The sequence below is a fragment of the Haliscomenobacter sp. genome (assembly GCF_965225875.1).
Classification (GTDB): Bacteria; Bacteroidota; Bacteroidia; order Chitinophagales; family Saprospiraceae; genus Haliscomenobacter.
Genome location: NZ_CBDDBS010000001.1, coordinates 57,672 through 173,014, shown reverse-complemented (window position 1 = coordinate 173,014; position 115,343 = coordinate 57,672). Strand labels below are relative to the sequence as shown.

General features: G+C 47.7%; 89 protein-coding genes and 1 pseudogene (2 of these 90 cut by a window edge). 41 read left to right on the top strand and 49 right to left on the bottom strand.

Annotated features, from left to right (window positions below; translation table 11 throughout):
* The 7 genes and pseudogenes from ACO08K_RS00665 to ACO08K_RS00635 all read right to left on the bottom strand — a co-directional run.
* Positions 1-2,075, bottom strand: a pseudogene (locus ACO08K_RS00665) (molybdopterin-dependent oxidoreductase) (it extends 1,544 nt beyond the left edge of the window).
* A 74-nt stretch (positions 2,076-2,149) separates the two neighbouring features.
* Positions 2,150-2,971: an ABC transporter ATP-binding protein gene (locus ACO08K_RS00660; protein WP_421794454.1), complete on the bottom strand. Its 822-nt coding sequence runs from the start codon at positions 2,969-2,971 to the stop codon at positions 2,150-2,152.
* 160 nt (positions 2,972-3,131) lie between these two features.
* Positions 3,132-3,992: an ABC transporter ATP-binding protein gene (locus tag ACO08K_RS00655; protein WP_421794453.1), complete on the bottom strand. Its 861-nt coding sequence runs from the start codon at positions 3,990-3,992 to the stop codon at positions 3,132-3,134.
* 50 nt (positions 3,993-4,042) lie between these two features.
* Positions 4,043-5,047: an ABC transporter permease gene (locus ACO08K_RS00650; protein ID WP_421794452.1), complete on the bottom strand. Its 1,005-nt coding sequence runs from the start codon at positions 5,045-5,047 to the stop codon at positions 4,043-4,045.
* Between the two features lie 111 nt (positions 5,048-5,158).
* On the bottom strand, positions 5,159-6,538 hold the full coding sequence (locus tag ACO08K_RS00645) for a CmpA/NrtA family ABC transporter substrate-binding protein (protein WP_421794451.1): 1,380 nt from the start codon (positions 6,536-6,538) through the stop codon (positions 5,159-5,161).
* A gap of 171 nt (positions 6,539-6,709) precedes the next feature.
* Complete coding sequence (locus ACO08K_RS00640; protein WP_421794450.1) at positions 6,710-8,029, bottom strand: alginate export family protein; 1,320 nt, start codon at positions 8,027-8,029, stop codon at positions 6,710-6,712.
* A 185-nt stretch (positions 8,030-8,214) separates the two neighbouring features.
* Complete coding sequence (locus ACO08K_RS00635) at positions 8,215-8,928, bottom strand: response regulator (RefSeq protein ID WP_421794449.1); 714 nt, start codon at positions 8,926-8,928, stop codon at positions 8,215-8,217.
* A 188-nt stretch (positions 8,929-9,116) separates the two neighbouring features.
* On the opposite strand from ACO08K_RS00635, the gene ACO08K_RS00630 reads away from it, so the two are divergent.
* From ACO08K_RS00630 to ACO08K_RS00620, 3 genes are all read left to right on the top strand, one after another.
* Entirely contained in the window at positions 9,117-9,629 is a 513-nt protein-coding gene (locus ACO08K_RS00630; RefSeq protein WP_421794448.1) for a hypothetical protein, read from the top strand.
* A gap of 130 nt (positions 9,630-9,759) precedes the next feature.
* The gene (locus ACO08K_RS00625; RefSeq protein ID WP_421794447.1) at positions 9,760-11,091 is read left to right on the top strand and encodes a DUF2268 domain-containing putative Zn-dependent protease; all 1,332 of its coding nucleotides are present in this window, start codon (positions 9,760-9,762) and stop codon (positions 11,089-11,091) included.
* A 120-nt stretch (positions 11,092-11,211) separates the two neighbouring features.
* Complete coding sequence (locus ACO08K_RS00620) at positions 11,212-13,626, top strand: DUF3536 domain-containing protein (protein WP_421794446.1); 2,415 nt, start codon at positions 11,212-11,214, stop codon at positions 13,624-13,626.
* A gap of 157 nt (positions 13,627-13,783) precedes the next feature.
* Here ACO08K_RS00620 and ACO08K_RS00615 read toward each other — a convergent pair whose 3' ends face one another.
* From ACO08K_RS00615 to nirB, 3 genes are all read right to left on the bottom strand, one after another.
* On the bottom strand, positions 13,784-14,578 hold the full coding sequence (locus tag ACO08K_RS00615) for a sulfite exporter TauE/SafE family protein (protein ID WP_421794445.1): 795 nt from the start codon (positions 14,576-14,578) through the stop codon (positions 13,784-13,786).
* A gap of 165 nt (positions 14,579-14,743) precedes the next feature.
* The gene (nirD, locus tag ACO08K_RS00610) at positions 14,744-15,118 is read right to left on the bottom strand and encodes a nitrite reductase small subunit NirD (protein WP_421794444.1); all 375 of its coding nucleotides are present in this window, start codon (positions 15,116-15,118) and stop codon (positions 14,744-14,746) included.
* Positions 15,119-15,346: 228 nt separating this feature from the next.
* On the bottom strand, positions 15,347-17,854 hold the full coding sequence (gene nirB / locus ACO08K_RS00605) for a nitrite reductase large subunit NirB (RefSeq protein WP_421794443.1): 2,508 nt from the start codon (positions 17,852-17,854) through the stop codon (positions 15,347-15,349).
* Between the two features lie 99 nt (positions 17,855-17,953).
* Here nirB and cobA point away from each other — a divergent pair, with 99 nt between their 5' ends.
* From cobA to ACO08K_RS00545, 12 genes are all read left to right on the top strand, one after another.
* Positions 17,954-18,748, top strand: coding sequence for a uroporphyrinogen-III C-methyltransferase (gene cobA, locus ACO08K_RS00600; protein WP_421794442.1), 795 nt, complete (start codon positions 17,954-17,956; stop codon positions 18,746-18,748).
* Positions 18,749-18,956: 208 nt separating this feature from the next.
* Complete coding sequence (locus ACO08K_RS00595; protein WP_421794441.1) at positions 18,957-19,259, top strand: DUF1330 domain-containing protein; 303 nt, start codon at positions 18,957-18,959, stop codon at positions 19,257-19,259.
* 269 nt (positions 19,260-19,528) lie between these two features.
* Entirely contained in the window at positions 19,529-19,978 is a 450-nt protein-coding gene (locus tag ACO08K_RS00590; protein WP_421794440.1) for a MarR family winged helix-turn-helix transcriptional regulator, read from the top strand.
* A 58-nt stretch (positions 19,979-20,036) separates the two neighbouring features.
* Positions 20,037-20,456 carry a DUF6069 family protein gene (locus ACO08K_RS00585; RefSeq protein ID WP_421794439.1) on the top strand — a complete coding sequence of 140 codons (420 nt, stop codon included), beginning with the start codon at positions 20,037-20,039 and terminating at the stop codon, positions 20,454-20,456.
* 243 nt (positions 20,457-20,699) lie between these two features.
* Complete coding sequence (locus ACO08K_RS00580; RefSeq protein WP_421794438.1) at positions 20,700-21,320, top strand: glycoside hydrolase family 73 protein; 621 nt, start codon at positions 20,700-20,702, stop codon at positions 21,318-21,320.
* Between the two features lie 160 nt (positions 21,321-21,480).
* A complete protein-coding gene (locus tag ACO08K_RS00575; protein ID WP_421794436.1) occupies positions 21,481-22,101 on the top strand; it encodes a glycoside hydrolase family 73 protein in 621 nt (206 codons plus the stop codon).
* A 125-nt stretch (positions 22,102-22,226) separates the two neighbouring features.
* The gene (locus ACO08K_RS00570; RefSeq protein ID WP_421794435.1) at positions 22,227-23,000 is read left to right on the top strand and encodes an MlaE family ABC transporter permease; all 774 of its coding nucleotides are present in this window, start codon (positions 22,227-22,229) and stop codon (positions 22,998-23,000) included.
* Position 23,001: 1 nt separating this feature from the next.
* On the top strand, positions 23,002-23,751 hold the full coding sequence (locus ACO08K_RS00565) for an ABC transporter ATP-binding protein (protein WP_421794434.1): 750 nt from the start codon (positions 23,002-23,004) through the stop codon (positions 23,749-23,751).
* Between the two features lie 6 nt (positions 23,752-23,757).
* Entirely contained in the window at positions 23,758-24,735 is a 978-nt protein-coding gene (locus ACO08K_RS00560) for an MlaD family protein (protein WP_421794433.1), read from the top strand.
* Between the two features lie 126 nt (positions 24,736-24,861).
* Positions 24,862-25,290 (top strand): hypothetical protein, encoded by a 429-nt coding sequence (locus ACO08K_RS00555; RefSeq protein ID WP_421794432.1) that lies wholly within the window; start codon positions 24,862-24,864, stop codon positions 25,288-25,290.
* A 91-nt stretch (positions 25,291-25,381) separates the two neighbouring features.
* Positions 25,382-26,050, top strand: a complete 669-nt coding sequence (locus tag ACO08K_RS00550) for a DUF6629 family protein (RefSeq protein ID WP_421794431.1) — start codon at positions 25,382-25,384, stop codon at positions 26,048-26,050.
* Between the two features lie 96 nt (positions 26,051-26,146).
* Positions 26,147-27,862, top strand: a complete 1,716-nt coding sequence (locus tag ACO08K_RS00545; protein ID WP_421794430.1) for a hypothetical protein — start codon at positions 26,147-26,149, stop codon at positions 27,860-27,862.
* An 83-nt stretch (positions 27,863-27,945) separates the two neighbouring features.
* Here ACO08K_RS00545 and ACO08K_RS00540 read toward each other — a convergent pair whose 3' ends face one another.
* From ACO08K_RS00540 to ACO08K_RS00515, 6 genes are all read right to left on the bottom strand, one after another.
* Entirely contained in the window at positions 27,946-28,791 is an 846-nt protein-coding gene (locus ACO08K_RS00540; protein WP_421794429.1) for an alpha/beta hydrolase, read from the bottom strand.
* 186 nt (positions 28,792-28,977) lie between these two features.
* On the bottom strand, positions 28,978-30,399 hold the full coding sequence (locus ACO08K_RS00535; RefSeq protein ID WP_421794428.1) for a TolC family protein: 1,422 nt from the start codon (positions 30,397-30,399) through the stop codon (positions 28,978-28,980).
* Positions 30,386-33,619: an efflux RND transporter permease subunit gene (locus tag ACO08K_RS00530; protein ID WP_421794427.1), complete on the bottom strand. Its 3,234-nt coding sequence runs from the start codon at positions 33,617-33,619 to the stop codon at positions 30,386-30,388. The genes ACO08K_RS00535 and ACO08K_RS00530 overlap by 14 nt, the downstream gene beginning before the upstream one ends.
* 28 nt (positions 33,620-33,647) lie before the next feature.
* Positions 33,648-34,733, bottom strand: coding sequence for an efflux RND transporter periplasmic adaptor subunit (locus tag ACO08K_RS00525; protein WP_421794426.1), 1,086 nt, complete (start codon positions 34,731-34,733; stop codon positions 33,648-33,650).
* 119 nt (positions 34,734-34,852) lie between these two features.
* Positions 34,853-35,257 (bottom strand): hypothetical protein, encoded by a 405-nt coding sequence (locus ACO08K_RS00520; RefSeq protein WP_421794425.1) that lies wholly within the window; start codon positions 35,255-35,257, stop codon positions 34,853-34,855.
* A gap of 248 nt (positions 35,258-35,505) precedes the next feature.
* The gene (locus ACO08K_RS00515; protein WP_421794424.1) at positions 35,506-35,961 is read right to left on the bottom strand and encodes a YHS domain-containing (seleno)protein; all 456 of its coding nucleotides are present in this window, start codon (positions 35,959-35,961) and stop codon (positions 35,506-35,508) included.
* Positions 35,962-36,181: 220 nt separating this feature from the next.
* Between ACO08K_RS00515 and ACO08K_RS00510 the strand changes: the two genes are divergently transcribed.
* The 6 genes from ACO08K_RS00510 to ACO08K_RS00485 are packed head-to-tail and all read left to right on the top strand — an operon-like array spanning position 36,182 to position 42,026.
* Positions 36,182-38,818, top strand: coding sequence for an MGH1-like glycoside hydrolase domain-containing protein (locus tag ACO08K_RS00510; RefSeq protein ID WP_421794423.1), 2,637 nt, complete (start codon positions 36,182-36,184; stop codon positions 38,816-38,818).
* Positions 38,819-38,851: 33 nt separating this feature from the next.
* Positions 38,852-39,526, top strand: a complete 675-nt coding sequence (locus ACO08K_RS00505; protein WP_421794422.1) for an SDR family NAD(P)-dependent oxidoreductase — start codon at positions 38,852-38,854, stop codon at positions 39,524-39,526.
* A gap of 10 nt (positions 39,527-39,536) precedes the next feature.
* Positions 39,537-39,752, top strand: a complete 216-nt coding sequence (locus ACO08K_RS00500) for a hypothetical protein (RefSeq protein ID WP_421794421.1) — start codon at positions 39,537-39,539, stop codon at positions 39,750-39,752.
* Positions 39,742-40,161, top strand: a complete 420-nt coding sequence (locus tag ACO08K_RS00495) for a hypothetical protein (protein WP_421794420.1) — start codon at positions 39,742-39,744, stop codon at positions 40,159-40,161. The genes ACO08K_RS00500 and ACO08K_RS00495 overlap by 11 nt, the downstream gene beginning before the upstream one ends.
* Entirely contained in the window at positions 40,158-41,201 is a 1,044-nt protein-coding gene (locus ACO08K_RS00490; protein WP_421794419.1) for a Rieske 2Fe-2S domain-containing protein, read from the top strand. The genes ACO08K_RS00495 and ACO08K_RS00490 overlap by 4 nt, the downstream gene beginning before the upstream one ends.
* Before the next feature lie 12 nt (positions 41,202-41,213).
* Positions 41,214-42,026 (top strand): hypothetical protein, encoded by an 813-nt coding sequence (locus ACO08K_RS00485; protein ID WP_421794418.1) that lies wholly within the window; start codon positions 41,214-41,216, stop codon positions 42,024-42,026.
* Positions 42,027-42,104: 78 nt separating this feature from the next.
* Here ACO08K_RS00485 and ACO08K_RS00480 read toward each other — a convergent pair whose 3' ends face one another.
* The 8 genes from ACO08K_RS00480 to trxA all read right to left on the bottom strand — a co-directional run bounded on the left by ACO08K_RS00480 (position 42,105) and on the right by trxA (position 49,630).
* Entirely contained in the window at positions 42,105-42,590 is a 486-nt protein-coding gene (locus ACO08K_RS00480; RefSeq protein WP_421794417.1) for a YybH family protein, read from the bottom strand.
* Between the two features lie 259 nt (positions 42,591-42,849).
* Positions 42,850-43,731 carry a lipoyl synthase gene (gene lipA, locus ACO08K_RS00475; RefSeq protein ID WP_421794416.1) on the bottom strand — a complete coding sequence of 294 codons (882 nt, stop codon included), beginning with the start codon at positions 43,729-43,731 and terminating at the stop codon, positions 42,850-42,852.
* 250 nt (positions 43,732-43,981) lie between these two features.
* The gene (locus ACO08K_RS00470) at positions 43,982-44,623 is read right to left on the bottom strand and encodes a hypothetical protein (protein ID WP_421794415.1); all 642 of its coding nucleotides are present in this window, start codon (positions 44,621-44,623) and stop codon (positions 43,982-43,984) included.
* Between the two features lie 45 nt (positions 44,624-44,668).
* Entirely contained in the window at positions 44,669-45,667 is a 999-nt protein-coding gene (locus ACO08K_RS00465; protein WP_421794414.1) for an NAD-dependent epimerase/dehydratase family protein, read from the bottom strand.
* 107 nt (positions 45,668-45,774) lie between these two features.
* A complete protein-coding gene (locus tag ACO08K_RS00460) occupies positions 45,775-46,089 on the bottom strand; it encodes a c-type cytochrome (RefSeq protein WP_421794413.1) in 315 nt (104 codons plus the stop codon).
* Between the two features lie 194 nt (positions 46,090-46,283).
* Positions 46,284-47,879 carry a M1 family aminopeptidase gene (locus tag ACO08K_RS00455; RefSeq protein WP_421794412.1) on the bottom strand — a complete coding sequence of 532 codons (1,596 nt, stop codon included), beginning with the start codon at positions 47,877-47,879 and terminating at the stop codon, positions 46,284-46,286.
* Between the two features lie 49 nt (positions 47,880-47,928).
* Complete coding sequence (locus tag ACO08K_RS00450) at positions 47,929-49,251, bottom strand: hypothetical protein (protein ID WP_421794411.1); 1,323 nt, start codon at positions 49,249-49,251, stop codon at positions 47,929-47,931.
* 73 nt (positions 49,252-49,324) lie between these two features.
* Positions 49,325-49,630, bottom strand: coding sequence for a thioredoxin (trxA, locus tag ACO08K_RS00445; RefSeq protein ID WP_421794410.1), 306 nt, complete (start codon positions 49,628-49,630; stop codon positions 49,325-49,327).
* A 123-nt stretch (positions 49,631-49,753) separates the two neighbouring features.
* On the opposite strand from trxA, the gene ACO08K_RS00440 reads away from it, so the two are divergent.
* From ACO08K_RS00440 to ACO08K_RS00420, 5 genes are all read left to right on the top strand, one after another.
* On the top strand, positions 49,754-50,440 hold the full coding sequence (locus tag ACO08K_RS00440) for an iodotyrosine deiodinase (protein ID WP_421794409.1): 687 nt from the start codon (positions 49,754-49,756) through the stop codon (positions 50,438-50,440).
* Between the two features lie 102 nt (positions 50,441-50,542).
* A complete protein-coding gene (locus ACO08K_RS00435; RefSeq protein ID WP_421794408.1) occupies positions 50,543-51,274 on the top strand; it encodes an NRDE family protein in 732 nt (243 codons plus the stop codon).
* On the top strand, positions 51,252-52,322 hold the full coding sequence (locus tag ACO08K_RS00430; protein WP_421794407.1) for a hypothetical protein: 1,071 nt from the start codon (positions 51,252-51,254) through the stop codon (positions 52,320-52,322). The genes ACO08K_RS00435 and ACO08K_RS00430 overlap by 23 nt, the downstream gene beginning before the upstream one ends.
* A 129-nt stretch (positions 52,323-52,451) precedes the next feature.
* On the top strand, positions 52,452-52,880 hold the full coding sequence (locus ACO08K_RS00425) for an Hsp20/alpha crystallin family protein (protein ID WP_421794406.1): 429 nt from the start codon (positions 52,452-52,454) through the stop codon (positions 52,878-52,880).
* A gap of 157 nt (positions 52,881-53,037) precedes the next feature.
* On the top strand, positions 53,038-55,266 hold the full coding sequence (locus tag ACO08K_RS00420; RefSeq protein ID WP_421794405.1) for a DUF5916 domain-containing protein: 2,229 nt from the start codon (positions 53,038-53,040) through the stop codon (positions 55,264-55,266).
* Between the two features lie 109 nt (positions 55,267-55,375).
* On the opposite strand, the gene ACO08K_RS00415 is transcribed toward ACO08K_RS00420, so the two are convergent.
* Together ACO08K_RS00415 and ACO08K_RS00410 are read right to left on the bottom strand one after the other, a co-directional pair.
* Positions 55,376-55,954, bottom strand: coding sequence for a c-type cytochrome (locus ACO08K_RS00415; protein ID WP_421794404.1), 579 nt, complete (start codon positions 55,952-55,954; stop codon positions 55,376-55,378).
* A 285-nt stretch (positions 55,955-56,239) separates the two neighbouring features.
* On the bottom strand, positions 56,240-57,874 hold the full coding sequence (locus tag ACO08K_RS00410; protein ID WP_421794403.1) for a carboxylesterase/lipase family protein: 1,635 nt from the start codon (positions 57,872-57,874) through the stop codon (positions 56,240-56,242).
* A gap of 141 nt (positions 57,875-58,015) precedes the next feature.
* On the opposite strand from ACO08K_RS00410, the gene ACO08K_RS00405 reads away from it, so the two are divergent.
* Positions 58,016-58,156: a hypothetical protein gene (locus ACO08K_RS00405; protein WP_421794402.1), complete on the top strand. Its 141-nt coding sequence runs from the start codon at positions 58,016-58,018 to the stop codon at positions 58,154-58,156.
* A gap of 72 nt (positions 58,157-58,228) precedes the next feature.
* Here ACO08K_RS00405 and ACO08K_RS00400 read toward each other — a convergent pair whose 3' ends face one another.
* The 3 genes from ACO08K_RS00400 to ACO08K_RS00390 all read right to left on the bottom strand — a co-directional run bounded on the left by ACO08K_RS00400 (position 58,229) and on the right by ACO08K_RS00390 (position 62,704).
* Complete coding sequence (locus tag ACO08K_RS00400) at positions 58,229-60,523, bottom strand: leucine-rich repeat domain-containing protein (protein WP_421794401.1); 2,295 nt, start codon at positions 60,521-60,523, stop codon at positions 58,229-58,231.
* Between the two features lie 84 nt (positions 60,524-60,607).
* The gene (locus ACO08K_RS00395) at positions 60,608-61,147 is read right to left on the bottom strand and encodes a DedA family protein (RefSeq protein ID WP_421794400.1); all 540 of its coding nucleotides are present in this window, start codon (positions 61,145-61,147) and stop codon (positions 60,608-60,610) included.
* A complete protein-coding gene (locus ACO08K_RS00390) occupies positions 61,148-62,704 on the bottom strand; it encodes a response regulator (protein ID WP_421794399.1) in 1,557 nt (518 codons plus the stop codon).
* A 243-nt stretch (positions 62,705-62,947) separates the two neighbouring features.
* On the opposite strand from ACO08K_RS00390, the gene ACO08K_RS00385 reads away from it, so the two are divergent.
* Together ACO08K_RS00385 and ACO08K_RS00380 are read left to right on the top strand one after the other, a co-directional pair.
* A complete protein-coding gene (locus ACO08K_RS00385) occupies positions 62,948-64,162 on the top strand; it encodes an HD domain-containing protein (protein ID WP_421794398.1) in 1,215 nt (404 codons plus the stop codon).
* Positions 64,163-64,623: 461 nt separating this feature from the next.
* Positions 64,624-65,331, top strand: a complete 708-nt coding sequence (locus tag ACO08K_RS00380) for a glucosaminidase domain-containing protein (RefSeq protein WP_421794397.1) — start codon at positions 64,624-64,626, stop codon at positions 65,329-65,331.
* Positions 65,332-65,496: 165 nt separating this feature from the next.
* Here the strand turns inward: ACO08K_RS00380 and ACO08K_RS00375 are convergent, their stop codons facing one another.
* A complete protein-coding gene (locus ACO08K_RS00375) occupies positions 65,497-66,003 on the bottom strand; it encodes an SH3 domain-containing protein (protein ID WP_421794396.1) in 507 nt (168 codons plus the stop codon).
* Between the two features lie 152 nt (positions 66,004-66,155).
* Here ACO08K_RS00375 and dprA point away from each other — a divergent pair, with 152 nt between their 5' ends.
* The 3 genes from dprA (at position 66,156) to ACO08K_RS00360 (ending at position 69,443) form a co-directional block, all read left to right on the top strand.
* A complete protein-coding gene (gene dprA, locus ACO08K_RS00370; RefSeq protein ID WP_421794395.1) occupies positions 66,156-67,250 on the top strand; it encodes a DNA-processing protein DprA in 1,095 nt (364 codons plus the stop codon).
* 39 nt (positions 67,251-67,289) lie between these two features.
* The gene (locus ACO08K_RS00365; protein WP_421794394.1) at positions 67,290-68,393 is read left to right on the top strand and encodes an alkaline phosphatase; all 1,104 of its coding nucleotides are present in this window, start codon (positions 67,290-67,292) and stop codon (positions 68,391-68,393) included.
* 99 nt (positions 68,394-68,492) lie between these two features.
* Complete coding sequence (locus ACO08K_RS00360; protein WP_421794393.1) at positions 68,493-69,443, top strand: T9SS type A sorting domain-containing protein; 951 nt, start codon at positions 68,493-68,495, stop codon at positions 69,441-69,443.
* 300 nt (positions 69,444-69,743) lie between these two features.
* Here the strand turns inward: ACO08K_RS00360 and ACO08K_RS00355 are convergent, their stop codons facing one another.
* The 4 genes from ACO08K_RS00355 to ACO08K_RS00340 form a co-directional block, all read right to left on the bottom strand.
* Complete coding sequence (locus tag ACO08K_RS00355; protein ID WP_421794392.1) at positions 69,744-72,128, bottom strand: outer membrane beta-barrel protein; 2,385 nt, start codon at positions 72,126-72,128, stop codon at positions 69,744-69,746.
* A gap of 138 nt (positions 72,129-72,266) precedes the next feature.
* Entirely contained in the window at positions 72,267-73,526 is a 1,260-nt protein-coding gene (locus ACO08K_RS00350) for an ABC transporter permease (RefSeq protein WP_421794391.1), read from the bottom strand.
* Complete coding sequence (locus tag ACO08K_RS00345) at positions 73,523-74,959, bottom strand: ABC transporter permease (protein WP_421794390.1); 1,437 nt, start codon at positions 74,957-74,959, stop codon at positions 73,523-73,525. Before ACO08K_RS00345 ends, ACO08K_RS00350 begins: the two co-directional genes overlap by 4 nt.
* A gap of 5 nt (positions 74,960-74,964) precedes the next feature.
* Positions 74,965-76,689 (bottom strand): ABC transporter substrate-binding protein, encoded by a 1,725-nt coding sequence (locus ACO08K_RS00340; protein ID WP_421794389.1) that lies wholly within the window; start codon positions 76,687-76,689, stop codon positions 74,965-74,967.
* Between the two features lie 187 nt (positions 76,690-76,876).
* Between ACO08K_RS00340 and ACO08K_RS00335 the strand changes: the two genes are divergently transcribed.
* Complete coding sequence (locus ACO08K_RS00335; protein ID WP_421794388.1) at positions 76,877-77,794, top strand: TIGR01777 family oxidoreductase; 918 nt, start codon at positions 76,877-76,879, stop codon at positions 77,792-77,794.
* Here the strand turns inward: ACO08K_RS00335 and ACO08K_RS00330 are convergent.
* Positions 77,781-79,274 (bottom strand): CRTAC1 family protein, encoded by a 1,494-nt coding sequence (locus ACO08K_RS00330; protein WP_421794387.1) that lies wholly within the window; start codon positions 79,272-79,274, stop codon positions 77,781-77,783. The two genes, ACO08K_RS00335 and ACO08K_RS00330, sit on opposite strands and share 14 nt — an antisense overlap.
* A 162-nt stretch (positions 79,275-79,436) precedes the next feature.
* Here ACO08K_RS00330 and ACO08K_RS00325 point away from each other — a divergent pair, with 162 nt between their 5' ends.
* Entirely contained in the window at positions 79,437-81,938 is a 2,502-nt protein-coding gene (locus ACO08K_RS00325) for a serine hydrolase (protein ID WP_421794386.1), read from the top strand.
* Positions 81,939-82,144: 206 nt separating this feature from the next.
* Here ACO08K_RS00325 and ACO08K_RS00320 read toward each other — a convergent pair whose 3' ends face one another.
* From ACO08K_RS00320 to ACO08K_RS00300, 5 genes are all read right to left on the bottom strand, one after another.
* A complete protein-coding gene (locus tag ACO08K_RS00320; RefSeq protein ID WP_421794385.1) occupies positions 82,145-83,347 on the bottom strand; it encodes a M20 metallopeptidase family protein in 1,203 nt (400 codons plus the stop codon).
* A 190-nt stretch (positions 83,348-83,537) separates the two neighbouring features.
* Positions 83,538-84,974 (bottom strand): SLC13 family permease, encoded by a 1,437-nt coding sequence (locus ACO08K_RS00315; protein ID WP_421794384.1) that lies wholly within the window; start codon positions 84,972-84,974, stop codon positions 83,538-83,540.
* Between the two features lie 172 nt (positions 84,975-85,146).
* Entirely contained in the window at positions 85,147-87,651 is a 2,505-nt protein-coding gene (locus ACO08K_RS00310; RefSeq protein WP_421794383.1) for a DPP IV N-terminal domain-containing protein, read from the bottom strand.
* 116 nt (positions 87,652-87,767) lie between these two features.
* Positions 87,768-88,211 (bottom strand): DUF3592 domain-containing protein, encoded by a 444-nt coding sequence (locus ACO08K_RS00305; RefSeq protein ID WP_421794382.1) that lies wholly within the window; start codon positions 88,209-88,211, stop codon positions 87,768-87,770.
* Positions 88,212-88,368: 157 nt separating this feature from the next.
* Positions 88,369-91,416, bottom strand: coding sequence for a leucine-rich repeat domain-containing protein (locus tag ACO08K_RS00300; RefSeq protein ID WP_421794931.1), 3,048 nt, complete (start codon positions 91,414-91,416; stop codon positions 88,369-88,371).
* An 863-nt stretch (positions 91,417-92,279) separates the two neighbouring features.
* Here ACO08K_RS00300 and ACO08K_RS00295 point away from each other — a divergent pair.
* From ACO08K_RS00295 to ACO08K_RS00285, 3 genes are all read left to right on the top strand, one after another.
* Positions 92,280-92,462: a hypothetical protein gene (locus ACO08K_RS00295; protein WP_421794381.1), complete on the top strand. Its 183-nt coding sequence runs from the start codon at positions 92,280-92,282 to the stop codon at positions 92,460-92,462.
* Positions 92,463-92,536: 74 nt separating this feature from the next.
* Positions 92,537-93,112 carry a TMEM175 family protein gene (locus ACO08K_RS00290; RefSeq protein WP_421794380.1) on the top strand — a complete coding sequence of 192 codons (576 nt, stop codon included), beginning with the start codon at positions 92,537-92,539 and terminating at the stop codon, positions 93,110-93,112.
* Positions 93,113-93,319: 207 nt separating this feature from the next.
* Positions 93,320-95,191: a peptidase U32 family protein gene (locus ACO08K_RS00285; RefSeq protein WP_421794379.1), complete on the top strand. Its 1,872-nt coding sequence runs from the start codon at positions 93,320-93,322 to the stop codon at positions 95,189-95,191.
* 204 nt (positions 95,192-95,395) lie between these two features.
* Here ACO08K_RS00285 and ACO08K_RS00280 read toward each other — a convergent pair whose 3' ends face one another.
* The 4 genes from ACO08K_RS00280 to ACO08K_RS00265 form a co-directional block, all read right to left on the bottom strand.
* On the bottom strand, positions 95,396-98,353 hold the full coding sequence (locus ACO08K_RS00280; protein WP_421794378.1) for a PVC-type heme-binding CxxCH protein: 2,958 nt from the start codon (positions 98,351-98,353) through the stop codon (positions 95,396-95,398).
* A gap of 447 nt (positions 98,354-98,800) precedes the next feature.
* On the bottom strand, positions 98,801-99,469 hold the full coding sequence (locus ACO08K_RS00275; RefSeq protein WP_421794377.1) for a ClpP family protease: 669 nt from the start codon (positions 99,467-99,469) through the stop codon (positions 98,801-98,803).
* 105 nt (positions 99,470-99,574) lie between these two features.
* Entirely contained in the window at positions 99,575-99,847 is a 273-nt protein-coding gene (locus ACO08K_RS00270; RefSeq protein WP_421794376.1) for a hypothetical protein, read from the bottom strand.
* Positions 99,828-100,367, bottom strand: coding sequence for an RNA polymerase sigma factor (locus ACO08K_RS00265; RefSeq protein ID WP_421794375.1), 540 nt, complete (start codon positions 100,365-100,367; stop codon positions 99,828-99,830). The genes ACO08K_RS00270 and ACO08K_RS00265 overlap by 20 nt, the downstream gene beginning before the upstream one ends.
* A 133-nt stretch (positions 100,368-100,500) precedes the next feature.
* Here ACO08K_RS00265 and ACO08K_RS00260 point away from each other — a divergent pair, with 133 nt between their 5' ends.
* Positions 100,501-101,142 (top strand): carboxypeptidase-like regulatory domain-containing protein, encoded by a 642-nt coding sequence (locus ACO08K_RS00260; protein WP_421794374.1) that lies wholly within the window; start codon positions 100,501-100,503, stop codon positions 101,140-101,142.
* 351 nt (positions 101,143-101,493) lie between these two features.
* Here ACO08K_RS00260 and ACO08K_RS00255 read toward each other — a convergent pair whose 3' ends face one another.
* The 5 genes from ACO08K_RS00255 to ACO08K_RS00235 form a co-directional block, all read right to left on the bottom strand.
* Positions 101,494-101,937: a 2-dehydro-3-deoxyphosphooctonate aldolase gene (locus ACO08K_RS00255; protein ID WP_421794373.1), complete on the bottom strand. Its 444-nt coding sequence runs from the start codon at positions 101,935-101,937 to the stop codon at positions 101,494-101,496.
* A 139-nt stretch (positions 101,938-102,076) separates the two neighbouring features.
* Positions 102,077-104,497, bottom strand: a complete 2,421-nt coding sequence (locus ACO08K_RS00250) for a TonB-dependent receptor domain-containing protein (RefSeq protein WP_421794372.1) — start codon at positions 104,495-104,497, stop codon at positions 102,077-102,079.
* A 174-nt stretch (positions 104,498-104,671) separates the two neighbouring features.
* Complete coding sequence (locus ACO08K_RS00245; RefSeq protein WP_421794371.1) at positions 104,672-105,679, bottom strand: WD40/YVTN/BNR-like repeat-containing protein; 1,008 nt, start codon at positions 105,677-105,679, stop codon at positions 104,672-104,674.
* 168 nt (positions 105,680-105,847) lie between these two features.
* The gene (locus tag ACO08K_RS00240; protein WP_421794370.1) at positions 105,848-109,111 is read right to left on the bottom strand and encodes a VCBS repeat-containing protein; all 3,264 of its coding nucleotides are present in this window, start codon (positions 109,109-109,111) and stop codon (positions 105,848-105,850) included.
* 47 nt (positions 109,112-109,158) lie between these two features.
* Positions 109,159-111,966: a SusC/RagA family TonB-linked outer membrane protein gene (locus tag ACO08K_RS00235; RefSeq protein WP_421794369.1), complete on the bottom strand. Its 2,808-nt coding sequence runs from the start codon at positions 111,964-111,966 to the stop codon at positions 109,159-109,161.
* Positions 111,967-112,333: 367 nt separating this feature from the next.
* On the opposite strand from ACO08K_RS00235, the gene ACO08K_RS00230 reads away from it, so the two are divergent.
* The 3 genes from ACO08K_RS00230 to ACO08K_RS00220 form a co-directional block, all read left to right on the top strand.
* Positions 112,334-114,121: an OmpA family protein gene (locus ACO08K_RS00230; protein ID WP_421794368.1), complete on the top strand. Its 1,788-nt coding sequence runs from the start codon at positions 112,334-112,336 to the stop codon at positions 114,119-114,121.
* A gap of 92 nt (positions 114,122-114,213) precedes the next feature.
* Positions 114,214-115,011, top strand: coding sequence for an ABC transporter permease (locus tag ACO08K_RS00225; protein ID WP_421794367.1), 798 nt, complete (start codon positions 114,214-114,216; stop codon positions 115,009-115,011).
* A 9-nt stretch (positions 115,012-115,020) separates the two neighbouring features.
* Positions 115,021-115,343, top strand: partial view of an ABC transporter ATP-binding protein gene (locus tag ACO08K_RS00220; protein WP_421794366.1) — the beginning only. The gene runs 502 nt beyond the window's last position; the window shows 323 of its 825 coding nt (coding positions 1-323); the start codon lies at positions 115,021-115,023; its stop codon lies off the right edge, out of view.

Here is a 115,343-nt window from a genome sequence, read left to right as displayed (position 1 = left end):
ACTTAAAATCGGGCTCCTTGGAAACCGGATCTACCAAATCACTGGTGAGGTTGTTGCAACGCCCCAACGGGCTTCTCCAGAATTTTACCCCAGTGCATGGGCAGGAACACCACGCCCGGGCGAATGTCCTCCGTACATTTTACGGTCACCTGTACTTCACCCCGGTCATTTTTTACCACCGCTGTATCCCCATCAGCTAAACCCCGGGAACTAGCATCCAGTGGATGTATCTCCAAAAAAGGCGCATTGATGTGGGTCAGCAGGCGGTTGACTTTCCCGGTTTTGGTCATGGTATGCCACTGATCACGGACGCGGCCAGTGGTTAGGATGAGTGGAAATTCCGCGCTGGGTTTTTCACTCGTATTGTACATCTGCTGCGGCAGATTGAATTTCGCTTTGTTGTTTTTGGTGAAAAAACGAAAATCACTGAACAAACGACTGGTGCCCGGATGATCACTGGCAGGCACGGGCCATTGGAAAGTCCCTTCCCTTTGCAGGCGCTCGTGGCTGAGGCCGGAAATGTCCAGATTGGTATTTTTGGTCAGGCGACAGTGCTCGTCATACACTTCACTGATTTGGCGGTAATCAAAACCATGGAAACCCATTTTGCGGGCAAAACGCAAGAGAATTTCTACATCGGGTAAAGCTTCACCCGGTGGGTCAATGGCTTTGGGCAAAAAGCTGATGCGGCGCTCCGAGTTGGTCATGGTTCCTTCCTTTTCCAACCAGGCAGCAGCGGGCAAAACCAAATCGGCGTAAGCCAGGGTGTCAGCACGCCGGGAAATGTCCTGCACGACTACAAAGCGGGCATTTTTCAAGCCTTTTTCTACTTCATTCAGATTGGGTAAACTCACCATGGGATTGGTGCACATGATCCAAACTGCTTTGATGCTTCCGTCCCCTAAGCCCTTAAATATCTCAGTAGCAGTACGCCCAGGTTTTTCTGAAATGCCAGGTACACCCCAAAAATCGGCTACTTCCTGGCGCTGAGCGGGGTCTTGCAGGGAACGGTGTGCTGCCAGCATGGTCGCCAGGCCTCCGACTTCCCGGCCACCCATGGCATTGGGTTGTCCAGTTAGTGAAAAAGGACCAGCACCTGGTCGTCCAACCTGCCCGGTGAGGAGGTTGAGGTTGATCAGCGCGGTATTTTTATCCACACCAATTACACTTTGGTTTAGCCCCATCGTCCACATGCTGATGTAAGCTTTGGCATCGCCGATGTATTTGGCGGCTTTTTTGATGTCTTCCAGCTCGATGCCGCAGATTTCGGCAGCTTTGCGCAAGGGTGTGTCCATCACCATACGGCGGTAATGGGCAAACCCTTCGGTATGTTGATTGACGAAAAATTGATCGGCTTTGTTGATTTCGATCAAACGGCGGCCAATGGCATTGTACAAAACCACATCGGTACCCGGTTTGATTTGCAAGTGTAAGTCGGCGATGGAACAGGACTGGGTTTTGCGGGGATCAACCACAATTATTTTGACCTGCGGGTTTTGTTCTTTGTGTTGTTCCAGGCGGCGAAACAAGATAGGGTGACACCAGGCCGGATTGGCACCGGCAATCATGAAACAATCGGCCAGCTCTATATCCGCATATGCCACGGGTACTGAGTCTTCTCCAAAGGTTTTGGTGTAGGCAGCCACGGCTGAACTCATGCAGAGCCGTGAATTGGTATCCAGGTTATTGGTGCCGATAAATCCTTTGACCAGCTTATTGACAAGGTAATATTCTTCGGTGAGGCACTGGCCGGATACGTAAAAAGCGACGCTATCCGGGCCGTGTTTTTGAATGATGGATTTGAAAACCGCAGCGGCGCGATCCATGGCGGTATCCCAGTTGACCCGTTCCAGCGGATGGTTGCGGCTCCAGCGCATTTCCGGGTACAACAAACGATCGGATTGATCCTGAACGACGTAGTGCAAGTTCATCCCCTTCGAGCACAACATGCCACGGTTGACGGGGTGATCGGGATCTCCCTCCACCTTCAAGCGGCCACGGGTGTCTTTTTTGACCACAATCCCACAACCCACGCCGCAATACGAACAGGTAGATTTGTATGCTTGCTGCTTCATCGTTTGTAAAGGTTAGCAATAGAAATCAAAGAGGTAATGCAAAATTTCGAGATTTTTTGATCTCCAATCGCCATTTAACCCTCCAAAAATGAAATCAAATGCCCCCGGTAGTCGTAAAAATCGGGGTGTTCAAGGACGGCTTTGCGCTCACGAGGGCGTTCCAGGTGGATGTTGAGTACGTCGCCAATTTGGGCGCGTGGGCCACTGGTCATCATGATCACGCGATCGGATAAAAAGATGGCTTCATCCACGTCGTGGGTGATCATCACCGCAGTGATTTTTTCCCGATTCCAAACCTCCAGCAAAATGTCTTGCAACTCAGCGCGGGTGAGGGAATCCAACATGCCAAATGGTTCATCCAGCAAAAGAATCGCAGGTTTGATGGCAAAAGCACGGGCGATCCCCACCCTTTGTTGCATACCCTGCGACAGGTCTTTCGCTTTTTTGTCCAGTGCGTTCCCCAATCCTACCCGACTGAGGTAGTAAGCGGCGATGTCGTGCCGGGTGGATTTGGACTCGTGTGAAAAAACCTGATTGACACCGAGTAATACATTTTCCAAGGCGCTCATCCAGGGTAGGAGACTGGGCGATTGGAAAATGACGCCCCGATCTGGCCCTGGCCCTTTGATGGGGCTACCATTAAGTAGGATGTTTCCTCCAGAGATGGGGTTTAAACCCGCAATCATGCTTAGTAGGGTGGATTTTCCACAACCAGAATGGCCAATGATGGAAATGAATTCGCCCTGGGTGATGCTCAATTGCAGGTTTTCCAGTACGACGTAGGATTGACCTTTGGGCATGGGGTAGGCCTTGGTCAGGTCGCGGCATTCGAGGACGACTGGACTCAGTTCGCTTTCAGCGATTTTATGTTCTGCTTGGAGAAGAGTTGTACTCATGATTGATTGCTTTTTGAAGAGCTGAATCGCTTTTGGCGCATAATTCCTGAGGTGTTACTTTGGTGTCTTGGGTTTCTTAGGTGGTGAAAAAATGTATTCTTCACCACCTAAGAAACCTAAGGCACCAAAGAAGCACTTCAGGTGAGTTGTCCAGAGAATCTCAACGGAATGCCAGCGAAAACGCCGACTTTGGCAAAATCGGCTGCACATCTGGCAATCGCCTTTCCTGTTCCACTTTTTGATTCCGCTTCGACTCTGCACCAGTATCCAATAAGTATTCGATGATGTCGTTGCGTAGCCGCTTGTATTCTGGCATATGGTTAAGTTGAGTCTTGATGCGGGGGCGTTCCAGGTCTACTTTAAATCCAGGTCCAAGTGTAGCACGTGGACCTGGATTAAGTGGAATGATGCGGTCTGCCATCAAGATACCCTCGTCCACGTCGTTGGTGATCAGCAGGGCAGTACGGCGGTTTTCGTTCCAGATTTTGAGAATTTCTTCCTGGAGTTTGGCCCGGGTTAAAGCATCCAGGGCGCTGAGGGGCTCATCCATGAGGAGGACTTCGGGTTCCATAGCGAGTGCGCGGGCTACGGCCACCCTTTGGCGCATACCCCCGGAAAGTTCGGCGGGCAGTTTGTGGGTGGCGTGGCTCAAATTTACCATATCAATATAGCGCAGCACATGTTCTTCGCGCTGTTTTTTATTCCACTGGGGAAAAACTTGTGCTACTCCCAGGTCGATGTTTTTGAATACACTCAGCCAGGGTAGGAGGGAGTAGTTTTGGAACACCATTCCCCGCTCATGGCTAGGGCCATTGATCCGTTGGCCCTTGTACAACACTTCTCCTTGATCCGGTGTAATCAAACCCGCCAGGAGTTTCACCAGAGTGGTTTTGCCACTGCCGGAGTACCCAACGATGGCGACAAACTCACCCTCGTTCAAGTCGAGGTTGATGTTGTGCAACACCTCGCTGCGTTGGCGGCCTTCACCGTAGTATTTATGGATGTTTTTGAGTTGCAACATCTTTTTTAATGATGAGTGATGAACGATGAATGATGATTACGATCCACTGATTATTCAAAGGAGACCAATTTTTGCAAAGAAACCATCAAACGATCCAGGGCGTAACCAATAAGGCCGATGGTCAAAACGGCGACCATGATGCGGGCGATAGAGTCGCTTGAACCGTTTTGGAATTCGTCCCAGATGAATTTGCCCAAGCCGGGGTTTTGGGCCATCATTTCTGCGGCAATCAAAACCATCCAGCCCACCCCGAGCGTGATGCGCAATCCTGTGAAAATCATCGGTAAGGTCGCGGGCAACACCACTTTAAAGATGCGCTTGCTAGGCGACAACTGTAGTACTTGGGCCACGTTGAGGTAATCTTTGTTCACCGAGGCTACACCGACCGCTGTGTTGATCAGCGTAGCCCACAGTGAACACATTGCAACGGTAACAGCGGATATAATGAAGGACTTTGATAGCACACCATTGTTGCCTGCGTACACGGCACTCACGATCATCGTAACGATGGGCAACCAGGCGAGTGGAGAAACGGGCTTCAACACCTGAATAATCGGGTTGAGGGCCGTCATGATGTTTTTGTTTGCCCCACAAATCACCCCGATGGGCAGGGCTAAAAAGGAAGCAAAAAGGAAACCTACAAATACGGTTTTGAGGCTGGTCAAAATTTGATCCAGGTAGGTAGGCTTACCTGTATAGGTCATTCTTTTGGTGGTTGCAGCTGGATTTGCAGACTTGATGCTCGCAATCCGGGCGTCTTGGCGGGCGTAAAACTCGGTGGCTTTTTGGCGCTCTACCCAATGTTCTTTCCACAATACCCCTGCCTGTTGGCTGACCTGAAAGGGGCCGGGCAGGGTGCCCAGACTGGTATTGATTTGTTGTGCCGCCAACTGCCAGAACAGCAAAAATCCAAGGATGGCAGCAGCGGGCATACCGACCAGTCTCCAGATTTGGAGCAATTGTTCTTTTGCATCATCACCCGTAAAGAGGCGAACAAAAGGCACTGCCCAGGTGAGGCCGGTGAGGTGAAGGAGGTGGATGGTTTTGGATTTCATTGTTAATAAGTTGAGGAGTTGAGGAGTTGAGGGGTTGAGGAGTTTAGCACCCGGTCGCTGAGCGAAGCCGAAGCGCCGAGTACTAAACTCCTCAACCCCTCAACTTCTCAACTATTTTGAAGCGGTTTGATCTTTAATCCCAATTTTCAGCTTGTTCAAATACGCAATCGGATTTTTGCCGTCGTATTCAATGCCATCGATGAATTCTTTAGTAGGTGCTTTGAATCCGTCGGTATCGGGAAGGTCTTTAGCATCCAGCTTGCCTTCGGCGACCAATTGCTCAGCGGCTTGTTGCCAAACTTCGGGCAGGTAGATTTTTTTGGCCGTTTCCAGGTACCAGTCATTCGTTTTGGGTTCGGTGATTTGGCCCCAGCGGCGCATTTGGGTCAGGTACCAGATACAATCGCTGTAAAACGGATAAGTCGCATTGTAGCGGAAGAATACATTGAAGTCGGGCAAGGCACGTTTGTCACCTTTCTCATATTCGAAAGTTCCGGTCATGCTGTTGGCAATTACTGCTTCGTCGGCGCCTACGTATTCGGCTTTGGCGAGGATTTTTACGGCCTCAGCGCGGTTGGCACCATTGTTTTCATCCAGCCATTTGCAAGCGCGAATGATGGCTTTGGTGAGTGCTACCAGGGTTTTGGGATTGGCATCCGCAAATGCTTTGGTGACACCAAATACTTTTTCAGGATTGTTTTTCCAAATCTCCAGGTCGGTTACTACTGGCACACCGATGCCTTTAAATACAGCTTGTTGGTTCCAGGGTTCACCAACGCAATAACCCAGAATGGTACCTGCTTCCATGGTGGCAGGCATTTGAGGTGGAGGGGTTACAGAGATGATCACGTCACCGTCAACTGTTCCGGTGATGTTGTCCTTGGTGTAATAGCCAGGGTGGATACCTCCGGCGGCCAACCAGTAGCGGAATTCGTAGTTGTGGGTAGATACCGGGAATACTACGCCCAGGTTGAAGGCTTTGCCGTTCTTTTTGTACTGATCCACGATGGGTTTGAGGGCAGTAGCCGCGATGGGGTGTTTGGGTTTGCCTCCTTCCATGGGGAGATTGGCCTTCATTTGTTTCCAAATTTCATTGGATACGGTGATGCCATTGCCGTTCAGGTCGAGGCTTACCGGAGTTACAATTTCGGCACTGGTGCCAAAACCAACCGATGCACCGATGGGCTGGCCTGCCAACATATGGGCACCGTCCAATTCACCTGCAACTACGCGATCGAGCAGTACTTTCCAGTTGGCTTGCGCTTCGAGCGTAACGTACAGGCCTTCTTCTTCAAAAAAGCCCATTTCTTTGGCGATGGCTAAAGGGGCCATGTCGGTCAGTTTGATGAAGCCCAGGGTCAATTCGGGTTTTTCCACTGCTTCGGGTACATCCGTGCTGGTGGTGGTGCTGCTTTCGCTGCTGGAGTTGCCTCCACAGCTGTAGAGCAGGGTAAAAGTGATGAGGCTAAGGAGATAAAGTAAGTTTTTCATGTTTTTTTGTCTTGATCCCACGGCTAAAGCCATGGGGTGATTCTTGATGGTGCCTCCCACGGTTAAAACCGTGGGTTGGCTTTTCCCACGGCTAAAGCCATGGGGTGGTTTTTATGGTTGCCTCCCACAACCCACGATTTAAATCGTGGGATTCCCGTGGGTTGGCCGAGTTTACAGTTTGCTTACGAGTAAGGTTGGGCTAAAGGTGATCATACAATAGGCCCAGTTTTGCACGGCTTTGTAGTCACCACCCTTGATTTTGGCCATCGATTCGGTGGCAAACAATTGGGAATAACCCGTCTCAATTTTGATGTCAGGGGTAATGGCTGCACTGAGTACCAGGTCGATCTCGGTGCCCAGGCTGCTGCTCAGTTTGGTCGTTTTTTGCTCGGGTACCGTGTACAGGTCTACCGGCGAAAAGAACTGGTGTCCGGTAACTTGTAACATCGATTTTTTGCCCACCGGAACATTCAGGCGGAGGTAAGGGTCAATCAAACCAATCGTCCGCCCCATTTGTGCCGAGGCATTGCCGACGTAGAAATAATCCATGTAGCCATAGAACTTGTGGTGGGTACCGTACAGTGGATTGAACGCATTGTTTTGGCTGGTCGCATCATCCAGAGAAGAACCGGATAGGTAGTCTACACCCGCGATGACGTTGCCTTTTTTGCCTACAGGAGCAGTCAATGAGGCGGCCAAAAGCCAGGCATTCACATCTTTGCCAGCAGCTTCTTTCCCGGTTTGGAAATAAGCTTCGGCTTCCAGTTTGAGTTTTTTCAGTTTGACACTGCCAATCCCGCCCAAGGTTTGGGTGAAATAGTTGCTGCTGTCTTTGGCTTGTTGGCCATTGTTGAGTGCCAGCAATGAAAGGGCACCTTTTTTGAAGTCGCGGTGGTACCACAAAAATTGCAGGGTTTTGTAGTTGCCCGTTACATTGTAGAAAGTTTCCAGCAGTTTGGTTTGCTCGGGTGTTTTGCCATCCTGGTTGTAAGCCGCACCGATGTGAAACTGTTGCACGGAGTCTTTCAGGACAAACAAGGCGCCATCGTGGCTGCGGCTTTGTTGAGCCCAGCCCAGGTTGCCCAGGATGCGTACGTTGTCGTAATCCCATTCCTGGCGGCCTACTTTTAGGGAAGTTTTTTTGGAAAATTTCAAATTGGCCCAGGCCTGATTTACAGCTGCAAATGCAGAACCGGAACCTACAGTTGGCTTGTAAATCTGGGCTTCTTCCCCCCAAATGCGTACATCCTGGTAAGAAACCATGAAGTCGTACTTAGGTGCGGAGTACGTAGCCATCAAACGGGTACGCTGATCCGTAAAAAAGGCCGCATTTTGTAAATCCGGATTGATCAGTTTTTTAAAGCCGTGACGGTATTCGCTACGCGGACGCACTTCGGCTTTGAGGGTGAAGGTGGATTGGGCGCTCAATTGGCTACCTATAATTACCAGGGAACAGACCGCTACCCATTTTGTTAAGTAATGTTTTTTCATCGTTTTTGTGTTTACATGCTTGGTTAAAAGTGAGTGTTTGTCTAGTTCCTGCGGTCTGCATGCCAATGGTTCAAGCAAAGTGATTGCCTGAACACCATTAAGTAGTTGGTGAGACAAAGATAAAAATAGATACTTAGATTTGCAAGAAAAACTAAGTAAAAATTAAGTACTAATTTTAAGTAGTCTTAAAAAAGCTTGAGTTCGCGGGCTTTGAGGGAGAGTTCCATGAGGTTTTTGGCCTTAAGTTTTTTCATCAAGTTGTAGCGATGGGCTTCGACGGTACGTACACTTTTGTCCAGTTGATCGGCTATTTCGTTGTTGCTGAGGCCAGAAATGGCCAATTTGAGGATTTGGATTTCTCTTTTGGTCAAAAAGATGGGTTGATTGCCGTTGCTTTCGGTGGATTCCGACTCGGCGGGGATGGATGGTGTAATGATCGGAGGATTGCTGGGGCGGTTGTGTAGTTTTTCTAAGTACTTATTTACGAGAATTTGGGAAATATCGCCGCTGAAGTACTTCTCGCCCTGGTAAATGCTGCGGATGGCTTTGAGGAATTCGTCTTTGGCTGCCCCCTTGAGGATGTAGCCATAGGCCCCAGCTTCGACGGATTGGAGTACGTAGTCTTCGGAGTCGTGCATGGAAAGCACCAGGGCTCGGGTTTTGTCGCCACGAGCGGTTAACTCGCGTACGGCTTCGATGCCGTTTTTGTTGGGCATGCGGATGTCCACAATCAGGAGATCGGGTTTTTGTTCAGCTACTACATCCAGGGCTTCGGCACCATCGGCGGCTTCGCCTACTACTTCAATACCTTTGATGTCTTCAAGCAGAGACTTGATGCCGTCGCGGATGAGCTCGTGGTCGTCGGCAAGGACGACGCGGATGGATGCAGAGGTTGACATAGGTAGTGGTTGTGGTAAAACTGCGTAAATGTACGTAATTTTGAAAAAACATACACCCTCCTAAATGAATTGTATTGCTAGAAGAGTTGGATTGAAGTGTATTGTTGGAATAAAATAGTGATTTTTACGTGGCCTAAATACTGCAAACCAATAGAGTTCGCAAACTCGTATCTTAAACCTATCCAGTCATGGCAAAAACGGTGCTTTACCTTTGGATGTCATCAATGCTGCTCCTTTGTGCTTGCCAGTCGGATCCAGATTTGACGGAGACTGAAGTCTACTCCATCCTTAATGAGATCATTGTTGCTGATAGCCTTCGGATTCACCGTTTATGTTGGAAATTTAAGAACCTACCTTTATATGGCGAACACGTCAAGGTTTTTACCGAACAAGACAAAAAATTCATCAAACGACAAAAATTACTTCACAAAGGCTTCATCATTCAACCCAACAAGCTAAAAGGCTACTCTTCTAGTCGGAAATCGTTTCATTTAGTTGAGGTTGATTCTGCTTGTGATAAAGGCATAATTAACCACCTCTCATTTCCACTAATCTCAATCGACAGGCAAAAGTTGGTTATTGAAATAACTGAAGATTGTAACTGTTTATTAGGTGGCAAAGGTGGGAAAATATTGTATGAAAAAATTAATGGCCAATGGAAGTTAAGCAAAACTTTCGATTGGTGGATCAGTGAAAGGTAAGGTTAAAACGCCTTATATTCATCCGACAATATTTCCTGACTTTCACCTAAAACGTCCCCAATTTGTCCTCAATTAGTCTCCATTTGTCCGCTAATATTCTCTAATTTTCGCTCAAATCCAGAAGAAAATTATGAACCTGACAGCAAAAATAACCCTGTTTTTTCTGTGCTTTTCCCTCAATTTGGCATTCGCTCAAACCAAATTCAATACCCTCTACGAGCACCTCAATATCAGCAAAACTGTGCCCTATACCACAACATTAACCCTCCAAAAAGACTCGGTCTACCAAATCATGGTCATGCAAAAAGGCATTGATGTTATGCTGGTATGGTCGGACAAAACGGGCAAACAAATCCTTGAAAAAGACTCACCCAATGGCCGCTTCGGCTTTGAAGTTTTTGATTATAGTTCCAGCAAAACGGAGGAATATACCCTTAAGATTCAGCAATTTGAAGAGGACACCAATGCCGATCAAGGCGAGGTTAGTTTATACGTCAAAAAATTCTCCAAAGCTGAAATCCGCCGCCACAAGGCGGACCAAGCAGCACTTTTGGTCGAAAACAACAAAACCGTCCTCACCCTGGACATTGACCATTTTTGGGAGGCTTATGACCAACTCAAAAACTGCAAAACGACCTGGGACAGTATTCTGAGCATTCAGCACTTGTACCTGGATCGCGCCACCAATGGGCTTCTGGATTTCATTGCAGCTCGTGACTTCAACGCGGAAGGTTTTATCAAAGCCCTACGTAAATACCCCAAATACTACCAGTCCATTCGCCCTTATACTTACGAAACCAAAAAAGCTGAGCCGCTGATTCAGGAAGTTTTTGACCAATTTAAAGGCATTTACAGCAATTTTAAACCTTTCAAGGTCTGTTTTGCCATTGGGGTACACCGAACGGGTGGTACTGTTTCCAATCGCTTTGTACTGATTGGTACGGAGATGACTACGGTTGGTCGCAAGGTAGATTTCTCCGAATTAGGCCAGGATTGGGCACCTGGTGACACTACCAAAGAAATCAATATCCCGCTGAGAATCAAAGGCCTGGTTGCTCATGAATGTGTACATACCCAACAAACCAGAAACCTTGACAGCAATGCCATCGTTTGTCCCCAACTCTATTCCAGTTTACGGGAAGGGGTTGCTAATTTTATCGGCGAATTGCTCACTGGAACCACCAATTACGGGCCCACCAATACTTACGGCGACAAAAATGAACGCGCCTTGTGGAATGAGTTCAAATCCACACTTTGTTGGCCAAATGCGGAAAAATGGATGTACAATGGCGATACGGTTAAAGACCGACCTGCCGATTTGGGGTATTACATTGGCTACAAAATAACCCAAGCTTATTTCGCTCAAGCCAAAGACAAATCGAAGGCCATTGTTGAAATCATTGAAATGAATGACCCGCTTTCTTTTTTGCAAAAAAGCAAGTATGACCAAAAGAAGAAATAAATACTGTTCTACCATTTAAGCTTCCCATTCTCCCATTTTTTCCCTAAACTTGCTTTGTATTCGACCCAAACAAAGGGGCAATAAAAAAATGAGCATTCATTTTTGCCCCACTACAAAGCCATGAAAAAAGAAAAATACCTGTGCATTCACGGTCATTTTTACCAACCCCCGCGTGAAAATGCCTGGTTGGAAAGTGTGGAATTACAAGATTCGGCGGCCCCTTTTCACGATTGGAACGATCGCATCAACTTCGAATGTTATGCTCCCAACACGGCGGCCCGTTTGTTGGACAATGACAAGCAGATCATCAACATTGTCAACAATTATTCCAAGATCAGCTTCAATTTTGGCCCAACTTTGTTGTCCTGGATGGAAAAAGCCGACCCGATGACTTATCAGGCCATTATTCAGGCCGATAAAGAAAGTCGTTTGGCTGGTGGAGGCAAAGGTTCCGCAATGGCCCAGGCTTACGGGCACCTGATCTTGCCTCTGGCCAATCGCCGCGACAAAGAAACCCAGGTCATTTGGGGGATCCGCGATTTTGAATACCGTTTTGGCCGCAAGCCCGAAGGCATGTGGCTGGCAGAAACTGCAGCGGATACCGAGTCGCTGGAAGTGTTGGCCGAAAATGGCATTAAGTTTACCGTACTCGCTCCCCGGCAAGGCAAAGCCATCCGCAAAATCGGGTCAGAAACCTGGGAAAACATCCCCTCGGATAGCATCGATCCCCGCCGGGCTTACCTGTGCAAATTGCCCTCTGGCCGTACGATCACCTTGTTTTTTTACCACGGAGGTGTCGCCCAGGATGTGGCTTTCAAAGGTTTGCTCAACGATGGCATCAATTTTGCCAACTCCATCGCTGGTTCTTTTGAAAACATCGATACCCCCCAATTGATCCACGTGGCTACCGACGGCGAAAGTTACGGTCACCACCACCGCTATGGCGAAATGGCTCTGGCCGCCTGCCTGGATCATTTGGAGAAAAATACCGACATTCAAATCATCAATTACAGTGCTTTTCTGGCCAAATACCCGCCACAGTGGGAAGCTCAAATCCACGAAAATAGCTCCTGGAGTTGTGTACATGGGGTAGAGCGCTGGCGCAGCAATTGTGGCTGTAATTCAGGCGGTAGGCCCGATTGGAATCAGAACTGGCGGGCTCCCTTGCGCGAAACCCTCAACTGGTTGCGCGACGAATTGATCCCCATTTATGAAAGCAAAACGGCGGGTTTGCTGAAAGACCCCTGGGCGGCGCGCAACGACTACATTCAGATCGTTTTGCAACGGGGCAATGAATCTTTGCTGCAAAAATTCATCCAGGCGCACGCTAGTAGGGCTTTAAGTGAAGCAGAAAAAATCCAGCTTCTACGCTTGATGGAGATGCAGCGGCAAGCGATGCAAATGTTCACCAGTTGTGGCTGGTTTTTTGATGAAATTTCGGGTTTGGAAACCGACCAAATCCTACAATATGCCAATCGGGCCATCCATTATGCTGAACAAGTGGCTGGCAAAGAGTTGCACGAAGCGTTTTTGGAGCGCCTGGAAAAAATGCCCAGCAATGTGTACGAAAATGGGGCAAGTAGTTACCGCAAAAACGTCATCCCGGCCCGAGTGGATTTAGCGCGGGTGGGCATGCATTATGCAGCCTCTTCTTTGTTTGAAGAATACCCGGAATACCTGGAGATTTTCAACTACCAAATGAGTAGTGAGGAATTCCATCGCTATGAAGGTGGCAATCAGCGTCTGGCTTTTGGCCGGACCAAAGTGCGTTCAAAAGTGACGCTGTCCGAAAAACATTTCAGTTTTGCCGTACTCTACCTCGGGCAACAAAACATCATCGGGCATATCTCGGTGGATATGCCACATGCGGATTTTGATGCCATGGAAGCCAAGTTGATCCCTGCATTTGAGCAAACCGACTTGGGTGAAGTGGTGGGTGTAATGCAAGACTATTTTGGCTCCGAACGTTTTACGTACTGGCACCTCTTCAACGATGAAAAGCGTAAGATTCTGGGCGAAATTTCGGAGCGCAGTCTGCGGGCCACCGAAACCGTTTTCCGTGAAATCTACAATGACAACTACCAATTGATGACCGGGATCAAATTGAGTAAAATCCCGGTTCCGGAAACCTACCTCACTGCAGTGAAGTTCATCCTCAATCACGATCTGATGGCCATGTTTTCCAATGGAAACACCTTCAGCATCCGTACTTTGAAACGATTGATTGCGGAGTTTAAAAAATGGGAAGTCAAATTGACCAATCGCCCCAGTTTACGCCTGAGCATTACAGAGCGAGTATATCTTGAATTGCAACTGATTTTGCAAGAAAAAGAAAAAGCTCTGGAAAGAATGCGCCTGCTCAACCTGGTGATGGAAAACCTCAAAGAACTGGAAATGGACCTGAACATCTGGAAAGGCCAGAATTTGTATTTTTCAGCATCCCGGCAGATGAAACGTTTCCAGTACTCCATCCATTGGTGGGCGGAGTGGACGAAATTGGGGAAACATTTGGGGGTGAAGGCGAGTGGGGAGTGAAAAATGAAAAATAAGGGGTAATGGTGGTTGTATCGCTTCCCCCCTTGTTTTTTACAATAGGCTAGTTTTTAATAAGCTTTCTAAGGTGACCCCTTAGTTCACCTTAGGGGTCACCTTAGAAAAGGCGCGCCGTTGGCGCTAATTAGTAGACTACTTTTCACTTAAAAAAAACATCCCACCCGAAGCGCAAGAGTAAGGCTCCGATTACCCCCAGAAAAAACAGCCGCACAAAACCATTCCCCCGCAAAATAGCAGTTCTGCTTCCTACGAAAGACCCAATCATGTTGCAAACCATCATCGGTAGGGCAATTTCAAAGCTGACGTACCCATGCCACAAAAAGAAGATCAGGGAAAAGACGTCGGCAACGACGTTGATGAACTTGGAGATGGCCGATCCGGTGAGGAAATTGTAGCCAATCAAACTTACGAAACCAAATACCAATAAACTACCTGTACCCGGCCCTACAAAACCATTGTAGAACCCACAACTCATACCCACCAGCAAGCCATAAACCGGAATCAGCTGCACACTAACCCGAAACTGTTCCTGGTGCCCGAGGTCCTTTTTGAAGTAGGTGTACACCGCAATGGCCACCATCAAGATCAAAATAAGGGGTTTTAGCACTTCTGAGCTCACCAAACTGGAAAACCGTGCCCCCAGAAAAGACATGGCACCAGCTCCAACTCCCCCATACAATACGGTACGCCAGGGAATAGCTACCTTGCGGGAGTATTGCCAAGCTGCTACGGCAGTACCCATAAAGGACGCAAAACGGTTGGTGCCAATGATGCGTGGCACCGAAAAACTAGGGAAAAGGATGAACATTGCCGGAGCCTGGATCAATCCACCTCCACCAACAATGGCATCTACAAAACCCGCCAACAGAGCGGCTAAACAGGCATAAATCATTGCTTTTGCTTCATTAGTAGTGGGGCAAAAATAAATGTTCATTTTTTTTAAGCCATAGTATTAGATAAGACTCTTAAATTGAACCGTTTACTTATCTAATCCTATGGCAAAATGAACATTTATTTTTTTATCGCCCCTAAGTGCCTGCAAAGGTAAGAATAGCTACAAAAGCGTCAGGTTTTCAACAGGTTCAAGCATTGTACTTTTTTATCCCACCCCAATGTAGACTTCGCCATCAAGCACCTTGACTGGATAAACGGCAATTTTGCCACAATCTCCATTCAGGTTTTCACCACTCAACAAAGAAAAAGTGCGCTTGTGCATCGGACACGCCACTTTGGGTTCGCCGTTCTCGTCGCCAATCAAGCCGCGTGAAAGGACCATTTCCATACGGTGCGGGCAAAGATTTTGGCAAGCGTACCATTCTCCCAGCCCAGCAAAGTGGAAGACGGCAATTTGTTTGTCCTGGTATTTTACACAGGCTCCGGCGTTTGGGGGGAAAGCGTGGGTCGGTCCTGCTTTGAACCAAATTTTTACTTCGGACTCCGTCACAGGGGTGTATTTGGAGAGGAGTGGTTGCATGTTGGTAAGCTTTTGAAGAATTAAAGGTTATCCCAAAGCGACATTTTTAAGCACAAAGGACACAAAGAGAGGCACAAAGAACACAAGGAAAGTGGATTTGACGTCTGTGACATTAAAATTTTTAAATTCATTGATTTGTCAACGTCTTGTCTTTGTGTTCTTTGTGCCTCTCTTTGTGTTCTTTGTGCCAATTATGTCTTTTTTGAAGCTTTGTAGCAATTTGTGTATTTACCAAGGTCTCGGCATTTTTTGCTCACGCAATTCAACAAATGCCATGTTTTCATCCGTTTCTTCACTGTTGATGAAGTGTTTGAAGCGGGCGCGGATAGCTGGATTTTCTACCGCTTCTTTCCATTCACACTGGTAATTGGCAATCAGGATGGCCATATCAGCTTCCAGTTCTGCACCGATTCCCAGGGAGTCGTGTACAATCACCTCGCGCAGGTAATTGATGCCACCTTCCATTTTTTCCAACCACGGGGCGGTACGTACAAGTGGCCCGGCTGTTTTGATGTAAAACATGAGGAAGCGATCCAGGTAGCGCAGACAGGTAGCTGAGTCAATTTTTTCGGCCAACAACACAGCGTGTTTCGGGTTGGCACCGCCATTGCCACACACATACAGGTTCCAGCCCTCTTCGGTAGCAATGATGCCAAAATCTTTGCCTCTGGCTTCGGCGCATTCGCGGATGCAGCCGGATACGCCCCCCTTGATTTTGTGCGGCGCTCGGAGCCCTTTGTACCGATCCTCCACTTCGATGGCAAAACTCACACTGTCCAACATCCCAAACCGGCACCAGGTGGAACCTACACAACTTTTGACGGTGCGCAGTGCTTTGCCGTAGGCATGACCACTTTCAAAACCCGCATCGATGAGTTCCTCCCAAATGAAGGGCAGGTCATCCAGGCGAGCGCCAAAGAGGTCGATGCGCTGGCCACCGGTGATTTTGGTGTACAGGTCGTACTTTTTAGCCACGGCTCCAATAGCGATGAGTTTGTCAGGGGTGATCTCTCCACCCGGAATGCGCGGTACTACCGAGTAAGAGCCATTGCGCTGAATATTGGCCAAAAAGCGGTCGTTGGTATCCTGAATGCCAGTTTGCGCCGAAGCAGTTTCGGCATTGATGGAAGCAAAAATGGAGGCCAGGGCGGGTCGGCACACTTCGCAGCCGTACCCCTTGCCATGTTCAGCGATTACCTCTTCAAAGGAGCTGTAATTCTTGACCTTGACGATGTCGTACAATTCTTGACGGCTGTGTGGGAAATGTTCGCAGAGGCTTTCTTTGACCGTTTTGCCCAGAGCTTTGAGGGTTCCTTTGAGCAGGTCATCCACCATGGGTTTACAACCACCACAGCCGCTGATGGCCTTGGTGCATTTGGTGATGGCCTTGAGGGTTTCGCAGCCTTCTTCACTTACGGATTGGCAGATGCGCCCTTTGCTTACACTTTCGCAGGAACAAATCACCGCTTCATCGGGCAAATCCAAAACGCTGCCAAAGGCGGATGCACCACCGGATAGTTTGACGATGAGGGCTTCTGGTTCGGGGGGTAAGGCGATGCCATTTTTATAAATTTGCAGCAACTGGTTGTAATCGCTGGCATCTCCTACCAGGATACCACCCAACAGGCGTTTACCGTCTTCGGATACATTCAGGCGTTTGTACAAACCCTTGAGTTTGTCTTCAAAAACGATAGCTCGGTGGGCAGATTGGGTGCCAAAAGCATCGCCAAAACTGGCCACGTCAACCCCGATGAGTTTGAGCGCCGTAGACAAGTCTACTTCCCCACTCATCGTTTTGTTTTTGCCTAAAATACTGCTCACTGCAACTTCGGCCATTTCATAACCTGGGGCGACCAGGCCATAAATCATACCACGGTACAAGGCCACTTCACCGATGGCAAAAATCTCGGGATCAGAGCTGCGCATGTATTCATTGACGACCACTCCACCACGGGCACCGACCTCCAGGCCACATTGCCGAGCCAGTTCATCACGAGGGGCAATACCCGCAGAAATGACCAACATTTCGGCGGGTAAAACCGAGCCATCAGCGAACTCCATGTGGGTCATTCGCTCCTCGCCGGCAATTTGACTGGTGTTTTTATTCAAGTGTACCTGAACACCCATGCCTTCGATGGCTTCCCGGAGCAAATCGCCTGCTCTTTCGTCCAACTGCCTTGGCATGAGCCGGGGCGCGAATTCCACCACGTGCGTCTCTAACCCTAAATCGCGCACAGCTTTGGCAGCTTCGAGCCCCAGCAGTCCACCTCCCAACACCGCTGCGGGTGCTATACTCCCTTTTGCAGCGAGCTTCATGCCATATTGAGTAATCTGCTCAAGATCCTCGATCGTGCGATAAACAAACACCCCTTGTTTGTCTTTCCCCGGTATGGGTGGAACAAAGGGTGCCGAGCCTGTAGCCAGAATGAGTTTATCGTATGTGAACGCAAGGCCTTTGTGGGTACAAACCAACTTTTTGTCCCGGTCGATTTGGGTCACCAATTCGCCCAGGTGGAGGGTAATGCCGTTGTTGGCATACCACTCCGCCGGAGCCAGATAAAGGTCTTGTTCGGTTTTCCCGGAAAAATAATCACTGAGGTGCACCCGGTCGTACGCCGGGCGTGGCTCTTCGCCAAAAATGTGCAGCTCATACGTACCCTGAGGGGCTTGTGCCAGCCATTTTTCGCAAAATTTATAGCCTACCATGCCATTGCCAATTACGATTATTCGCATCATGTACGTAGATTTTGTTTGGCAAAACTACGTATATTTTTAAGTAATTCAAGTATTTTTTCAAGAATTTACTTATTTTTGTGCCAATTAAAACCTAATAGTATGGTAATGCGCTGCAAAATGCCACGTTTGACGCTCGTTGGAGCAGGGCCTGGCGACCCGGATTTGATTACCCGGAAAGGTTGGAAAGCCATACAAATGGCCGATGTGGTGCTGTATGATGCCCTAATCCATCCAGATTTGTTGGCGGAAACTCCCAGCTGTGTACCTAAAATATACGTAGGGAAACGCAGTGGTGCTCATTGCGCCAGCCAAGCGGAAATCAATCAGCAAATTGTGGAAGCGGCCTACCGCTATGGTCACGTAGTACGCCTGAAAGGGGGAGACCCCTTCGTATTTGGGCGAGGCATGGAAGAGATAGAATATGCCAAACAGAAAGGCATCCAGCACATTGAGGTCATTTCAGGAATCAGTAGTTCCATTGCTGGGCCAGCCGCGGCGGGTATCCCGGTCACTTCGCGGGGAGTGAGTACCAGTTTTTGGGTGCTGACGGCAACCACAAAGGAAGGAGCGTTGGCGCCAGATATCCAAATGGCGGCACAATCATCAGCAACCGTAGTCTTGTTGATGGGGATCCGTAAAATTGAGGCCATTGCGGCATTGTTCCGCCAGTTTCGGGATGACTCGACACCAATTGCCATCATCCAAAATGCAACTTTGGAGAATCAACTCACTGTGGTAGATCAATTGAGTGGGGTAGGGGAGCGATTGGGTGAAATTGATATCCAGGCCCCTGGTATTGTGGTGATTGGAGAAGTGGTGCGTCTGGCGGAATTGAATTGTGTACAATTGATGGTACAGGCTGAGGGACAGAAAAGAAATAAAGTTACAATCTGACTGAGCTCTTTTATGATTTTGCTGCGTTACTCGTCAGTTGCGTAGGCTTGCTATGGGCCTTCCTCGTGCCTTGCCAAATCAAAAAATAGCTGAGTCAACTTTGTATCTTTATTTCTTTTCTGTCCCTAATAGAAAACACTAATTTAGTGCGGCAATAAATGAGTTGAAATTCATCACTCATTATTCATCACTCATCATTCTTTTTACCATGCCTGCATACGTCATCGTTCAAGTAAAAGTTAACGAACCCGTTGAATACGAAGTATACAAATCACTCACCCCCGCATCCATCCAAGCCTATGGGGGACGTTTTATCGTGCGGGGCGCTGCCGTTGAAACCTTGGAAGGTAGCTGGGCTCCAGGCCGTTTGGTGGTGGTGGAATTCCCAGATGTAGCTACCGCCAAAACCTGGTGGGAATCGGAAGAATATGCCACCGCCAAGGCCATTCGGCAGCGCACTGCAGAAACGGAAATGATTTTGGTGGATGGGTTTATCCCCGCATCGCTTTGATGCCAATGCGTAAACCGGCAATAAACATGGTCAAACCGGCAATAAATAGGGCAACAACTAACGTCGTCATGTGTGTTGGTTTTAGGTGAAGTAAGAAATACGGAATCATGCCTGTTTTGGATGATTGGCCGCACCGATTTTTTAGACAGAGTGCCAAATAGTGTGGTTGCAGAGTAGATAAAACTTTAACAGGAACATAACTTTTCGGGATGATTAAACCATTCTTAAAAAACATTTGTTTAAACGAATATCTTTTTTAACTTTGTCCAATGAAGATCGAAGAACTGATCAAGCAGACCAAGTTTGTTTCGCCCTTGCAAAAGGCCATACTCAATCTGATCTATACCTATAATTGGCAGGCGGATCAGGCAGCGGCGCTATTCAAGCCCTTTGGGGTTACCATGCAACAGTTCAATGTATTGCGCATTTTGCGGGGTAAATACCCTGAATTTGTGCCAGTAGGGGATGTCAAGTCGGTCATGTTGGACAAAAACCCCGACCTGACTCGCCTGTGTGATCGATTGCAGGAAAAAGGTTGGATTGAACGGGAAACCAACGCTTGTAACCGGCGCCAGGTCCTGTTGCGCATTGCCAAACCAGGCTTGGAGCTGCTCGAAAAAATGGAGCCTCTGCTGCTGCAACAAGCTGAAAAAATGGACCACCTCAGTGATGAAGAAGCCGAGCTGCTCTCCAATTTATTGGACAAACTAAGAGGGTGATTTTTTTTGCCCTGAAATTCGTTTAAACAAATTTTGTTCAACCATTAAAACAACTAAAATGTCAAGTATTGAAAAGATTGCGGCGAAAAAACTCCTTTGGGTTGCGCCACTAGCTGGGGCAATCGCTGCTGGGATCAACAGTGTATTGTTCCTGATTGGTTCGGCCATCGGCTTAGTGGACGAGTCGGTATTGGTTCCTGGTATGAATACCCCCATTACGATTGGACCGGTAATAATGTCCTCCTTTATACCTAGTTTGATTGCAGGATTGGTACTGGGCGTAATGAATTATTTCCTGAACAAGCCGTTTAAAGTGTTCAGGGTTGTGGCTTTGGTACTGCTGATTTTGTCTTTTGCCAACCCGTTTATGGGTATTCCTGGGATTCCGCTGGGCATGGGCCTTTGGTTGAATGTGATGCACGTAGTAGTGGCCGGTACGGTGGTATACTGCTTTGGTCGATTTACCGCAAAGGCATAATGCAATTGGTCATTGGAGATTGTGTTGGAAGCACCGTCCGTGCGTTCAACACAATCTCATTTTTTAAAAAGCCTTAGCAAATTTTATTGCCACCTTAAAAAAATTACCTAGTTTTACCCAATTGATTCAATCTAACATCTTTAAATAGAACGCATATATTTTATGCTCAATCTACTTCTTGCCCAGAAAGAAGGGCAATCACCTAATCATTTATTTCTGGGCACACCAAATATTGACTAAGTGATGAAAACTCAGCCTTATGCTTTGTTATGCGGTTTGTTGATCGGACTATTTTTCTCTCTTCCTCTTTTGGCTCAAACGCTAACGCCGGAAGAAATCGCGAAAAAAGCCGCAGCCGAAAAAGTGAAAAAACTAGCCTACGTCAAAAAATACTCCTGGCTCGCCATAGAGGAAATGCGTCGCACCGGAATTCCAGCAAGTATAAAACTCGCTCAAGCCATTGTAGAATCCCGTTCCGGCACCAGCCACTTGGCCACCGAGGCCAATAACCATTTTGGCCTGAAATGTGGAAAAGAATGGACAGGAAAAACCATGTTTCGCATGGATGATGATCGGGACGCCTATGGGTTTTTAATCGAATCTTGTTTTCAATCCTATGCCACCATTCGGGAGTCTTACATGCGCCACTCCGACCATTTGATGAACCCTGCCAAAATGGATCGCTACGGCTATCTTTTTGCATTGGATGTGCTGGACTATCGCGCCTGGGCAGAGGGCTTGCAGAAAGGGGGCTATTCAACTAACCCAATTTATGCCCAGATTTTGGTGCAAACCATTGAGGAATTGGCTTTACATGAATTCGATTTGCGAGCACTAAATGAAATGAATGCTGGGCGAAATTAAATTATAAAATTTCATAAGCACATAAAAAAAATGATTAGTTTTACTACATCTAAATTTTTAGTATTACGTATAGATTTTATACTTATTCTACTTCCTGCCCACCAAGAAGCATAATCATTCATTCATTTATTTGTGAACACACCTAAATCTTGACTGAGTAATGAAAATTCAGCCTCATGCTTTGCTGTGCAGTTTGTTGATTGGACTATTTTTCGCACCTCCTCTTTTGGCTCAATCCCTGAGTCCGCAAGAAATTGCGAAAAAAGCCGCAGCTGAGAAAGCGAAAAAACTTGCCTACGTGAAAAAATATTCCTGGCTCGCCATCGAAGAAATGCGCCGTACTGGTATTCCAGCCAGTATCAAGCTGGCTCAAGCCGTTGTGGAATCCCATGCAGGAACCAGCCCCCTGGCCACGGAAGCCAATAACCATTTTGGCATAAAGTGTGGAAAAGAATGGACGGGCAAAACGATTTACAAGTTTGATGACGATCGGGATGCGAATGGTTTTTTGATTGAATCCTGTTTTCAAGCCTACCCAACCATCCGGGAGTCCTACATGCGGCACTCCGACCATTTGTTGAACCCCGCTAAAATAGACCGCTACGGCTATCTTTTTGCCCTGGATGTGCTGGACTATCGCGCCTGGGCAGAGGGTTTGCAAAAGGGGGGGTATTCAACCAATCCATTGTATGCCCAGATTTTGATACAAACCATCGAGGAGTTGGCTTTAAGGGAGTACGATTTACGGGTACTCAATGAACTGAATACTGGGCGAAATTAAACGGGTTGGTCAAAAGTATTAACAAAAATCATTGACAGTCAATTTATTCCTCATTTTGTAGGCATTTGAATGTCTGCACTTTGGTATTGGGCTAAACAAACATCCCTTAGCTCCGTGCCAGAACCATGCTACATTTTCCGCCCCTTCCTGAAAATACCCGCCTCTTTTTGCGCGATACAGGTGAAATGAGCCGGTTCATTGGCCGTTTTTTTGCAGAGGGTCTACGTCCGCGCTACGAAGTAGCCGAATTCATCCACCAGTGTTTTGCCATTGGGTATAAGTCATTGCCTTTGATCGGACTAACGGCTTTCATCATTGGCCTGGTGCTCACCATGCAATTGCACCCCACGATGGTGTATTATGGAATTGAGGCCCAGATTCCGGCGATGGTGGGCATTGCCATCATCCGTGAAATAGGCCCGATTTTGACTGCCTTGATTTTTGCCGGGAAAATTGGCTCAAGCATTGGCGCTGAACTGGGTTCGATGAAGGTGACCGAGCAGATCGACGCCATGGAGGTTTCAGGAACCAACCCCTTCAAATACCTGGTGGTAACCCGCACTTTTGCCGCCATGCTCACCCTTCCATTTCTCGTCATCATTGCCGACGCCATCTCTTTGTATGGTTCTTATTTGGGGGTTAACATTTACGAAAACCTGAGTTTTCACCTCTTTTACGAAAAAATCCTGGACTACCTCTTTTTTATGGACATCCTGCCTGCATTCATCAAAACCTTCTTTTTTGGTTTTGCAGTAGGCATTATTGGCTGTTTCAAGGGGTATTATTCCAATAAAGGCACCGAAGGGGTAGGCCGCTCTGCCAACTCGGCGGTAGTGGTATCCTCCGTAGCCATTTTTATCCTGGACCTGATCGCTGTACAGATCACTGACTTATTGTAAGATGAAAAAGCAAGCTGATTCAGCCGTAGCGGTTATTCGGATTCACGATCTTTGTAAGTCTTTCGGGACCAATAAAGTGCTGGATCACTTCAATCTGGAATTGCACCAGGGCGAAAGCCTGGTTGTGTTGGGTCGCTCTGGTTCGGGTAAGTCGGTTTTGATCAAATGCATCATTGGTTTGATTGAACCGGATCAGGGCAGCATTGAGGTGCTGGGGCAAAATGTACTGGATTTGGACCATATTGGACTGGATAAAATGCGGACCCAGGTGGGCTTTTTGTTCCAAAGCAATGCCCTGTACGATTCGATGACGGTGCGTGAAAACCTGGAATTTCCGTTGCGGCGCCACTCATTCAACTTGAGCCAAGAAGAAGTGAACAAATTGGTGATGGAGGCCCTGGAGAGTGTAGGTTTGGAACACACCGTGGACCTGATGCCAGCTGAACTTTCCGGCGGCATGCGCAAACGCATCGCCCTGGCCCGAACCCTGATTCTCAAACCCGCAATCATCCTCTACGATGAACCCACTACTGGACTGGATGCCATCACCAGCCTGGAAATCATTGCACTGATGAAATCCATCAATGAACGCTACCAGACTTCCTCCATCATCATCACCCACGACATGAAATGTGTGAAACTGGCTGCCGATCGGGTTGCCATGCTGATTGATGGAAAATGTTACGCTGAAGGGACTTACGATACCCTGCGACAATCAACTGATGAAAAAATTCACCCATTCTTTCAATAACAGACCATGAAAACTCAAACTACGGATTCGGTAAAGCTGGGCATGTTTGTATTAACTGGAATTGTAGTGCTTATCCTGACCCTGTACATGATTGGCAAAAACCGGGGCATGTTCACCGACAGTTTTGAGCTCAAAACCCACTTCAGGGCCGTCAATGGATTGATCTCCGGCAACAATATCCGGTACGCCGGGATTGAAATCGGCGCGGTGGAAAGTGTCGTTTTTTTGAATGACACCACCATTGAAGTGAACATGAACATCCAAACCAAAATGCGGGGCATCATTCGGCGCAACGCGGTGGCCAGCTTGGGCACTGATGGATTGATTGGCAATCGGGTGGTCAATATTTTCCCGGGGCTGGGCGAGGCCCCTTTGGCCAATGTTGGAGACGTATTGCCCTCCCAGGAGGAAGTGAGCACCGACGCGATGTTGAGAACCCTAACGCATACCAATGACAATATTGCCGCTATCGCTGAAGATTTGCGCCTGACTGTACACCACGTCAGCACCAGCGCACAGTTGACCCGCTTGCTGGACGATTTATCTTTGAGCAACGAACTTAAAGCTTCCCTGCAACACTTGCACGAGACTACGGAACAAAGCGCTGCTTTGATGTCGGAAGTGAACCGGACTTTTGCCAAAGCCACTAAAAATGAGGGCACTCTGGCCACCTTATTCACCGATACGACCATGGCCAGACAGTTCAAACAAACCCTGCAAAACATTCAAACAGTAGAAGGCAATGCCAACCGTTTGGTGCAAAATCTGAATCATACCCTCTCCTCTGTTGATAAAGACCTCAATCAAAACAAAGGGACCCTGGGGGTACTGTTGAAGGATACTACCTTAAGCAATAGCCTGCGGCATACGCTCAATAATGTGGAGGAGAGTACGGATGCGCTGAAGTTGAATATGGAGGCGCTGAAGCATAATTTTTTGTTCAGGGGGTATTTTAAAAAAATGGAGAAACAGAAAAAGCAATGATTATCAGGGAGAGGCCAAGTGAAACTGGTGGATCAAGGCAAATTAAATAAATGACTGACTTTCATCATTGTGAACTGTTTGTAATGGGTTGAACTTGAGATAAATACTTCTTCAAAACTAAATGGCATGAAAAAACAAACCGGAATCTGGCTTGACCTGCGCAATGCGTGGATCATCAATCTTCCCGCTACTGAGGATGGTGCCGTTGAAATGCAACACCTCCTATCTGAAATCGATGAAAGCGGCCCAACGGGAGGCACCCGCAGCAAAGCGCCATGGGGACACCAGGGAGGGGACAACCAAAGTAGTAAAGAGGAACATCGCCATCATGAGGAAGATGACTATTTTCATAGTATTTTAGAACTCATCCCCCCAGCCACGGACGATGTTGTCATTTTTGGCCCCTCCAAGGCTAAATATGGCCTTCAAAACCTACTGGAAAAACAGCACAAGGCTCCAAAAATCAGGGGTATTGAAAGTGCAGGCCAAATGACCATCAACCAAATGAAAGAGTGGGTGCTGGACTTTTTTTGTCGTTCAGCGGTGCGGAAATAGGGCGTGTCACAGGTATACTCAGGGCATAAAGTTCAGGGAATTGGTATCGCTAACATGCCGATTTAATACCACAAAATAAAAAACTCAGACAATGTGCTTTTCAACAACTGCTAGTTTTGGGGCAGGGGTCATTCTTTCAGGCGCAGGTATACTCGCTGCAAAAAAGGTGACAGAACCTAAACAGAGGATGTTCGCCGCAATTCCTGCCATTTTTGCCATCCAGCAATTTACAGAAGGATTTGTCTGGTTGTCCCTAACCCAGGAATCCTTTGCCAGCTGGCTTCGCCCCGCAGCATTTGTGTTTTTGTTTTTTGCCGAGGTCCTTTGGCCTTTGTGGATACCTTTGGCGATGTTGAAACTCGAAACCAGGGCGGAGCGAAAACAAATTTTACGCTTTTTGTCTGGATTGGGCTTGGTCTTTGCATTGCATACCCTGTATTATTTGATGACCAATGCTTTTGAAGCACAAATATCGGAATATCATATTGGGTATACACTTCATTTCCGTTCGAGCTTCGTCATATTTACCTGGATTGTTTATGGCATCCTGACTGTCGTGCCCACTTTTGTTTCCTCCGTTCCAAAAATGTGGATCGTAGGTGTGCCCATGACTGCGTCCTTTTTTATTGCCAAAATTCTTTACCCAAATAATGTCATTTCGGTTTGGTGCTATTTTGCAGCGATCATTAGCATCATTGTGGTAATACAACAAATGGAGATGAGTAAAAAACTGATGTTTAGGCCTAAATCCCAAACATAGACTAACACAGCAAGCTATTTTAGCAGTCTTCTTAATCGATGCCCTTTCCCGTCATTCAATAGTAGCGTTTTGGTTTCATCGTTAAACCTGAATGAAATGAAAAATATACGCTATTTACCGGTTGTGGGGATGATTTTGTGTTTGTACACACATTCAGGGATTGCACAAACTGATTTGTCCCTATTGCGTGATCTGGCCGAGGAAAATAAAAAATCTGTCGAAGCACTCGTTTTGTATCCCGCCGAAACGCGCCTGGCCATCCTCCAGGCGACCAAAAGCCCGGAAATTTTGATCAAGATGCAAAATATGCGCGAAAAAACCAGCGCAGCGTTTCGTACCCTCATCGAGGATTTTCCCCGCAGTACTCAGGCCGTATTTTACGATTTGAACCGTTACCCAGGGCTCGTGGAGTCGCTCGTCCAGCAAAAAAATGACCAGGGGGCGATTCTCAAATTGCTACAGGTGCTACCTGCTGATCGGATAGAAGAGACTTCTGGCGTAGTCAATCGGCAAATGTCCACCTTGATCCAAATCAATGACCTCAGCCAGACAACCCGGCGGGCTTTTGAACGGCTCATTGCCGGGTATCCTCTTCCTGCCCAGCAGGCATTTACCCATTTACTGGCTTTACCCGAGGTCATTGATTTGCTGAACGAGGACCTCCGCTTCACGATAATGGTTGGTGATGTTTACCGCGAAAACCCGGATTGGGTCATCCAAAAAATGGACTCGCTAAATCTGAATGTTGCGCGCGCCCATGCCGAGGAATTAAAAAATTGGAAAGCCAGTATCGAAAACGACCCCGAAGCCAAACTGGAATTACAAGCTGCCGCCCGTGAATATGCCGCTGAAAATGGTTATTCCATCGAAAGTGAGGAAGGGAACAGTGACGATGTGTATGTTTTTGACGATGTGTATTATGACCAGGAAGAGGGCAGCCGTCGTACCGATCGACAAATCGTAAACCATTATTACGACCCTTATCCATACTGGTACGGTTATCCCTGGTGGGAGCCTTACCCCCGTTGGCATCCCTATCCCTGGTGGTGGGATTGGGGCGCTTATTTCCGTCCGCGAAGTGTGGTGGTCGTCTATTTGCCTTCTTATCATTTTATGCACTGGTATTTCGACCGCCCGCAACACCACGATCGTTACAACCGGCTTTCTACCCATTTTGTCCAACACTATTATGGTTACCGCAGCTCGGGAACTACCATTTCCACAGGGGTTAGAGACTGGCAGGAGCGCAACCGGAGGATCATATCCAATGATTTTATTACCCCGCAAAAAGAGTTATCCGAACGACTCAGAGAGTTTGGCCGCTTCGAGCAAGGCTGGCGGGAATTAAATACCAAGAACCCCACCAGAACCATTACTCCAGAAGAGTTTTTGGATAAAAACAGCCAGAAATATCCTCAAATTCTGCTTTCCCGCGAAAGGGCCAAAACGGAAATCCAACACGAAACGACGGTCAAACGGGAAAGAAATGCTGATTGGGCACCACCCAAAGTTCCGGTTTTACCCGAACCCATTCCTGGTCCACGAACGGAGCAACCCGCCAAACGAAAGGTAACTCCAGACCGTAAGCCGAATCTCCCCAGCACAGAGAAACCAATCCTCCGTGAACCTCGGCCAGCGCCAGTGCCCCGTACCAAACCGGATGAGGCGAAAGATTATCATCGGCAGAAGTGGGAGGAGACGAGCCCGAGGAGGGAGCCTCGGCCAGGGGTGACGGTGCCAGTGCCAAAGAAGGAAACAAGGCCGGTTCCGGTGCCTAAGTCGGGGGGTAGGGTGCAGGAAAAGCAGAATTGAGGGAGAGAGAATGCACTGGTCGGAGTCCGCAAACAGTGCATTCTTTTTTAGTTTCCTAAAGTCAAAATTTCAATACCATTTCTTCACCCCACCCCCTCCATAAACACCCCAATCTCCTCCGCCACCGCCTTATTGTTCATGCTATGCCCTAATCCATTGTACCCTTCAAACCTGCTTTTTTTCCAGATCGCGGCCAACTTCTGCCCTTCCGCAAACGAAGCGACTTCATCACAGGCGTCGTACATCATCAGGCCGGGGGTTTTGTTTTTTTCGGCAAAATCATAGAGGTTGAACGAATCGACGGGAACACCAAACTGGTCGTTGATGGCGATTTCCATGCCCTGCATGGCGCGCTCGCTCAGGTGTAGAATGGAATTAAAATTGTTCAGCACCCGGCGCAGACTGCAAGGCGCGGCAATTACCACCCCGCCATGTACAAAGGCAGGTTTGAATTCAGAGAGGTAATACATCAGCGCCATGCCTCCTGCCGAATGCCCGGCGATGAAGTTGGGTTGGAAATGTTCCGCTACAACTTTGAGCACCAGGGCGTACCAATGGGCATCAAAACGTTTGCCGCTGGTAGCACCGTGTCCGGGGGCATCCAGTGCGATGATGCGGTAGTTTTTTTTCTTAAAAACATTGATAAAGGTACGCCAACGGGCCGAATTGCTCTCCCAACCGTGGGCCAGTAAGATGCTTGGTCCAGTACCTTCCCATAGATAGGTTTGAATGTCGAGCCCTTCGGCTTGGATGGTTTCCCATTTGGCGCCCGCCAGAAAAGTTTTGTCCTGCTCGCGCAGGCGACCTTTGTGCGGGGTACGGAAAATATCCAGGGCTTTGCGCCCGGCCCAACCTAGCGAAAACAACGCAATGGTATTGATTTGAAAACGCAAGAGGCCGATGGCCAGTTTGCGAAAAAATTGACGCATGGCAAAAAAATTAAGACGATACTTAGTAGTGGGGTAAAAATAAGTGTTCATTTTGCCAAAGGATTAGATAAGCCACTTGAAGTGAACCGTTTACTTATCTAATCCTTTGGCAAAATGAACACTTATTTTTTTATTGCCCCTTATGTTGCAAATATCGCCTTAATTTTTACTCCATTTGGTTTTATTTTACCAGCCTCCCCCCAAAGCACGGTACACATTCACCCTGGCACTCAACTGCTTCATCCTGATTTCGATCAGTTCCATTTTGGATTCCAGCGCTTCGCGTTGGGTCAGCAAAACTTCCATGTAGTCAGCCCGGGCGGATCGGAACAAGCTATTGGAAATGTTGATGGACTGCGTCAGGATATCCACCTCTCTGGCTTTGGTGCTGTAGCTATCCGCAAAATTGCGCATGCCAGAAAGCTGATTTACTACCTCAATATAGCCATTCAGTATTGAACGCTCGTAATTGTATACTGCCTGGACTTGCGTGGCATTGGCATTGAAATAGGTCGCTTTGATGGCATTTTTGTTGACCAAAGGCGCCATCATGTCGCCAGCCAGATTTACCAAGATGGACTCCGGATTGATCAAATAAACCGGATTAAATGCCTGAAAACCCAGACCCGCCCTGATCCCGAATGAAGGATAAAAATTGGCTTTGGCTACACTGATGTCAATTTTAGCCGCTTCCAATTCCAGTTCAGCCTGCCGGATATCCGGTCGGTTTTCCAACAACTGGGAAGGCAGCCCGGCCAGAACCGAATCCACAGGTGCAGAGTTATAGGAAGCGGAGCTTCTGATAACCGGTTGAGGGAAACGGCCAACTAGAAAATTGATCCGGTTTTCAACCTCCACAATCCGTTGGCGAATTTCGTATTGCCGATTCTGGGTGTTCAACACCTGTGCTTCAAAGCGGTTGACCGCCAACTGAGTAACCTTGGCCGCTTCTTTTTCCTGCTTGATGATGCCCAGGATGTTTTGCTGAATGCCAATGTTGGTGTTGATGATGTCCAGCTGGTTATCCAGAGTCATCAGTTCATAGTAGGAATTGGCAATTTCAGCGACCAGATTAGTCACCAGAAAATTTTTCCCTTCGATCGAAGCAAAGTAACGGCTGACTGCGGCTTTTTTGGCATTGCGGAGTTTGTGCCAAACGTCCAACTCCCAGGACGCATACACGCCCCCCATCAGGTCGGTCAATGGTTCTGGAAACTCCTTACCCGGTTTGATCTCCAGGTTTTTTTCCACCGCTCCATCCCGCGTGTACCGGCCTACTTTCTCCGCGCCCAAACCTGCGCCGACATTGACAAAGGGGCGGTACTCCCCCGCTCTGGCCATTACTTCGTTGTTCCTGATGTCAATTTCCTTTTTGACGATATTCAGTTCCTGATTTTTGACCAGCGCTGTATCAATCAGCTTGATTAAATTAGGATCGGAAAAATATTGTCGCCAATTCGGGCGGTTTGCCGCCAGGCTGTCCACTGCCTGGTTAAACCGTGCAGGAGTAGTTTTGTTTTCCGTTTTTAGTACACCTGCATCTGGTACTTTGCATCCCCATAAGCTGGTCAGCAGGAGTGCAAAGGCGATCCATTTATAACTCCTCATCTGACTTTTCATCTTTGGTGCGGATTTTCTTGATGAATTCTTTGATTGTCGAAGTTTCGTCCCAGTGTTCCACCAGGTCTTCGCTCAGTGGGTTCTCATCCTCGTCCTTAATGAGCTTTCTGCCTTCGGCTATTTTGCCAAAAATGTAGTACAGGCCCGGCACAATGATGACCCCAAAAATGGTGCCGATTAACATACCTCCGAGGGCAGAGGCGCCAATGGTGCGGTTGCCAATGGCCCCAGGTCCGGTAGCCCTTACCAGCGGGATCAGACCAGCAATAAAAGCAAAGGAAGTCATCAGGATTGGTCGGAATCGAGCTTTCGAGCCTTCAATAGCGGCTTCCAGCACAGACATACCCTGCATGTGCTTTTGTACCGCAAACTCTACAATCAAAACCGCGTTTTTGCCCAATAAACCCATGAGCATGATGATGCCAATTTGTGCATAAATGTCATTGGCCAAACCCATGAACTTCAGCAAAATCAATGAACCAAAAATCCCGACTGGCAGGGAAAAAATGACCGCAAGTGGAATGATAAAACTCTCATACTGAGCCGCAAGTACCAGGTATACGAAAATCACTACCACTATAAAAATATAAAGAGCTTCATTGCCCCGTTTGGCTTCATCGTAGGAAAGGCCCTCCCAGGCGATGTCATAACCTTGAGGAAGGTTCTCCTTGGCTACTTCCTGGATCGCAGTGATGGCATCTCCACTGGTAAAACCAGGCCCCGGAACCCCCCGGATAGATGATGAGGTGTAGAGGTTAAAGCGGGTAATTTCATTGGGCCCCTGCGTTTTGCGCAAACTCATGAATGAAGAGTAGGGCACCATTTCGTCGCGGTTATTTTTTATAAAAAGATTCAGGATGTCCGAAGGTAGTTTTCGGTATTCTGGCGCAGACTGGGTATAAACCTTGAAAAAGTTGCCAAAACGGACAAACCCCTGCTCATAAGTACTGCCGATGAGGATGTCCAGGTTATCCATAGCTTTTCCAATGGATACCCCTTTTTGCATGGCCAGTTTGTTGTCAATGACCAATTCATACTGTGGGTAATTGGCGGCAAAAAAAGTGAACAAGCCGGTCAACTCTTTTCGTTTGCGCAGGGCATTCATAAAATCGGTATTGATTTTATCAAAGTCCTGGTAGTCTACCGTACTATTTTTGTTCAACAGCCTTAAGGAAAAACCATCCGAGGAACCATACCCAGGAACAGCTGGTGGTTCAAAAAATTCGATCACTGCGCCCAGGTTTTTGGTTTTTTCCTCCAGTTCCTCTACTATTTCAAAAACGGATTGTGATCGGTCCGACCAATCCTTCAGGTTGATGATACAGGTACCTGCGTTGGAGCCGCGCCCCTCGGTAAGGATCTCATAACCAGCAAGTGAAGAAACTGATTGAATGCCTTCTACCTCTTCCGCGATATTCTGGAGCTCGCGCGAAATTTGGTTGGTTCTTTCAAGGGTACTCCCCGGAGGCGTTTGAATAATGGCATAAATCATGCCCTGATCCTCATTGGGAATAAATCCAGATGGAATGCTTTTGTTTGCCGAAAAAATACCAAAACCAAAAGCGGCCAGGATCAAAAAAGTAACCAGTCGCCGATTAACAATCAGCTTAAGGAGGTCGGTGTACCGATCGGTCAATTTATCAAAGCGGCGGTTAAACCAACTGATGAACAGGTCAACTGGCGTTTTTTTGCGCGCTTTACCGTAGTGATTTTTCAGGATCATGGCGCTCAATATCGGCGTAAGGGTGAGTGCTACTACTCCCGACAGGACGATGGAACTGGCCATGGTGATGGAAAACTGGCGATAAAAAATCCCGACAGGGCCAGTCATAAAAGCAACTGGCACAAATACCGCCGTCATAATCAGCGTAATCGCGATAATGGCTCCACTGATTTCGTTCAGTACCTCCTGCACGGCTTTGTAAGGCGTCAAATGTTTGGTTTCCATCTTGACGTGCACCGCTTCAACAACCACAATCGCATTGTCCACCACAATACCAATGGCCAAAACCAGGGCAAACAACGTAATCAAATTGATGGTTAGCCCGAACAGCTGCATGAATAAAAAGGCACCAATCAAGGAAACTGGCACGGCCAGGGTAGGAATGAGGGTTGAGCGCCAATCGCCCAGGAAAAGGAACACCACCAGGGCCACCAGGATGAAGGCTTCTACCAAAGTATGCATCACCTTTTCGATAGAGGCCCCAACAAACTTGGAAACGTCATAATTGATTTCATAATCCATCCCCGGAGGAAAGTCTCCTTCCAATTCCTTCAATTTTACCTTTACCTGCTCGATTACCTTGCTGGCGTTGCTACCAAAGTTTTGTTTGAGTACGATGGAAGCCGAAGGGTACCCGTCTTTGTTGCAATAAATGTCAAAAAACTCACTACCCAACTCAACTTCGGCAACGTCCTTTAATTTCAGCACCTCGCCACTTGGATTGGCTCGAATGATGATGTCTCCGTATTCCTCCGGTTTGTTGAACCTGCCTTTGTAGGTCAACACAAATTCCAGGGATTGAGCTTTTTTTCCGGAGCTTTGGCCGATCCGACCCGGTCTTCCGATTACACTTTGCTCACTTACCGCCTCCATCACTTCTTCCGTAGAAATATTGTAGGCCCGCATGCGGTCGGGTTTCAACCAAATGCGCATGGCATACTGGCGGCTTCCCAATATCTGAGCGCGCCCCATCCCACTGATGCGTTGTAATTCTGGCAGGATTTTAACGTTGGCGTAGTTGTACAAAAACTTCTCATCAGCGTGTTTATCTGTACTGTAGAGGTTGACGTACATCAACATACTGGGCTGAATAGGCGTGATGATTACGCCTTCCCGTTGCACCAAGGGCGGCAGGTTGTTCATGACCTGGTCCACCCTTGTTTTGACGTTCACTACCGCAGCATTGGGGTCGGTATTGGGTTCGAACACAATTTGAATGGTCGCCTCCCCGGCACTGGTGGCATCAGAAATGATGTATTGCATGCCTTGAACCCCGTTGATGGCCCGCTCCAGTGGGATCAGGGTAGATTGCACCAATACGTCGGCACTTGAGCCAGGGTAGGCGATAAAAATATTAACCCTGGGTGGTGCAATCTGGGGAAATTGTGATACTGGCATGGTGTTGCTCGCCAATATCCCCAGAAAAGTGATGGCCAAAGAAATGGCAATGGCCAACACCGGTCTATGGATGAATTTGCTAAACATGTTTCAGTGATTTAGGGATTCCTGCGACTTACTCCGCAAACAATTGATTCATCTCCGCAAAAACCTTTCGGGGGTTTTCGGTCTGGCACTTGATCTTTTGCTTGTTTTTAACCTTGCGCAAGCCTTCAATAAGCACTTTTTCCCCGTCGCGTAAACCACTGGTTACCGCATACAAATGCGGCAACTCTGTGCCTACTGTGATTTGCCGGGAGTGCACAATACCTTTGTCATCAACTACGTAAAGGAATTTTTTATCCAGGATTTCAAAAGTGGCTTTCTGAGGAATCAGAAGGGAATTTTTTAGGACAACGGGCATAAGAACATTCCCGGTCTCACCATGGCGCAAAATCTTCTTGGGATTGGGGAAGGTGGCCCGGAAGGCAATATTACCCGTTTCATTGTCGAAGTCGGCCTCAATGGTTTCCACTTTGCCCCCTTCTTCAAACAGTTCATTGTTCGCCATGCGCAGTTTTACGTTCAGGGGGTTTTTGGACTTGGCTCTAGTGGCATAATCCAGGTACTCTGCTTCGGGCACGTTGAAGTACACCCACATTTTGCTGTTGTCGGAAAGAGTAGTCAAAAGTTCACCTTCATCGACCAGACTGCCCAAACGCACCTGGAAGCGGTCCATGATGCCATCAAAAGGGGCACGCACTTCGGTAAATCCCAAATGTGCCCTGGATAAAGCCAGTTCAGCCTTGGCCTTATCCAATTTTGCTTTGGCCAGGGCCAATTCATTTTTGGAAACGATGTTACTGTCAGCGAGGCTTTTGGTGTTTTGGTATTCGATTTCCACAAAATTCACCTCAGCCTGGGCTTTTTGGGTTTCAGCCTGATAAATGAGCGGCATGATCTGGAACATCAGTTGCCCTTTTTTTACAAACTGCCCTTCATCCACGTAGATGTTTTGGAGATAACCTTTTTCGAGGGCTCTGATTTCGATGTGTTGAATCGCCCGGATTTGACTTACGTAGTCTTTAAAAACCAAAGTGTCGAGGCGTAAAGGTACCGTGACTAAAAACGTAGCCTCTTCTTCAGTTTTATGCTGTTTCTTTTGGCAGCTGCTCAATACGGACAGAATGGCCAGGAAGAAGAAAATTGAGACCTTCTTCATACGGTGTTTATTTGTTTTGGATGATAGAATCGGCTTCTTAAGGAAGCATGGGACACAGGAATACTAGCCCAGTCAATGAGGGAATTGATGGGTTAAAAATCCAGAAAGGCAGTTGGAGATTAGGCTAAAAAACTTTTCCAGGAATGGTAGAGGATGAAGAGGAGTACAGACTTGCGGTTTAAGACGATTTGCCTTAAACTTTGAATGATAACCTGCTTAACCGCAATCTGATTTGGAAGCAAGGTGAAAGCAAATGCGTTTACAGAAGCCTCCAGGTTTTCATTTTCCTGATTGTCATCATCTATTTCTTCGAAAGTTTCGACAATAAGCGAAAGGCTGAAATTGGGAGGAAATTGCGTATGATTGGAGTGGAAAGATAGCGAAGAGTGGGGATGATGATTCCATACAAATCCTGCTGGTTCCTGAAACGAATAGAACCCTCCGCTTAAAAATAACGCTGTAACAACGCTTAGAATACTACATGCAACAGCCCTCAATAGGCTGTTTGGCTTAAAAACCCTCATAATTAGTTGGTTTGCCAGGATATCGGGTATAAATATAGGTAAATTGCTATTGAGAAACTATAGTTTTACTTCTTTTTTTAAATGCTTTACATTTATCGAGGCTTTGTTAACAAAAAACAGACTCATGATGCAGGAGTAACAGTTCGTCATCCCGAATTTTTGAAAAGTCAAACCTGGGCATAAACCTAATCGCTCCGCGGTTTGTCATCCCAAAAATTCGGGATGACGCATGTTATCCCTATCTGGATTTATTTTTTATCCACGATACTCGGCCAGTTCACATCCGCTTTTTTGATGTAACCAGGTTTATCTTCATTCCAGGTTTTTTGCACCTTCAAGCTGTAGTTTAAGTACAATTTGCCATCCACGATAGACCAGGCATCCGGGTCGATGCCCACGGCATAACCTCGTGATACCCCGTAAGCACAAAAACCACCGTATTGGGGTACATATTTTTCCGGGTTCTTTTTGAAGGTGTTCAGGTGGGCTTTGCTGGCAAAGTGGTAAACCGCCGACTCATATTTGAAGCTGAATTCATCCGATCCTTTGACGGGTTTGTGGTCTTCAAAATAGGCTACGGGGTCATAACCTTCAATGGCGATCTGGTTTTTGTCCACATTAACTTTGTGTTTGTCTTGTGCGGAAAGGCTAAGGACATTGACCAAAAGTCCCAGTACCAAAATGGATTGCAATAGTGTTTTCATTTTTTTGAATTTGGCAGTAAAACGGCTTAGCTCCCCCTCGTGGTTTAGGCGAATGGACAGAAAGCCTCCCAAATGTTTCTACGCGGACGAATTGGATATTTTTGCATTCGACTAGACCCTATATTCTGGATATTCAGACAATAGGTGATCTTTTTCAAGGTTAAAGCGTAGAACAATGGAGCAACATTCAATCGGATCATAGACTACGAATTTTATCCAAATGGCAGCATCTAATCCAAACCAGGAAGCAATAAGACTTCAAGAGCAATACAGTGGCAGTAAAAAATGGCTAAAATGGGGCCCCTATTTGAGTGAACGCCAATGGGGAACCGTACGGGAAGATTACAGTGAGCAGGGTAAGGTTTGGGAGCATTTTCCGCATGACCACGCCCGATCCCGAGTATACCGCTGGGGTGAAGACGGGATTGCGGGCATTTCGGACAACCTGTGCAATCTCTGCTTTGGCCTTGCCTTGTGGAATGGCAAAGACCCCATTTTGAAAGAAAGGCTCTTTGGCCTCAGCGGCCCGGAAGGCAATCACGGCGAAGACGTCAAGGAATTGTACTACTACCTCGACAGTACGCCGACGCACTCTTACATGAAACATCTGTATAAGTATACGCTTGAAGCATTCCCATATCAGGATTTGGTGCAGGTCAACCGTCAACGTTCCAAGGATGAACCAGAATTTGAGCTGCACGACTCTGCGGCATTCGACGAAGGGTGTTACTACGACGTCTATACCGAATACGCAAAAGCAGACGTAGAAGACATCTGCGTGCGCATTAGCGTCCAGGTGCGTGGCCACAAGCAAGGCCAACTTTCCCTGCTTCCAACGCTGTGGTTTCGCAATTTATGGTCTTTTGGACTCTTGGCAGAAAAGCCCATTATCCGGGTGGAGCATTCAGCGGAAGTGGTGCGTGCCCATCACCCCAAACTAGGCGATTATTACCTGTATTTTGATACCCCACAGCAATTGTTGTTTACCGAAAACGAAACCAATACCGAGCGAATTTTTGGAGTCCCCAATGCGAGTCCATTTGTCAAGGATGCTTTTCATCGGTCGGTGATTCAGGGCGATAATTTTCTGGAGGGCAATTCTTCCGGCACCAAATTTGCGCCACACTATCGCTTTGACCTCGTTCCTGGTGAAAAAGTGGAAATCAAGTTGCGTTTGACCAAAAAAGCGAATCTGGAAGATCCCCTTGGTTCATCCTATGCGACGACCTTCCAAGATAGAATTGCCGAAGCAGATGCTTTTTATGCCCCCTTCAAAAAAGGCGACAACGCAGATTTGGCCAACATCCAACGCCAGGCTTTTGCCGGGATGCTTTGGAGCAAACAGTATTACAACATCGACATCCCCCGTTGGCTCAATGGTGACCCCGGCACCCCGCCACCACCCCGCAGTCGCAAACACGGGCGCAATCACCATTGGAAAACCCTCAACAACGAAGACATCATTTCCATGCCCGACAAATGGGAGTACCCCTGGTACGCGGCCTGGGATCTGGCTTTCCATTGTGTACCCCTGGCGATGGTTGATGTCGAGTTTGCCAAACAACAGCTCATTTTGTTTTTGCGTGAGTGGTACATGCACCCCAACGGGCAACTCCCCGCCTACGAGTGGAATTTTGGGGATGTCAATCCTCCCGTACACGCCTGGGCTTGTTTGCAAATCTACAAAATGGACAAAGCCAGGAATGGCAATGACGACAAGGTTTTTCTCAAGCGGGTGTTTCAAAAACTGCTCATCAATTTTACCTGGTGGGTCAATCGCAAAGACCATCAGGGAAACAACGTTTTTGAAGGCGGATTCCTGGGACTGGACAACATCGGCGTTTTTGACCGCAGCAGCTTTATCCCTGGCGGCGGCTACCTGGAGCAAGCGGATGGTACCGCCTGGATGGCCATGTATTGCTTGAACATGCTGGAAATGGCGCTGATTTTGGGTGAAGACGATGTAGCTTTTGAAGACGTTGCGACTAAATTTTTTGAACATTTCACTTACATCGCTGCATCCCTGAACGACATCAGTGAACACTGGACGGGATCCTGGGACCCGGTGGAAGGTTTTTTTTACGACATCCTGGCTTTGCCTAACGGGGAGTTCATTCCAATGAAAATCAGGTCTTTGGTCGGTTTGACCACCCTCTTTGCCGTGATGGAACTGGATCGCGAAAAACTGAAAAAGCTTCCCAATTTTTACAATCGTTTGAAGTGGTTCCAAAAATACCGGGAAGCCAACCACGAGTACCTGGTGATTGACGAGTTGGAAGAGCATGGCAATATTTTGTTGTCATTGGTACCTAAGGATCGTTTGCTGCGTTTGCTGCATGCTTTATTTGATGAAAAGGAATTCCTGAGTAAAGGTGGCATTCGTTCGGTGTCCAAAATCCATAAAACGCCTTATGTAGTCAATATTGCTGGGCAGGAATTTGGGTTGACCTACGAGCCAGGAGAGTCTACCACGGGTTTGTTTGGCGGCAACTCCAATTGGCGCGGCCCGGTTTGGATGCCCATGAATTACCTGATCGGCCATTCTTTGCGGGCTTATGCCCAACATTATGGCGAAGGCCTTAAAGTGGAATTTCCTACTGGATCAGATCACTGGATTACCCTAGAGCAAGCAGCGGATGAGCTTTCCGGGCGACTGGTGTCCATTTTCCAACGCGACGAATCGGGCCAACGCCCGATACATGGGGAAAATGAGCGCTACAGCACCGACCCTCAGTTCCGCGATTTGGTGCTCTTTTATGAATATTTCCACGGGGATACCGCCCATGGCCTGGGCGCATCGCATCAAACTGGCTGGACGGGTTTGGTAGCTGAATTGATTGATAAATCTATGTGGTGAAATGTGTATTTTTAGCTCATAAACCAAAAATCCATGCAAAAATCTATCTTGATCACCGGTGCTTCTGGCAACCTTGGCCACGCCGTTCTCCAAAAGTTTGTCAATGAAGGATTTAAAGTATACGGAACTGATCGCTCAGCTTCCCCCAGAACTGATGCAGAAATTGGTGCAGTTGACCTGACCGATGAACAAGCCACTCAGGCTTACATTGAAGACATTTGTACAAAAAGCCCAAACCTGAATGCTGCGGTACTGCTGGTTGGAGGCTACGCTCCGGGAGGTTTGAAGGCTGCGGATGGCGCAGCTTTGCAACAAATGTACAAGCTAAATTTTGAAACGGCCTATTTCGTGGTACACGCACTTTTGCCCCATTTTGAAGCCAATGGGGGCGGGCATTTTGTATTGATCGGCTCGCGGGCAGCCCTGGATGCTCAGGCGGCCTTGTACAATGTGGCTTACGGTTTGTCCAAATCCTTGTTGATTGCGTTGGCCAACATCATCAATGCCTATGGGAAAGACAAGGGCATTCGGGCTTCAGTGATCGTGCCCAGCACCATCGATACGCCGCCCAACCGGGAAGCCATGCCAGATGCTGATTTTGAAAAATGGACCACACCTGAAGCCATTGCCGATAGCATCCATTATTTGTTCACCGAATCAGGGCAACATTTGCGGGAGACGGTTTTGAAAATTTACAACGAAGCTTAAATATTTGTAGATGTACTGGTTACAAATCCTGCTTTACGGAGTGTACGCCTACTTTGGTTTGGGGCTGATCTTTGGGCTCTGGTTTGTGTTCAAAGGGGCAGAGCAAATTGATGAAAACATGCACGGAGCGACTTGGCCAACCCGTTTGTTGCTCTTGCCCGCCTCCATCGCCTTGTGGGTAGTACTGCTCAATAAAGGTTTAAAACAAAAGAAACATGGTTCCTGAATTGCGCAAACGACATCGCATCATCTGGCAGATCGGCAGTGTTCTGCTCTGCCTGGGTTTTGCTGCGGCAATCTGGGTTTTGCCGCAACCAGTCACCCAGACACAAGCATTTCAGAAAATTGATCCACCCTTGCCTCGAATACTGGATACCCAGGAATCTGAGGAACTTACCATAAATCTTCGCGGGGACTCTACAATAGGCACACAATTGGAGTTCATCATCAAAAAACCTTTGGCGCAGCCAATGGCACAACTCTATTGGCAGTACACCTTCATCGGCGTACTGGGGTCAAAAGGAACCCAACGCTTTCCAATTTCCGGGACGCGCCTGGCCAAAGCACCCTATTTTTTACAAATTGTCAACCCCTTTGAAAAAACGGGCATCCAAAAATTCAACTTCAACCCATGAGTGTCAATTACACCTCCGTACAATGGAACCGCCAAAAACGGCGCTACGACCGCATCATGGGCGGGATCATGGTCTTATACTTGTTGACGTTCACCCTCTTGCAATTGGTCTTTTATCCCTTGATTAGCCCTGAAACCCTGATCATTCGGGCTACTGGCACCCTGGCCTTTATCATGCTGCAATTCATTTTGTGCATTGGGCCCTTGGCGCGTTTGGATCGCCGCTTTTTGCCCTTGTTGTACAATCGACGGCATCTGGGTGTAACTACCTTTTTGATTGGGGCAGTACATGGGGTTTTTAATACCATCCAGTTTCACAGCCTGGGCTATGTGGATCCGATTTTTTCGGTATTTGCATCCAATACCCATTATGGCTCTTTGCAGGATTTCCCTTTTCAGGTTCTGGGCTTTTTCGCCCTGCTGATTTTGTTTTTGATGGCGGCCACCAGTCATGATTTTTGGCTAAAAAACCTGAGTCCACGTTGGTGGAAGAGCCTGCACATGCTGGTGTATCTGGCCTATGGCCTGCTGGTTTTTCACGTGATGTTGGGGGTGATTCAATTGGAGCAGTCGCCCATCTGGATCGGCTTTGTTGGTTTTGGCCTGTTCACCCTGGTTTCGCTGCATTTGATGGCGGCAGGGGTAGAGAAAAAACGCCTGCAGGAGCAAATGGATAAACCGGCAGTAGGAGAGGGGTACTATCAGGTGTGTTCAGCGGAGGATATTCCTGAAAACCGGGCGAAAATAGTCTATCTGGAAGGCCAAAACATCGCGGTATTCCGTTACAATGGCAAGGTGTCGGCGGTCAACAACATTTGCCGCCACCAGCATGGCCCAATCGGCGAGGGGAAAATTGTCGATGGTTGCATCACCTGTCCCTGGCATGGCTACCAATATCTGCCGCAAAATGGGCAATCTCCACCTCCGTTTACCGAAAAACTGGAGACCTACGATGTGAAAATTGTCGATGGTATGGTTTGGGTCAACCCAAGCCCGTATCCCGAAGGAACCGAACGCCCTGCGGCGATTATTCAAGTCTAAATGAGTAATCAGATGAACGAAGAATTTTACATCGGCTGGCAAGACAAAGCGCCGAAAAGTTATGGCCAATGGGTCAAATACGTGGTCTGGACTCTGGTGGTTTTAGTCCCAGCCATAGCCGGAATTCTGGTGCTCAACCAACGCCGGTTTATCCCCTCCAAATACGAAATCGCTCGCTACCGCACCTTGGAGGGCATTTTGATCACTGAACCCATTCCTTGTTTAAAAATCCCCCTGGGAAAGGATTTACAAGGGCTTCCTCATTTTCAACGCATTTTATTGATTGGAATGGGCAAAAAAAGCGCCAACCCTGCACTCGAAGCTTTGGCCCAAAAAACCGGGACAACCCTGATGGGTAAAGGGATCCGACTGAAAGGTAAATTGATTTATTACGATGGGGTAGTGGCCTTTGAATTGGGGCCCGAAAAGGAGTTGTTCCAGGGTTTTTCCAAGCTGGAGGATGTTGCTTCAACCCCTGTTCAATTGGACAAAGCCACTTTGCGCGGTGAAATCCTCGACCCCAAATGTTACCTCGGAGTGATGCGCCCTGGGGAGGGGAAGCCGCACCGCTCTTGCGCCATTCGTTGTTTGGCTGGCGGGATTCCGGCATTTTTTAAGGCCAAAACCAGCAATGGCGAGCAGCAATATTGTTTTGTGTTGGACCAGGATGGTCGGCCCATCAATGATAAACTGGCGCCTTACGTGGCGGATGAGGTACAGATTTGTGGGGTTGTAGAGCAGTGGGACAATTGGTATGTTGTAAAAGCGGAGGAATATAAGCAGTTGATGCCGTATTGGGGGAAGGGGATGGTGATGTGTAGGTGAGGGGCGAGTAACAAGGGTTGATGTTTAATTGAACATCAACCCTCATTACGAAAATTTTTTATCCGCGATAAACACCGTTTACTTGGTTTTATTAAACATATATCGAGCTATTTTCCATTGCCCATTTTCCTTTTGGAGCACAAACAATTCTCTGTTTTCTTCTGGAACGGTTTCCCCTGTGGCATGAATCAAAGTGGTGCCTTTTGAGGTGGTTCGGGCAAACGCAATATCGCCGTGTACCTCAATTTCGTCAATAAAAAATTCAATTTTCAATTGGATGGAATTAAAAACAAAATCGTAAGCACCTTTAACTTGGTCTTGCCCCACTGAGGTCGGGGCATTTGAGGGCATAAAAACGCCGGTTGCTGTATAAAGTGGTAAAACTTTGTCTGTATTCGATGCGTTCAGGGCATCCCGATAAGTGAAAAGCAATTTCTCAATTGCAGCTTTTTCATTGTCCATTTCCATTTTGTTTTGATTATTGACAGAATTTTGATTGTCCACTTTGCTTTGACAAGCGGTTAAAAGAAACAGCATTGTCAGAAGTACAGGTGAAATTTTCATTTTTGCATTTTTTTAGATTACAATGCAAAGGTAGGCCGACCTGCAAAGTGGAACCTATGAAGTATTTTAAGAAATGGACTTAATGTAGTTTAAGGGTAGCTCTATTTTACGGAGTAGTATTTCATGATTTTACGCCTCAATTTTTTTGCTTGTATATTACTCTCACTCATTTGATCTTCAATTTTCTTAAATTGTGAACTGCGTGGAAAACTGCGTTGGGAAGGAGATTTAGACCAAATCCGGCAATAATTTATTGCTTCTACAAATGCCTTTCCGCATGATAACTCGAGCGTACCAGAGGTCCACTCTCCACAAATTTAAATCCCTTGCTCAAACCCACCTCCTTGTACAACGCAAACACATCCGGGTGGATGAATTCCGCTACCGCAATGTGCATTTGGGTAGGCTGTAAGTACTGCCCAATGGTGAGCACATCGCAGCCGTGCGCTACGAGGTCATCCATAATTTTGAACACTTCTTCCTGTGTTTCACCCAGACCAACCATGATGCCCGACTTGGTGCGTTTACCGTAGTCTTTGGTGCGCTGGATTTGTTCCAGGCTACGCTGGTATTTGGCTTGAGGGCGTACCTTGCGGTAGAGGCGCTCTACGGTTTCCATGTTGTGCGATACTACCTCCTGGCCAGCGGAGATCATCCGCTCTAGGGCTTCCCAATTGGCTTTGGTATCGGGGATGAGCGTTTCTATAGTGGTGGAAGGTGAAGCTTCTTTGACCAGGCGAACGGTTTGGTGCCAGATTTCGGCGCCCCGATCAGCCAGCTCGTCGCGGTTGACGGAAGTGATGACCGCGTGTTTGACCTGCATGAGCACGATGGCTTCGGCTACGCGGCGGGGCTCATCGGCGTCGTATTCGTTGGGCCGGCCCGTTTTTACAGCGCAAAAAGAACAAGAGCGGGTACAAGTATTGCCCAGGATCATAAAAGTAGCCGTACCTTCACCCCAACATTCACCCATGTTCGGGCAATTGCCACTTTGGCAAATGGTGTGTAGCTTGTACTCGTCGACCAAAGAGCGCACTTTTTTATAATTCTCGCCCATGGGTAGTTTGACCCGCAACCAGTCTGGTTTGCGCGTCCGGGTAGGTTCAGTACTTTCCTTGCTGACAACAGGTAATTCAACCATGGTTCTTCTCCGCTTTTACACGCTGCAAAATTGAGATAAATTCCAGAATAGTACAGCAAAAAGCGGGAAAATGTTTTGAATGTGGGAGGAAATCGGGGTAACGCACCGTAGAGACGCACGGCCGTGCGTCTTTTTGCATTTGGTACAAGCCTGGAGACGCACGGCCGTGCATCTCTACAATCCGGCATCATCCGTCATTTTTTAAATTGACGGATCCAAATATCTTGAAAGTGAATAAAGAATAGTAGGCTTACCAGACTGAGCGGATAGGGTAGTTTTTAACCAAAACAGCCGAGTCTTTTACCATATTTTTTTGCCATGTATTTTTGTTCCAGAGCAGCAATTCCCCAGATTCGAAAAATCTTTCTTCAGCTTCTCCCTCGGGCGTTGGGGTCATGCTGTGTTCGATGCTGCGGCGCACCAGGTCTTTGTTGCCGTCTCCATTGTAGTCGAAAAGCCAGGAGCCAATCAGTACTTGGCCACCTTCGCCACCGTACCATTCACCCACGGTAAAACGATCAGTGAAGCGCTGGCTTTGTTTGTCAAAAAGTAAAAGGGACTGGTGTTTGAACCAATTTTGGGTAAGGTGTACCAAACAGCCATCGTAACGTTCATTTAGCGAAAAGCGCTGCAAGGCCACCACCGTACTCGAAGTAGAATCAACAATATAGTCCACTGGCTGCATCAAAGCCCCGAGGGTTTTGAAAAACAAGAGGGTCGGAATGGTGTCTCCAGAAATGGCCTCATCCGGTAGCTCTAAATGGGTGGTATCGCTCAGCGTAGCTGTTGGGAAATAACTGAGTAGGGCAGCCTCAGGAGTAGAAGTGGGGCGGGTACAAGCTGCCAATAGACCAAGTACAAGTAAAGCGGCGGAGAAAGAACGATGGGACATGTGGTATAGGATTAGGTGAAAGAACCTGATGGCAATAGACAGTATTCAAAAAACCGTCGTTTTTCCTTCAGCATCCAAAAAAGCCCGACAAGTATCAGCAATGGTTTTGTCGATCGCTGTGTATTCAAATTGCAACTGTTTTTTTGATTTTTCATTTTCAAAAACCAATTCAAGTGCCGCCTGACGCAAATTCTCTTTGGTAACCAGTGGTGGTTTTCTGGTAAAAAAGGCTGGGATTTTTGCCAACCGCCAGGCCAATTCGCGAAGCAAAGGTGTAATCATGATATTGGGCACGGGCACCCGAAACTCCTGAGTAATGGCCTTGAAAAACTCCTGATAAGTCAGTTCACCCGCATTGGCAATGAAACGCTCTTCATTGACGTCACTTTTGGCCAAAACCAACAACATTCGGGCGACATCCCGCACATCAACCATACTGATTTTACCAGGAGGGACAAAACGAAAACCCCGGTGGAGAGCTGGAAAAAACTGCCCGGTACCTTCGTGCCAACGCCCGGCACCAATGACTACCCCTGGGTTGACGATGGCTGCATTCAGCCCTTCGGCAATTCCGCGCCACACCTCCTGTTCGCCCAAAAATTTACTGAGCCCATATTCGGTGTTGTAAGGGCTGGCCTGGTAAATGTTCTTTTCATTTACGACTTGATTGGGCTTGGTGCGACCAACCGCGGCAATCGAACTTACATGCAATAATTTTTCTACCCCTTCATCCAAGCAGGCATTGACGATATGCGCAGTTCCTTCAACATTGACCGCATGCATTTTTGCGCGGTCTTTCTCTTCAAAAGAAATGATCGCAGCAACGTGGAAAACCCATTTTTTGCCTCGGATGCCTTCAGCCAAACTAAAAGGGTCGTTGAGTTCACCTTCGATCCACTGGATGCGGTCGGCAAAATCGCTGGCGAGATCAAAATTGCTGTTGCGCCGGCGCAGCGCAGTGATATCGGTATAACCTTGCTCCAACAAATGTCGAATCAGGTAAGAACCTACAAATCCTGTACCGCCTGTTACAAAAATGGACATAATTACAGGGAAAGAAATGGATAAATAAGGAATTAGGGAATGAGCATTTCGTCCATTCCCTAATTTCCAACAGGCTGTTTAACGTTTTTTGTTTGAACAGCTTAGCATTAATTCTTGGTCAACGTCATGGTGTACGCCGCTACAGCTTTGATTTTGTCTTTGTCAAGCAAAGCTTTAAAACTAGCCATGTTGTTGCGGCCATTGGTGATGACTTTGATGCGTTCGTCCAATTTTAGTTTGGATTCAACAAAATTGGCCGCACCAGATACGCCCATGTCGCCACGCAAACCATGACAGGTTACGCAGTACTGCTTGTAGATCTTCTCCCCATCAGGTTTTTTGGGCTGCACATTATCCACAGTCATGTTGGAGAAAAGCAAGATCATTGCCAAAAGCGATCCAAATGCCAGTAACTTTCTCATCGCGTCGGTTTTTTTAAATAGAGAAATGCGGTTGCAAGGTAAAAAATTTCGCGGCAAAGCGCTGCCTTGAAGAAAAATTCTCAAGACACTTTTATGACGCAAAATTACTCACAAGTCAGGTTCTATAACGTTAAGGTCGTCCTAAAATGGCTATTGTTCGTGTTAATGATCTTTAAACATTTGCCAATGGTTCATCATTTGAACAACAAATAGGCATTGGGATCGAGTTTGATGTCTTTTGGGGCACTGGCCAGGGGGAAGCGGAATTGTTCCTGGCTTTTGTTTATGGGTAATGTTTTTTCCAAAACCAGCTTTTTGTTCTCGTCCAAAAAATGAACATCCAGCGGAAAACTAAATGGAGTTGCCTGGACTTGTTGCACGCTTACTTCCAGCTCTTTTTTACTTGCATCGTATTTCCAGTCCACTTTTAATTCGGGCTGACCAGCCTGAAAAACCCATTGTTTAAAAAAGGTCGCCAGCGATTTACCCGAGGCTTCTTCCATCACTTTTTGCAAATCGGAAGTAAGTGCATTGCTGCCCTGGTACTTTTGATAATAGGCTCGATAGCCTTTCCAAAAGGCGGCATCGCCAATCTCGTGGCGCAACATGTGCAATACCCAGGAGCCTTTTTGGTACGAATTGGTATTGAGTACCGTGTTGATGTCGGTCACGGTGGTGTCTACGATGGGAGCCAGCTTGCGCTCGGCATAACGCACTACGGTGAAGCGGTCTTTGCGCATGCGTTCGGCCAGGGAGGCTGCACCGTACTTGGCTTCGTGGTAAAGGTGGGTGCTGTAGGTTGCAAAACCCTCACTCAGCCAAACGTGGTACCAGTTGGCCTCCGAAGCCGAGTTGCCAAACCACTGGTGGGCAATTTCGTGGGCAATCAAATCTTCGCGTTCCTTTTTGCCATTCACCGAATTTTCGAAGTAAAAAATATTGCTGGCGTTTTCCATGCCGCCATAGCGGGTTTTGGATTGTACGTTGGCCAATTTGCGGTAGGGATAAGGGGCGATGTTTTTGTGAAACCATTCCAATACCTCCACGGCCTGGCTGTAATCAGCAAAACCCTCCGCACGGTTGTCTGGAAAAACCCAGGAACTGACCTGAATGCCTTGAACTTCCCCGGCAAGCTGCACCGCAAAAGGGGCCACCCCAATGACCATTACTTTGGTGGGTAGCAAAACCGTTTCTTTCCAATGGGTACGCCGTAAGCCGCCGTCCAGGTTGCTTTCTTCAATCTGGATGCCATTGCCAACTACCTGATAATGATCGGGCGCTGTAACGATGAATTCTACCGAAGCCTTATCCGAAGGGTGATCCACGGTCGGCAACCAATGGTGGGCACGATTGGGCCAATTGTCGCCAAAAAAAGTGCGATCACCAAACTTGTTGGCATCGATGATCAGGCCGTCGGTAGGGATGCCAGCGTATTGGACACTTACCGTGATGCTTTCTCCCGCCGGGATGGTATTGGGCAGGGTGATGTTCAAACGGTCATTGCTATGGCTGAATTTTAGGGCTGCATTGCTGAAACTCACGGCGTTGACCTCCATGCCTTTACCCGATTTGGCATTGGTCAAATCCAGTGCAAAACTGTTGCCTGCTTGTTTGAAGCGCAGGGTGATTTCGGCCAGGCCTTCGATGCGGTCGGTATCGTCTTTGAGTGTAAGGCTAAAGCGGTAATGTTGCACATCAATGCTGTTGATCTGGGGATTGTAGGCGGGGGATTGGGCGGTGAGGACTGTTGAAATGAACAGAAGGAGAAAAATGCTGGTTAGAGACTTCATAAATTTGATTTTTGAAGCCTGAATTTAGTAGGAAACATTAATTATTTGCCTAAAAAATCGCACTGAGCCCCAACCCCAACCAATTGCCCCGCCGGATGGCCCCTACATTGACTTGGGTAAAATAGTCATTTACAGTTGCACCGTTGCCAGCTGCCCCTGGATTGCCTTCGCGCCAGGTATAATGGAGCAGCAGTTTCAGGCGCCGTTCCTGCAAATGCCAGTTGATGCCTGCATCGTAGGTTGTTTCCGTGCCCGATGAAGAGCGCACTGCTAGGGCGTCGGCTTGGCCTTCCAAATCTGGTGCTCCTCTAAATCTAGCAAACATAAAGATTGGCTCAACGAAGTATTTTTTGCCTAAAATTAAATTGTACCCCGCTCGAATATGCCCAAAAGTTGACCGATAGGCGAAAATTCTCGATCTATTGTCTCTTTCGGAACGTCTTGCTGTTTCATGAATTTCCGCATCAAAATTAAGTCCTCCAAAATTGAGTAATACATCTGTGCCAACTGATGAAGAGCTTTTAAACAGGTCTGATTTTCCTTGACTTGAATAATCTAAAGCTATTGAAACTCCTTTACGTTTATTGAAAAAATTATTGTTGTAAGCAATACCATACTGTTTCATTTCAGGAGTTCCAATAGATAATACAGCTCTTCCTGTTATTAATGGAGAAAATTGACTTCCCACTGAATTTCCATTGTTGTAAGAATAAGCGGGATTGAACATGCCAATATTGTAGTTTAATACCAAGTTTTGATTTTGATTCATGAGTAATCCGCCTACATTAACCCCAACCGAACGCCCCGATCCAACTCCTACTAAATGTTGACGAAGATAGTTTTGAGTCAAGGCTTTTTCCATGCTAGCCACCTGCCAGGCTGCAGTAATACTTTCTCGACCAATTTGGGGTCTGAAAAAACCTGCCACTACGAACATTTTTTCACTTTTGGACTTAAGTCGCCATTCCAAAAAAGCATCAAAAATTCCTACGCTTGGGATCGCCCCATTGTTTCCTGCACCAAAAATGCCACTTTGTACATCCCGACCAATGGCATCGAAGGAAAAAATGACTGTCCCTTTAAGGTTGTCATAGGGTTGCATACGAAACCCAATGCGCGTGCGGCGCAATAAAAAATTCAAGCGGTCATCAACCTTATCATAAACCTTAGTTTGGGTATTGAATACTTGTTGATTGGTGCTGTAAACACTCCACAATTGGAATTGGGCAAATGGCTCTAACTTGAAACCTTCCTTGTTTTTTAAAAAACCTTTAAATCCTTCTTGTGCCAGCAAGTTGCCGCTAAAAGGCAATAAAAAAACAAGAAAATACAACCCAAGGTGCCTAACCCGAGGGTATTCACTATCGATCATAATCCAGAAGTTAAAAAGCGATAAACACGATCAGAAAACTAGACTACAAAAATACTCAACTTTTTAACTTGAATTAAACATTCTGCTCAATCACCGCCGCCAACTGGTGCGCCGACTGCATACCTGAACGTTGCCACTTGATGTCACCGTTTTTAAACAGCATAAAAGTAGGTACACCCTGGATGCCCATTTTCTGAGCCAATGCAGGATTGCGGTCAACGTCTATTTTGATGATGGAGGCTTTATCTCCAACTTTTCCGGCCAAATCTTGCAAAATGGGAGCCATCGCTTTGCAGGGGCCACACCATTCCGCAAAAAAATCTACCAGAACGGGTTTGTCCCCCTGGATTAGTTCGTTGAAAGAGACTTTCTTTTCCATGTTATTTCTTTTTTGTTCTACACAGGACAAAAGTACCGCCTTGTACAGCCAAGATGCCGTGATCGAGATCACATTTATCAAAAATAATGTTTTCTTTGGGTTCGGTTTTATTTAAGTAATGGTATGAAAGGCAATTTAATGGAAGAGACACCCTTCTCTTTTGTTCCATATCAGGGCACGCAGTTTGAGCCAGCAGAAATGCTCAAACGCAGCGAAAGTTATTTCCAATGGATGAATCAGCGGCGTACGATTCGTGAATTCTCCGATCGGCCAGTGCCCCAGGCAGTGATTGAAAACATCATCATGACTGCTTCCACCGCTCCTTCTGGTGCCCACAAACAACCCTGGACTTTCGCCATTGTAGCTGATCCTACCATCAAAGCCAAGATCCGCCAGGCTGCCGAACAAGAAGAGTATGAAAATTACCATGGCCGGATGTCGGAGGAATGGCTGGAAGATTTATTGCCCTTTGCTACCGATTGGTATAAACCATTTCTGGAGCTAGCTCCGTACTTGATAGTGGTTTTTCGCAAAGCCTACGATTTATTGCCAGATGGCACGCAACGCAAAAACTATTATGTACAGGAATCCGTAGGTATAGCTTGTGGAATCCTGTTGGCTGCCATTCATCACGCTGGGCTGGTGGCACTTACCCATACTCCCAGCCCGATGAATTTTTTGCAAAATATTTTGCAACGTCCCGAAAACGAAAGACCTTTCCTGCTCATCCCGGTGGGTTATCCCGCCGATGATGCTCAGGTGCCAAACTTGCAACGCAAGGAAAAGGCGGATGTAATCACTATTTACTAACTCACACTGTAGTGGCGACCCATGTGGTTGCTCTGCCGAATAAGGGCTTCAACGTTAGGTTGCCCATCCACACCCACACTCACACCCACACCCCAACTATATATGTGCACAGTTACCTATGTGTCGCCCGCTCCCGGGCAGTTCATTCTTACTTCCAATCGCGATGAAGCCCCATCGCGGGGTGCCACCCGTTTGGCCGTAGAGGAAAGAAATGGTAAAAAACTCATCTTCCCGCAAGACCCTGCTGCTGGAGGCACCTGGATCGCAGCGGCCAACAACCAGCGCATCGTTTGTTTGCTCAACGGCGCTTTTGAAGCCCACAATCGACAAACTCGTTATCGACTGAGCCGGGGTATTATGGTGCTGGATAGTTTTACCTTCCCCAGTGCCACGGCATTTTTCAAAAGTTACAACTTTGAAGGGATTGAACCCTTTACCCTCATCATGATTGATCGGGGCGCCTTATGGGAATTGCGGTGGGATGGACAAGAACAGTATGTCAAAGCGCTCGACCCACAGGGGACTCACATCTGGTCATCGGCTACCCTTTATCCTGCAGATGTTCGGTTCCGCAGGGAGCAGTGGTTTGCCCGCTGGTTGGAAAATCGAGCGATGTTTTCAGCCAGTGCAATGTTGGATTTTCACAGGCATGCCGGGGATGGAGATACCTGGAATGATGTGGTAATGAATCGTGGGGACGTGGTACGCACTGTGAGCATTACTTCGATCGAAAAAACTGAATCCAATCTTAACTTTAGGTACCTGGATCTGCTTACTGCCAATGAACAAAAGGCACAAATGGAGTTATCGCGTGAAGAGGTGGAGTCTAATTAATAATCCGGTTTGGATCAAATTGTGGAACTGGGAATACTGGCCTACCCTGGCTTTTTATTGGCCCATGTTTATTTACGGACCGCTGCTGGCCTTGCGTTCCCGTCATGCCTGTTTCTTTACGGCGGCCAACCCGGGAATTTTAGCAGGAGGTTTGGGGCTGGAATCCAAATATGCGACCATTCAAAACCTGCCAGCTTCGCTTTGCCCCAAATCCATTTTAGCGCCGCGTGGACGGGATTTGGCCCTTATCCTGGAGGAAATTCGCCAAATCGGAATCGAGTTTCCCCTCATTGCCAAACCAGATGTTGGCTACCGCGGTTTTTTGGTGAAAAAATTGGATACGCCGGATCAGCTACGTGCTTACCTGAGCCAATATCCGATTGATTTTATCATCCAGGAATACCTCAATTATCCAGAGGAGTTGGGGGTCTTGTATTACCGCTTGCCCAATGCTGAAAAAGGCAAAATCACCTCATTGACCCTAAAAGATTTTCTACACGTAACCGGTGACGGGAAATCGACGGTTTTGGAATTGATCGAAAGTACTCCACGTGCTTTGTTACAACTGGAGCGGCTGCAAGAAACGCATTGGCAATTGTTTAAAAACGTGCCTGCCCTTGATGAACGTGTCGGCTTGGGGGTAATTGGCAATCACTCCAAAGGGACCCAGTTCATCAATGGCAATCAGTATATTGATGACACATTGCACCATACCTTTGACACAGTGGCTAAACAAATCCCTGGCTTTAGTTATGGCCGGTTTGACATCAAATGTACGAGCCTGGAGGATTTGAAGCAGGGCAAAAATTTCAAAATTATTGAGTTGAACGGCGTTTGTTCGGAACCCACTCATATCTACGACCAAACGCTGGGCAGTTATTTTCGGGCGGTAGGGACGATCATGAAACACTGGACAATTGTCAGAAAAGTAGCCGCCGCCAATCACCGCAAAGGAACTGCATATATGCCTGAACCACAAATGATTAAAATGTTGACAGGGCTGCGGGATTACCATCAAAAAATCAAGGCTGCGCTAAAGGTTGAATAATTGTGACAGAATGAGCTGCACTGCTCACAATCACCATTTTGATTGATTTAATTCAATGATTTCGGCAGATTTTTACTGCACATTAGGGTTTGTAAAGAACAATATTCCTAACCTAAAAATGCAGTGACAATGTCAATCGTTCGTTGGAATCCGATGGTAGCGCCGACATTCCGGTCGCTGGTCGAAGATTTCTTTGGTGACTCCGATTTCCTCAACTTTAAGGACAAAAACCTGGTTCCGGCGGTGAACATCAAGGAAATGGAAGGCGAGTTTGAAGTAGAACTTGCTGTACCAGGCATGACTAAGGAAGACATCAAGGTGGAAGTACTGGATGGGGTAATGACCATCAGTGCTGAAAAAAACGACAAAAAAGAAGAAAAAACCAAGAAGTATACCCGGCGCGAATTCAGCTACAATAAGTTCAGTCGCTCCTTTACGTTACCAGAACATGTGGATGCCGAGGCCATTAAGGCCAACTATGTAGATGGGGTCTTGCACCTCAATTTGCCAAAGACTGTCAAATCGCTTCCTGAAGCGAAGAAAATATTAATCGGTTAGTTTAAGAGACGATAGGAGGGCCATCAAGGGGATGGCCCTCTTTTTTTATGGCTCCATTTCATTTCCTTCCATTTCACCAACATATTTTCCTCTTTTGGGAACTTTTTGTAGCGCTTTCACCTTTATCGCTACATTTGCAGCCTAAAGTCCGACTGAAATGTACCCGAAACTGCTTTGGAGCAGCCTCTTCCTTGCCCTGCTCTCTACCACACTTTGCGCGCAGGAAGCGCGCAATGACATGCAAGCCCGTTTTCGCTTGCAAGCCAAAAAGACTACTCAGCCCATTAAAATTGACGGCAAACTCGACGATCCGGCGTGGCAAAATGCCGATACCACGAGTCATTTTTGGCTAAAATGGCCCATGGATGGCCGCCATGCCAACGCTCAAACCAAAGTACACTGTACGTACAATGAGCAATTCCTGTACATCGCCGCCACCTGCTATCAAGATTCGGGAAAATACATCCTGCAAAGCCTCAAACGCGATGTAGGCTATTGGGAATCAGATGGTATCGCCGTGGTACTCGATCCTGTTAACTTGTCCAACAATGGTTACTTTTTTGGCCTAACGCCTGCCGGAGTTCAAACCGAGGCACTCATTGCTGCCACCAGTGGTAGTGAAACCGACGAAAGTTGGGACAATGTCTGGTGGGGTGAAGTTCAAAACTACCCCGATCGTTGGACCGCCGAGTTCGCCATCCCCTTGCGCATTCTGCGCTTCAAGGATGGCCAGAAAGAATGGGGGATCAACTTCATTCGCAATGATGCCAATCGAGGGCATTTCAGCGCCTGGGTGCAAATTCCCCTACAATTCAACGGCACTGACCTGGGCTGGACCGGCGCACTCCAATTTGAAGAAGGACCTAAAAACGCTTCGCGCAATTATGCATTCATTCCTTTTGTGACCGGAGGAACCGATCGGGATACCGAAAACGGAATCCCTGCACGGGCCTATGGCGATATTGGTTTGGATGCCAAAATTGGCCTGGGATCTTCCCTCAACCTCGACCTGACTATCAATCCCGATTTTTCCCAAATTGAAATCGATGAGCAAGTGATCAACTTAACTCGTTTTGACATACAACTGCCTGAAAAGCGTACCTTTTTCCTGGAAAACGCCGACCTCTTTGGCAATTTTGGTTTTGATTTGATCCGCCCCTTTTTCTCCCGCCGCATTGGCCTGGATGACAATGGCAACCAAATTCCTATCCTGGCGGGGCTAAGGCTTACTGGAAACATCAACGCTGACACCCGTATTGGGGTACTCAACATGCAAACCCGCAAACACGAGGCCCAAAACCCCGAGAATTTTTCGGCACTGGTTTTTGACCGGCGCCTATTTGGCCGAACTACGCTGCGGGGTTATTTCCTCAATCGCCAGGAAACCGGGAGTCAGGAACTGAATTCCAAAAACTGGAGCCGCAATGCTGGGGGGGAATTTTTGTACATCGCACCCAAGGGCTCGATCCAGTCCTGGGTGGGTTATCACCAGTCCTTTAAACCCGAAATCAATCAGCAAGACTGGTGGGGGCAAACCGGATTTGAATACACCAGCCGCAACTTTGAATTTATAGCCGACTTTTTACACATGGGCCCCAATTATTACGCCGATATGGGTTACGAATTGCGTGTTGCGAACTACGATGCTGCCAGGGACACGACCCTGCGCATTGGCTACAACTACAAATTCCTGGAAGCGACCTGGCGCATTTTGCCCAAGCAGGAGAGCAGTAAATTGAACAGTACCGAAATTTCGGCCAACAGCTTTATGGTGTTCAACCCTAATTTTAGCATCAACGAATACAACAGTGGGATCAATCTGGAGCTCAATTTTCGGAATACCAGCCAGTTTGCTTTGTACACCAATTTTAACTACGCAAATGTACCCGTCAGTTTCAAATTTGACGACGAGCCAATTGAGGAATATCCGGCCCTTCCCGCAGCACGCTATACTTTTGCCAACGCCCGAATGGAATGGAGCTCTGATTCGCGTAAGGCCCTGAATTGGAGTGCTGGCTTTACCGGAGGTGAATTTTACAATGGCCTGCAATGGACGGCGGACCTTAGCATCGGTTTACGTGCCCAACCCTGGGGGAATTTTCGGGTGGCGGCCAGCTACAACAAACTGGACTTTCCCAAACCTTACGCGGATGCCGAAATTTTGGCGATCACGCCCCGCATCGAGTTCTTTTTCAGTCGCAATTTGAACTGGACTACTTTTTTACAATACAATACCCAAGCCAACAATTTTAACATCAATAGCCGGATTCAGTGGCGTTATCGCCCCATGAGTGACGTGTTTGTGGTGCTGACCGACAATTACTTTGCCCAGGGCTGGGCGCATCGGAACCGGGCGCTGGTGGTGAAGGTGAATTATTGGCTGTAGAAAATAAGTTGAGGAGTTGAGGAGTTTAGGCTACCGCAGCGACTTGAACAAGGGCCTTGTCAAAATAGCTGCGGCAGCCTAAACTTCTCAACCCCTCAACTTCTCAACTTTACTGTACCGGTGGTACCGGAGAAGGCACCATATTATCCACCGGCGGCAGCGACTTTAAAAACGCAAAAATCGCCTTCATATCCTCTTCCTTCATGTTGACATAGTTTTGCCAGGGCATCGGTGGTAAGAGCGGGCGACCTCCATCCAAACCTTTGGATTTTCCTTCGGTAAGGGCTTTTTTGAACTGCTCGAAAGACCATTCTTTGATTCCCGTTTCATGTGGGGTCAGGTTGGCAGAATAAGTGGTACCCCAAGGGCCAACTGAAGCCGTGGTCATCGGGTGAAACAAAACCCAGGGTCCAACGATCTTTGGATCAGGAACCGGGGGAAGGATCACGCTGGCCGGATGTCCAGACATGCGCAGTTTTGGATCCGGAATTGGGCCTTTGTCGGTCATCATTTTTGGCGAATGACAATCCTCACATCCACCGGTCGTGACGAGGTATTCTCCTCTTTTGATCAGGTCTTCTTCGGATTCCGCAACGGGTGCTTCATTGGTTTTTGGTGCCTCCTGGGCGCACTGAAAAGTTAGGAAAGCCAGGGCTAAGGCTGGCAGCCAGATCAGCATTTTTTTCATACAAGATGTGATTTTAGGAAAGGGTACTTCGTGTTTTCCCTCTAATGAAGCTTTAAAATAGTAAACAATATTTGATTGGGAAGAAAAATAGATACTAAAAAAGGAAATGTCTTAATTCTATTAGAGCGACGTTTAAGCACAAATCTGTTTATTTTTTTGATAAGTTATTGAATGTACAGGCTTAGGTGATTCCTTGAGTGCCTTAGGTTTCTTAGGTGGTGAAAAAACATATTCTTTCACCACCTATGAAACCTAAGGCACTCAAGAATCACTTAAGGAGTGAACTTATTTATTGTTCCCATAAGCCTTATCTAAAAAGCGGTACCGCCCATCATCCTTCGCCTTCACAGCCTTGGATTCCACATCGATCACCATTACAGCTGGAGTGGCATCCCCTTTCTGGGCAGCGGGCCATTGCGGCAATTTGCCCCCATTGGGATTTCCTGAGATGATGAAATTGGCGAAGTAGTTGAGCATGGTTTCCGATACCTTGTAGTCATCGGGTGTCCAGGCATAATCATTCACCAGATGCAGGTTGCCCATACAGTATTCAATCTCACAAGCGTGAGCCGCTCCAACGGGTTCTGGGGGCTTGGGCGCATTGGGATCGCGTTGCATGGTACCGCCGGCCAAACCGGAAACCAGGTTTTGATCCACCAATGGTGGCCGAATGCGGCTGTACAAATAACGGTAAACGGGTTGAGTGCTGTTTTGTACATGCAAATCTGCCCATTTCCAGGTACTGTATGCAATGAATCGATCGGCGGCCAAGGCAGTTGCCGAGAGCTCAATCTCTTTGGTCGAGCCATGTGGATACAGCTTCAGCACTTCTTCATGGTCGTTGGGGTAAGCCTCTTTTACCTTTTTGACATAGGCTTCTTCCGTATAAGGTTGTCCTTGCATGAAGGCCCCTCCGGGGATTTCAGCCGAGTTCCAACCCAGCAAAAGTGGCACCATGGCCTGTTGTTTGGCGGCAAAAATTTCCGGGATGGTTTTGGGGTAAAAATAGCCGTCGATCACAGTTGGGAAACCAAAACGCCGTGATTCGGTGTAAATTTCAAAGATCTCCCGGGTGCTCAATTTGCGCAATTCTGCCAGGCTAGGGTAGCCTGCTTTTTTTGCGAATTCAAGACCCGTTTTTTCTGCTTCAGCTAGTGGAACCGGAGCCAGGGTGGGGTTTATTCCCGCGCCACTTTCACCAATGGCACCTGCGATCAGGCCCTTGGAGAGGGGCGAGGCCATTTGAGCGCTTACCGAGATTGACCCTGCAGACTCTCCGGCAATGGTGACTTTTTTGGGATCACCGCCAAAAGCTGCAATGTTTTTTTGCACCCATTTGAGGGCTGCACTTTGGTCGAGCAAACCATAATTTCCGGAAGCCTTATAGGGCGCTTCGGCACTCAGCTCGGGGTGTGCAAAAAAGCCAAAGATGTTCAAGCGGTAGTTTACCGTAACCACCACGATGCCTTTTTTGGCCATACTTTCGCCATCGTAACGAGGCTCGGAACCATCGCCAGCTACAAAGCCGCCGCCGTAGAAGTAAACCAGTACGGGCAGGTTTTTGTCGGTACGTTTGGCGGGTGACCAAACGTTGAGGTAAAGGCAATCTTCACTCAGGCCTTCTGAGCGGAATTTCATGTCGCCAAAAACAAAACCCTGCACCGCCCGTGGACCAAACTTTTTGGTCATTTTGACTCCAGTCCAGGGCACCAATGGCTGCGGGGCTTTCCAGCGGAGTTGGCCAACGGGTGGCTTGGCGTAAGGAATGCCCAGGTAATATTGCATACCGGTACGGATATCGTAGTTGCCTTCAATGAGGCCGTGTTCTATTTTGGCTTGAACCGGCATATAGAAGTTGGTTTGTGCCAGCGCCGAAAAGCCCAGCAACAGTAAGCCGAAAAGGAATAGCGATCGATACATAGGATGTGATTTGATTTATTGTCACAAAGTGAGACAATGATAGGAAGAATTTTGGAAAGAAAAAAGAGGGGTAGGAAATTAAGGTAACCTGATAAAATACAATCTGGCTATTGTTAATTTTTTTACGCAGATTATTTATAAATGGGTACGACCTTGGCACTTATGGCTCAGTACTCTGGCGAAAAGGGGAAAACCATGTTTTTGGGTGATTCTTGTGTGTTGCAGAATTATCCGGATCGTGAAGCGCGGAAGTTGATGCTGCAGTATACGGGGGCGGGATGAGCCCCTAAATTCGTTCACCATTCGAAACTTTGAGTGAATTCAAAGTTTCGAATGGCACGCTTAAAATAAGAATTAATTGCTATTCAACAAATTTCTGATCTTTTGAAAGTCTGGATGGGAAACTCCACTCGCCTCTAAATCTGAAAAATCCTTGAGAAACACTTGTTTATAAGTGGTGTCTTCATAAGGTCTATCCCGGTAATTTACATAAATAGCCCTAGCTTTTTCAAATTCATTATTAAATAGATAAGCTAAAGGTAGGTTGGTATACAAGTTAGCATCTTGAGGATCTAGTTTTAGCCCTAAAAGCGCAGCTTCTAACGAGCGTTTGAAATCCTTAACCATCAAGAATTGCCAAGCCAGATTACTACAGTAACTGGAGGCATGGAGCCGTTCAATATGGTCAAAATAATCAGCAGCTAATTGAAAGAACTCAAAAGATTCCAGGAAATTCTCTTCATCGTATTTAGCAACGCCCAGTTTCATAAAGTAGTTAGCAGTAATTTTCGGGTTAAGTTTTTTGAGTTCTGCTGTATTCCATTGATTTCCTTCAATGTATATGTTTGTTAGGGCGGTTAAACGGTTCAGTTCAATGGGGAGTTTAGTCAACTGGTTTCTATAAATGACCAAAACCTTCAAATTGGTCAATTTTCCTAATTCTACTGGCAGGCTAGTCAATTTATTGTCACCTATCCTTAATTCTTCAAGAGATTGTAAATTCCCGATGGATGATGGCAGGCTCTCTATCTTGTTCTCAGATAAATCCAATACTTTTAGATTGCTAAGTAGCCCTATTTCTGGTGGTAATGCTTTGATGCCGAATTTAGGGAGGCTCAGGTGGTTTAAATTTTTCATTTTACCTAGCGATGCTGGAATTTGGGATACCGAGTCCAGGGTCACTTGCAAAAGGCCCTTATCTGGAGCTACTTGAGATGAAGCCCTTAGTGCTAGACCTTTGGGACTTTTTGCTAAATCTGTAAATAGCTGATCCAGGTTCAATTTGGAGTTTGCTCCCAACTTAAGCTTATTTAGCTCTGGCAAAGCACTAAATTTTAAAGCGATAATACTTAAGTTATTGTGGTACAATTCTATTTCTTTCAACTTTTTAAGTTGCCCTAATTCAGCAGGTAGATTGGTCAGTGAATTCCAGCTTAAAAACAAATATTGTAGATTGGACAGTTTGCCTAACTCTGGCGGTACATTACTAATCCTAGTGTAGTGAAGGTCTAGGTTCTCCAAATTAGAAAGTTGACCAAGCTCTGGCGGGATGGCTTGGATTGGATTTATTCTTAAAATTAACTGGCGAAGATTTTTCAACTGGCCGAGTTCTTTAGGAATACTTTCAAGTCTACACCATTGTGCATTTAATCTTTTTAGGTTCTGGAGTTTACCCATTTCAGGGGGCAAACTGCTGATTTGAGTACTCGCGACGTTCAAGTTTTCAAGTTCGCTTAGATTGCCTATCTCACTGGGCAATCTGCGTAAAAATGTCGATTCTAAATCCAAAGATTTTAGTTTGCTTAATTGTCCAATTTCCGGGGGTAATTTTTGTAAGCTTCGATTAGAGTTTAAGTTTAAAACTTCCAGATTTTTTAATCCACCAACAGCAGCACTTAAGCTGTCAAATGCATTACTATATAACGTTAAGTGGCGAAGCTGTTCAAGATTTCCAAGTGCTTCTGGAAAAGTTTTGAATTTGTTGTAGCTTAAATTTAAAAGTAATAACCCAGATAAATTGCCTATTTCCGCTGGCAAGGTGCTTAATTTATTATCCTTTAAACCAAGTTTCTGCAAAGCCTTGAGTTCACCTAGCTCAGGAGGTATAGTACTTAAGTCATTGCCGCTTAAATCGAGGTATTGCAGGTTTTTTAATTTCTGGATTTCTTTAGGCAATGTTTTAATTTTGTTAAAAGACAGAAATAAAAACTTTAGCTTAGGATAGTTGGTGATTTTTAATGGAATACTGTCTTTTAATTTACCCCTTAAATCTAAAGCTTCCGTTTTTTCGTTGAGTTGAGCCAGTTCATTGGCCAAAAGGTATTCTCGACCTTTGGTATCAATCAAATAGTAGTTTCCTTCATGTTTTCCTTTGGCAAAGCCATCATCATCAAAACGAGTAGCCTCTGAATAAGCTCTATAATTAAGTTTTTCTCCTTGCTTGGTGATGAACATAAACCCTCCAAAGGTATTGACCAAGGCGAAACTATCTTTATAAAAATACAAATTATCAAGGATTTTATTGGCTCGAATCAGTGCACTATCAGGAATAATGCTTTTTTCTACTGGAGCTGCTTTTATAGCGGGTTTTTGACCCCAAACCAATGCACAGTGCACTAAAAGCAAGATGAGACTTAGAATTCGCAACATGAGATTTAATTGTGATTGAAAGTAAAGTATTGAGTACGCAAATAAACTATTTTTATTTAATAAGTCTATTTGGAACAATAGGCTCTAAGTTTTGTTGGCTTTAATTAGATATCTTTTTACCAACGCAATTAATACCACGAACAATGTAATTCCCAATACCAAAATCAACACCCGTCCCGATTTCAACTGCTCCAGCAACCAATTCGTAAAATAATACCCGATCCATCCGTATACGCTCACCCAAATGCTGGTGCTTAACAGGCTGAACAACAAAAAGCGGCTGCTGCTCAGTTTACTCGCACCAAACAACAAGGGTAATACAATGCGGAATCCATAAATGAAACGGTAGGATAAAAGCAGGAGTGTGCCATAATTTGCGAGCAAATGATCAATTTTGGCAGCCTTGAGTTGGAGTTTCTCGTTGCGCTCCAGGTAGCGTCGCCCTTGTTTGCGGCCGGTGAAAAAATAAAACCAGTCGGTACAAAAAGTACCCAAAAAAAAAGCTGCAATGGCCCCGGATAAGTCCACATACCCTGCCCGTGCAGCCTGGATGGCGCTGATGTACACCAACTCGCCTTCCAGGGCTGCACCGGCAAAAATGCTCAGGTATGCGACAAGGTTCACTTATTTGACTTTGAGCCTTACAATGGGGCAAATCATCTCTTCGAGCGAAATGCCGCCGTGTTGGAAGGTGTTTTTGTAATAGTTGTGGTAGTGGTTGTAGTTATTCGGGTACAGGAAAAAGATGTCTTCTTTGGCAAAAATATAGGAAGAACTCAGGTTTGGGCTGGGCAGACGAGCCTCTTCGGGTTTCCGAATTTCCAGTACATCCTTTTTATCGTACTGGAGGTTGCGCCCCATTTTGTAACGCAGGTTGGTGGTGGTTTCCCGGTCACCTACAACTTTGGAGGGGGTGTTCACCCGAATGGTACCGTGGTCGGTGGTGACAATCAGCTGGATGTCCTTCTCGGCCAGTTTTTGTAGGGCTGACCAAAGCGGTGAATTTTTAAACCAGGACAGGGTCAACGAACGATATGCCTTTTCATCACCTGCCAATTCCTTCAGCACCTCCATCTCGGTACGTGCGTGCGAGAGCATGTCGATGAAGTTGTACACGATGACGGTGAGGTCGTTTTTGACGTAGTTGAGCACGTTTTCCTGCAACTGGCGCGCCTGGGCTACGCTGGTGATTTTGAGGTAATCGTGCTTGATGTCTTTGCGCAGGGTACGGCGGATTTGTTCTGCCAGCAGGTCTTTTTCAAAGAGGTTTTTGCCACCTTCCTCGTTGTCGTTACGCCACCAATCGGGGTGGTGCTTGTCGATTTCGAGGGGCATCATCCCCGCAAAAATGGCGTTGCGGCTGTATTGGGTAGCAGTAGGCAGGATACTGCAAAACGTATCCTCATCCTCCACTCGGTACAATTCACTCAAGACGGGCTCGATGACCTTCCATTGGTCGAAGCGCAGGTTGTCGAGCAAGAGCACGAAGGTGGGCGTGGTATTGTTGAGCAGCGGGAATATTTTGCGCCGAAACAGCTGGTGCGACAGCACTGGCCCGTCGCTGTCGTGTTGTACCCAGTTCAGATAGTTTTTGGTCACGTATTTGGAAAACTCGGTATTGGCCTGGTTTTTTTGCATGGACAAGATGTCGCCCATCTCGGTAGAATTGGCCTGATCGATTTTGAGCTCCCAATTGATGATGCGGCGGTACACCTCCACCCATTCCTCAAAGTTCAACCCACTATTGATCTCCATAAAAATCTGCCGAAACTCCTGCTGGTAATCTGAGGAAGTTTTTTCCCGCACCAGGCGATCGTTGTCGATGATTTTTTTGAGGGAGAGCAGGATTTGGTTGGGGTTGACTGGTTTGATGAGGTAGTCGGCAATCTGGGAGCCCAGGGCTTCTTCCATCACCGTTTCCGCCTCGTTTTTGGTGATCATCACCACGGGTAAGGCCGGGTTTTCAGCTTTGATGCGGGCCAGGGTTTCCAATCCAGTTATACCGGGCATACTTTCATCCAAAAAAACTACGTCGATGTCACGGTTTTGTTGACATTCTTCCAGGGCGTCGTGGCCATTGGTAACGGTGATGACTGAGTAGCCTTTTTTTTCCAGAAACAAAATCTGGGGCCTGAGCAGGTCGATTTCGTCATCGGCCCAGAGTATGATGATTTTATCCATATTGGATTTTTTGGGCCCACGAATGAATTCATGGGTTATGGTTGTTGGTTGTGGGTTTCAAAATTAGATTACACAAAAATCAGTTTTTCTGGGTTATTATTGTTTAGATGGGGAGGGAATTTGAGAATTTAGAGGAAAATTTGATGTGAGGAGAAAGATACCCTAAGGATTGTCATTTTTTGTGCAAAAAATACCCCTTGCCCCACTCCCCAGACTTTCCGACCTTTGCCCCAAATTCTTACCATGCCACGCCACAAAATCTTCAATGACCCCGTTTACGGCTTTGTCACTGTGCCTTATGGCATCATTTTCGACTTGATTGAGCATCCCTATTTCCAACGTTTGCGGCGGATCAAACAGGTGAGTCTTACGCATTATGTATACCCGGGGGCATTGCATACCCGTTTCCACCATGCCCTAGGCGCTTTTCACCTCATGACGGAGGCCATTGAGGTATTGCGATTCAAAGGAGCCGACATCAGCGAAGAAGAAGCGGAGGCCGTAAAAATCGCGATTTTACTGCACGATATCGGGCACGGGCCGTTCTCACACACGCTTGAAAACACTTTGATCAACGTGCACCATGAACGTTTGTCGCAATTGTTCATGCAAAAATTGAACGAGGAGTTTAACGGCGCATTGAGCCTGGCCATCCGTATTTTTGATGATTCTTATCCCAAAAAATTCCTGCACCAATTGGTCTCCAGTCAATTGGACATGGATCGGATGGACTACCTGAATCGGGACAGCTTTTTTACGGGAGTATACGAGGGCGTGATCGGTTACGACCGCATCATCAAGATGTTGGCCGTGCACGAGGGGGAGTTAGTCGTGGAGGAAAAAGGCATTTATTCGATCGAAAAATTCCTGATTGCCCGGCGGCTGATGTATTGGCAGGTGTATTTGCACAAAACAGTATTGTCGGCAGAACAAATGATGATTCAGGCCCTGCGCCGCGCCAAACAAATCGCCAAACAGGGGGTGAAACTCTATTGCCCGCCCAATATGGAGTTGTTCATTTACAACGATTTTGCGGAAGCCGATTTTCTCTCCCGCCGTGATGAATTGCTCGAAGCTTTTGCAGGGCTGGACGATTCGGATATTTCCGCCTCCTTGAAAGGTTGGATGAAAACGGAAGATCAGGTTTTGGCTTTCTTGGCTACCGGACTGGTCAATCGGCGTTTGTTCAAATTGGAACTGGCGGACCAGCCTTTTGAATCAAGCTACATGGAAACCCTCCGCCAACAAATCGAACAATGGTGGCTTGGCCCGGCAGATGAGGCAACTTACCTACTGCTGAGTGGCAAGGAAAGCAACCATGCCTACAATCCGCAAAGTGAGGAGATTAAAATGTTGTTTAAAAATGGGGTGGCCAAGCCGATGTCGGAGTTGTTGGAGCCGGGGCTGCATTTTAAAAATGTGACGAAGTATTATGTGGGGTACCCGAAGATGGGTTGAGGGAGGGGTGTACTCCTGTCGTCCCTACGCTACCTCCCACGCTGTTTCCCACGAATAAATTCGTGGGTTGGGCGGTATGGTGGCCTCCCACGGATAATGAAGTTTTTTGAAATAAACGATCTTTTGTAGCTGCCAGCATTTTTCAATTTCAGGCTCATTTAGGGACGCTTTATTTTAAAAACTTCATAATCCGTGGGTTGGCTGAAGTCGGATCTTGATGTGAAGAGGTGTCTTCAACGCTTAAAATCCTCCCATCCTGAGTGCTTCATACGGCTCTTCGGCTTACCCGCCAACCCACGGATTTATCCGTGGGAGGCCACTATATAGTCTCACCCCATGGATTTATCCGTGGGAAAACATGGATAAATCCATGGGAAAAAACTCCTAAAAAAACTTGCACAATAAAAACTTTTTGTTTATTTTTGACTCACGTTTCAAACAATATCCTCAAAATGGTTTTTATGGGCAAGGTGAACAAATATCTAAAGAAGAATTGGCTCAAGGTGGCCATTGTGCTGCTTTTGGTATATGGTGCCACGCGTAAAAACCTGAGTTTGCGGATCAACATGAATACGCCTGTCAAATCGGAGGAAAAGCAGCCGATTCTGCCTGCGCCCGCAGTCAAAGAAGGATATACCGAAAACCGCAATAACGCAGTTCCTGAGAACAAGTTTTCCCTGGACCCTTTCCCTAGCAAACAATCTGCTTCAAAACTAGCCGAAAAACTGGGTCAACTTGACGAAGCAGCCAAAGCCAACTTTGTCCACCGTTTTGTAAAAGTTGCAGTCAACGAACAACACAAATTCGGCATCCCTGCCTCCCTCATTTTAGCCAATGCTTTGCTCATGAGTCAGGCTGGCCAAAGTGCAGGCGCCCAGGTAGCCAACAACTTCTTCAACCTGCAATGCACCAGCGATTGGCAAGGGCCTACCTTTGCCAGTGGCAAAACCTGCCTGCGCAACTATGAAACAGCCTGGATGAGCTTCCGCGACCACAGTTACTACATTACAACAGGTACATTTTCACCACTGCGAACAAAAAGCACAACAGATGTAAAAGGCTGGGTGGATACATTGCAGGAACTAGGGTTTTACCCCACAAAAGCAGACGCCAAAGCAGTTCTGCTAATCATCGAACAATACGAACTGACTGCTTGGGATAGCCGATAAAAGAAAAAGTAGATTGACCCCTGCAATTATTGCCGGGGTTTTGTATTTTTGTTTTGTTTACACGCCTTACATAAAATCAACTATTGTTTCGGGAGTGCCTTTGCAAAGGTCATTGTCAAGGTAATGCACTGCATTAGCCTTTCAACCTATTGGCGAATCAGCACATCAATCTGAGCCTGGATGCTTGCGCCGGTAGTAATGTACTCCTGCGCCAAATACCCAGCCAGCACGACCTTTCCGGGTTTGGACTTTGATCCAAGGCTCGGTTACCGTTTGTTTGCCCAAATTGACCGTAGTGCTGGAGTCGCTCACTTCATTGAGGAAATAGACTTCTTCAAACAAAGGGAGGGTTTCGAGTATCTCTGCACTCGTGGTGGGACTTTTGCGCACCTTCAAATTTTCGAGACAAACGTACAAACGCGAGAGGGCAGGGGCTGCACTGACAGCAGGACTGGCTGCTGGACTGGTTTTGGGGGTATCCCTTTTGGCCGCCTCAATTTTTCGACCCAGGCTATCTTCCAAATCCCGTAGTCGTTCGCGTTCTGCTCGGTTGATGTACTTGCTTTGGGTGTCCGAACATTTGTTGATGGCCCAAAAAGCGAAGCCGACGAAAAAAACGCCGATGATCATGAGTTCCAAACTGGGCAGGATAGAACCTTTTTTTTCGCTCATAGTAAGTTAGTTTAGGAGTTGAGAAGTTGAGAAGTTGAGGCTGCCACGGCCCGGTCACCGAGCGGAGTCGAGGTGTAAGGGCTGCGGCAGCCTCAACTTCTCAACTTCTCAACCAATCAACTTCTCAGCTCACAAAGATATTTCTTTTTGCAATGGAGCATTTATTTTACCCAATTGCCCTGACAAAAATCCCCAAGGTAGGCCCAATAACGGCCCGTACCCTGGTCAGTTATTGCGGTAGCCCGGAGGAGGTTTTTCGCAGTAGTGCCAAGGCCTTGCTTAAAATTCCTGGCATTGGTGCCCAATTGGCCCAACAAATCAAATCAGCAGAACCCCAATTGGCCGCTGAAAAAGAACTAGTGCATTTGGGGCAGCACCAGATTCAAGCCCATTTCTACCTGGATGAGCAGTACCCCAGTCGCTTGAAACATTACCCGGATAGCCCACTGATACTGTATCATCGAGGTAACGCCAACTTGAATGCAAAACGTATTGTTGCAGTCGTTGGTACGCGTAAACCTACGGTGCAAGGCACCTCATTTTGTGAAGAAATGTTGGAACAACTTTTGCCCTACGATCCACTCATCATCAGTGGTCTGGCTTATGGCATCGACATCTGTGCACACCGAAAGGCACTGGAATTGAAGTTGCCCACCGTTGGCGTATTGGCGCATGGACTAGCGCATTTGTACCCACCCAGTCACCGTTCGGCAGTCCAAAAAATGCTGGATAATGGGGGCATACTCACCGAATACGGTTTTGAAACCAATGCAGAAAAAGAACATTTCCCCCTGCGCAACCGCATCATTGCCGGGATGTGTGATGCTTTGGTTGTGGTAGAAACAGCCCGATACGGTGGCTCCATCATCACCGCCAACTTTGCGAATGAGTACAACAAAGACGTGTTTGCAGTTCCGGGCCGGGTTAAAGATCCCTTTTCGGTAGGCTGTAACGCATTGATAAAAAACAACCAGGCGCACCTGATGGAAAGTGCCGAAGACCTGGTACGGCTGTTGCGTTGGGATTTGCCGCCCTATACTTATGGGGTTCAACAGCAGCTTTTTGTAGAAATGAGTGAGGAAGAAAAAAATATTGTAAATTTGTTGCGTCACGACGAAGAGAAGAACATTGACGAACTGACCTTTGTAGCGCAAAAGTCGAGCAGCGCGATGGCAGCCCTTTTGTTGGAATTGGAATTTAAAGGCGTCATTAAAGCATTGCCTGGCAAACGATACATTTTGGTCTAGTCACTTCGTTTTTTAGGAGAACTACCACTATAAGATTAGATGAAAAAACTCTTGATCATAGGATTGACCCTATTGTTGTGTGGGCCAGTCTGGAGCCAAAAAAAACCAAAAGTAGCCGCTGCCGCCGCACCGTTGCGCCAGGCTAAAAATGTCATTTTGTTGATAGGAGATGGAATGGGGCTTACCCATATCTCTGCGGGCATGTATTTCAACAACAATCAAAGCCAGTTTGAACGTTTTCCCGTGGCGGGTTTACACAAATCCTATTCGGCCAATGACCTGATTACGGATTCGGCGGCGGGAGCCACAGCATTTGCCAGCGGCATCAAAACCTACAACGGTGCGATTGGGGTGAACACGGACAGTATGCCCGTCAAAACCATGCTTGAACAAGCCAAAGAAAAGGGTTTGTCTACGGGAATGGTAGTCACCTCTACGCTTACCCACGCCACTCCGGCCTCCTTCATCGCACATGTGCGCAACCGGAAATTCGATGAAGAAATTGCCACTTTTTTCCTTAAAACCGAAGTAGATTTTTTGGCCGGGGGCGGGAAAAAATTCTTCGATCAACGGACTACCGATAGCCGTAATTTGGTCAAAGAGCTCCAGGCCAAGGGTTATCAAATCAATGATTTTAGCCAAAATGCCGAAAGCGCTAGCCCTCCCGATCCAAGTAAAAACTTCATTTATTTCAGCGCCGATGGTGACCCAGCCAAGGCATCAGAAGGCCGGACTTATCTGGCCCCTTACAGTGTCGCTGCAGCCAAACACCTCAAACAACGCTCCGAAAAAGGTTTTTTCCTGATGATTGAGGGCTCTCAAATCGATTGGGGTGGCCATGCCAACAACTCGGATTACATCGTGAGTGAGGTAGTGGATTTTGACCAAACCATTGGCAAAATTCTCGACTTTGCCGCCGCTGATGGCGAAACCCTGGTGATTGTAACCGCTGACCACGAAACGGGCGGTTATGCCATCAATCCAGGCTCGGAGTTGGGCAAAATCAGAGGGGCGTTTACGACCAATTTGCATACTGCGCAATTGGTGCCAGTGTTTGCGTTTGGTCCAGGAGCGGAGTTGTTTTCAGGGATTTATGAGAATACGGCGATATATGAGAAGATGAAGGCGGTATTGGGGTGGTGAAAAGCTGCTTGATTTGGTGGAATGTGCATTTAATAGAGTGAAAGCAATTGTTTATCACAAAATAATTGCATTTTTACAACAGCACATTCCCAAATCACCATGAACAAATTTTTAACACTATTCTTTTTTATCCTCATTGGTAATTACCTCATCGCCCAAGACTTCAATCTCAGCTTTGAACAAACGGATAGCATGGGTTTACCGAGTAATTGGTTTATTCAATCCTTTCCTAGATCCTATTTTTTAGCCAAAGATACCCACCAGGGCACTAAAGCAGTTCAAATAAATACATCATACTTTTATGTGCCGGGTAACCTGTATTTAGGAGACGTTTTTAAGCAACAAACATTGACACTTACAGATTTAGGAGAACAAGGTAGTTTTGGTTTGCCAATACAACATAGAGTAAAGAATTTAAAAGGTTGGTACAAGTATGGAAAAATAGATACCAATCAAGTAAATGTTGATTCTGGGCAGGTAATTATTTTGTTGCGTCGTTATCATCAAGCTGAACAAAAAACGATAATTGTTGGTCAGGGCTTGCTTAACTTAGGCAAAGCAGATGCTTACAGGGAATTTACTTTACCTGTTCATTATGTAAGCGATTTAATGCCCGATACGATCAGCATTTTTTTCTCTAGTGTATCGAATAGATATAAGTTAGTTCCACAAGGAGGAATAAAAAAATTGAATGTGTCATCCAGGCATTGTGCTGTTGAGTTTGGAAGTAATTGTCATTACCTCACCATCGACAACCTCTCCCTTCAATTCACCACCCCCACCAAGAATCCACGCGCAAACCTACAGCCGCTCCAAATCAGCCCCAATCCAACAGACAACAAAACAGTCATCACCTGGGAAGTCTTTGATCAGGCTAAAGTATTCAACTTGAACATCATCGATGCTTTAGGGCGGACTGTGCGAAGCATCCAAACCGCACAAAATCAAGCTGAAGTCAAAACAGAGGACTTACCCAAAGGGGTCTACCTCGTTTACCTGCGCCAAGGAGGACAATTGATTGGAGTAGAAAGATTGGTAGTGGCTAGGTAAATTTGAGGCAACAAAAGTCCCGCTCAGGTAAGGGAGCGAGCTAAACCGAATAGCGGCAGAGCCGCGCAACGTCATTAGCATTCAGGCAGCATGCAGCATTTAAGGTGCGTAGCACCGGAACAATGGGGTAATGGTTTCGGTGCTACGCACCTTAAAAATCCACCTTCGTTGCCTTACCTATCGACGTTGCGCGGCGCTGCCGCTGGTCGGTTCATTTGGGACAATTGCTTGAATGTAATTTTTGTCGCTTTGCTCGGATAAAATTTAGGCTAGGGCAGCCACCGAGGGCTGCCCCTACGATTACTTTTCCCCCACCCGGCTCTGTTCCTCCGAAGCTCCACTTCTTCTTCGGGCACCCTTGTTCAAGTATTGATTCCCAAAATTGTAGGTAAAACTCAGATTCGCAATCCGCGTTTCCCAGGAAGACACAATGTTGGCCTCAAAAGTAGCATGATCAATCCGGCCATGCCAATATCGGAACAACATATCATCGAGGGCTAGGTTGAGGTTGCCCTTGCCTTTCATGATTTTTTTCTGCACCCCAAAACTCACCCCATACAAGTGCTCGGCAATTTGAATGCCTTCGATCCCAGGGCCAGAGTACCAGCCATTCATTTCAAATTTCCAGTCTTTGGGCAAGGTGTAGGTGGCATTCAAAAAAGCCACGGTATTCCAGCGGCCCTGGTTGAATTGTTCGTCAAAAACTTCGGACTCATAGCGGTTGTAAAACACCATTACGCCCCCATAACCGGACAAGTTTTTCACAAACTCCAGGGGGAAGAACAAACTACCACCGTAGCGTTCAAAAGTAGCCAGGTTGTCGTCTATCCCAAAACCCACCCCGGTGGCATCGTCTTGCTGCGTTACCATCTGAATCACATCCTTGGTACGGGTATATTCCAGGTTGAAAAAAGGTTGTTTGTCGTAGGTCAAAGACATCTTGTACGAGTCGGTGATCTCGGGCCTTAGGAAAGGGTTGCCTTTTCGGTAGGTGTAAGGATCAAGGAACTGGACAAATGGATTCAAGGACCCATAGCCAGGGCGATTGATGCGATTGCTGTAGGCTGCCGACCAACCCAATTTGTCTCCCAGCGGCGCAGACAAACTCAAGCTGGGAAAAAAACGCGCAATCCGCCGTTGTTGAGTACTATCCAAAGTCACTGAATAACCCGTGGATTGAGAGTTCTCATAACGCAGACCGGCCTGACCTTCAATTTTACCCAAGGTGAAATTGGAGGACACATAAGCCGCGGCAATTTTTTCCGTAAAAACGAAGTGGTTGCTGAACGAGGGGTCATTTACCCAATTGTTGTCACTAAAAATGCTGGCTTGGAGGTCGTTATCTACGATTGCATGGCTATACTTTAGCCCCAATTCGATTTGGAATTTTTTGCTAAAAGGTTTGGTATAGTCCAGACGATAGGCCTCGATTTCGGTATTACCAGGTTGTTTTTGCTGACGATCAGCATAGTTGTCTTCGCCACTGATCACCTCCGTACGCAAGATGTTGCTGACGTTGCGACCGTAGCGGTTGATGCTAAAATCTGCATTGAGTTTTTGACCACTGGTGTCCAGTTTGAATTCGTAATAGGCATCCAGGTTGACAAAACCAGTTCGGCGATCGGTTTCATTGGAGGTCAGGATTTCAGCGCGGGCTTTTTGCAGGGGATCAGGTAAAATGGAGGTGGTACTTTCGTTCACCACCTCGTTGGTACTGCCCAAGGCATTTACCGATACACCTGCTGTTTGATTTTTACTGATGTAATAATCCACACCCGATTTGATGTTCAAAGAATAAGGCAAGCCGGGTTGAAAATTGCTTTGTTTGTACAACTCTGTGCCTACTACCCGCTCCAGATCCAATTGTTCGTACCAGGTGCGGTGGCTGAAGGCCAGGGAATTGGTGAAATTGAACTTTTCGTTGCGGAAGTTCATGGTACCCGAAGCGCGGTATTTCCAAAACTTACCTTTGCCCGCACCTAACGTAGCGGTACCATTGAGGCCCAGTTTCATGTTGCGTTTCAGGATGATGTTGAGTACAGCCCCGGTTCCTTGCGCATCAAAACGTGCACCTGGTTGGCTGATCACTTCAATGCGGTCGATGTTGGCCGAGGGCATGTCCTTCAACAGGCTTTGCATGTCCATGTATTGTGTAGGGCGACCGTCGATGAGGATGGTCAAGCCCGTTTGGCCTGCCAAACTGATGCGGTCATTGACCACAATCATGCCGGGCACTTTGCGCAGCACATCCAAAGCGCTACCACTGGCACCGGTGATGCTATTGGCTACATTGACGATGAGGGTTCCCGCTTTTTGTTCCAAAAAAGGTTTGCGGGCGGTAACCTCGGCAGTAGCCAGGGTTTGAGCCTGATTGTGCAGCGAAATGGTCGGAATATTGAGGTTTTCCTTAAAATCAGGGATACTTTGGAAGTGGTCTTCAAATCCCAACATAACTACGCGCAGCAGGTAAGATTTTCCGGTAGGAACTGCACTGAATTCAAAGCTACCATCATCTGCAGTAATGGCACCTTTTACCAAACTGGAGTCTTTGATTTCGAGCAGCAAGACGTTGGCATAAGGGATGGCCTGGCGATTTTCATCTTGAATTTTACCATTCAGGTTAGCTTGGGCCTGAAGCGATAGGCAAAACAATGCCATGCTTCCTAAGGTGATTAGAAGTTTCATAACAGTCAGGTGATGAAAAAAATGTGAATGAATAATTAGTAGATGTAGGGGGAAATAAATTACCCCTACGTTGAGAAAAAAATTATTGATTTTTTTTGTGGTACACTTGAAAAGATGGGACGTTCAATTGGTGCAAAACTATTTTTCTCCCAAGGCCTCGCTCAAACCTTCGCTCAAATATTTAAAGGTGAGTACGGTAAAAAAAATGGCCAAGCCAGGAAAAAGTGCCAGCCACCATTCAATTTGATGCTGCCCCCGCAGCTCCCCCAAAATGGAACCCCAGGTTACCCGGTCGGGCGCACCAATGCCCAGAATGGACAAGGTCGACTCGGTGACAATGGCAGTAGCCATGCTAAAGGAAAGCAGAACCAACAGTGGCCCCAGCGCATTGGGCAAAGCATGGCGAAACAACAAACGCAGGTGGGTAAAACCCAATGCCCGGCCCGCTTCCATATAGGTTTGTTGACGAACCTTCAAAAATTCTGCCCGTACAAAACGCGCTACTGAAGCACTACTCACAATGCCCACCACCACCATCATGTAGGTAGTGGTCGGCTGCTGCAAGGTGGCAATGAGCGCCAATACCAGAATAATGCTGGGAATGGCATCTACAACTTCGAGCAAACGCATCAGCAGGGTATCGAGCGGAACCACATAGCTCCCCAACTTTGGCAGGCCTAAATGCAATAGACGATCCAAAAGAAATACCAAAATCAGATATAAAACAAGATAGATCAATGGTTGAAAGCCACGTGTCCAAGCGGAAGCAGCCTCTGCAACACCAGGCAGATAGGCCAGATAAAAGAACAAAAAAGGCAAAAACAACAGAATGGCCCAAACCCTGGACTTGGGAACAATCAAGCCCTGGTCGCCAAAATACCCCGCAATACCACCCAAAAACAAACCCATCGAGATGGCAATTCCCACCATAATGGAACCCAACCAAAGCGCCATTCTGGTTCCATGCAACATCCCGGCTGCAACATCTCGGCCAGTTTTATCGGTGCCCATCCAGTGCCGGAAGCGCCAGGATTCGAGCCTTTGCCGTTCAAAAGGTCCCCGGGCATTGAGGTTTTTGTGGTCGATGGAACCGGGTGAGTAAGGAATTAGAGTAAATGCAATTCCCTCATTGGTTTTTTCCGCCCAATCTTCAGTAGGAAAAAGTACTTCAGGCCATTTGGCAAGACCCAGATCTACCCATATTCCCTGGAGCAGGGGTGAATAACTTTTTCCTTCCACTTTGATGTACCAGGGCCGTTCATTGGCAACAAAAGGACTACTCAGGGCAATGACGACAAAAACCACCAGGCTGCGCAAAGCCAACCTACCCGCGCTGCGCGCCCGAAAACGCTGCCATACATTCCTCCAATAACTGTTGATGCCCTGCCTTTTTTTCATGCCGATGTGGATAGATTGCTGCGATCAAAACGAACCCGGGGGTCGAGCCAGGCGTAAGCCAGGTCGACCAGTAATAAGCCTACTATACTCAATAAGGTGCCCAGCAACATGATGCCAAATACCACTGGCCAGTCTTGCGATCCCATTGCGAAAATCAACAAATTGCCCATGCCAGGGACGTTAAAAATGGATTCAACCAAAATTGAGCCAGCTACCATCTCGGGCAATAGGGAACCAAATGAGGTGATCAAGGGAAAAGCAGCGTTGGGAAAAGCGTGTTTCCAAATCACTTCTTTTTCGCTTACCCCTTTGGCTCGGGCAGTGCGCACAAAATCCTGATTGAGCGCCAGGATCATGGCACTGCGCATTTGCCGCGTCAGCACAGTCATGGCCGGATAAATCAAACATAGGATCGGAATGATTAATTGCCGGAAGCTGACGCTGATCCAGGTGCCCCAGGATGAGTTTTCATCCAGGTCCATCATGCCCGTTATTCTGATAAAATTCATGCCCCAATCGGGGTTGGAAAAAACCACCAAAAGCACCAGCGCAACCCAAAAGGAAGGCATGGCATATAAACCAAACAAAAGGGTATTGGCCCGTCGATCAAATTTCGACCCTTTGTGAATGGCCATTCTTACCCCAATGAAAATCGCCAACAAATAAGCAATAGGCACCGCAAAAATATTGATCAATAAAGTCCAACTCAAGGCGCGCCTAATCTTGGCACTTACGGGTTTGCCATCCTCATAGGACTGACCGAGATTCCCTTGCAAGTAACCCAAAAAAGTGTGGTGGAATTGATTGTCAAAACCTTGCCAAACCAGGGCTGGTCGATACAATTTGGCTTTTTGAGGATGAGCCATCAAATAATCAAAAGATTTTCGCAATTGCTGGTAGGCAGGATAAGTGGTCTGTTGAAGCATTGAATCCTGGGGAATCAACGCTGCCATTTTATCCAGGTGCAATTGAGCGACGCTCAGATCATTGCTGAATTGCAAGGTGTTGATCACCTGCCCCAGGTTGCTACGGGCCTCGGAATTCCATTGGACGGGCATCCGCTGAAGCACTTTTTTTAACTCACCTAAAGACTCGTAATACGCTTCAACCGCCGGCCAATTGCCGTTTTGCTTCAGCAGTTTGATCAATACTTCCCGACGATTCCGAAAAGGGATTTTGTGTAAGGTATCAGGATAGGCTGCGGGTTGGAAGGCACAATAAAAAACCGGTTTGTCCAGGCCCATTCGCGCAGAACGACTCCGGTACATCCGAAGTCGTTCTGCCTCACTCTGGGTAGATTGCTCAAACTCTTCCGCGTTGGCTTCTTCCACAGGATCACCAGGCACTAGTCGGCTGAGACCGAAAGTGAGTACCAGCGCTAATAGCAGCGTAGGGGCGAACAGCAGAAGACGTTTGAGAAAATAACGAAGCATTGATTCTATTTCAGTTTGAAATCAGCAGGAGCATAACCTGGAGTGCTTTCTATGGCTTCAGCCTCAAATCGTTTGTGAATGGCGATACATTCTTTGAGGGTAAACAAGAAAATTTCCGCTTGTTCCTCAAAAATCATTTCTTGCAAACGATGATACATCGCCCGGCGCTTTTTGGCGTCAAAAGTAACCGGAATCTGATCGATCAAGGCGTCGGTTTCAGCATTGCCAAAACCACTGCGGTTGTCCGAATCGGTCCGCCAGTTTTGTTCGGGAGACCAGATGGGGGCTAAACTTCTCCCGGCACTCAGCAACTCAAAGTTATGACTTGACCAATTTCCAATTAATTCTGGCCCAGGCAAGGCCTTTGGGATGATGTCAATTCCTACTTTTTTCCCATTGTCCTGAAACAACAGCGCCATTTGCTGCGCAGTTTCTCTACCTGAGGCATAAAAATAGGACAAACTCAGCTCGGTGACTTTACCATCGATTACTTTGTCGACAATGCCGTTTTTATTGCTGTCTTTCCAACCAGCTTCAGCCAATAAGGCTCTGGCTTTGTTGAGGTCAAAAGGAATTGGCTTCAGGTTTTTATTGTAATCTGGGGAGTTGAGCGGCACTGGGCTACAAACTCTTTCTCCAAAACCCAAATACAGCTCATTAATCAGCTCATCTACATCCAATATGTGTGCAATGGCTTTGCGTACCCGCTTATCTGCCAGTTTAGGATTGCGCATGTTGGTCGCAATACAAAAATAAGTCATTGTGGTGGGACTGAGGAAATTGTAGCGTTCACTGACTGCTTCGTTTCTTTGCAAATCCAAAAAGTCCTCAGGCGTAAGCCGGTTGGTGGCGTCAATTTCTTCGTTTTTAAGTGCAGCTGTTGTAGCAGCAGGATCAACGATGAGTTTGAAAGTGATTTCATCGGGATATGCTGTAAGTAGGGGATGGGTTTTGACGATTTTGTCGCCCCACCAGTCTTTTTTCTTCTTGAGGACAATTTTTTCACCGGGAGTCCAGGATTCGATGCGGTATGGGCCACAACCAACCAGGTATTTGGGGTCATTGGAATAAGGTTGAGAGCTGAACAATTCGGCAAATTCAACTACTTTAGGGTTGCTTGATAAAGCCTCAGCTTTTGCAGGATTGCTTAATTCGTTAAAAGGTATGTCTTTCATCAAACCTTTGGGGTCCAGGATGTGCTCGGGAATGACCGAAAAGGAGTTGGTCGCGTATTCCAGTGAATAGATGGTTTTGGGGCTCATCACCACAGTAAAACGTTTCGGATTTTTTGGGTCGATTTGTACATCCTTGATTTCTTCCACAAAAGGTCCGATTACGGCTTCCACTTTGGGGTTAAGGATGGTTTTGAGGGTAAACAAATAATCCTTGCCAGTTACAGGTTTGCCATCATCCCACACGGCTTCATCCAGGATTTCAAAAGTATAACTCACCGCGTTATTCGGTAAATCTTTGATGATGGGCTGGGCTTTGACCAGATAAGGCACCAGCTCAAGGGAATCATTGTAGGTCATCAGATTCAAGTGGGCCAGATCGGATGGGATGCGCCCATAATTGGTTTGGGTCAAAATGGTATTCAAACGATCGGCATCACTTTCCATGCGTACAACTACAGCGTTTCCGGTACGCTTGTAGTCTACAGTTTTGACACAAAAAGACGCTGTGCAAAGCACGACGACCAGGCTAAAAAGAACGGTTTTGGAGATGTTCATGTAACGCATTACTTTGGATTAAAGGTTTCAAAATTTTACTACACCAATGAACGACTGATTAAATCTGGTGTTACAAATAAGCTTCATTAACTTTGTGAGCTTATTTGCTCAAAATTAAACATTATGCAACGGAAAAAAAATTATCCCGAGTTTAGCTGTTGTATTTTGTGGATAAAAAATAAACAGGATGCGTAGTGTATTAATTGCTGGAGGTACAGGTTTAATTGGCACCCAATTGAGCAAATTGCTGAGCGAGCAGGGTTTTGAGGTGAGGCAACTCAGCCGGAATCCCCGCGTAGATGCGCTTTATCCAACCTATGCCTGGGACGTAGACAAAGGCACGATCGATGCCAAAGCCCTCGAAAATATCGACTACATCATCAACCTCGCTGGAGCAGGCGTAGCCGACAAACCCTGGACGCAAGTGCGCAAACGCCTCATCATCGATAGTCGGGTAAAAAGCAACCAATTGCTCAAACGCCAAATCCTGGCGATGCCTGAAAAACCCAAAGCCTTTATTTCGAGCGCAGCGGTGGGGTATTACGGCGACAACCCTTCCGAACAATGGGTCAATGAAGATGCTGCACCCGGCAAAGGTTTTTTGCCCGAAAGTTGTATTGCCTGGGAAGCCTCCATTCGCAGCTTGGGCGAAACGGGTTTGCGGGTAGTTGGGTTACGAGTTGGCATTGTGCTTTCTACCAAGGGTGGTGCCTTGCCCAAACTGCTCGAACCCATGAAATTGGGCGCGGCTCCTTATTTTGGCACCGGCCAAACCTGGTACCCCTGGATCCATATCGACGACCTTTGCCGGATGTTTATGTTTGCGCTCCAAGATGAAGACATGCAGGGCTTTTTCAATGGGGTAGCCCCCAATCCGGTACGCAACCGGGAATTGATCAAAACGGCGTCAAAAATATTTGCTCCCAGGGCCATCAATATCCCTGCCCCTACCTTCGGGCTACGCTTGGTGTTGGGTGAATTGGCGGATGCCATCCTCACCGGGGTAAGGGCCTCATCCGCTAAAATTCAGAAGGAAGGATTTGATTTTGAATACCCACAGTTGGAAGGGGCTTTGCGTGAATTAAAGGGCGCTAAGGCCAAATGACCAGTTTCCCATTTTCCTTAAGCTGATACCGTTTGCCTGCTTTCACTTTTTTGAACTGCTGCTTGGCACCACTGGGCCATTCCACGACCAATTCATCCACTTGTTTGGCACTGGCTAACCCGAAATGTGCCGTGAGGCTGTTTTGCCCGGCATAACCAGTTTGAGCTGAAATTTCGCGCAGTTGCCAGACTGACTTGCCATTGATGGTACTTTTTACCCGCAGTTTTGCCCCGATGGCCGCACGATTGGATTTGGTTCCCGATAAACGAATTTCCACCCAGGTATTTTTATTCCCCTGATTCATAAACAGCAGGTTATTGGGCTCAGGGTCGCTTTGGCCGTTTTTGCAGGTAGAGATCACCAAATCCTGAAACCCATCATTGTTCAGGTCGCTCCAGGCGGTGCCAAAAGAACAGGGGGTACTAAAATTGGGTAGGCTTTTCAGGTCGCGTTCAAAGGTCCCATCCCCTTGGTTGCGGTACAAAAAGTTCACAATTTCTCCAGCGCAATACCCATTGCTGACAAACAAATCCAGGTCACCATCATTGTCGTAATCGGCAAAGGCGCTGCCGAAGCTACAACCCCCATCAGTTTGGATGGGCCCAGTAGGCGCCAAAGTAAAACCACCTTTGCCATTGTTGAGAAAAAGCTGGTTGTTCTGAGGCTTCATGAACCCAGCATTGCCCACGAACAAGTCCAGAAACCCATCGTTGTTCATGTCGCCCCAACTGGCGGTAACAGAGCTAAAAGTATCGCGTACCACTGGGTCATTGGCGATTTTTTCAAAATGCCCCTTGCCCTGGTTTTTGAAAAGACTATTGTAATTCGCTTCTTCATTGGCCACAAAAAGATCCAAATCCCCATCGTTGTCGTAGTCTGCCCAATTGGCGGAGCGGCTGGGCAGGGCTTCGCTGAGCCAATCGAGTTGGATGCGTTCGAAGGTATTGTTGCCGGTATTGCGGTAGAGCAGGTTCCGTTTGTCCCCGGCGCTGTTGGTGATGTAGATGTCAACGAGTCCATCATTGTCGTAGTCCCCAAAGGCGGCAGTTTCGGAATAGGTGCCCATTTGACCGGTAATGCCCTGGCCCTGGTGCGTGAAATTTCCTTTGCCATCATTGGTGTAAAAAAGGTTGGGGCGGCGGTACCAGGTGGTGACGTAGGCGTCGAGGTCGCCGTCGTTATCGGTATCGGCAAAGGTGGCACCATCGGAAGGACTCATGTCGAGGGTGATGGAGTCGGAGGTGATGGCTTTAAAATTGCCCTTGCCGAGGTTGAGGTAAAGGTCATTGTTCTGCCCACCTTTTAAGCCTTTGGAGATGAACACATCATCCAGCCCATCACCATTGACGTCTACAAGGTTGATGCTGCGGCTATCGCCGGGTTTGGTTACCAGCGGGCCAGTTTTTACTTGAATAAATTGTTGGGCTGGCAAAAAAGGCAGTAGGCTGAGCCAGCACAAGAAGGTAAGCGTTGGTTTCATCAATCAGGTTTTGAGTGTTTTAACAAGGAGGGCGAAACAAAAACAAAGATGCTTGGCTGACTTGCTTTTTCAGGAAAAAAAATACACTTGGTAAGCCGATGTACAGAAATATGGGCTATTTTCCTCAATTTTAGGATCAAATCAGACCATTGCATCAACATTATGGAAAAACTGCTGAAAATCAGACTGCTGCTCTTTTGTTTGCTCTATCTCAACTTGAGCTACGGTCAAAACAAACCCAACCCCATCCGCCTGGATTCGGCCTTAACTGCCTTGCATCAACTCCAGTTGTTCAATGGCGCGGTGCTCGTGGCACAGGAAGGTCAGGTGCTGTATAAAAAAGCTTTTGGGCAAAATGACGCAAGTGGCAAAACCCTTTTGAGTACCCAATCCTCCTTTAACCTCGCCTCAGTATCCAAGCAATTTGTGGCCATGAGTGCCATGCTGCTCAAGGAAGAAAATAAACTACAGTATGATGATCCGGTGCAAAAATACCTGCCGAGCTTCCCTTATCCCAACATCAACGTCCGACAGCTTTTGACCCATACTTCCGGCCTGCCCGAGTATTTTGACCTGGCTCAACGCCAGCTCACCCTGCTGGATACCCTGACCAATGAAGACCTTTTACAATTGTTGGCGCGACACAAACCCGCCCTGGAGTTTGAGCCCGGTAGCAAATGGTCTTATTGCAACACAGGCTATGTGCTCCTGGCTTCGGTGATAGAAAAGGCCTCAGGAAAACCCTTCGCCCAGTTTTTTGCTGAACGGATTGCTCGCCCATTGGGCCTTAGCCACACTTTTGTCTACCACTTCAAAGGCCCTGCTGCTCCCGCTCAACGCGTAATGGGCATGCGCCGGGAAGGCGGAAAATGGCTTCCGGATGACCTCATCAGCATCGATGGGGTAGTGGGCGATGGCAATGTTTACAGCTCAGCGGAAGATTTGCTGCGCTGGGAACAAGCCTTGTACACGGAAAAATTGGTGAAAAAAAGCACCCTGGATGAAGCGTTTACTCCCGTCAAATTGAACGATGGCAGCACTTACCCCTATGGCTTCGGCTGGGGTATTGGCAAAGAAGGCCGGGAGTTGAGCCATACGGGCAGTTGGGTCGGGTTTCGCACTTTGATCGTTAGGAATTTGGAGCAAAAAACGACCTTGATTGCCCTGGACAATTCCGGTCAGGGTTTTGTACACCAAATCCTCCGGGCCTGGTCAGAAGGCAAAACTTTTGCTTTTCCCAGTTCGATGCTCATTCGCAATGTGCAAATTGTGGATGGCACAGGGAGCGCCGCCCGTTTTGGAGCGGTGCGCGTACTCAACAACCGCATTCAGGATATTGGTGCATTGAGTCCTCTAACTGGCGAAAAGGTTATCGATGGCCTGGGGAAAGTCCTGGCTCCTGGTTTTATCGATACCCACAGCCACCATGCCGGAGCAATGGCCGATAAACCGGACATGCTGGCTGTGGTCAGTCAAGGCATCACCACCATAGTTTCTGGTCAGGATGGCGAATCAGAACCTATGGACAGTTTGGCTTTCTGGCTCCAACGCCGGCCGATCGCCGTGAACCTGGCTTCTTATGCCGGGCACAGTACCCTGCGTTTGCGGGCTATGGGCCTGAGCAGTTTTCGGCGGCCAGCTACTACAGCGGAAGTGGAAAAAATGAAGGAATTATTGGCCGCAGAGTTAAAAGCAGGCGCCCTGGGTTTGTGCTCTGGCCTGGAATACGAGGAAGGTTTTTATTCCAATCGCGATGAGGTGATCACTTTGGCCAAAGTGGCAGCAGCAGCTGGGGGGCGCTACATGAGCCATATCCGCAGTGAAGACATTCATTTGGACGATGCCCTCGATGAAATCATTCAGATTGGGCGGGAGGCCAAGTTGCCAGTACAGATTTCCCATTTTAAAATTGCCCTCAAAAGCAAGTGGGGGCAAGCCCCTCAATTGCTGGCTCGCCTGCAAGCTGCACGGGCTGAAGGCATCGACATCACAGCGGATGTTTACCCTTATGAGCATTGGCAATCGACCTTGCGGGTTTTGTTTCCCAAAAAAGACTTCGATAACCTGGCTAGCGCCGAATTTGCAGTCACTCAATTGATCGACCCTACCCGCAGCATTGTCTCCCGTTTTGGCGCACAACCAGCCTATGCGGGCAAAACCCTGAGCGCCATTGCCCAAATGCGCGGCGAAGCAGTAGCCAAAACCTTGATGTACCTGGTCGCTGAGGCGGAACGTACCGATCAAACTGAATCCATCATCGGTGCCTCAATGGCCGATCAGGATGTGATCAACTTATTGCGCTGGCCGCATACCAATGTGTGTTCGGATGGAACTCACCGCAGCCATCCACGGGGGCATGGTGCGTTTACGCGGGTGTTGGCGCGTTATGTGCGGGAGAAAAAAGCCCTGGGCCTGGAGGAAGCCATCCACAAAATGACGGGTCTTTCGGCGGAGCATCTCGGGTTGCAGGGACGAGGGTTGATTGCTCCGGGTTATTTTGCCGATCTGGTATTGTTTGACCCCAAAACGGTGCAGGACAATGCTACTTTTCAAAATCCCACTGCTTTATCGACAGGTATTGAACGGGTATGGGTGAATGGGAAGTTGGTTTTTACTGGTGGAAAAAGTACCAAAGCATTCCCCGGGCAGTTGTTAAGGAAATAGATTTAATTCGATCCGAAAACCCCGAAGGGGTGAAATGATTATAGAAAAGAGAAAGGAAAGAACGATTTTTTTTAGAGAAACCCCGAAGGGGTGGCATTATTTTCAGCATTACATAATGCCACCCCTTCGGGGTTTCTCTCTTTGAAAACATTTCGCGCAATGCATTTTCTATAATCATATCACCCCTTCGGGGTTTTCTGCGAAAGCTAGTTTCCCGTTGATTCCAACTCCTGTACCGCCAGCCAGGCCATCAATCCAGCCCCCACTTTCAAAGCCTCCTCATCAATGTCAAAAGTATCCGAATGCACCGGAGAGGTGATGCCCCGCTCCACATTGCCCGTTCCCAATCGATAAAAACAAGCTGGCATTTCCTGTGAGTAGTAGGAAAAATCTTCGGCGGTGAGGCGTACCGGAAGATCGACCACATTTTCTACGCCCAAATAATCCTCGGCAGATTCACGCATGCGCAAAGTCAGCGCTTCATCATTGAGCAAACAGGGATAACCCACATCGATGAAAAAATCAATTTTTCCACCCATCCCTTCAATAAGGTGTTCGGCCATGTATTTCATGCGGCGGTGGGCTTCCTTGCGCCAGGTTTCGTTCATGGTGCGGAAGGTACCTTCAATTTTCACTTCTTTAGGGATGATGTTGGTGGCCCCACCCGTAGAGTTGAATTTTCCAAAAGTCAACACAGTCGGCATGGTTGGGTCGTTGTTGCGGCTGACGATTTGTTGTAGGGCCGTGATCATGTGGGCTGCCAGCAGAATGGGGTCAATGCAGTCTTGAGGCATGGCTCCGTGCCCCCCTTTCCCCGTGATGGTGATGTACAACTCGTCACAAGAACCCATGTAACGACCTGGGCGAAACCCCACTTTTCCGGCCGCCAAGGGGGGATGCACGTGTTGGCCAACAATCGCAGTGGGACTGGGATTTTGCAAAACTCCTTCCTTGATCATCAACGAAGCTCCGCCGGGCAGGCGTTCTTCGGCGGGTTGAAAGATGAGCTTTACGGTTCCTTCCCAATCCTGACGGGTTTCCTGCAAAATTTTTGCAGCACCGAGGAGGGAAGCGGTGTGGACATCGTGGCCACAGGCGTGCATCACTCCCGGATTTTGGGATTTATATGGCACCTCATTGGCTTCAATGATGGGTAAGGCGTCCATGTCGGCGCGCAAAGCCACAGTATTTTTGCCAGGATTTTTGCCTTCAATTAAAGCCACTACTCCCGTGCCTGCCACACCTACTTGATGCTGGATGCCCCATTCTTGCAATTGGGCAGCTACGTATTTTCCGGTTTCGTGTTCTTCAAAAGAAAGCTCGGGATTTTGGTGGATGTGTCGCCGCAAGGCCACAGTTTCAGGGTGATAAGCCTGGGCGAGTTGTTGAATTTTGTCCTTCAGTGTCATGGTGTCTACTCTTTTCCGCCGCAAAGATACGGTCTGAGGAACGGAAACGAAATAAAGTTACAATCTGACTGTCTCTTTTTTGATTTTACTGCGTTGCTCGTCAGTTGCGTAGGCCTGCTATGCGCCTTCCTCGCGCCTTGCCAAATCAAAAAATAGCCGAGTCAACTTTGTCCTTTATTTCGTTTTTTTCCTAAAAGAACAAAGGCACCACCAATTTACCAAAGATCGTCATCAGTACAATGGACAACAGGTTCAACCATACCCCCGCCCGCATCATCGTAGTGACGGTCAAATGCCCACTGGAAAATACAATGGCATTGGGTGGGGTCGACATGGGCAACATAAATCCACTACTTGCTGCCAATGTTACAGGGATACACATCACCACCGGGTCGATGTTCATGGCCTGAGCTACGGCACCAATGACGGGGATAAAAACCACGACCAGTGCAACGTTGGACAACAATTCGGTCAAAAACACCGTCACCGTCACCAATAAGAATAAAAACAACCAAGAACCTCCGTTGCCTCCGGCAAATTGTTGACCGATCAAATCAATTAATCCAGTAGAGGATAAGGCCGCGGCCAAACTCAGTCCCCCGCCAAAGAGCAACAGAATACCCCAGGGCAACTTTTCGGTATGTTTCCAATCCAGGGCAAAAGTGTAGTTTTTCCAACTGATGGGCACTGCAAACAACATCAGTGCGGCACAAATGCCCACAACAGATTCTTCGATGATCAAGCCTGGAATCGCCTTTTCGATGGGCAATTTAAAAATCCAGCCTGCGGCAGCCAGCGTGAAAACCAGAGTGGTTCTTTTTTCGCCCGCACTCATCGGGCCAAGTTTGGCCAGTTCAGCGTCTAGTCGTTCTTTGGCTCCCTCAATTTTACCCAAACCATTGGGGTAAATCCAGCGCACAATGATCCAATAGCCGCCCAACAAGAGCAAAATAGCATAGGGTACACCCACCGCCATCCATTGCCCAAAGGGGATTTGTTTGTCAAATAGCTCCTTCATCTGTGCTGCAAAAACCACGTTCGGCGGGGTGCCAATCAAGGTCCCAACGCCCCCAATACTGGAAGCATAGGATACGCCCAGCATCATCGAAATCGCAAAATTGCGCATCCCGGGCAAGGGATTGCCTTTTTCATCTTTTTGATTCACCAATTCAATGACTGACAGCGCCATCGGCAACATCATGATGGTGGTCGCGGTATTGCTGATCCACATGCTGATCAGGGCAGTGGCCAGGAAAAAACCGAGGATGATGCCGTTTGCATTCGAGCCGGTCATCCGCAGGATGTTCAGGGCGATGCGGCGGTGCAGGTTCCAGCGTTCCATCGCCAGGGCAATGGTGAAGCCACCCATGAAGAGATAAATGATGGGGTCTGAATAGGGGGCCATGGCGTCTTTGACCTTCGCCAAGCCCAAAAGGGGTTGGATCACCATGGGTAAAAGGGCCGTTACGGGTAGCGGTAATGCTTCGGTGATGAACCAGCTGAGCATCCAGGCGGCCATGGCAATGGCTTTCCAGGCAGCGGGCTCCAAGCCTTCCGGTGGAGGAATAATCAGAAGTATGGTGAATAAAGCGGGGCCAAGTATAATTCCAATCTGTTTAATGTTCATGATGTCTTAGGTGTTTGTCGCGAAGTTAAAAACGAAAGCGACATTTTTTTAGCACAAAGGACACAAAGGGTTGCACAAAGGACACAAAGAACCGTCAACGTCTAACTTTGTGTTCTCTGTGCAACCCTTTGTGTTCTTTGTGCTAAAAAAATGTCGCTTTGGGTCCTACTATTTATGGCCGTTTAGCATTCATGGGTTTGTCGCGGTTCATTTGCAAAATATCCGTGCTATCCTCGAAATCTCCCAGCAAGTGCTTGCAGAAATAATCCGCCCGCAACCAGAAAAAGTACTCATTCATATCCGCATAACCATGCCGTTGGCCAGGAAACACAAAGAAGTCAAAACGTTTGTTGGCTTTGATCAAAGCATTGGCCATACGAATGGTCAGGGCGGGATGCACGTTATTGTCGATGTCGCCCGTACAAATCAGTAGTTTACCCTTCAGGTTTTTGGCCAGTTCGGTGTTTTTGTCGATGTCGTATTCAAAAGTGATGTTGCCTTTGGCGTCCTTCACTTCTTTCACACCATCGTGTTTTTCGCTCCACCATCGGTTGTAGATGTTGTTCTCGTGGTTGCCGGAAGAAGAAACGGCCACCTTGAAAAAATCGGGATACACCAACATCGCGGCAGTTGACATAAAGCCGCCCCCGGAGTGGCCAAAGATGCCCACTTTGTCGAGGTCGATGTACTTGTGGCGGTCGGCCAGTTGCTCGGCGGCTACTTTTTTGTCTTCCAGACCGTAGTCTCGCAGGTTGCCGTAGCCATAGTTGTGGTACCATTTGGAACGGCTGGGGTGCCCACCCCTGTTGCCAATGGTGATCACAATGAAACCCAATTGCGCCTGCCGATCGGTGCGATCCATGCCTGCGGAAAAGGCCTTGTTTACTGCCTCGGTTTGTGGCCCCGGATACACGTATTCGAGGATGGGATATTTGAGGGTGGAGTCAAAATCAAAGGGTTTGTACATTACCCCATACAGGTCGGTGATGCCGTCAGCAGCCTTGACCACGAAGGGTTCCGGGAATTTGTAGCCTGCGGCAAAAAGTTGCGACAAATCGGCAGTTTCCAAATCCATGAGCTTGGTGCCCAAATTGTCGAGCAATTCCGATTTCGGCGTGGTATTGACGCGGGAATAATTGTTGACAAAAAAGGTGTTCGCGTCGTTGTTGGAAGTGGTGTGGTTGAAATCCCCCTTGCTCAACAATTTTAGGCCAGTTCCGTCAAAATTGACGCGGTACAGGTGGGTCAAATAAGGGTCTTCGCCCGGTTCCCGACCGTTGGCCAGGAAATACAAAACCCGGTTTTTGCTGTCAATGCCTTCAATACTTTCGCAGTGGTAAGGCCCGGAGGTGATCTGATTTTTCAGCTTGCCCGTTTTGTCGTGCAGGTAAAAATGCGCCCAGCCGTCGCGTTCCGACCAGTGGATGTATTCTTCGCCGTTGTTGACGAGCCCGAGGGGACGGGTTTCGACATAAGTGTTCAGGCGTTCTTCAATCAGGTTTTTGGACACACCCGTTTTGGTATCGGCCACGCAGATATCAATACGTTTGAGGTCGCGGCTGGTGCGGCTGAAGTACAATTGATCCGAGTTGGGAGCGAGCCACAGGTTGGGTTGGTGGTCGTCATCGCGGTTTTTGGCCAGGCGGGGGGCGCGCATGAGGTTCAAATCCTGGTCTTTCATGGTCGTATCAGCGGCTACCTTGACCATGGACTTGGAAGGAAAATCTACAATCCAGATTTCCTGTTGCGGGGCCTCCTTTTCACCGGGCATGTGGTATTTGTAGGTCTCCAGAGTTGGCCGTGGCTCGGCGATTGAATTGATCACCCAGAGGTCTTTGACCTTGCGGTTGTCGTTGCGCACGAGCGCGAACTTTTTAGAATCGGGAGAAAACAGGACACTGGCCCCCTGGCGTTTGCCCTTGTTTTTTTCTTTTTCCAGATCGGTTTGGCCAAACACACCGCTGTGGTAGCCGTAGTGTTCCTGGCCATCGGTGGTCAGCTGGGTTTCAACGATGGTAGAGTCCTTCTCCTTTTTCACCGCCTTCAGGAAATTGGCCTTGTCCATCCAGTAGAGGTTGTAGTTTTTGGAAAAAACCACATAAGAGGAATCGGGAGCGATACTGGCCCAGGTGGGTTTGTCCTTGGGCTTTTTGTAGTCTTCGAGGAGTTTGAGTACTCCGGTGTTGAGGTCGTATTCAAAGTAGAAGGTGCGCTTTACTTTTTTGGGCGGCGCGTCCGACTTCTTCTGTTTCATGTCGTCCTCTTCCTCATCCTTCTTTTCGTCTTCTTCTGCCAACTTACTCTTGACTTCAAAACGAATCGCGGTTTCCTTGTTGATGAACTTGAGGTTGACGATGTCGAGGTGTTGGGCATCGAAGGGATCACCCGTAAGGCGCGACATATCGGCGGCCATTTTGACATTGTCGAACAGCAGTTTTTTGAGCTTCTTGGCGGGATCCACCAGGTAGTAACTGCGGCCTTGACTGGTTTCGTACTGGTACCAGAATCGTTCGGATTCTTTGAGCCAGTGCGGGCTTACACTGGTAGAAAAGACCATTTTTTCCACCTTAGGCTGGGAAAAACGGGCGGCAAGTTCATAATTGGCTTTGGGCTTGTTTTGGGCCATGCCCAAAGTGATGCAACCCAAAATAAACAGGGCAATAACGAGTTTTTTCATGCTAGTCCAAAATTTTGCTTCCGAAGATAGGCAAATGCTGGAAAAAGGAAAGTGGGGGAGGGGATATGGTGATTTTTTGAAGACGGAGGGCGAAAAGGGGACTTTTATGCAAAAAACTACCGATTGAATTCACTCTTTTTGACCAAATACCTTGCCAAGGCAAAAAAGAGCCCAAATACACCCCAAAGGATCGTATTGGTCCACATTTTAATCGACTTCAGCAAAACCCGATCCTGCCAATACCACAAGGGCACTTGCTCACCCACCTTGTAGAGTGTGGGAGCCGAATAAATATGGGATTCGTAAGTTTTGGTGGAACCACTGGCATCTTTGTATTCTACCACCAATGCGTAGGATCTGGTACTTTTGAACCCGGCGGGCGCAACTTTTAGGTCGGTGACCAGGCCAGAGGTGGAAGTGCCTGCGAGCATGATCCATGCTTTTTGTGCAGCTCCCCAGGTGAATAGTAATAGGAATACGATGCTTAAGGAAGTCAGGACGAGTAAGATGGTGGGTTTGAGGTCCTGTTTTGCTGGCTTGTGTTTGGTGTGTTTGTGCATAAAGTTGTGTCTTTACCTTGCCGCCACTACGTGGCTCGAATTAAAGGGGGTTCAAGTGCTATAAACCGGTCCACCTCTGACGCGGTTAGATTCTACGTATTGTGCCAGACTTTGATAAAAGGCCCATGTTTTGACCCCAGGCACCCACAACCGATATCTACTCGATCAACTCTTTTATTTCCTTCACTACCTCCGTCCACAACTCGTCATTTTGGGGATTGGAGCCGATGATTTTGTCTTTTCGCGGCAGCCCTTGTAGTTTGGCGAAGGGTGTCCCGACCCAATCACATGGCCTGATTTTTATGGGAATGACTCTTGCCTTCCCCGCTTTGTGGCGGAGCATGGCTTCAGTAATTTCGGTTTTCCAGATGTAGTCAGTGGCTAAAAAATCCACACTAACGAGGAGGAAAACGATGTCGGAATGGCTCAAAGCCTTTTTGATTTCATCATCCCATTCTTCCCCCGGGCGGATTTTTCGGTCATCCCAAAACCGAATCAGCCCCTGACGTTCAAGCGTTTTTAAGTGTTTTTGAAATTCTTGCAGATACGCAACATCCTCTTTGGAATAGGAGAAAAAAGCGAGCGGAACATTGGATTGGGTTTCGGTGGCCGGTTTCTGCTGATCCATATCTTTCAACACCACGGCCTCCCCAACTCCCAAACGTTCAAAAAGCAACAAATCCCCCAAAATTTTCAACAAATCCACCTCCTCCAAAGACTGATCGCACTCCACTACCCGCCGACCTTTTTCCAAGCGGTTGCTCAGGTTTTTAAAATCAAAATAGTGCTGCGGGTTTTTCTCCGTGCGGCATCCTTCGCAGGGGCAGGGCACAATTTCGTGCGCCCGGATGCCCCGGTATTCCTCGTGCAGGTCGCGCAGGGTTTTTAGAATGGCCGTCAACAATCCGCGCCGCTCGCTGCCCAGGGCCTGGATTTGCAGGGCATCACGTCCGCGCGATTTGATTTTGGAGACTTGTGCCAGGGTATCTGCCGACCAGCGCAGCACCACACCTTCTCGCCAAACCAACGTGCGCCCCCGGTCAATATCGGTATGGCGGCTGACGATGAACTGGGTCATCAAGGCCTTTGGCAAAAACTCGTACTCCACCCGTACCTCGATGGCCTCACCCACCGGAAAATCCCAGTCATGTGGAGAAGTGCTCGGCAGTAGTGGCGGCGTAACAAACTCCTTGCCATTGGGCAGCGGGTAGGCCATTTTGAACTCACACATCAGTTCGAGCAGTTGCGGTTGCATATCCTGGTAGCTGTCGTCCGACCAAATACGACGCAGGTCGGACCAATCGAAAAAGCCTTTTTTGACTTCTGCAACAGTTTGGTCCTCCAGGATTTTATACACTGCTGCAGTGGCCCACTCGTTTTTCAGGATAACATGCAGGCGCAGCAACTCACTTTTTTGGTAGTGCAGACACACACCGATGCGGTGCAAAATGCCGCTCAAGATTAAGGCGCCTTCTCGTTCGGGTAAGTCAAATTGCTTACAGATATCGAGGTATTCTTTCAGCGAGATGTAGTTTTCATCACGGCGGCGTTCGAGTTCGGAGCGGATGTTCGCCCAGTTGGCGGGGTACTCCGTGCGGGTATGGGGCAGTTGGTTGGCCAGGTGGCGGATGTCTTTTTCGAGCGCAGGGAAGCCATTTTGGCTTAGAAGATTGACCAAGCGTACTTCCTTGATGAGTTTGGGGAACTGTTTGCGCCATTTTTCTTCGTCAAAGGCGCCGATACCCATACCTTCCCGGAACTCGTTGAGTGCAACCAGGAGTGGGCTGCCCTCGCCACCGAACATCTCGGTAGTTTCGAACCAATCAGCAAAATCCGTTTGTGCATTGCCACTATCGGCTACCATGACGTAGACTGCACCTTCGGTGTAAAAAAACTGGTGTAGCGGCTTGTATTTGTCCTGCCCAGCGAAATCCCAAATGTGCAGCACAAACTCACCCTCCTCCACTGGAAAACGGTACTCCCCGATGACGATGTCTACCCCCTGGGTACGGTCTTCTTGTTTGGGTAGCTCCTTGCCGAGCATGCGGCAGGCGAGGGAGGTTTTGCCGGCTCTGCCCTCGCCGAGTAGTACCATTTTGGCTTCGAGCAGGGGTTTGATGCCCGCTTTTTCTTTTTGGCGGAAGTATTCGAGGATGGCGGGGTTGCCCTGTTCGACGATTGTGATGGGCGGGTTGATGAGTGGATTTTCATGAAGGTTTATTCCATCCCCATATTTCTCCAAGGTCACAGGAACCCCTTTTTTTATCAGCGTCAATAAAGGTTCAAGATCAGAGATTTGATTGTAACTGAGGTCGAGGGTAGTGAGTCCGGTCAATTTTTCCAAAAAGCTAGCGTCGGAGATTTGATTGTTACTGAGGTCGAGGGTAGTGAGTCCGGTCAATTTTTCCAAAAAGCTAGCGTCGGAGATTTGATTGGAACTGAGGTCGAGGGTAGTGAGTCCGGTCAATTTTTCCAAAAATCGCCAGTCGGAGATTTGATTGGAACTGAGGTAGAGGGTAGTGAGTCCGGTCAATTTTTCCAAAAAGCTAGCGTCGGAGATTTGATTGGAACTGAGGTAGAGGGTAGTGAGTCCGGTCAATTTTTCCAAAAAGCTAGCGTCGGAGATTTGATTGGAACTGAGGTAGAGGGTAGTGAGTCCGGTCAATTTTTCCAAAAAGCTAGCGTCGGAGATTTGATTGTAACTGAGGTAGAGGGTAGTGAGTCCGGTCAATTTTTCCAAAAAGCTAGCGTCGGAGATTTGATTGTAACTGAGGTAGAGGGTAGTGAGTCCGGTCAATTTTTCCAAAAAGCTAGCGTCGGAGATTTGATTGTAACTGAGGTAGAGGGTAGTGAGTCCGGTCAATTTTTCCAAAAAGCTAGCGTCGGAGATTTTATTGGAACTGATGTCAAGGGAGTTTAGGTTGGTCAATTTTTCCAAAAATCGCGCGTCGGAGATTTGATTACCACATAGTCTAAGCCAATTAATATTGGGTGCTTTTTCAAGAAAGGAGTAGGTACTAATGGGGTTATAAGAAAGGTTTACTGACTCTAAATTGGGTGCGTCATTTAGCAGTTCAATTTTAGTGATATTGCATTCATATGCCACTAGTTTTTTAAGACTAATTGGCAGTACTAAGTAGAAAGTACCTGAGAAGCTATTTTTAGTACCAGTATTTTTGCTATAGTATATATAATTCCCATCCATTTCATACCATGAATCGCTGAGAACAAGTATCTCCACCCAATCCATTCCAGAAAGATCAGGCATTTCAGTCAGGCCACAATTGCCAAGATCAAGATAAGAGGCATCCTCTCCACGAGCATGCTTAGCTTTGTTTTCTGAGATAAGGTCCAGGGCGAGTTGGGTCATGTTGTATGGCTTGGGATTTTGAATGACAGGCCCAAATTAAAAAATATTTTTGGGGACTACTATACCCCACTCGGAATGAGCAGTTGATTTTTGTGGCTGGGCAAAGCCTGAAGTGTTTTATAAAAAAGCCCCAACTCGTGCCGCAGGCGCGAGCAAAATCCGCGTAGATCTGTTTCATCCGCGTCCGCGCTGCTATTGTGTCGCTTTAGCCCAATGTCATTGACTAGGAGTTTTGCGTTGAATTTGGTTGTGTGCTTTTGCCTCAGAACCCCCGACCCCTGAAAGGGGAGTACAGCCTACGTAAGCTTGAAAATTTACCCCTTTTTAACTGAAAGACAAAATTTTAAACATACGTAAAATGTACTCCCCTTTCAGGGGTCGGGGGTTGGCAGACATCAGCACAATTTTGCACTGAATGCACCTTTTTTCTAAAGTCAATGACATTGGTCTAAAGCGACACACCAAAGCGATACAATGGCAGCACGGAGGACGCGGATTAAACGGATCCACGCGGATTTTGCTCGCGCCTGCGGCACGAGTGATGCATTTTTTCTTGTTCGGATAGAAGGGATTTTATGCCCTGATTTTCACCTACTCTACTAAAGTTACAACCCATAAAAAAATCAACACTTCCACTTATATTGGTATTTTTAACAAAGCAAAAACAACAACAACTTAAACCACAAACTCTCCAACAAATGAAAGAACAAATTCAACGTCACGCTGCTAGCAACTCGGTTTATGGAATGGGCTTCATCGGAGCTCTCGTCTATTACATTTCCCACGCCACCAGTTTCTGGATGGGCCTGGTAGGGATTTTTAAGGCTGTTTTTTGGCCAGCCTTTTTGGTATACGAAGCTTTGAAAAACCTGGGGATGTAGATGGCGATGGCCAAAGGAGCATCTAAGAATAATGGGCAATGGCTTACATTTAATTATCGCTTTAACTTTTAAGTATGTTGTCTAAAAACCGCATTGAAGCATTCAGCGACGGGGTGATTGCCATCATCATCACGATTATGGCCTTTGATTTAAAAATACCCGAGCTGGCCAAAGATTTTTCAGATCAGGATGTATGGAAGGCATTGGAGGCAGTGGTGCCAAAAATCTTGTCCTACATGTTGAGTTTTGTGGTGGTTGCCATCATGTGGCTCAACCACCATGCCATGTTCGACCGGATTGCTCATTCCACGTCCAAGCTGGTTTGGTACAACATGTTTTTGCTCTTTGCCATGTCGCTGATTCCCATGCCAACCAACTTTTTGGCATTGCATCCCTTTTTACCCCAGGCGGTGATGTTTTATGGGTTTATCCTCTTTCTCAATGCCTTTGGGTTCTTTTTATTGCGCCGATACGAGGAAGTGGATGCTCAATTATTGCCCTACAACGCAGTGGTTCAACGGAGTAATTTGGTGTCGACATTATTATACCTGGCCTCCATTCCACTGGCTTTTGTTTCGGTGTATTTGTCTTTTTTGATTTTTGTGGGCATCCCCTTGTGGTACTTTTTGCCGGATCGCTTTCGCAAATAGGGCTTAGTGGCGTTTTACTTTGTAGCAGCTCTATCAAAAATAAGGCTGATGCTTAAGGCCATTTGGTGCTGGCTGGAACTGGAGGGATCAATTTGTGCATACCTGTCTTAAAAACAAGCCACCGAAGTTGATCCACCAAACATTTACTAATTTTTGTAATTTTGCGCCTCATCTGAATTATTAGCAGTAAGAAACGAGGCGCACCCAATGAGCAGAAAGATCGAAATCCTGGCTCCGGCCAAAAATCTATATCAGGGCATGGCCGCCGTCAATGCGGGCGCAGATGCCGTGTACATTGGTGCACCCCTGTTTGGTGCCCGTACCAATGCCACCAACTCCCTGGAGGACATCGCCGAAATGGTCAAGTACGCACATTTGTTCAAAGCAAAGGTGCTGGTGACCCTCAATACCATTTTGTACGAAAACGAGCTGGAGCCTTGCCGCCAACTCATCTGGGAATTGTACCACATCGGCGTGGATGCCATCATCGTACAGGACATGGGCATCCTCGAAATGGAACTGCCACCCATCGCCATTCACGCCAGCACCCAGGCCAACAACCGGGACGCCGGCCACGTGAAATTCCTGGCTGATGCGGGCATCAAAAGGGTAGTGCTGGCCCGGGAGTTGAACCTGGACCAAATCCGCGAAATCCACGCAGCCTCGGATGTAGAACTGGAGTTTTTTGTGACTGGTGCACTTTGCGTATCCTTTAGCGGCAACTGCTACATGAGCATTGCCAACGGCGAACGTTCGGCCAACCGGGGCTCCTGCGCCCAAAACTGCCGCCTGCCTTACCAGCTGATCGACGGCAATGGCAATACCCTCATCGAAAGCAGCCACCTCTTGTCCATCAAGGATTTGGACTTGAGTGATGAACTGCCCAATCTGATTCAGGCGGGCATTTCTTCTTTCAAAATTGAAGGCCGTTTGAAAGACATCGTTTACGTCAAAAACAACACCTCCTACCTGCGCCAAAGACTGGATGCCTTTCTGGAAGCGCATCCCGATCAATACCAAAAAGCCTCTTCGGGCCGCACTTTTTACAATTTTGAACCCGGCCTGGACCGCAGTTTCAACCGGGGTTACACCGATTATTTTGTCAACCAGCGCCACAGTAAAATCGGCTCCTGGGAAAGCCCCAAATCCAAAGGGCAGTACATCGGTAAGCTGTTGGAACAAAAAGCAAATGGCTACCTGATCGAAAACTACGAGTTGCTCAACAACGGGGACGGCCTCTACTTCCTCAACGAGCAGGGTGTGGCCGATGGCGTACAGGTCAACATCATCGTGAACGACATTGTGGTGCCCAATACCTTGAAGCCGCTGCCTGTAGGCACGGAAATCTACCGCAACCACGACGCCGAATTCAACCGCATGCTGGAGAATGAAAACAGCGCCGTGCGGAAAATTGGGGTAAAAATGTTGTTCAGCGAAACGGAAACGGGTTTCGCGCTGCGGGTGGTAGACGAGGACGGCCACGAAAACATCACCAGTTTTGAGCTCCCCAAAGACCTCGCCAAAAACGCCGATGGCCTGATCGACAACATCAAAAAGAACCTCGCCAAAACGGGGAATACACCCTTCATGGCCGATGAAATAGAAGTGGATTTTTCGCAAAACTGGTTTTTGCCCAACTCAAAGGTGAACGAAATTCGCCGCGCAGCTCTGGAGGAATTGGCGGAAATCCGCATCCGGGATTACCAGCGGGAAGAACATCAGATCGTCAAAACGGATCACCCTTATCCGGTGCAACAACTGGATTTTACCTACAACGTGTCCAATAAACTAGCCCGGGCATTTTACCACCGCCACGGCGTTACCGAGATAGAAAAGGCTTTTGAATTGCAGTGGGACCCCGGCAAATCGCGGGTGATGGTGACCAAATACTGCGTGAAGTACGAATTGGGCAAATGTCCCCGCTACCAACGCGCAACCATGGGTGCCAAAGTGGCCGAACCACTCACTCTCAAACATGGGGAAGTAGAGTACAAGCTGAAGTTCAATTGTAAGCCTTGTGAAATGGAGATTTGGGAAAAGGATGCGGAATTGGTGCTGGAGGAGGATGGGATGGAGTGATTTTGAGCCAGTATGAGCCAGTGATTTCTATTTTTGAGCCAGTATGAGCCAATTTCGAGCGAATTTTTACATTCCTGTACCTTTTGCTCGGAGGACATGAATTGCCACGTGCTTTAGCGCGTGGCAATTCATGTCCGTTGCTTCTGGGAATACAAAGATGGCTGGGGTATGGCCAAATATCGATATGTATTGAGTAACCCAGCCTCACTCTCCCCCCTGCAAAAACGCCAACAAATCCCCCATCTCTTGCGCAGTTATCGCATTCTCCAACCCCTCCATCATCAACGAAGTCCCCATCGACCGAAACGACTTCAGCTCCTTCTTAGCCAAAGTCACCTTCTCGCCCCCCATTTTTAACAAGGTCACGTTCTGATCCGTTTCGGCGGCCACAATGCCCAGGTGGCTGAGCCCATCCTTGCTTTCGAGGCGGTGGCTGATGTATTTGGGGTCGGCTGCAGCATTGGGGTCGAGGATGTCGTGCAGGAGGGTGGCTTTACTTTTGCGGGATATTTCGGTCAGCACCGGGCCAACTTCCACGCCCGTATTGCCGTAGCGGTGGCAAGTGGCGCAATGGGTTTCAAATACCGTTTTCCCCTTTGCCGCAGTGCCTTTGAGTGTGAGAGCAGGTTTCATTTTATCGATGGCCGCTTGCCGGGTTACCACGGCGGCGTCGCTGAAGAGTTTTTCAGCGCGGCGTTTGGTATTTTCGTTATCGGTCCACCAGAGCAAGGTGCGGCGGCGTTCGAGGTCGAAGTTCATCTCGCCAATGTTGATCTGGCCTTTTTCCAGACCAGTGAGTAGGGCATCGTGGTGGATTTCGCGATCCAGCAGCAGGTCACCTGCGTACTTGCGGATGTGTGGGCCCAGTTCTGCCCAGAGTTGGACCAGGCGTCGGCCGATTTCGGGCTCGGCGTAGTTGGCCAATTGGCGCAGGGCTTCTTCCTGGAGCTGGATGGGCTGGCTGTTGGGTAGGCAGGCAAACAGCACTTTGGATTTTTGGGCATAGGGCAGCAAGGTCAGCAGGGCAAGTTGCTGCACCCGGGTGGAATCGGGAAGGCTGACGTCGTTTACCTTTTGCAAAGCGCTGCGGCTGAGGCTCAAAAACTCGGCGGAGGGCGGCAAGTTTAAGCGTTGCCGCAGGGCCGCTGAAGCGGAAATCAAGCCGAGGTCTCGGGATTGTTCCAGCGCTTTGAGGGCGGGTTCCAGGGTGGCTGTTCCGCTGAGTTTTGGAACTTCCTGACTGAGTTGTTGCACGATGCTTTGTCGAGTTGCATTGCTTGTTTTTGGCGCAGCCAGTTGTTGCAAAACACTTTGCAAACCCTGGGTGGATTGCCCAGCGCTTTGTGCCAACACTGCCAATAATTCGCTGTTTGCAGGCTGATTGGATTGTAGCAGACTCGCAAACAAATCCCCCGCCGATCCTTGCGCAGCCAGGGCAATGGCACAAGTGTTCCAGGTATCCACACTTTTTTGGGCAGCGGCGTTCAGCCCTTTGAGAATGGCTGTGCGCTGCTTTTGGTAGGCTGCACTGGTATCATCCAGAGTACTCAGGCTCAGCGCAGCTTGCATGCGCACTCGTTGATCCGGGTCATTCAAGAGTTGGATGCAGGTTTGGAGCAGGTTTGGATCATTTTCCAGTTCGCTTTCTGCTAATTGTAGTGCAGTTTCGCGGATGGCCGCCTCCTGATCCGCCAATGCCGCGGCCAGTTCTTTGCCTGTTAATTCACCCTGAGCGGCCAGGATGTTCAACGCGTGTACTTTAGCCAAAGGGTTTTTGTCTTTGAGCAATCCTTTTAAACCATGTAAACTGGTTTGCCCCAATTTTTGCTCCATCAACAAACGATGGGCTGTTTTGCGCACCCATTGATTGGGGTGTGCTAGCGCCTGAACCAGGCCAATTTCCGTTTTAAATTGGGCTACATCATAGGCTCTTTCATTGCCTTTGCTGATCCGATAAATCCGGCCCTGATCTTTGCCTGCCTCCAGGTCGAGGGTTTTTTCGATGTCATCGGGAATCCATTCGGGGTGCTCGATCACTTTGCGGTACATGTCGACCAGGTACATGGAGCCATCGGGGCCAACGTTCATGTTGACGGGGCGAAAGGCGCGGTCACTGCTGGCCAATAAGTCCCGCTTGTCGAGTTGGCGCTGGGCGCTGAAGGAGGCACCATTGGCTTTGATTTTGTCTACATGAACCAGGTTGAGCACCACATCAGCAACCCAAACTGTGTGGTCGTATTCCTCGCCAAAAGCGCCGCCGCCGTAGTAGGTGATGCCGCAAGAGCCCGAAAAATACCCCGATTGCTCCGGGTGGTTTACTCGTGATTCCTGCTCGCCGATAGGGTAGATGCGGGCCAGACCACTTTCCTCGTGATTGGAGGCATTTTCAAGGGTACTTTTTTCCAAATGATCTTTGCCCTTGAAGTAGCGAGCCGGGAAAACCAGGGTGGAAATATGCGTCAGGTTGTAGGTTTCGTACATACGCCCGTATTCGTCCATGGCCAGGCCAAATCCACCGGAGGACTCGCCGAGGCGTTCCATGGTACGGGTCTCCAGATTGAAACGGAAATCCTGACCACGCAAATCCATGACACTGCTGGAATCACCCCACCAGTAGGGTTTGCCATCGTTGCCACCGTTGGCTGCATAAATCCAGTTGTCCAGGCCGTAAGTGAGGCCATTGTAGTTGTGCTGTAAGTTGCCCGTGGAAAAGCCGCCCATAAGGGTATCGACCTTATCGGCTACATTATTTTTGTCCTCGTCGTGCAAGAAGAGGAGATAGGGTGGGGCGGCCACCAGCACACCTTTTTTGTAGGGCAAAAAGGAGTTGGCGAGTTGTAGGCCTTCGGCGAAAACGCTGGAGTCATCGTAAGTGCCGTCTTTGTTTTTATCCTGAAGCACGAGCAAGCGACTTTGGCGGTCTTCGAAAGGGTAGCCGGGCATTTCGAGCACCATGGCTTCGCCGCGTTCATTGAATTCCAGGTCGACGGGGTCTTTGATCAAGGGTTCGGCGGCTACTCGTTCGAGTTTGAAGCCGGGTTCGATTTGGAAACCTTCGGGGGTGCTGGTTTTTTGGCAGGCAAATCCGCTCAGGGCCAGGAATAAAAAGGCTGTGTAAGCGTAAGAAAAAAATGGACTTGCAATGTAGGTGTGGTGTTGCATGGCGTGGGCTTGATTGAAACTTCAAAGCTATATTTCGTTGCAATGAAGATATAAAAAAGGTCAAACAAAGCCAAGTCCGTTTATTTAGCGTGTTGGAAACTGAATGGACTCGATAGTATTTGCTCACATTACGCAGTTTTTAACCGCAGAGTTTCGCAGAGTACCCGCAGAGTTTCACGGAGTTTCTTTTAGTTATAAGGAGTTTGCCACCTGCGGTGGCGAGTGTTCGGCACTATTGAAATTTAATTTTTTCGTACCAGTTGCTGCTCAATGCGGCATCTGAGCACTCTTTGCCATCGCAGATGGCCTAACTTAAAAACTCCGAGAAACTCTGCGGGTACTCTACGAAACTCTGCGGTTAAAAAATATTTGGCGCAGCCAAATCAGAAAAATAGTTGGCTTTCCAAAATCGAGGTATTTGATACATAGGCTGTGTAATGTGAGTTATCAACTCCCCCCAGCCCTAAGCGCCAAAGCCGACAACAAATTCACCTCCGGCAACGTAGGGTTCAATACCACCAAATCTCCTACATCCCCCAAAATTTCATCCACGATGCCAAAGTCCTTAGCCTCCTGGGCATTCAGGTATTTGTCGCGGAGGAAAAACTCCTCTACTTCTTGGCCACTGCGCCCGCAATGTTTGCCCAGGAGGTGAAAAATCTGCGCCTGGATGCGATCCTGTTCACGGGTAGCAATACGCACATCCTCGGTATAGCCGCGTGAGCCGCCACTGGTAGGGTGGTTGTGGATGGTAGCATGTGCTAGCGCATACCGTTTGCCCGGGGTGCCTGCACTGAGCAAAAAGGTGGCCATACTGCCCGTAAATCCCACTGCAACCGTAGACACTGGTGTGCCAATCATGCGGATGGTATCGTAAATGGCCATCCCCGAATACACAATCCCGCCTGGACTTTGAATGTACAGGTTGATCTGCTGTTTGGGGTCGCGGCTGCTGAGGTAGAGCAGTTGCGCAACTACGATATTGGCCATCGTGTCGTTGATTTCGCCCGCTAAAAAGACAATACGTTCCTTGAGCAGCAGACTGTAAATGTCATACGCTCGCTCTCCGCCACCGTCATTGTCAATGACCATGGGGACAAGACTTGCTTGAACCATAGGTTTGGAGTTGAGAAGTTGAGGAGTTGATGAGTTGAGGCTACCGCAGCGACTTAGACAAGGTCTTCGTCAAAAGCGCTGCGGTAGCCTCAACTTCTCAACTCCTCAACCCTTATCAAAAATGTGGTGAATATCTTCCCGAAACTGGCTTTTCTCCGGGTTATTGAACAATTCCTCGTACAGCAGTTCCAGTTCTGCCTTCAGTTTTTTGCGGTGGTACAGTTTGACCAAAAGGTGTGCTTTTTTTTGAAAATATACCCTGAGCCGTAGGCGGGGGCTTTGCAACAAACGCGCTTTGAAGGTTTGTTTTTCCAGCGGCAAAAGCTCTCCCCAGAGGTAGCGTTCGATCAGGATGGTTTCACTCATGGAAGTCTTCATAACGCAGGGATTTTTGCTGAATGCTGAGGCGAACCTTTTCGAGGCATTTGTACTTCTGGACGCTTACGGAATGTTCGGTGGCGTAGCCGAGGGTTTGGGCCAGTTGTTTGACTGGTGTTTTTTGGTAATAAAAAGCGCGGAGCAGGGCGAGGCATTTTTGGCCAGCGTTTTCCAAAAACTGGAGTAGGTGCTGGGTATGCAGGTTGGGGAAAAAATCCTCGGGTAGACTGATTTCTTTTTCAGCCTCAGTTAGTGGCACTAGCTTGCGTTGACGGTGGTGTTTGCGCAACCACAAGTGTTTGGCCACACCCAGCAAATACGCAGTGGGGCTTTGTTGGATGTGGAAACCAGGCTGATTTTGGCGCTCCTGGAAGATGATCAGGGCATCGTGAAAGATGTCTTTGGCGTCCTCCAAGTCACCACCCATTTTTTGTACAAAACGGGCTACTCCAGGGAAGGCCGTTTCGTACAGGGTTTCGATGGTGGAATCGCTCTTTATTTTTGCTGGTGCTGCTACCATGATTATTGCGTGTTTATAAGTAAGTGCAAGTTAGGGGGGAAATATCACCGGGTGCAAGTAATTTTTTTTGAAAAAAATTACTTCACTTATGCAATTATACTGTTGATAGCATCGTGAGTAAAAACTCAGGATCATGAAAAAAATGTACTTTTTAGGGCTTATTTCCCTGTGGGGAATTACTCTTGCTGGACAAGTTACTTTGAACTGGCAGATTACGGATGAGCAGAATCGGCCTTTGACGGGGGTGAGCGTTTGGCGACAACAAACAGTAGAAGGCACCATTACAGATGAAAACGGCAGATTTTCACTTAGTGTGGTTCCAGGTATGGACGTGCTGGAAATGTCGTATTTGGGTTTTGAACGAAGACAGATTAAAATTCAACCAGATGTAAAGGAGAATAGTACTGAGCTGCTATTTCCGGTAGAGTATGATTTACCTGAAGTTTCGATCGTCGCTTACAGTTACGTAAATCGTCGTTGTTGCTTGTGTTATTGCACTAGACAGGTCGTAAAACTAGATAGCATACTAGTTGAATCGTTCGTTAAGCCTAATGTGCGTGTCTATCCGATTCCTACCCAACATCAAATCTTTCTTCAACAAGAAACTCCTCTTGGCCAAATAGACCTATACAACCTCAACGGTCAAAAACTCCAAAGTTTCAACTTTAGCGATCAACTCAATGCTTCAATCGACTTGAGTGCCTGGCCAGCAGGGACTTATTTTTTGCGCAGCAGCAAGGGCTGGGTAGAGAAGGTGATTTTGCAGAAGCAATAGTCTATCGGCATACCTAAACATTTTTGTATTTCAGAAGCGGAGGACCTGACTTGCCACGTGCTTTAGTGCGTGGAAGGAGATTGTCTTTTTGATGCACTTTAATCCTAACCTAAATTTTTAAGTGAGGGCTAAAGCCCATTTTCAAAAAATCCTGCTACCCACGCGCTAAAGCACGTGGCAATTTATGTCCTCCGATCCATACCCTACTTTCTAATCCAGAACTGATCGGCCCTTTGTCTAAGCCGGGCTTTTCCAAATAATCGTCCAGGCAACCAAAACCAGCGCGATCAACTCCGCTATGGTTTTGATGGTATGGAAGGAATGACCACCGAAGAGACTAGCATTGACAACTCACATCATTGTTTTGTTTTTAATCCGAAAACCTTTTGGCGCTTGCAAAGTCCCGTAATCGTACATATTGATGAAGATGGACAAAGTATCTTTTGACCCTTCCCAGGTAACCCGATAACGATCTAACAAGCCAGAGCCCATTAATCCATTTGGGGTTTTGAAATGACAACAACTCCCTGCGCGGCGATATGAAATTTGTTCTCCATTTGGACCGGCCAATGCATTTAAAAATCTTCTTTCATTTACGGGGCCTTGTTTCGCTTCTACCCCTCCAACTTTAATCGGATTTTTCTCAGTAAAGCCATAACTAGGGTCGGTCGAGATTTCGGTAATTACAAATGTGTTTTCGTCCAATAATTTCGGTTTGTTGACTACAACTCCTTTTTGAGTTGAGCAAGCTGTTACAAATAACAATAGTACAAATGGAAGGAAGCTTCTTTTCATTGTCGTTATTTTTTATTGTTATTGATGTTTTTATTATCAACGCTTAATTTGCAAGGGAATTGTTTAAAAAGAAAAGCCCTGACTATGCTAAAATGTGCATAGTCAGGGCTTTGGGCCTTATCGAGAAGCTTGTAAAATGCTAATTCCCCACCCGCTCCATCTCATCACTCGCTGCACCACCGTTCCGTCGTGCCGACTTTAGGGGCTTTCCAAAACGATAGGAAAAAGCGAGGTTCACGACCCGCGTATCCCAGTGGATGATAAAATACTCCTCCGCATCCGGGAAATCGGTCAAACCTTCCATGATCCGGGTATGCAAAAGATCCCTGACGCTGAGTTTAAGTGTGCCCTGTTTTTTCAGCACTGGTCGGGATACCCCAAAAGACAATTGCCCGGAATCGTAAACGAGTTCCTGGATGTCGTTGCGCGAACGGGTGGTGTAGGCTCCCGAAATTTCGCCACTGTACACCTTGCCCAATTGAAACTGGTTGTTGATGCTGAAATTGAGTTGGGCGACGGAAGAACGATAGTCGTTGCCCTGAAAACCGTTGAACGTTTTTTGGTTAAAAATCACCTGGCCATTGAAAGACCACCATTTGGCGGGTGAAAAATTGGCGGCGACGGACAGGCCCAGGTTGTACATTTTACCCACATTGCCCCGCGTATAAATCAGGATGTCTTCCCCTTCGGACAAGAAGAGTTGGGAAAAATAATTGCGGATGATGCCATACGATACCGCCGTGGTGAGGAAGTCTTTGTATTGGTGGCTCAACTCCAGATTCCAGGTGTATTGGGGCTGGAAAAAAGGATTGCCCCGTTCATAGGTGTATTTGTTGAGGATGTTGACAAAGGGGTTGAGGTGTTGGAAGGCGGGCCGATCCAGGCGGCGCCCTGCGGTGAGGGTCAATACATTGGAGGAATCCAGTTGGTAAGACAGGTAGCCGGATGGAAAAAATCCAGCGTATTTGCGCGAAAAGGCCGAATCCGGGCGCTCCACATTGCCCAACTGGTGCGCGTCGTAATTGGTGCGTTCGTAACGCAATCCAACTTGAAAGGACAAACGATCCAGTTTTTGCTCGTAGCTGCTGTACAGGGCGTGGATGTTTTCTTTGTACAGGAAGCGGTTGGTTTTGCCGTAATCCTGGTACCAGTTCGCACCATTTCCAATCTCATAATCGGCGGTATTGTCGGTGTCGATATTGGAGTTTTTATACCCCGCTTCCCATTTGCCATTGTCGTTGATTTGCCAACTGTAATCCACTTTTATAGAGGCAATTTCCAAGAGGGATGGCAAGTAGCCACGTGCACCTTCGTTGTAGCCACCGGCGGCCAGGAAGGAATTGAGGAACAACTGGCTGTTGTCGATGTCGTACTTGAGCCAGTCAAAATCAATGGATAACTGTTGGGTTTTGCTGAAATTGTGTTTGCCGTATACATTGAACCCACCCGATTTGAACCAACCTGAACTGCTGCTTTGGGTGGCAATGCTCGAATCGATTTGTCCAAGCGGGGTTTCCCAGGCCACCCGGGCGTTGCCACTGCCTTTGCGGCGGTTGGTGATGCCAGTCAGGCCAAGGCCAAGGGTCGTTTTGTCTGAAAGATAATAGTCAAAACCGGTTTTCAGGGTGTTGTTGAAACTTTGGTTGACCAGGAGAGTCGGTTGATCCAGACGGGATTCCAATTGGTCATTTTGGTTGAAGTATTCCCGCAGGGCGTAGAGGCGGGTGTAGTTCCGGTTGAAGTTGCTACTGTAAGTCAGGTAGCTGTTGAAGCGCCTGTTGCGGTAGTTGAAGGCCAGGCTGTTGTTGCTTTTGGGGTAATAGCCTTGGCCGTAGGAAGTGGTCAGGGTGCCATTGAAACCCTTTTGTTTGTTCTTTTTGGTCTTGATGTTGATGATGCCAGCATTGCCACTGGCGTCGTATTTGGCGGAGGGGTTGGTGATTAGCTCGATTTGGTCGACCTGGGTGGAACTCATGCCGCTCAAAAGATTGGTCAATTCCGCCCCACCCAGGTACGTGGGTTTATCATCGATCATCACCAAAACTCCTGTTTTACCCATCAAGCTAAGGCCTCCGTTGCGATCGACCATCACGCCGGGCGATTTTTCCAATACTTCGAGTACGGTGGTTCCAGCATTGGTTACTGAGGCGTCTACATTGACGATGGTTTTGCCCTGTAGTCGTTGTATGAGCGCTTTGCGGCCCGATACGGTGACGCCCTCCAGGGTTTTGCTATCGGGTTGCAGGTTGAGGCTCAGTTTTTGGGTCGACACAGTTTCGGGCTTGAGCTCGGTAATGAGTTCGGTGTACCCGACGTAGCGGATTTTGAGGCTATAGGTCGTGTTGGCTTTTAGGGTAAAATTGATGAGGCCGCGCTCGTCACTCACCGCCATTTGCAGAGGGGTAGGGGAGTTGCCGCTGAGCAATTCCACAGTAGCGCCGATCAAGGGAGCTTGTTTTTCATCCAAAACCTTCAGCTCAAAAGGCAGATCTGTTGCTATTTGTGCCCAAGCAGTGGCTACTAAAAGACTCAGCAAAATGGCAATTCCGTACCCGCGCATGTGTTTAGATTTTCGTGAGTGTAAAAGATTAAGTGCATTCGCAGCTTAGGTGATTCCTTTGGTGCCTTAGGTTTTTTAGGTGGTGAAAAAACAGCGAGCGGCACATTTTTTCACCACCTAAAAAACCTAAGGCACTAAAGAAACACTAAAGGCTTGAAGTGCCCAGCCCAGGGTTTAATTACTGATCAATTTACCAATTCGGCCACCACCACCAGCGAAATAAACCGCGCTTCCATTTTTGGCCTTGCGACAAACGTGAAAACTTTCCTTGCTGATCCAGGACCAGTTTTTGCCCTCATCGCTCGTAATATCCACCCCATTCAGGCCGCAGGCGATCCAGCTTTTTTGCCCCAAATACTCCACACAACTGCGATAGCCATGCGGGCCGTTTTTCGGGGCGGTAAATGTTTTGCCCCCGTTGGTGGAAATGAAGCAATTGAGCGTCGTAGAATCCTTGGTCATAAAATCCCCGCCGACTACCATGAGCGTCTTTTTGCCTTTGAGCGCGATGGAATTGGAACCAGTAGTTTCTTTTCCCTGGATCAAAGGGAGGTTCGTTTTTTTGCCTGACAAAAACAAGTTGGCTTGTTTCCCCCCGCTGGCCAAGGCGTATTCATTAGGGCTGTATAGGCGAATATTGGTGCCACTGCTGGCAAAAAAGGCTTCTCCTGTGGCTACTGCTGGTCGTTCATTCAGGGGTACTTCTTGCCAACTATTGCCGCCATCGGCTGTTTTGGCCATAAACACCCGACCTTGGAGTGGGTCGCCAATAACAATGCCGTGCTGAGGGTCTACAAAATCCATGGCGTCGAGGAACATAGAAGTATCGCGATTTTCGTAAACCTTGGTCCAATTTAGTCCCGCGTCAGTGGTTTTGAGGATGTAGGCGGGCGAAGCAATGCCCATGATGATGGCAGTTTGTGCATCAAAAGCTTCAATGTCGCGGAAGTCGGTTTTTTCGTAACCTTTGACACTCAGCCATTGCCAACTTTTGCCCCCATCAATGGAACGGCCTACCGTACCCGCGCTACCACTTACCCAGAGCGTTTGGTCGTCGACTACACTTAAGCCTCGGAAAGAACTTTTGGTGCCGGCACTGAGTACTTGCACACTTTGCGCAGCGCTGAAAATGGACAGGATACAGCCGAGCAGCAACAGATAATGTTTGGTTTTGACATACATGGTTAAAGCAATTGAATGCTGCTCGAATCGGTGGTGATCGGCAGCAATATTAGGACAATAATATAGGATAAAATTCACCCTTTTAGGGGTAAAAAGGAAATATGCAGAGAGAAGAGTTTTTTACCACCTAAGAAACCTAAGACACTAAAGAACCAACTTAGAGTGAATTTACTTGTTTGTTTTCCTCCAGGACATTACCCCCAGGTTGTTCCTGGCAATCAAAACGGTTCCATCTTTGAGCGTAGTCAGTTTTCGCCCCTGGCCATTTACCCAGAAACCACTTTGGGCCGGGCTCATGGCCGTCCAGGATTTCCCCTTGCGGATGAGCACGCAGCCATAATCCGCATCATATCGCCCCAGGCCGGGCCGAATGCCGTACCAGTTGCCTACACTCAAGATTTCATTTTGACCATCGCCATTGAGGTCCGTTTGGGTAAAGTTAAAAATCGGCGCCAACTGGGTTTCGATCGGCAGGGCGGCTAGGCTGTATTGCCCCTTGCCCTGGTATTTGCCCCAAGAGGAAGCAAAATTGACCGCCCGATGATGGGTCGCTCCCTTCAACATTTCAGCGGTAAACACCTGTTCAAAGCCACATTCCGCAAAAGGACGGTATTCCAAAAACTGTTTTTTCAGGATGTTCAATTGGCTGGTCAGTTCATCCTTGCTGACGTAGGTGTACCTGCGCCCTTGTTTGTAATAAGTGAGGATGGGGTCAGTTTGGTAGTTTTGATCAAAATCTTTGACGTATAACTCCACGGGAAGCTCGGGCGAGGCTTTTAATTCGGCATTTAAGCCCAGGTTGCCCAGCAGCAGGTCTTTTTTCCCATCCTGATCATAATCCACTGTCGTTACTGTATTCCACCAACCTTCGGAATTGGGGATTTGATTCAGTTTGAATTGCCCTTTTTGAATGGAAAAAATACAAACGGGCATCCATTCTCCAACAACTACCAATTGTAGTCCATCGTTTTGTTCGACAATACAAGCATCGCTCACCATGCCAATTTTTTGCAGTTCCGGAGCTACCTGAGCCGTCACGTCCTTGAAGTGGCCTTTGCCGTCGTTTTGGTACAAATGGCTATCTGGTACCAAACCGTAGGAAGGAAAAATAGAGCGGCTGCCCACGAATAAATCCAGGGCACCATCGCCATTAAAATCAAAGGGCACCACACAAGAACCATCGGCATAATCCAGTGGCAAGGCAAAAACGTCCTGTGAAAATTTACCTTTGCCATCATTGAATAGCAGAACGTCCAGGAGAGCCGCATTTTTGCCCGAATATTGATGCCCACCAGTGACTAGGTATACATCTAAATCTCCATCCTGATCGGCGTCAAAAAACGCTGCATCCACCATTTCCTGGGTGGAATCAATGGCCAAATTTTGCCCTGTAAATTTTCCGGCACTGATCTGTTTGTACAAAAACACCCCACGCCCAGCCATCAATACATCTTCCAATCCATTGCCATCTACGTCCCCTACGGCCATCGCAGGGCCTTGGGCCGACAGCATGTGGGGCATGAGTTGCTCGTGGTCGAAGTCGATGTGCTCATTTTCAACGTGGTGATAGTTCAGGCCCAGTTGGGTGGCAATTTCCTTTAAAAAATTAACTCGAACAGAAGGAATCGTGGCGTCTTTTACCTGCTGATAGGCGATTTTTAATTGCTGATCGGCTTTGACATTGCGCAGCTCTTGCACCTTACCATTTGGCCAGTGCAGTTCCAGGATTTCCACCTTGCTGGCTTTGCCCAGTCCAAAATGCAGGATTGGCTCCACCGCAGATTGAAATCCCCGGGTACTGTACAGTTCCTGGATTTGTTCTTTGCCATCCGCGACAATGCGGACGCGAGTACCAAAGCCAAAGGGATTTTTCCCTGGCATTTGTAAACGGATGCTTAACCAATGCTGATCCGCTTGGCTTTGCGCTGTATTTTCGTAGAGGCTGGCAGTTTCATTCAGGTTGTTCAGCACCAGGTCCAGGTCGCCGTCCTGATCGAGGTCGGCATAGGCGGCCCCATTGGAACAACCTGTAAAATTGAGCCCCCAGGCTGCGGAAACATCGTCAAATTGTAAATCGCCCAGGTTGCGGTAGGCGAAGTTGGCAACTTTGCCAAAAGGCATTTTTTCTACCAGGGCCAGGTCAGGTGCTGATTGTTGAACGCTGCTGTTGGAGCTGAACTTGAGGTAATCCAGGTCGTTGGGCCGCCGCCAGATGCCGTTGCCAATGAAGAGGTCTTTCCAACCATCGTTGTCAAAATCAGCGAGTAAGGGTGCCCAACTCCAATCACTGGCATTGATACCCGCCAGTTGGCCAATTTCTGAAAACCCCGGATGTTGCTGACCCGGAACCACGCCACGATTGAGCTGCAACATGTTGCGGGGGTATTGGAAATGATAGCCGTAGTTGAGTTTGGCCTGAAAGATGTTGTAAGGGTCGGCGCCTACGGAGCTTTTGTTGATGCGCTCGTCGTTGGCTTTCATGTCCATCGTGACCAGGTCCATCCAGCCATCGTTGTTGATATCAGCCAGGTCATTGCCCATCGAAAAGGTACTGGTATGGCCCATGGATTGTGCCACCGCTTCCTGAAAAGTGCCATCGCCCTGATTGAAATACAGGTAGTCGTTTTCATGAAAATCGTTGGACACGTAGATGTCGGGCCAAGTGTCGTTGTTGAGGTCACCTATGGCGATACCGAGTCCAAAGCCAATTTTACTGCCGTAAATGCCTGCACTGGCGCTGACGTCTTCAAAACGATCGCCATTGTTGCGGTACAAACGATCGCCGGATCGTTCGTCGCGCTTGCTGCGGATGGTGGCACGGTTGTAGTTTTCGGCGTCGTGGATGGAATGGTTGAGCAGATAGCAGTCAAGATCACCATCGCGGTCGTAGTCAAAAAAAGCAGCTTGAGTGGAAAAACCGACAAAGTCGAGGCCATATTGGGCGGCTTGCTCGCTGAATTTCCCTTTGCCGTCGTTGATGTACAATTGGTTGCGTCCACGGAGGGTTTTGTATTCTCCCACCTGGCATACGTAAATGTCCAGAGCTCCGTCGCCATTGACGTCGGCCATGGTGACACCGGTTGACCAGCCTCCATTTTGCTGAATTCCAGCCTCCTTGGAAACGTCTTTGAATTTTAGCCCGCCACGGTTGAAGTACAATTTATTTTCGCCCTGATTGGCGGTAAAAAACAAGTCGGGCAGTTGATCGCCATTGAGGTCACCCGTGGCTACTCCGCCACCGTTGTAGTAGTAGAGGTATTCGATGATGTTGAAATCTTCTGTTTCATGCAGGGTATTGGCAAAGTCAATGCTGGACTGAGCGGCGGGAACAGTTTTAAAAAGTGTATGATTAGTCGATTTTTGACACGAAAAAACTACACAGCAGAGGCACAGATACAGCAATAGATGGCCTTTTGGTTGCACAAACAGCATAATGGTCAATCCTTTTGAACTACAAAGATATAAGGTTTAGTCGCTGGTTATAATTTTAGGACAGCACCAAATAATAAAGTTTGGGTAATTGGGTAACGACCGCGGTCTAACTCATTCAAATCGCGAGACACCCCCCAATAGTTTGGATTAACAATTCCGGGGATTAAGGATTCTTGAATATTGCTCAGGCGCAGTTCCGGGTCATTGCCGGTAAATGAGCTGATGGTCAACAAATTTTGCGCACTCAGGTATAGCTTAAGGTTGAATTTTTTTTGCGGTTTTTGTGGGAAACCGTAGGCAATGCTCAGATTGTCCAGGCGCATAAACGATACATTTTCAACAAAATAATCAGAAATAGGGGTTGTGTTGCTTCTCAATTGGGCAAACTTGGAACTTAATGCGACTTGGGGAATGCTATAGCCCCGGTTGTTTTTTAAATGTGATGGATTGCCGTAAAATAGGTTAAAGGCATTGAGCAGGTCATGCCCAAGAGCACCTCGCCAAAATACATTGAGGGTAAATTGTTTCCACTTTAGGGTGTTGTCCCAGCCCAAAGTCAGATCGGGTTGAGCATTGCCCGTGATTTGGCGATCGGTCGATTCATTGATTTGACCATCGCCATTGACGTCAACAGTTTTCCATTGTCCTTGGGCATCAATACCTTCACTGCGGTAGGTATAGAACTGCCCGATTGGTTTCCCGGTTTCGAGCAATTGCAGGTAGCCGCAACAAAAACCCGGAGACCCTGGATTGCCCACCAATAGCCGATTGGGATTACCTTGAACACTAGCACTGGGGAAAGGAGAGTCCAGCGTAGTTCGATTATGCGCCAGATTCAGGTTGCTTTCCCAGCTCAGGTTGTTGGTTTGGATTGCGGAAAAATTCAGCTGTACCTCTACGCCTTGATTCTTTAAGGCCATGGTATTTTCGAAATACACATTGGAGAATCCGTTGGTTTCAGAAGTTCGATATAGCCAGAGCAACTCAGAAGAACGGCTTTGGTATACCTGGACTTGGCCTTGCAGGCGATTGTTGAGTAAAGCAAAGTCCAACCCTACATTGAGTTCTTTGCGCAGTTCAGCGCGCAGATCAGGATTGGGGACATAAGGATAACGAATGCCGGGTTTAAATACACCATTGCTGTAAATGGGGTCTCCGGGCACAATTATCATTTCAGTGGCATAGGTCTTGGGCGGAATATTCCCGGTAAGGCCATAGCCAAATTGCAATTTCAGGTAGTGTTGTTTTTCATTGGGAGAAAAGAGGTAGCCACCTAATTTGAACGCAGGGTAAATCATCCATTTTTCTTCTCCCAAACGAGTAAACCCTTCCCTTCGCACGCTGGCACTGGCGTACCAGCGCTCATTCAAACTGTATAGCCCTTGCCAATAAACCGCAGGCAATTCGTCACTTTCCCGGTAAGGGTCTTCAATGATTTCATCCTGATTTCCTGCAAAATCAATGAGGTAGCGATAAGTAGGCAGATTTTGTCCCACTATTGAATCTTGTCGCAGGGTTCCTCTACCCTCCCAACGTTGATAGGTATATCCCAATTGGGTCTGGACGCGGTGTTTGCCCCAGGTCCAATCGCCCTGTAATTGAGCATCCGTGAACCAATGGCTCAATTTACGTTCTTCCCAACTTACGGCGGCTTGAGTTCCGAGAATTCCCTGATTGGCGATTACGGCGCCATAGCCATCTTCATTGTGTTGAAAAGCACCCTGCACTTTGGCCTTGATGCCTTTCAACAGGGCCAGTTCCAGATTTAACCCGGAGGTAATGGTTTGATGGGTGTCTTCAAAATTTTGCAAATTCAAGATGCCCAAAGGGTTGGACAGTGCAAATGCCTGAGGTTGGTAGTATATGCCAGGGGCGCTAGTACTGTAAAAAATTGGGGCAGTGGGGTTCATCACTGCAGCAGTGCGGAAAATATCCGGGTTGACCTGATTGTTGTTGCGGTTATTGATGGAAAATATACCTTCCAGTTTTCCCTTGCCTTGTTGGAGTGGCCGTTGGAAATTAAAGGAAGTATTGATTTGGTCCAGGCTGGATTTTTGAGCGATGCCATTTATCTCACGGAAATTCGCAGCGAAGCGATAATCGGCACCCAGGGCAGTCCCATTATAGGCCAAATTGTGGGATTGGCTAAAACCAGTACGAGTGATCAGCTCATACCAGTTGTTGTTGGCCCCCAAATCCTGATTGACACCTTGGAAATTACCATTGTTACCGATCAAGCTGCGATAGGTAGCCGCGTCGATGCCAAGATCAGGTCTGCTGGCACGGTCCATAGCCAGATAGGTATGGTATTGGAGGCCTTTATTCCTTGCCCCTTTTTTACTGCTGATCAGGATTACCCCGTTGGCGCCACGCATGCCATAGGCAGCCAGGGAAGCAGCATCTTTGACCACCGTGATGTTGTCAATTTCCTGGGGGTCGATTGTATTGAGCGCTACCCCCGGAAAGCCATCCACCACAATCAGTGGATCACTGTTGTTGAATTGCTGATTGTAACCAGTGGCAGTTGGGAAAGCCGAAATCCTACCATAAATGGCAGAATGAAGGCCCCGAATCTGGACTTTAAAATCCGCATTGGGGTCGCCTCCAGGGCGGGTAACCACTACCCCCGGGATTTTGCCCTGAATAAGTTGGAAGGGGTTGTAAATATTTCCCGGGCTGAATTGCTTGAATCCGATTCGGCTCAGGGAAGTTGGAATGTTTATTGCTTCACCTCGGAATATTAGGCTATCAGTACTGTTTTTAGTGGTATCGTTTTGTATGGTGTTTTTGGAAAACCCGGTTGACCCAATGCAATAAGCCAACAAAAAGCACAGGATGATTTTTAGTTTTTGCATGAGTGTAAGTGTTCTGATGAATAATTAGGCGACTGATTACCAAACTACTTTAAAGCTAAATTAGGTATTTTAAATGTTTTAGTAAGAATTTTGTTTAATGATATGTCAGATTCTTGGAGCTGACTTGATTAGCTTAAGCCCAAAAAGGCAGTTCCAACGATCTTTTGCTTCAGCCCATCGTTTTTCCGTGTATTCTCAACGACAATCTTTGCTTTCCCTTCCGAATTTCGATTATATTTGTTGACATCAAGGGGAGCTGCAACAAAACTAAATGGAACAAAACAGCAACCCTGAAACACAAAAAACCGTATGAAAAGCGGGTGGACTATTTCCACTTGCAGCAAATCCGGAAAACCCTTATCTCATTATGGCACGATTAACCACTTTAGGCAAACTCGCCGTGCTCCTGGTCATCGGGGGCGTTATTTTTGCTGGTGTAAAAATTTTGGGTAACATGGGCGTCCTGGGTCAAAGAACGACCAAGGAGTCAACTGTAATCGAAAAAGTAGACTTACCTGATGCCCCCAAAAACGCAGCTACCAGCGTGCAACCACTTGAACTCCCCAGTTCAACCCCTGCCAATGTCAACAGCCCGGAAATCCGCTGGCTACACTGGGCCTGGAACGCACAAATGGGTGCTATTTTGGCCAATGGTGGCGCAGAAACCACCAAAGGAAGTATCATGGCTTCCAAAAAGGTCAACCTGAAAATGACCCGTCAGGATGATGTGTCTCAAATGCAGGCCGCTTTGGTCAAATTCGCCGAAAGTTACAAAAGTGACCCCGAGACTCGGGAAGGCGCTCACTTCGTAACCATCATGGGCGACGGCGCTGCGGCCTTCCTGGCCGGGGTGAACCCACAACTCGAAAAACTGGGTGCTGACTACCGCGCTCAGATTGTCTTTACCTGCGGTCGTTCTTTGGGCGAAGACAAATTTATGGGCCCACCTGCCTGGAAAGAAAATCCCCAGGCAGCCCGGGGTGGAGTAACCACGGCAGTACTGCGGGATGGTGACTGGAACATCGTGATCAAATGGTGCTCCGACAACGGTATCCCCGTCAATGCGGATGAAACCACTTACGACCCCGAAGCCATGAACTTCATCGCCGCCGACACCTACATCGATGCTTCTGAAAAGTACATCAATGGCTATACCGAAGAGCGTGACGAAGTCAAAAAAGGCCAACGTACGGGCAAAAAAGTGACTGTTGGTGTAACCGGGGTAACCACCTGGACGCCTGGTGACGTTATGGTAGCCAAAAAGAAAGGTGGATTAATCTCTATCGTTTCGACCAAGGAATACCGCAGCCAGATGCCTTGTGTATTGATTGGCATCAAAAAATGGATGGAAGACAATCCTCGCCTCGTTGAAAACCTGATCGAAGGTATCGCCATTGGTGGTGACCAGGTGAAATCTTACTCCCCAGCCCTTAAAAAAGCAGCGGCAATCAGCGCCGAAATTTACAATGAAGAAACCGCTGAATACTGGGAGAAATACTACAAAGGGGTAACCGAAACCGACCGCAAAGGTCTGCCCGTTGAGCTGGGAGGTTCTCGGGTTAACAACCTGGCTGACAACGCCGAAATTTTTGGGGTCAATCCCGGTAGTACCAACATCATCAAGATTGTATACACCACTTTTGGGGACATCGTGAAAAAGTTGTATCCGGATTTGGTGCCTTCCTATCCTAGTGCGGAAGAGGTAATCAACACCCGCTTCCTCAAGAGTGTACTCGCTCGTGCCGGTAGCGACATTGCCAGTGCGGATGAAAATGAGTTCAATGCCGATGACAACATCCGTGAAACAGTGAGTAAAAAATCCTGGGCCATCGAATTTGCTTCGGGTAGCGCAGAGTTTACTCCAGCAGCTAAGGTAGTGATGGAGCAATTGTTCAACGACCTGGTCATCGCCAGCAACTTGAAAGTGGAAGTACATGGCCATACCGACAACGTTGGTGACCCTTCTGCTAACCTGAAACTGTCGGAGCGTCGTGCTTTTGCGATCAAGTCCTGGTTGGAAAACAAATCCGCCAATAACTTCCCGGAAGGGAGGGTAACGGTGTTCGCGCACGGTGCCAGTAACCCACTTGTATCCAATGACACCCCAGCTGGTCGGGCCAAAAACCGCCGGGTGGAAATTATTATGGGTAAATAAAATCGGTCGGGCAACCGTAGGGGCGACCCTACATGGTTGCCCACGAAAAATAGGGGCGACCATGTAGGGGCGCCCCTACGAATATGCCAACCATGTCCAACTACCTCCAAGACCTCATTCGGGCGTTTAAACCCAATACCAGCGTCAGCAAAATGACCATGGCTCTAATCATCGTGGTGCAAATCATCATCGCTATGGTCGCCTGGTATTCTTCTTCCGAAATTTTGCCCCGACCGCCTGAAATCCTTTCCGCCTTTAACCGCCTGTTGAAGGGGGGCGATTTAATCCGGGAATTGTTCACCAGTATGGGGCTCTGTTTGCAAGCCATGGGTTTGGCGATATTGATTTCTCTGGCCTTGTCTTATCTGACGGTTTTGCCTTTTTTTCGACCCACCGCTTTCATTGTTTCCAAAGGACGCTTTTTAACTCTGGTCGGCTTGAGCTTCGTTTTTACCCTGCTTACCTCTGGCGGTCATAACCTTAAAGTGTCTTTAATGGTGTTTGGCATTACGGTATTTTTTGTCACATCAGCGATCGCAATGATTCAGGCGATTCCCAAAACGGAGTTCAACCATGCCCGCACCCTGGGCATGAGCGAATGGCAAACCGTGTGGGAAGTCATCATTCTGGGGCGATTGCACGAGGTGTTTGAGATCATTCGCCAAAACTTTGCCATCAGCTGGATGATGCTGACTATGGTGGAAGGCATATCTCGTGCTGAAGGTGGAATTGGCGCCATGTTGCTCAATCAGAATAAACACTTGCACCTGGATGCCGTTTTTGCTATCCAGATTTTGATCCTCCTGGTGGGGATCAGTATGGACTACCTCATTGGAGTCGTCAAAAACATTATTTGTCCCTATGCTTCTTTGAGTTTGGAAAGAAGATAAGCTTTTAACATGGCACTGACACACGAGTTTAAAAATACCATTCTTAAGGTTGAAAATGTTTCGCTTAACCTGGGCGGAAATCAGATTCTGCGCGATGTCAACGTAGACATTCGCGATGTGGTTCGACCAGGGCTGAGCCAGGGACAAATCGTAGGGTTTTTGGGTCCATCGGGGATCGGTAAAACCAAATTTTTTGAAATCCTGGCTGGCTTAATCAAACCAGATAGTGGTCAAGTACTCTTGGGTGATCCACTTACTCCGGTAAAAGTGGGTAGGGTAGGGGTCGTCCAACAAAGTTATCCGCTTTTTAGCCACCGTACTGTCATGGGGAA

Excerpts from the sequence above, each read along its gene's own strand:
- ACO08K_RS00660 (WP_421794454.1), bottom strand. The coding sequence starts at position 2,971 with ATGAGTACAACTCTTCTCCAAGCAGAACATAAAATCGCTGAAAGCGAA.
- ACO08K_RS00655 (WP_421794453.1), bottom strand. The coding sequence starts at position 3,992 with ATGTTGCAACTCAAAAACATCCATAAATACTACGGTGAAGGCCGCCAA.
- ACO08K_RS00650 (WP_421794452.1), bottom strand. The coding sequence starts at position 5,047 with ATGAAATCCAAAACCATCCACCTCCTTCACCTCACCGGCCTCACCTGG.
- ACO08K_RS00645 (WP_421794451.1), bottom strand. The coding sequence starts at position 6,538 with ATGAAAAACTTACTTTATCTCCTTAGCCTCATCACTTTTACCCTGCTC.
- ACO08K_RS00640 (WP_421794450.1), bottom strand. The coding sequence starts at position 8,029 with ATGAAAAAACATTACTTAACAAAATGGGTAGCGGTCTGTTCCCTGGTA.
- ACO08K_RS00635 (WP_421794449.1), bottom strand. The coding sequence starts at position 8,928 with ATGTCAACCTCTGCATCCATCCGCGTCGTCCTTGCCGACGACCACGAG.
- ACO08K_RS00630 (WP_421794448.1), top strand. The coding sequence starts at position 9,117 with ATGGCAAAAACGGTGCTTTACCTTTGGATGTCATCAATGCTGCTCCTT.
- ACO08K_RS00625 (WP_421794447.1), top strand. The coding sequence starts at position 9,760 with ATGAACCTGACAGCAAAAATAACCCTGTTTTTTCTGTGCTTTTCCCTC.
- ACO08K_RS00620 (WP_421794446.1), top strand. The coding sequence starts at position 11,212 with ATGAAAAAAGAAAAATACCTGTGCATTCACGGTCATTTTTACCAACCC.
- ACO08K_RS00615 (WP_421794445.1), bottom strand. The coding sequence starts at position 14,578 with ATGAACATTTATTTTTGCCCCACTACTAATGAAGCAAAAGCAATGATT.
- nirD (WP_421794444.1), bottom strand. The coding sequence starts at position 15,118 with ATGCAACCACTCCTCTCCAAATACACCCCTGTGACGGAGTCCGAAGTA.
- nirB (WP_421794443.1), bottom strand. The coding sequence starts at position 17,854 with ATGATGCGAATAATCGTAATTGGCAATGGCATGGTAGGCTATAAATTT.
- cobA (WP_421794442.1), top strand. The coding sequence starts at position 17,954 with ATGGTAATGCGCTGCAAAATGCCACGTTTGACGCTCGTTGGAGCAGGG.
- ACO08K_RS00595 (WP_421794441.1), top strand. The coding sequence starts at position 18,957 with ATGCCTGCATACGTCATCGTTCAAGTAAAAGTTAACGAACCCGTTGAA.
- ACO08K_RS00590 (WP_421794440.1), top strand. The coding sequence starts at position 19,529 with ATGAAGATCGAAGAACTGATCAAGCAGACCAAGTTTGTTTCGCCCTTG.
- ACO08K_RS00585 (WP_421794439.1), top strand. The coding sequence starts at position 20,037 with ATGTCAAGTATTGAAAAGATTGCGGCGAAAAAACTCCTTTGGGTTGCG.
- ACO08K_RS00580 (WP_421794438.1), top strand. The coding sequence starts at position 20,700 with ATGAAAACTCAGCCTTATGCTTTGTTATGCGGTTTGTTGATCGGACTA.
- ACO08K_RS00575 (WP_421794436.1), top strand. The coding sequence starts at position 21,481 with ATGAAAATTCAGCCTCATGCTTTGCTGTGCAGTTTGTTGATTGGACTA.
- ACO08K_RS00570 (WP_421794435.1), top strand. The coding sequence starts at position 22,227 with ATGCTACATTTTCCGCCCCTTCCTGAAAATACCCGCCTCTTTTTGCGC.
- ACO08K_RS00565 (WP_421794434.1), top strand. The coding sequence starts at position 23,002 with ATGAAAAAGCAAGCTGATTCAGCCGTAGCGGTTATTCGGATTCACGAT.
- ACO08K_RS00560 (WP_421794433.1), top strand. The coding sequence starts at position 23,758 with ATGAAAACTCAAACTACGGATTCGGTAAAGCTGGGCATGTTTGTATTA.
- ACO08K_RS00555 (WP_421794432.1), top strand. The coding sequence starts at position 24,862 with ATGAAAAAACAAACCGGAATCTGGCTTGACCTGCGCAATGCGTGGATC.
- ACO08K_RS00550 (WP_421794431.1), top strand. The coding sequence starts at position 25,382 with ATGTGCTTTTCAACAACTGCTAGTTTTGGGGCAGGGGTCATTCTTTCA.
- ACO08K_RS00545 (WP_421794430.1), top strand. The coding sequence starts at position 26,147 with ATGAAAAATATACGCTATTTACCGGTTGTGGGGATGATTTTGTGTTTG.
- ACO08K_RS00540 (WP_421794429.1), bottom strand. The coding sequence starts at position 28,791 with ATGCGTCAATTTTTTCGCAAACTGGCCATCGGCCTCTTGCGTTTTCAA.
- ACO08K_RS00535 (WP_421794428.1), bottom strand. The coding sequence starts at position 30,399 with ATGAGGAGTTATAAATGGATCGCCTTTGCACTCCTGCTGACCAGCTTA.
- ACO08K_RS00530 (WP_421794427.1), bottom strand. The coding sequence starts at position 33,619 with ATGTTTAGCAAATTCATCCATAGACCGGTGTTGGCCATTGCCATTTCT.
- ACO08K_RS00525 (WP_421794426.1), bottom strand. The coding sequence starts at position 34,733 with ATGAAGAAGGTCTCAATTTTCTTCTTCCTGGCCATTCTGTCCGTATTG.
- ACO08K_RS00520 (WP_421794425.1), bottom strand. The coding sequence starts at position 35,257 with ATGAGGGTTTTTAAGCCAAACAGCCTATTGAGGGCTGTTGCATGTAGT.
- ACO08K_RS00515 (WP_421794424.1), bottom strand. The coding sequence starts at position 35,961 with ATGAAAACACTATTGCAATCCATTTTGGTACTGGGACTTTTGGTCAAT.
- ACO08K_RS00510 (WP_421794423.1), top strand. The coding sequence starts at position 36,182 with ATGGCAGCATCTAATCCAAACCAGGAAGCAATAAGACTTCAAGAGCAA.
- ACO08K_RS00505 (WP_421794422.1), top strand. The coding sequence starts at position 38,852 with ATGCAAAAATCTATCTTGATCACCGGTGCTTCTGGCAACCTTGGCCAC.
- ACO08K_RS00500 (WP_421794421.1), top strand. The coding sequence starts at position 39,537 with ATGTACTGGTTACAAATCCTGCTTTACGGAGTGTACGCCTACTTTGGT.
- ACO08K_RS00495 (WP_421794420.1), top strand. The coding sequence starts at position 39,742 with ATGGTTCCTGAATTGCGCAAACGACATCGCATCATCTGGCAGATCGGC.
- ACO08K_RS00490 (WP_421794419.1), top strand. The coding sequence starts at position 40,158 with ATGAGTGTCAATTACACCTCCGTACAATGGAACCGCCAAAAACGGCGC.
- ACO08K_RS00485 (WP_421794418.1), top strand. The coding sequence starts at position 41,214 with ATGAACGAAGAATTTTACATCGGCTGGCAAGACAAAGCGCCGAAAAGT.
- ACO08K_RS00480 (WP_421794417.1), bottom strand. The coding sequence starts at position 42,590 with ATGAAAATTTCACCTGTACTTCTGACAATGCTGTTTCTTTTAACCGCT.
- lipA (WP_421794416.1), bottom strand. The coding sequence starts at position 43,731 with ATGGTTGAATTACCTGTTGTCAGCAAGGAAAGTACTGAACCTACCCGG.
- ACO08K_RS00470 (WP_421794415.1), bottom strand. The coding sequence starts at position 44,623 with ATGTCCCATCGTTCTTTCTCCGCCGCTTTACTTGTACTTGGTCTATTG.
- ACO08K_RS00465 (WP_421794414.1), bottom strand. The coding sequence starts at position 45,667 with ATGTCCATTTTTGTAACAGGCGGTACAGGATTTGTAGGTTCTTACCTG.
- ACO08K_RS00460 (WP_421794413.1), bottom strand. The coding sequence starts at position 46,089 with ATGAGAAAGTTACTGGCATTTGGATCGCTTTTGGCAATGATCTTGCTT.
- ACO08K_RS00455 (WP_421794412.1), bottom strand. The coding sequence starts at position 47,879 with ATGAAGTCTCTAACCAGCATTTTTCTCCTTCTGTTCATTTCAACAGTC.
- ACO08K_RS00450 (WP_421794411.1), bottom strand. The coding sequence starts at position 49,251 with ATGATCGATAGTGAATACCCTCGGGTTAGGCACCTTGGGTTGTATTTT.
- trxA (WP_421794410.1), bottom strand. The coding sequence starts at position 49,630 with ATGGAAAAGAAAGTCTCTTTCAACGAACTAATCCAGGGGGACAAACCC.
- ACO08K_RS00440 (WP_421794409.1), top strand. The coding sequence starts at position 49,754 with ATGAAAGGCAATTTAATGGAAGAGACACCCTTCTCTTTTGTTCCATAT.
- ACO08K_RS00435 (WP_421794408.1), top strand. The coding sequence starts at position 50,543 with ATGTGCACAGTTACCTATGTGTCGCCCGCTCCCGGGCAGTTCATTCTT.
- ACO08K_RS00425 (WP_421794406.1), top strand. The coding sequence starts at position 52,452 with ATGTCAATCGTTCGTTGGAATCCGATGGTAGCGCCGACATTCCGGTCG.
- ACO08K_RS00420 (WP_421794405.1), top strand. The coding sequence starts at position 53,038 with ATGTACCCGAAACTGCTTTGGAGCAGCCTCTTCCTTGCCCTGCTCTCT.
- ACO08K_RS00415 (WP_421794404.1), bottom strand. The coding sequence starts at position 55,954 with ATGAAAAAAATGCTGATCTGGCTGCCAGCCTTAGCCCTGGCTTTCCTA.
- ACO08K_RS00410 (WP_421794403.1), bottom strand. The coding sequence starts at position 57,874 with ATGTATCGATCGCTATTCCTTTTCGGCTTACTGTTGCTGGGCTTTTCG.
- ACO08K_RS00405 (WP_421794402.1), top strand. The coding sequence starts at position 58,016 with ATGGGTACGACCTTGGCACTTATGGCTCAGTACTCTGGCGAAAAGGGG.
- ACO08K_RS00400 (WP_421794401.1), bottom strand. The coding sequence starts at position 60,523 with ATGTTGCGAATTCTAAGTCTCATCTTGCTTTTAGTGCACTGTGCATTG.
- ACO08K_RS00390 (WP_421794399.1), bottom strand. The coding sequence starts at position 62,704 with ATGGATAAAATCATCATACTCTGGGCCGATGACGAAATCGACCTGCTC.
- ACO08K_RS00385 (WP_421794398.1), top strand. The coding sequence starts at position 62,948 with ATGCCACGCCACAAAATCTTCAATGACCCCGTTTACGGCTTTGTCACT.
- ACO08K_RS00380 (WP_421794397.1), top strand. The coding sequence starts at position 64,624 with ATGGGCAAGGTGAACAAATATCTAAAGAAGAATTGGCTCAAGGTGGCC.
- ACO08K_RS00375 (WP_421794396.1), bottom strand. The coding sequence starts at position 66,003 with ATGAGCGAAAAAAAAGGTTCTATCCTGCCCAGTTTGGAACTCATGATC.
- dprA (WP_421794395.1), top strand. The coding sequence starts at position 66,156 with ATGGAGCATTTATTTTACCCAATTGCCCTGACAAAAATCCCCAAGGTA.
- ACO08K_RS00365 (WP_421794394.1), top strand. The coding sequence starts at position 67,290 with ATGAAAAAACTCTTGATCATAGGATTGACCCTATTGTTGTGTGGGCCA.
- ACO08K_RS00360 (WP_421794393.1), top strand. The coding sequence starts at position 68,493 with ATGAACAAATTTTTAACACTATTCTTTTTTATCCTCATTGGTAATTAC.
- ACO08K_RS00355 (WP_421794392.1), bottom strand. The coding sequence starts at position 72,128 with ATGAAACTTCTAATCACCTTAGGAAGCATGGCATTGTTTTGCCTATCG.
- ACO08K_RS00350 (WP_421794391.1), bottom strand. The coding sequence starts at position 73,526 with ATGAAAAAAAGGCAGGGCATCAACAGTTATTGGAGGAATGTATGGCAG.
- ACO08K_RS00345 (WP_421794390.1), bottom strand. The coding sequence starts at position 74,959 with ATGCTTCGTTATTTTCTCAAACGTCTTCTGCTGTTCGCCCCTACGCTG.
- ACO08K_RS00340 (WP_421794389.1), bottom strand. The coding sequence starts at position 76,689 with ATGAACATCTCCAAAACCGTTCTTTTTAGCCTGGTCGTCGTGCTTTGC.
- ACO08K_RS00335 (WP_421794388.1), top strand. The coding sequence starts at position 76,877 with ATGCGTAGTGTATTAATTGCTGGAGGTACAGGTTTAATTGGCACCCAA.
- ACO08K_RS00330 (WP_421794387.1), bottom strand. The coding sequence starts at position 79,274 with ATGAAACCAACGCTTACCTTCTTGTGCTGGCTCAGCCTACTGCCTTTT.
- ACO08K_RS00325 (WP_421794386.1), top strand. The coding sequence starts at position 79,437 with ATGGAAAAACTGCTGAAAATCAGACTGCTGCTCTTTTGTTTGCTCTAT.
- ACO08K_RS00320 (WP_421794385.1), bottom strand. The coding sequence starts at position 83,347 with ATGACACTGAAGGACAAAATTCAACAACTCGCCCAGGCTTATCACCCT.
- ACO08K_RS00315 (WP_421794384.1), bottom strand. The coding sequence starts at position 84,974 with ATGAACATTAAACAGATTGGAATTATACTTGGCCCCGCTTTATTCACC.
- ACO08K_RS00310 (WP_421794383.1), bottom strand. The coding sequence starts at position 87,651 with ATGAAAAAACTCGTTATTGCCCTGTTTATTTTGGGTTGCATCACTTTG.
- ACO08K_RS00305 (WP_421794382.1), bottom strand. The coding sequence starts at position 88,211 with ATGCACAAACACACCAAACACAAGCCAGCAAAACAGGACCTCAAACCC.
- ACO08K_RS00300 (WP_421794931.1), bottom strand. The coding sequence starts at position 91,416 with ATGGATGGGAATTATATATACTATAGCAAAAATACTGGTACTAAAAAT.
- ACO08K_RS00295 (WP_421794381.1), top strand. The coding sequence starts at position 92,280 with ATGAAAGAACAAATTCAACGTCACGCTGCTAGCAACTCGGTTTATGGA.
- ACO08K_RS00290 (WP_421794380.1), top strand. The coding sequence starts at position 92,537 with ATGTTGTCTAAAAACCGCATTGAAGCATTCAGCGACGGGGTGATTGCC.
- ACO08K_RS00285 (WP_421794379.1), top strand. The coding sequence starts at position 93,320 with ATGAGCAGAAAGATCGAAATCCTGGCTCCGGCCAAAAATCTATATCAG.
- ACO08K_RS00280 (WP_421794378.1), bottom strand. The coding sequence starts at position 98,353 with ATGCAACACCACACCTACATTGCAAGTCCATTTTTTTCTTACGCTTAC.
- ACO08K_RS00275 (WP_421794377.1), bottom strand. The coding sequence starts at position 99,469 with ATGGTTCAAGCAAGTCTTGTCCCCATGGTCATTGACAATGACGGTGGC.
- ACO08K_RS00270 (WP_421794376.1), bottom strand. The coding sequence starts at position 99,847 with ATGAAGACTTCCATGAGTGAAACCATCCTGATCGAACGCTACCTCTGG.
- ACO08K_RS00265 (WP_421794375.1), bottom strand. The coding sequence starts at position 100,367 with ATGGTAGCAGCACCAGCAAAAATAAAGAGCGATTCCACCATCGAAACC.
- ACO08K_RS00260 (WP_421794374.1), top strand. The coding sequence starts at position 100,501 with ATGAAAAAAATGTACTTTTTAGGGCTTATTTCCCTGTGGGGAATTACT.
- ACO08K_RS00255 (WP_421794373.1), bottom strand. The coding sequence starts at position 101,937 with ATGAAAAGAAGCTTCCTTCCATTTGTACTATTGTTATTTGTAACAGCT.
- ACO08K_RS00250 (WP_421794372.1), bottom strand. The coding sequence starts at position 104,497 with ATGCGCGGGTACGGAATTGCCATTTTGCTGAGTCTTTTAGTAGCCACT.
- ACO08K_RS00245 (WP_421794371.1), bottom strand. The coding sequence starts at position 105,679 with ATGTATGTCAAAACCAAACATTATCTGTTGCTGCTCGGCTGTATCCTG.
- ACO08K_RS00240 (WP_421794370.1), bottom strand. The coding sequence starts at position 109,111 with ATGCTGTTTGTGCAACCAAAAGGCCATCTATTGCTGTATCTGTGCCTC.
- ACO08K_RS00235 (WP_421794369.1), bottom strand. The coding sequence starts at position 111,966 with ATGCAAAAACTAAAAATCATCCTGTGCTTTTTGTTGGCTTATTGCATT.
- ACO08K_RS00230 (WP_421794368.1), top strand. The coding sequence starts at position 112,334 with ATGGCACGATTAACCACTTTAGGCAAACTCGCCGTGCTCCTGGTCATC.
- ACO08K_RS00225 (WP_421794367.1), top strand. The coding sequence starts at position 114,214 with ATGTCCAACTACCTCCAAGACCTCATTCGGGCGTTTAAACCCAATACC.